Origin of the sequence: Actinomadura vinacea (genome assembly GCF_039532545.1) — a bacterium.
GTDB lineage: Bacteria > Actinomycetota > Actinomycetes > Streptosporangiales > Streptosporangiaceae > Spirillospora > Spirillospora vinacea.
The window spans coordinates 113,179-204,325 of sequence record NZ_BAAARW010000008.1 but is presented as its reverse complement, the minus strand read 5'-3'; the positions used below and the strand labels follow the sequence as shown (position 1 = coordinate 204,325).

At 71.9% G+C, this 91,147-nt stretch carries 82 protein-coding genes and 1 pseudogene (1 of these 83 cut by a window edge); 43 read left to right on the top strand and 40 right to left on the bottom strand.

Annotated elements, in window-relative coordinates; translation table 11 throughout:
- Positions 1-650: 650 nt before the first annotated feature.
- From ABD340_RS11745 to trxA, 3 genes are all read right to left on the bottom strand, one after another.
- Complete coding sequence (locus ABD340_RS11745; RefSeq protein WP_344588805.1) at positions 651-1,517, bottom strand: putative RNA methyltransferase; 867 nt, start codon at positions 1,515-1,517, stop codon at positions 651-653.
- A gap of 33 nt (positions 1,518-1,550) precedes the next feature.
- Positions 1,551-1,907 carry an Hsp20/alpha crystallin family protein gene (locus ABD340_RS11740; protein ID WP_344588804.1) on the bottom strand — a complete coding sequence of 119 codons (357 nt, stop codon included), beginning with the start codon at positions 1,905-1,907 and terminating at the stop codon, positions 1,551-1,553.
- Between the two features lie 90 nt (positions 1,908-1,997).
- Positions 1,998-2,351, bottom strand: coding sequence for a thioredoxin (gene trxA / locus ABD340_RS11735; protein ID WP_344588802.1), 354 nt, complete (start codon positions 2,349-2,351; stop codon positions 1,998-2,000).
- Positions 2,352-2,483: 132 nt separating this feature from the next.
- On the opposite strand from trxA, the gene ABD340_RS11730 reads away from it, so the two are divergent.
- Positions 2,484-3,518, top strand: a complete 1,035-nt coding sequence (locus ABD340_RS11730) for a sigma-70 family RNA polymerase sigma factor (protein ID WP_344588800.1) — start codon at positions 2,484-2,486, stop codon at positions 3,516-3,518.
- Positions 3,519-3,690: 172 nt separating this feature from the next.
- The gene (locus ABD340_RS11725; protein ID WP_344588798.1) at positions 3,691-5,037 is read left to right on the top strand and encodes a class II 3-deoxy-7-phosphoheptulonate synthase; all 1,347 of its coding nucleotides are present in this window, start codon (positions 3,691-3,693) and stop codon (positions 5,035-5,037) included.
- Between the two features lie 126 nt (positions 5,038-5,163).
- Here ABD340_RS11725 and ABD340_RS11720 read toward each other — a convergent pair whose 3' ends face one another.
- From ABD340_RS11720 to ABD340_RS11710, 3 genes are all read right to left on the bottom strand, one after another.
- Positions 5,164-5,532, bottom strand: coding sequence for an ATP-binding protein (locus ABD340_RS11720; protein WP_344588797.1), 369 nt, complete (start codon positions 5,530-5,532; stop codon positions 5,164-5,166).
- Positions 5,533-5,665: 133 nt separating this feature from the next.
- Positions 5,666-5,995: an STAS domain-containing protein gene (locus ABD340_RS11715; protein WP_344588796.1), complete on the bottom strand. Its 330-nt coding sequence runs from the start codon at positions 5,993-5,995 to the stop codon at positions 5,666-5,668.
- Between the two features lie 31 nt (positions 5,996-6,026).
- A complete protein-coding gene (locus ABD340_RS11710) occupies positions 6,027-8,324 on the bottom strand; it encodes a SpoIIE family protein phosphatase (protein ID WP_344588795.1) in 2,298 nt (765 codons plus the stop codon).
- Between the two features lie 312 nt (positions 8,325-8,636).
- Here ABD340_RS11710 and ABD340_RS11705 point away from each other — a divergent pair, with 312 nt between their 5' ends.
- Together ABD340_RS11705 and ABD340_RS11700 are read left to right on the top strand one after the other, a co-directional pair.
- Positions 8,637-12,869, top strand: coding sequence for a HAMP domain-containing protein (locus tag ABD340_RS11705; protein WP_344588794.1), 4,233 nt, complete (start codon positions 8,637-8,639; stop codon positions 12,867-12,869).
- Positions 12,870-12,981: 112 nt separating this feature from the next.
- The gene (locus tag ABD340_RS11700) at positions 12,982-13,707 is read left to right on the top strand and encodes a response regulator (RefSeq protein ID WP_344588793.1); all 726 of its coding nucleotides are present in this window, start codon (positions 12,982-12,984) and stop codon (positions 13,705-13,707) included.
- An 88-nt stretch (positions 13,708-13,795) separates the two neighbouring features.
- Here the strand turns inward: ABD340_RS11700 and gltX are convergent, their stop codons facing one another.
- Together gltX and ABD340_RS11690 are read right to left on the bottom strand one after the other, a co-directional pair.
- Positions 13,796-15,217, bottom strand: coding sequence for a glutamate--tRNA ligase (gene gltX, locus ABD340_RS11695; RefSeq protein WP_344588792.1), 1,422 nt, complete (start codon positions 15,215-15,217; stop codon positions 13,796-13,798).
- A gap of 72 nt (positions 15,218-15,289) precedes the next feature.
- A complete protein-coding gene (locus ABD340_RS11690; RefSeq protein WP_344588791.1) occupies positions 15,290-15,874 on the bottom strand; it encodes a TIGR03086 family metal-binding protein in 585 nt (194 codons plus the stop codon).
- 190 nt (positions 15,875-16,064) lie between these two features.
- Between ABD340_RS11690 and ABD340_RS11685 the strand changes: the two genes are divergently transcribed.
- Positions 16,065-16,691 (top strand): NUDIX hydrolase, encoded by a 627-nt coding sequence (locus ABD340_RS11685; protein ID WP_344588790.1) that lies wholly within the window; start codon positions 16,065-16,067, stop codon positions 16,689-16,691.
- Between the two features lie 183 nt (positions 16,692-16,874).
- Here the strand turns inward: ABD340_RS11685 and ABD340_RS11680 are convergent, their stop codons facing one another.
- On the bottom strand, positions 16,875-17,000 hold the full coding sequence (locus ABD340_RS11680) for a hypothetical protein (protein ID WP_344588788.1): 126 nt from the start codon (positions 16,998-17,000) through the stop codon (positions 16,875-16,877).
- A 438-nt stretch (positions 17,001-17,438) separates the two neighbouring features.
- Here ABD340_RS11680 and ABD340_RS11675 point away from each other — a divergent pair, with 438 nt between their 5' ends.
- The gene (locus ABD340_RS11675; protein ID WP_344588787.1) at positions 17,439-18,083 is read left to right on the top strand and encodes a GmrSD restriction endonuclease domain-containing protein; all 645 of its coding nucleotides are present in this window, start codon (positions 17,439-17,441) and stop codon (positions 18,081-18,083) included.
- A gap of 58 nt (positions 18,084-18,141) precedes the next feature.
- Here ABD340_RS11675 and ABD340_RS11670 read toward each other — a convergent pair whose 3' ends face one another.
- On the bottom strand, positions 18,142-18,642 hold the full coding sequence (locus tag ABD340_RS11670) for an HAD domain-containing protein (RefSeq protein WP_344588785.1): 501 nt from the start codon (positions 18,640-18,642) through the stop codon (positions 18,142-18,144).
- A 123-nt stretch (positions 18,643-18,765) separates the two neighbouring features.
- Between ABD340_RS11670 and ABD340_RS11665 the strand changes: the two genes are divergently transcribed.
- Positions 18,766-19,620, top strand: a complete 855-nt coding sequence (locus ABD340_RS11665) for a class II glutamine amidotransferase (protein ID WP_344588784.1) — start codon at positions 18,766-18,768, stop codon at positions 19,618-19,620.
- A 67-nt stretch (positions 19,621-19,687) separates the two neighbouring features.
- Positions 19,688-20,506, top strand: a complete 819-nt coding sequence (locus ABD340_RS11660) for a PIG-L family deacetylase (RefSeq protein WP_344588783.1) — start codon at positions 19,688-19,690, stop codon at positions 20,504-20,506.
- 7 nt (positions 20,507-20,513) lie between these two features.
- Here ABD340_RS11660 and ABD340_RS11655 read toward each other — a convergent pair whose 3' ends face one another.
- The 4 genes from ABD340_RS11655 to ABD340_RS11640 form a co-directional block, all read right to left on the bottom strand.
- Positions 20,514-21,677, bottom strand: coding sequence for an ARPP-2 domain-containing protein (locus ABD340_RS11655; RefSeq protein WP_344588782.1), 1,164 nt, complete (start codon positions 21,675-21,677; stop codon positions 20,514-20,516).
- Positions 21,674-23,116: a hypothetical protein gene (locus ABD340_RS11650; RefSeq protein WP_344588780.1), complete on the bottom strand. Its 1,443-nt coding sequence runs from the start codon at positions 23,114-23,116 to the stop codon at positions 21,674-21,676. The genes ABD340_RS11655 and ABD340_RS11650 overlap by 4 nt, the downstream gene beginning before the upstream one ends.
- Before the next feature lie 198 nt (positions 23,117-23,314).
- Complete coding sequence (locus tag ABD340_RS11645; protein ID WP_344588779.1) at positions 23,315-23,986, bottom strand: TetR/AcrR family transcriptional regulator; 672 nt, start codon at positions 23,984-23,986, stop codon at positions 23,315-23,317.
- A complete protein-coding gene (locus ABD340_RS11640) occupies positions 23,983-25,275 on the bottom strand; it encodes an acyl-CoA dehydrogenase family protein (protein ID WP_344588778.1) in 1,293 nt (430 codons plus the stop codon). Before ABD340_RS11640 ends, ABD340_RS11645 begins: the two co-directional genes overlap by 4 nt.
- A 168-nt stretch (positions 25,276-25,443) precedes the next feature.
- Here ABD340_RS11640 and ABD340_RS11635 point away from each other — a divergent pair, with 168 nt between their 5' ends.
- Both ABD340_RS11635 and ABD340_RS11630 read left to right on the top strand, forming a co-directional pair.
- On the top strand, positions 25,444-26,514 hold the full coding sequence (locus tag ABD340_RS11635) for a phosphotransferase family protein (protein ID WP_344588777.1): 1,071 nt from the start codon (positions 25,444-25,446) through the stop codon (positions 26,512-26,514).
- Positions 26,515-26,821: 307 nt separating this feature from the next.
- Positions 26,822-27,004: a hypothetical protein gene (locus tag ABD340_RS11630; RefSeq protein ID WP_344588776.1), complete on the top strand. Its 183-nt coding sequence runs from the start codon at positions 26,822-26,824 to the stop codon at positions 27,002-27,004.
- A 24-nt stretch (positions 27,005-27,028) separates the two neighbouring features.
- Here ABD340_RS11630 and ABD340_RS11625 read toward each other — a convergent pair whose 3' ends face one another.
- Positions 27,029-27,643, bottom strand: a complete 615-nt coding sequence (locus tag ABD340_RS11625; protein ID WP_344588774.1) for an SDR family NAD(P)-dependent oxidoreductase — start codon at positions 27,641-27,643, stop codon at positions 27,029-27,031.
- A 304-nt stretch (positions 27,644-27,947) separates the two neighbouring features.
- Between ABD340_RS11625 and ABD340_RS11620 the strand changes: the two genes are divergently transcribed.
- Complete coding sequence (locus tag ABD340_RS11620; RefSeq protein WP_344588773.1) at positions 27,948-28,670, top strand: DUF2625 family protein; 723 nt, start codon at positions 27,948-27,950, stop codon at positions 28,668-28,670.
- 29 nt (positions 28,671-28,699) lie between these two features.
- Here ABD340_RS11620 and ABD340_RS11615 read toward each other — a convergent pair whose 3' ends face one another.
- Positions 28,700-29,080: a helix-turn-helix domain-containing protein gene (locus tag ABD340_RS11615; RefSeq protein WP_344588772.1), complete on the bottom strand. Its 381-nt coding sequence runs from the start codon at positions 29,078-29,080 to the stop codon at positions 28,700-28,702.
- Positions 29,081-29,188: 108 nt separating this feature from the next.
- Between ABD340_RS11615 and ABD340_RS11610 the strand changes: the two genes are divergently transcribed.
- Positions 29,189-30,199 carry a TIGR03621 family F420-dependent LLM class oxidoreductase gene (locus tag ABD340_RS11610; protein ID WP_344588771.1) on the top strand — a complete coding sequence of 337 codons (1,011 nt, stop codon included), beginning with the start codon at positions 29,189-29,191 and terminating at the stop codon, positions 30,197-30,199.
- On the opposite strand, the gene ABD340_RS11605 is transcribed toward ABD340_RS11610, so the two are convergent.
- The 4 genes from ABD340_RS11605 to ABD340_RS11590 form a co-directional block, all read right to left on the bottom strand.
- On the bottom strand, positions 30,174-30,929 hold the full coding sequence (locus ABD340_RS11605; protein WP_344588815.1) for an SDR family NAD(P)-dependent oxidoreductase: 756 nt from the start codon (positions 30,927-30,929) through the stop codon (positions 30,174-30,176). The genes ABD340_RS11610 and ABD340_RS11605 overlap by 26 nt on opposite strands.
- 2 nt (positions 30,930-30,931) lie before the next feature.
- Positions 30,932-31,078, bottom strand: a complete 147-nt coding sequence (locus ABD340_RS11600) for a hypothetical protein (protein WP_344588770.1) — start codon at positions 31,076-31,078, stop codon at positions 30,932-30,934.
- 234 nt (positions 31,079-31,312) lie between these two features.
- Positions 31,313-35,659, bottom strand: a complete 4,347-nt coding sequence (locus tag ABD340_RS11595) for an SCO7613 C-terminal domain-containing membrane protein (protein ID WP_344588768.1) — start codon at positions 35,657-35,659, stop codon at positions 31,313-31,315.
- Between the two features lie 107 nt (positions 35,660-35,766).
- The gene (locus ABD340_RS11590; RefSeq protein WP_344588767.1) at positions 35,767-37,269 is read right to left on the bottom strand and encodes a DUF6882 domain-containing protein; all 1,503 of its coding nucleotides are present in this window, start codon (positions 37,267-37,269) and stop codon (positions 35,767-35,769) included.
- 186 nt (positions 37,270-37,455) lie between these two features.
- Here ABD340_RS11590 and ABD340_RS11585 point away from each other — a divergent pair, with 186 nt between their 5' ends.
- Positions 37,456-41,436: a hypothetical protein gene (locus tag ABD340_RS11585; RefSeq protein WP_344588766.1), complete on the top strand. Its 3,981-nt coding sequence runs from the start codon at positions 37,456-37,458 to the stop codon at positions 41,434-41,436.
- Positions 41,437-41,533: 97 nt separating this feature from the next.
- Here the strand turns inward: ABD340_RS11585 and ABD340_RS11580 are convergent, their stop codons facing one another.
- A complete protein-coding gene (locus tag ABD340_RS11580; protein WP_344588765.1) occupies positions 41,534-42,202 on the bottom strand; it encodes an RlpA-like double-psi beta-barrel domain-containing protein in 669 nt (222 codons plus the stop codon).
- A 669-nt stretch (positions 42,203-42,871) separates the two neighbouring features.
- On the opposite strand from ABD340_RS11580, the gene ABD340_RS11575 reads away from it, so the two are divergent.
- From ABD340_RS11575 to ABD340_RS11560, 4 genes are read left to right on the top strand one after another with little or no spacing between them, the layout of a single operon-like run.
- Complete coding sequence (locus tag ABD340_RS11575; RefSeq protein WP_425547337.1) at positions 42,872-43,939, top strand: permease; 1,068 nt, start codon at positions 42,872-42,874, stop codon at positions 43,937-43,939.
- On the top strand, positions 43,936-44,721 hold the full coding sequence (locus tag ABD340_RS11570; RefSeq protein WP_344588762.1) for a TIGR03943 family putative permease subunit: 786 nt from the start codon (positions 43,936-43,938) through the stop codon (positions 44,719-44,721). Before ABD340_RS11575 ends, ABD340_RS11570 begins: the two co-directional genes overlap by 4 nt.
- Before the next feature lie 22 nt (positions 44,722-44,743).
- Positions 44,744-45,598 (top strand): patatin-like phospholipase family protein, encoded by an 855-nt coding sequence (locus ABD340_RS11565; protein ID WP_344588761.1) that lies wholly within the window; start codon positions 44,744-44,746, stop codon positions 45,596-45,598.
- Positions 45,595-46,302 (top strand): pentapeptide repeat-containing protein, encoded by a 708-nt coding sequence (locus tag ABD340_RS11560; protein ID WP_344588759.1) that lies wholly within the window; start codon positions 45,595-45,597, stop codon positions 46,300-46,302. The genes ABD340_RS11565 and ABD340_RS11560 overlap by 4 nt, the downstream gene beginning before the upstream one ends.
- A gap of 102 nt (positions 46,303-46,404) precedes the next feature.
- Here the strand turns inward: ABD340_RS11560 and ABD340_RS11555 are convergent, their stop codons facing one another.
- Positions 46,405-46,803, bottom strand: a complete 399-nt coding sequence (locus ABD340_RS11555; RefSeq protein ID WP_344588758.1) for a hypothetical protein — start codon at positions 46,801-46,803, stop codon at positions 46,405-46,407.
- A gap of 514 nt (positions 46,804-47,317) precedes the next feature.
- Here ABD340_RS11555 and ABD340_RS11550 point away from each other — a divergent pair.
- Positions 47,318-48,424: a winged helix DNA-binding domain-containing protein gene (locus ABD340_RS11550; RefSeq protein ID WP_344588757.1), complete on the top strand. Its 1,107-nt coding sequence runs from the start codon at positions 47,318-47,320 to the stop codon at positions 48,422-48,424.
- Positions 48,425-48,552: 128 nt separating this feature from the next.
- On the opposite strand, the gene ABD340_RS11545 is transcribed toward ABD340_RS11550, so the two are convergent.
- Positions 48,553-49,341, bottom strand: a complete 789-nt coding sequence (locus tag ABD340_RS11545; protein WP_344588756.1) for a hypothetical protein — start codon at positions 49,339-49,341, stop codon at positions 48,553-48,555.
- A 33-nt stretch (positions 49,342-49,374) separates the two neighbouring features.
- On the bottom strand, positions 49,375-49,917 hold the full coding sequence (locus ABD340_RS11540; RefSeq protein ID WP_344588754.1) for a GNAT family N-acetyltransferase: 543 nt from the start codon (positions 49,915-49,917) through the stop codon (positions 49,375-49,377).
- 406 nt (positions 49,918-50,323) lie between these two features.
- Here ABD340_RS11540 and ABD340_RS11535 point away from each other — a divergent pair, with 406 nt between their 5' ends.
- Together ABD340_RS11535 and ABD340_RS11530 are read left to right on the top strand one after the other, a co-directional pair.
- The gene (locus ABD340_RS11535; protein ID WP_344588753.1) at positions 50,324-51,079 is read left to right on the top strand and encodes a DUF4184 family protein; all 756 of its coding nucleotides are present in this window, start codon (positions 50,324-50,326) and stop codon (positions 51,077-51,079) included.
- A 1,423-nt stretch (positions 51,080-52,502) separates the two neighbouring features.
- Positions 52,503-52,715, top strand: coding sequence for a helix-turn-helix domain-containing protein (locus ABD340_RS11530; RefSeq protein ID WP_344588752.1), 213 nt, complete (start codon positions 52,503-52,505; stop codon positions 52,713-52,715).
- A 44-nt stretch (positions 52,716-52,759) separates the two neighbouring features.
- Here the strand turns inward: ABD340_RS11530 and ABD340_RS11525 are convergent, their stop codons facing one another.
- Both ABD340_RS11525 and ABD340_RS11520 read right to left on the bottom strand, forming a co-directional pair.
- Positions 52,760-54,007 carry a DUF2786 domain-containing protein gene (locus ABD340_RS11525; RefSeq protein WP_344588751.1) on the bottom strand — a complete coding sequence of 416 codons (1,248 nt, stop codon included), beginning with the start codon at positions 54,005-54,007 and terminating at the stop codon, positions 52,760-52,762.
- 100 nt (positions 54,008-54,107) lie between these two features.
- Positions 54,108-54,380: a hypothetical protein gene (locus ABD340_RS11520; protein WP_344588750.1), complete on the bottom strand. Its 273-nt coding sequence runs from the start codon at positions 54,378-54,380 to the stop codon at positions 54,108-54,110.
- Between the two features lie 838 nt (positions 54,381-55,218).
- On the opposite strand from ABD340_RS11520, the gene ABD340_RS11515 reads away from it, so the two are divergent.
- Together ABD340_RS11515 and ABD340_RS11510 are read left to right on the top strand one after the other, a co-directional pair.
- The gene (locus tag ABD340_RS11515) at positions 55,219-55,371 is read left to right on the top strand and encodes a hypothetical protein (protein ID WP_344588749.1); all 153 of its coding nucleotides are present in this window, start codon (positions 55,219-55,221) and stop codon (positions 55,369-55,371) included.
- A 912-nt stretch (positions 55,372-56,283) separates the two neighbouring features.
- The gene (locus ABD340_RS11510) at positions 56,284-57,102 is read left to right on the top strand and encodes a hypothetical protein (RefSeq protein WP_344588747.1); all 819 of its coding nucleotides are present in this window, start codon (positions 56,284-56,286) and stop codon (positions 57,100-57,102) included.
- A gap of 37 nt (positions 57,103-57,139) precedes the next feature.
- On the opposite strand, the gene ABD340_RS11505 is transcribed toward ABD340_RS11510, so the two are convergent.
- Entirely contained in the window at positions 57,140-57,916 is a 777-nt protein-coding gene (locus ABD340_RS11505; RefSeq protein ID WP_344588746.1) for a hypothetical protein, read from the bottom strand.
- 430 nt (positions 57,917-58,346) lie between these two features.
- Between ABD340_RS11505 and ABD340_RS11500 the strand changes: the two genes are divergently transcribed.
- Both ABD340_RS11500 and ABD340_RS11495 read left to right on the top strand, forming a co-directional pair.
- On the top strand, positions 58,347-59,285 hold the full coding sequence (locus tag ABD340_RS11500) for an aldo/keto reductase (protein WP_344588745.1): 939 nt from the start codon (positions 58,347-58,349) through the stop codon (positions 59,283-59,285).
- 86 nt (positions 59,286-59,371) lie between these two features.
- On the top strand, positions 59,372-60,271 hold the full coding sequence (locus ABD340_RS11495) for a serine/threonine-protein kinase (RefSeq protein WP_344588742.1): 900 nt from the start codon (positions 59,372-59,374) through the stop codon (positions 60,269-60,271).
- Positions 60,272-60,347: 76 nt separating this feature from the next.
- On the opposite strand, the gene ABD340_RS11490 is transcribed toward ABD340_RS11495, so the two are convergent.
- Complete coding sequence (locus ABD340_RS11490; protein WP_344588741.1) at positions 60,348-61,010, bottom strand: thiaminase II/PqqC family protein; 663 nt, start codon at positions 61,008-61,010, stop codon at positions 60,348-60,350.
- A gap of 160 nt (positions 61,011-61,170) precedes the next feature.
- Between ABD340_RS11490 and ABD340_RS11485 the strand changes: the two genes are divergently transcribed.
- Both ABD340_RS11485 and ABD340_RS11480 read left to right on the top strand, forming a co-directional pair.
- A complete protein-coding gene (locus tag ABD340_RS11485) occupies positions 61,171-62,454 on the top strand; it encodes a citrate synthase (protein WP_344588740.1) in 1,284 nt (427 codons plus the stop codon).
- 472 nt (positions 62,455-62,926) lie between these two features.
- Positions 62,927-63,838, top strand: coding sequence for a hypothetical protein (locus ABD340_RS11480; protein ID WP_344588739.1), 912 nt, complete (start codon positions 62,927-62,929; stop codon positions 63,836-63,838).
- 12 nt (positions 63,839-63,850) lie between these two features.
- Here ABD340_RS11480 and ABD340_RS11475 read toward each other — a convergent pair whose 3' ends face one another.
- Entirely contained in the window at positions 63,851-65,200 is a 1,350-nt protein-coding gene (locus ABD340_RS11475) for an MFS transporter (protein WP_344588738.1), read from the bottom strand.
- A gap of 60 nt (positions 65,201-65,260) precedes the next feature.
- Here ABD340_RS11475 and ABD340_RS11470 point away from each other — a divergent pair, with 60 nt between their 5' ends.
- The gene (locus ABD340_RS11470) at positions 65,261-65,938 is read left to right on the top strand and encodes a nucleoside triphosphate pyrophosphohydrolase (RefSeq protein WP_344588737.1); all 678 of its coding nucleotides are present in this window, start codon (positions 65,261-65,263) and stop codon (positions 65,936-65,938) included.
- Between the two features lie 386 nt (positions 65,939-66,324).
- Here ABD340_RS11470 and ABD340_RS11465 read toward each other — a convergent pair whose 3' ends face one another.
- The gene (locus tag ABD340_RS11465; protein ID WP_344588736.1) at positions 66,325-66,939 is read right to left on the bottom strand and encodes a DUF4291 domain-containing protein; all 615 of its coding nucleotides are present in this window, start codon (positions 66,937-66,939) and stop codon (positions 66,325-66,327) included.
- A gap of 55 nt (positions 66,940-66,994) precedes the next feature.
- Positions 66,995-67,666: a TetR/AcrR family transcriptional regulator gene (locus ABD340_RS11460; protein WP_344588735.1), complete on the bottom strand. Its 672-nt coding sequence runs from the start codon at positions 67,664-67,666 to the stop codon at positions 66,995-66,997.
- Between the two features lie 88 nt (positions 67,667-67,754).
- Here ABD340_RS11460 and ABD340_RS11455 point away from each other — a divergent pair, with 88 nt between their 5' ends.
- A complete protein-coding gene (locus ABD340_RS11455; protein WP_344588734.1) occupies positions 67,755-68,675 on the top strand; it encodes a TIGR03620 family F420-dependent LLM class oxidoreductase in 921 nt (306 codons plus the stop codon).
- Between the two features lie 841 nt (positions 68,676-69,516).
- Here the strand turns inward: ABD340_RS11455 and ABD340_RS11450 are convergent.
- Both ABD340_RS11450 and ABD340_RS11445 read right to left on the bottom strand, forming a co-directional pair.
- The gene (locus tag ABD340_RS11450; protein WP_344588733.1) at positions 69,517-70,176 is read right to left on the bottom strand and encodes a response regulator transcription factor; all 660 of its coding nucleotides are present in this window, start codon (positions 70,174-70,176) and stop codon (positions 69,517-69,519) included.
- Positions 70,173-71,366: a sensor histidine kinase gene (locus ABD340_RS11445; protein WP_344588732.1), complete on the bottom strand. Its 1,194-nt coding sequence runs from the start codon at positions 71,364-71,366 to the stop codon at positions 70,173-70,175. Before ABD340_RS11445 ends, ABD340_RS11450 begins: the two co-directional genes overlap by 4 nt.
- A 165-nt stretch (positions 71,367-71,531) precedes the next feature.
- On the opposite strand from ABD340_RS11445, the gene ABD340_RS11440 reads away from it, so the two are divergent.
- The 3 genes from ABD340_RS11440 to ABD340_RS11430 are packed head-to-tail and all read left to right on the top strand — an operon-like array spanning position 71,532 to position 74,043.
- A complete protein-coding gene (locus ABD340_RS11440) occupies positions 71,532-72,449 on the top strand; it encodes an ABC transporter ATP-binding protein (protein ID WP_344588731.1) in 918 nt (305 codons plus the stop codon).
- The gene (locus ABD340_RS11435) at positions 72,446-73,222 is read left to right on the top strand and encodes an ABC transporter permease (RefSeq protein WP_344588730.1); all 777 of its coding nucleotides are present in this window, start codon (positions 72,446-72,448) and stop codon (positions 73,220-73,222) included. The genes ABD340_RS11440 and ABD340_RS11435 overlap by 4 nt, the downstream gene beginning before the upstream one ends.
- A gap of 20 nt (positions 73,223-73,242) precedes the next feature.
- Entirely contained in the window at positions 73,243-74,043 is an 801-nt protein-coding gene (locus ABD340_RS11430; RefSeq protein ID WP_344588728.1) for an ABC transporter permease, read from the top strand.
- 177 nt (positions 74,044-74,220) lie between these two features.
- Here the strand turns inward: ABD340_RS11430 and ABD340_RS11425 are convergent, their stop codons facing one another.
- Complete coding sequence (locus tag ABD340_RS11425; RefSeq protein WP_344588727.1) at positions 74,221-74,535, bottom strand: hypothetical protein; 315 nt, start codon at positions 74,533-74,535, stop codon at positions 74,221-74,223.
- 484 nt (positions 74,536-75,019) lie between these two features.
- Here ABD340_RS11425 and ABD340_RS11420 point away from each other — a divergent pair, with 484 nt between their 5' ends.
- Complete coding sequence (locus ABD340_RS11420; protein WP_344588726.1) at positions 75,020-75,922, top strand: helix-turn-helix domain-containing protein; 903 nt, start codon at positions 75,020-75,022, stop codon at positions 75,920-75,922.
- A gap of 78 nt (positions 75,923-76,000) precedes the next feature.
- Here ABD340_RS11420 and ABD340_RS11415 read toward each other — a convergent pair whose 3' ends face one another.
- Together ABD340_RS11415 and paaI are read right to left on the bottom strand one after the other, a co-directional pair.
- Complete coding sequence (locus ABD340_RS11415; protein ID WP_344588724.1) at positions 76,001-76,849, bottom strand: LLM class F420-dependent oxidoreductase; 849 nt, start codon at positions 76,847-76,849, stop codon at positions 76,001-76,003.
- Between the two features lie 129 nt (positions 76,850-76,978).
- Positions 76,979-77,410, bottom strand: coding sequence for a hydroxyphenylacetyl-CoA thioesterase PaaI (gene paaI / locus ABD340_RS11410; RefSeq protein ID WP_344588723.1), 432 nt, complete (start codon positions 77,408-77,410; stop codon positions 76,979-76,981).
- A 130-nt stretch (positions 77,411-77,540) separates the two neighbouring features.
- Between paaI and ABD340_RS11405 the strand changes: the two genes are divergently transcribed.
- From ABD340_RS11405 to ABD340_RS11395, 3 genes are all read left to right on the top strand, one after another.
- Positions 77,541-77,942, top strand: coding sequence for a nitroreductase family deazaflavin-dependent oxidoreductase (locus ABD340_RS11405; protein WP_344588722.1), 402 nt, complete (start codon positions 77,541-77,543; stop codon positions 77,940-77,942).
- Between the two features lie 90 nt (positions 77,943-78,032).
- On the top strand, positions 78,033-79,133 hold the full coding sequence (locus ABD340_RS11400; protein WP_344588721.1) for a phosphotransferase enzyme family protein: 1,101 nt from the start codon (positions 78,033-78,035) through the stop codon (positions 79,131-79,133).
- 90 nt (positions 79,134-79,223) lie between these two features.
- Positions 79,224-80,090 (top strand): NAD(P)-dependent oxidoreductase, encoded by an 867-nt coding sequence (locus ABD340_RS11395; protein WP_344588720.1) that lies wholly within the window; start codon positions 79,224-79,226, stop codon positions 80,088-80,090.
- On the opposite strand, the gene ABD340_RS11390 is transcribed toward ABD340_RS11395, so the two are convergent.
- The gene (locus tag ABD340_RS11390) at positions 80,066-80,818 is read right to left on the bottom strand and encodes a histidine phosphatase family protein (RefSeq protein ID WP_344588719.1); all 753 of its coding nucleotides are present in this window, start codon (positions 80,816-80,818) and stop codon (positions 80,066-80,068) included. The genes ABD340_RS11395 and ABD340_RS11390 overlap by 25 nt on opposite strands.
- 92 nt (positions 80,819-80,910) lie before the next feature.
- Between ABD340_RS11390 and ABD340_RS11385 the strand changes: the two genes are divergently transcribed.
- Both ABD340_RS11385 and ABD340_RS11380 read left to right on the top strand, forming a co-directional pair.
- A complete protein-coding gene (locus tag ABD340_RS11385) occupies positions 80,911-81,300 on the top strand; it encodes a VOC family protein (protein WP_344588718.1) in 390 nt (129 codons plus the stop codon).
- Positions 81,301-81,334: 34 nt separating this feature from the next.
- Positions 81,335-81,751: pseudogene (locus ABD340_RS11380) on the top strand (class I SAM-dependent methyltransferase); the annotation flags it as partial.
- Positions 81,752-82,009: 258 nt separating this feature from the next.
- Here the strand turns inward: ABD340_RS11380 and ABD340_RS11375 are convergent.
- Positions 82,010-82,444 (bottom strand): CBS domain-containing protein, encoded by a 435-nt coding sequence (locus tag ABD340_RS11375; RefSeq protein WP_344588717.1) that lies wholly within the window; start codon positions 82,442-82,444, stop codon positions 82,010-82,012.
- 196 nt (positions 82,445-82,640) lie between these two features.
- Between ABD340_RS11375 and ABD340_RS11370 the strand changes: the two genes are divergently transcribed.
- The 4 genes from ABD340_RS11370 to ABD340_RS11355 all read left to right on the top strand — a co-directional run bounded on the left by ABD340_RS11370 (position 82,641) and on the right by ABD340_RS11355 (position 87,907).
- Positions 82,641-83,867, top strand: coding sequence for a hypothetical protein (locus ABD340_RS11370; RefSeq protein WP_344588716.1), 1,227 nt, complete (start codon positions 82,641-82,643; stop codon positions 83,865-83,867).
- Entirely contained in the window at positions 83,864-84,964 is a 1,101-nt protein-coding gene (locus tag ABD340_RS11365) for a hypothetical protein (RefSeq protein WP_344588715.1), read from the top strand. The genes ABD340_RS11370 and ABD340_RS11365 overlap by 4 nt, the downstream gene beginning before the upstream one ends.
- Positions 84,965-85,091: 127 nt before the next feature.
- Positions 85,092-86,570, top strand: coding sequence for a hypothetical protein (locus tag ABD340_RS11360; RefSeq protein WP_344588714.1), 1,479 nt, complete (start codon positions 85,092-85,094; stop codon positions 86,568-86,570).
- Positions 86,567-87,907, top strand: coding sequence for an AAA family ATPase (locus ABD340_RS11355; RefSeq protein WP_344588712.1), 1,341 nt, complete (start codon positions 86,567-86,569; stop codon positions 87,905-87,907). Before ABD340_RS11360 ends, ABD340_RS11355 begins: the two co-directional genes overlap by 4 nt.
- A 17-nt stretch (positions 87,908-87,924) precedes the next feature.
- Here the strand turns inward: ABD340_RS11355 and ABD340_RS11350 are convergent, their stop codons facing one another.
- Complete coding sequence (locus tag ABD340_RS11350) at positions 87,925-88,677, bottom strand: ABC transporter ATP-binding protein (protein WP_344588814.1); 753 nt, start codon at positions 88,675-88,677, stop codon at positions 87,925-87,927.
- Positions 88,678-88,877: 200 nt separating this feature from the next.
- On the opposite strand from ABD340_RS11350, the gene ABD340_RS11345 reads away from it, so the two are divergent.
- Together ABD340_RS11345 and ABD340_RS11340 are read left to right on the top strand one after the other, a co-directional pair.
- Positions 88,878-89,393: a hypothetical protein gene (locus tag ABD340_RS11345; RefSeq protein ID WP_344588711.1), complete on the top strand. Its 516-nt coding sequence runs from the start codon at positions 88,878-88,880 to the stop codon at positions 89,391-89,393.
- Positions 89,394-89,599: 206 nt separating this feature from the next.
- A complete protein-coding gene (locus ABD340_RS11340) occupies positions 89,600-90,292 on the top strand; it encodes a hypothetical protein (RefSeq protein ID WP_344588710.1) in 693 nt (230 codons plus the stop codon).
- A 124-nt stretch (positions 90,293-90,416) separates the two neighbouring features.
- On the opposite strand, the gene ABD340_RS11335 is transcribed toward ABD340_RS11340, so the two are convergent.
- Positions 90,417-91,147, bottom strand: partial view of a coiled-coil domain-containing protein gene (locus ABD340_RS11335; RefSeq protein ID WP_344588709.1) — the 3' portion only. It continues 592 nt past the right edge of the window; the window shows 731 of its 1,323 coding nt (coding positions 593-1,323); the start codon falls outside the window, past its right edge; it ends in the stop codon at positions 90,417-90,419.

The window sequence follows — 91,147 nt, the reverse complement described above, 5'->3', positions numbered from 1 at the left end:
CGTTCGTCCTGAGCCAGGATCAAACTCTCCATCAAGGTCCAACGACAACCCAGCAGAACCGGGCTGCCAAACCTCAGGAAAACAATCCCAGCGATACACCGACCCACAGGGCCGGCGCATTGCCTCAAAGAAATCCCCACCACGGACCTCCGAAGAGAACCGCGGCCACGGGGCGGTCCGACACTAAGGCCGAACCGATAAAGGCACTGGCTTTTAACACGCTGTTGAGTTCTCAAGAAACGGACACCCACCGCGCTCGACCCGCTCTCGCGAGCCTTGCTCCGGGGCAACCCTTCTAACTTACCGGAACTTTCCTGCCTGTCAAGTCGACCGTTTGAAGATCGATTCAACGAGAGGAGAGTGCTCCGGCTTCCGCACATCAAGACTGGGCGAGCCCGAAGACCGCCGTCTTGTTCTACGGAAAGTGCCCATCGGGCCGGCCACCTTGCGGCGTCCTGCATCCCGTCTCGGGCTGACCGCCCCATCGTACAACAGGTCGAGCGGAACTCGAACCGGTTTTGGGTCGGAGCCCGGGGCCGTCCGCCTCTCGGCGTCCCGCATCCCCTTGGGCATGGATGACATTAGAAGCACAGCCGATGATCGTCAAATCAGCGCTCGCGGGCGTCGGTCAGGTTCGAGGCGGCCGGCGTTCACGGTTGAAGGCGGCGGTATGCCGAGAGCACGAACGACAGTGGCACCGGGAGCGGGTCGGGTAGTTCGGCGAGCCGCTTGCCGAGCTCTTCCGCCGGTATGTGATGAGCGCTCGGTCCCATGCCCACGAGCGTGGCGGCCTCGGATCGGCTCATGGTCACGTCGACGTCCAGCACTCGGCACGTCTCGAGCGTGAAATGGCCGACGAGTGCCGCCTCCGTGCGTTCGGTCTTCTGCTCGTCGACGGACAGCAGGCCCAGCGTGGAGACCAGGCTCTGGAGATGGCGTTCCGACGGGGTGACGGTGTAGAGCGTCCCCTCCGGCTTCAGGACGCGATGGAACTCGGAGGCGTTGCGCGGCGCGAAGACGTTCAGGATTGCATCGGCCACGTCGGACCGTAGGGGCAGGGGGCGCCACAGGTCGGTGACGATCGCTCCTATCCGCGGATGCGCGCGTGCCGCCCGCCGGGCCGCGTGCTTGGAGATGTCCAGTGCGAGGCCGACCGCGTCGGGTGAACGGTCGAGCACGTCCCGTAGGTAATACCCCGTTCCGGCGCCTGCGTCGAGAACGACCGGCTCCCGTTCTTCTCCCAGCCCCTCCGATAGGCGTTCGCTGAGCAGGTCCGACACCGGCGCGAAATGGCCGGCGCCCAGGAAGGCGTCCCGCGCTCGCACCATTTCCGGAGTGTCGGCGGTGCCCGGCCGCGCGTTGCCCAGGAGCAGGTTGGCGTAGCCCTGCCGGGCGATGTCGAAGGCATGCCCGGCAGGGCATCTCAGCGCGCTCGTCTCGAGCGCGAGGCTCTCCCCGCACACGGGGCACACGAGGTATTCGACGACGTCGGCCAGCACACGTCCATCATCGACCATGCGCGTACCGGGGCGCGCCCGGCCCGGGTTCGCTCAGCCGCGCAGGGGCAGCGCGACCTCCAGGACGCCGTTGCGGTAGCGCGTCGTCAGGGTGTCGCCGTCCGCCTCGCCGGGCAGGGTCATCACCCTGCGGTAGAGGCCGTACGGGATCTCGGCGTGGTGGCCGCGCCCCGCGCCCCGCGCCTTGAGGTTGTCGCGGCGGATCGCCTTGATCTCGACCGTGTCGCCATGGACGGAGACGTCGATGTCGCGGGCCGGGTCGACGCCGGGCAGGTCCGCGCGGATGACGTAGACGCCGTTCTCGACGTAGTCCTCGGTACGGATGGGGCGCCCGGCCTGGCGGAGCCGGGCGACGGGGGCCGACCGGACGACCCAGCGCAGGGGTCTCATAGGTCGCTTCTCCTTGGGGGGGAACGGAAACGCCGGTGGGCGGCCGTACTACGGGGTTCCGTTGTACGAACCGCCCGGGGAAAGGGCCGGTCAGGCCTCGAGGCGGCGCCGCACGTCCTCCATGTCGAGGCCGCGCACCTGCTCGATCACGTTCTCCAGCACCGAGCCGGGCAGCGCCCCGGGCTCGGCGAACACGATCACGCCGTCCCGGATCGCCATCAGCGTCGGGATCGAGGCGATGCCGAAGCGCTCCGACAGCTCAGGCTCGGCCTCGGTGTCGACCTTGGCGAAGACGATGTCGGGGTGGGTCCCGGCCGCCTTCTCGAAGACCGGGGCGAACCGGCGGCACGGACCGCACCATTCGGCCCAGAAGTCGACCAGCACGATCCCGTCGCCCTGGGCCACCTCGTCGAAGTTGTCCGCGGTCAATGTGACCGTCGCCATGTCGTTCGCTCCTCGCTCGGGGTATCAGGACGGTAGAGCGGTCAACGACCTCGCAGTATTCCCCACCCGGGAATCTCAGGGGGGTGATTGGGCGTTGTCCCGTCAGGGAGATCGCATCGGAGAAGGGTCAGGATGGCTGCAACCCGCACCAAGGGCGACAGGGTCGACGCCCCCGACAAGGATCTCGTCGGGGCGTATCTCGACCGGATCGGCCGCACGCCGCTGCTGGACGCGGTGGAGGAGGTCGATCTGGCGAAGGCGATCGAGGGGGGCCTGTACGCCGAGCAGCTCCTGGAGCAGGGGACGTCGCCCGAGGGCGCGACCCTGGAGGAGCTGGAAGAGCTCGTCGAGGCGGGCCTGCGCGCCAAGCGCAGGTTCGTGGAGGCCAACCTCCGGCTCGTGGTCTCGATCGCCCGCAAGTATCCCACCGACGCCTTGCCCCTGATCGACCTCATCCAGGAGGGCAACCTCGGGCTGATGCGCGCGGTGGAGAAGTTCGACTATCGCCGCGGTTACAAGTTCTCGACCTACGCGACCTGGTGGATCAGGCAGGCGATCGGGCGCGGGCTCAGCCACACCGCCCGGACGATCCGGCTGCCGGTGCACGTGGAGGAGGAGCTGTCCCGGCTGCGCCGCGCCGAGCGGCAGCTGGGGCGCGAGCTGGGCCGGGAGCCGACGCGGGACGAGCTGGCCGGGGCGGTCGGCGTCGAGCCCGAGCACGTCGACGAGCTGATGCGGTGGCGCCGCGACCCGGCCAGCCTGGACGCGACCGTGGACGACGCCGGTGAGACGCCGATGGGCGACCTGCTGGAGGACCCGGAGGCGGTGACGCCCGAGGCGGAGATCGTCGCGCTGGACGATCTCGAGGGCCTGGCGCGGCTGCTGGAGCGGCTTCCCGAGCGGGAGTCGGCGATCCTGCGGGCGCGGTTCGGGATGGACAGCGGGCAGCCGTTGTCGTACGCGCAGATCGGCGCCCGCTACGGGCTGAGCCACAACCGGGTACGGCAGATCACCGATCGTTCGCTGCGGCGGTTGCGGCAGCTGGCCACCGACGCCGACGGCACCGGCCGCCGTGCGCTGGGGGCGCCGGCGGCCGCGCCGGCCGATGGCGGGGAGCCCATGCGCGGCCGCCCCATGCGCCACGCGGCCGGTTCGCAGGCGGCATGAGCGTTCCCGGGGCGACGGCCCGGTCTCCGGGCCGTCTCCGGGCGCTCGCCTCGGCCTCCGGGGCGGCCCGTCTACGTCGTTCGGCCAATGCCGCGGTGCTTCCCGTGCCATAGCCTTGTCCCGATCGAACGCAGCACTCCACTCCATCGACCGTTCGCAGGTAGATCTCGACATGGCCAAGAACATCACGGGGGACCTCGACGCCTGGCGCGACCTCCCCGCCCTCCAGCAGCCCGAGTGGGACGACCCGGCCGAGGTGCGGGCCGTCGCCGAGGAGCTCGCCAAGCAACCACCGCTGGTCTTCGCCGGCGAGTGCGACCAGCTCAGGGAACGTCTCGCCGAGGTCGCCCGGGGCGAGGCGTTCGTGCTCCAGGGCGGTGACTGCGCCGAGACCTTCGAGGGCTCCAACGCCGACGCCGTCAAGAACAAGCTCAAGACGCTGCTGCAGATGGCGGTCGTGCTGACCTACGCCGCCAGCGTGCCGGTGGTCAAGATCGGCCGGATGGCGGGGCAGTTCGCCAAGCCGCGGTCCAAACCCACCGAGATCCGCGGCGGTCTGGAGCTGCCGGCCTACCGGGGGGACGCGGTCAACGGCTTCGCCTTCACCCCCGACGAGCGGCGGAACGATCCGTGGCGGCTGCTGAAGGCCTACCACTGCTCGGCGGTCACGCTGAACCTGTGCCGGGCGTTCACCAAGGGCGGCTACGCCGACCTGCGGCAGGTGCACGCGTGGAACCAGGACTTCGTGGCCGGCAGCCCGGCGGGACGGCGGTACGAGCGCCTGGCGGGTGAGATCGACCGCGCGCTGACGTTCATGCACGCGTGCGGTGCAAATCCCGACGAGTTCCACAGCGTGGAGTTCTACTCCAGCCACGAGGCGCTGCTGCTGGAGTACGAGCGGGCGCTGACCAGGATCGACAGCCTGAGCGGCCTGCCGTACGACGTGTCGTCCCATCTGGTGTGGATCGGGGAGCGCACCAGGCAGCTGGACGGCGCGCACGTGGAGTTCCTGCGGCACATCCGCAATCCGATCGCGGTGAAGCTGGGGCCGACCTCGACCGCCGACGACGCGCTGGCGCTGATCGACCGGCTGGACCCGGACCGCGAGCCGGGGCGGCTGACGTTCATCACCCGGATGGGGGCGTCGAAGGTCCGGGACGCGCTGCCGCCGCTGATCGAGAAGGTGGAGCGGAGCGGGGCGCGGGTCGCGTGGATCTGCGACCCGATGCACGGCAACACCTTCGAGGCGCGCGGCGGCCACAAGACGCGCCGGTTCGACGACGTGCTGGACGAGGTGACGGGGTTCTTCGAGGTGCACCGTGGGCTGGGCACCCACCCGGGCGGCATCCACATCGAGTTCACTGGGGACGACGTCACCGAGTGCGTCGGCGGCGGGCACCCGATCGACGAGGACGATCTGCACCAGCGGTACGAGACGGCGTGCGACCCGCGGCTCAACCGCGGCCAGTCCCTCGATCTGGCGTTCATGGTCGCCGAGCTGTACCGCAAGACGCACTGACGGCGGCGCTCGTTCGGCATCGGTTCGATACCGCCGCGGGGTCCCGGTCCGGCAGGGCCGGCGATCCCGCGGCGGGATCATGCTCCGGGGCGGCCCTCGGGCCGGAAGAGCCCGCGGGGCCGGTGCTCAGACGCTGACCTCGGCCCAGACGACCTTGCCTCCGGTGACGGGGTCGGCGCCCCAGTCGTTGGCGAAGCGGTCGACGATGAACAGGCCGCGATGCGACTCGTCCAGCGGCCCGGGAACGGTGAGCCGGGGCATCTGGGCGGCGCGGTCGCGGACCTCGACGCGGACCCGGCCGGGGCTGCGCAGCAGCCGCAGTTCCAGGGCGGTGCCGGCGTGCAGGACCGCGTTGGCGACGAGTTCGGCGACGATGGCGGTCACCAGCTCCTCGCGTTCCATGAGGGCCCAGGTGCGCATGGTGCGGGCGGCCAGCCGGCGGGCATACTCCACCGCCTCGGTCTGGGGGGCCGCACGGAGCGTGGTCTCGGTCATGGGGTCGGTCACTCAGCGCTCGCCACGGGGACCACACCTGCCGCCGCATGCACCCCATGGGCCGCACAGGGCGGGCGGAACATCGCCGCCAGGCGGGATCGCCGGGCGGCGCGGCCAGAGGTACGGGTGCCCATCAGCCGACCCCCTCCCCCGCCGCCCCGCCGATGAGGAAGCGGTCCAAGCCGGTGGTGCGCAGGACGTTCTCGACCCGGCCGTAGGCGCCGGTGACGGTGAGGGTGGCGTTCTGCGCGCGCGCGTGCTTGTAGGCGCGGACGAGCACGTTCAGGCCGGACGAGTCGCAGAAGTCCACGGCTGTCAGGTCGACCACGACCTCGCGCTCGCCGGCGTCGACGAGCTCGGTGAGCCGCGACCGCAGCTCGTCCGAGGAGTGCAGGTCGATCGAGCCGCGCGCGGCGATCGTCGCCCGGCCTTCCTGTCGTGTCGTGTGCAAGGCAAGCCCCACGCCACCCCACCTTACCGATTGTTGAGCTCCATCATGACGCCCGGAGAACGATGAGGGCAACGTCGTCGCCGGAGGGCTCGGGACCGAAATCCCGTACCGCGCGCTGGATCCGGGCGGCGACCGCGCCCGCGCTGAGCCCGGTGCAGCCCGCCAGCAGCCGTTCGAGGCCGTGCCCGTCGCCGAGCAGCCGGGCACCCGAACGCCGTTCGGTTACCCCGTCGGTGACGCACAGCAGCACCTGGCCGCGGCGCAGCTGGACGGTCTCGGTGCGGAACTCCACCCCGTCGAACACGCCGAGCAGCGGCTGCGGGGAGGCGGCCTCGGTGACCTTGCCGTCCGGGTCCAGCACCAGCGGCGGCGGATGGCCCGCGCTGGTCAGCCTGATCGAGACGCCGTCGCGGCGGGCCCGGGGCGCGATCTCGCCGTGCAGCAGGGTGAGCAGCCGGCCCCGCTCGCCCTCGGCGAGGATGAGCCGGTTCAGCCGGGCCAGGACGTCGGGCACCGACATGTCCTCGGCGGCCAGGATGCGCAGCGCGTGCCGGGCCAGGCCGGTCACGGCTGCGGCCTGGGGGCCGGTGCCGCACACGTCGCCGATGGCGAAGCGCCAGCGCGCGGACGAGGCGAGGCCCCCCGGCCCGGTGGTCTCGAAGACGTCGTAGAAGTCGCCGCCGACCTCGCTGCCCTCGCCGGCGGGCTCGTACACCACCGCGACCTCCAGGCCGGGGATGTCGGGGATGGCGGGCGGGAGCAGGCTGCGCTGGAGCGCGCTGCTCATCGCGGTCTGCTCGGAGTAGAGGCGTGCGTTGTCGACGGCCAGGGCGGCGCGCCGGGACAGCTCCTCGGCCAGCTCGACGGCGCTGCGCGGGAAGCGGTCGCCGGCCGGGCGGCCGATGACGATGGTGCCGATGCGGCGGCCGCGGGCGATCAGCGGGAAGGCGTAGGCCTGGTCGGCGGCGGTGGACCCGGCCGCTGCCCGCACGTCCTGCGGGGCGGTGGCCAGGCCGTGCCAGGGGCCGGGCGTGTCCATCGGGGGCGCCATGTCGGCGTGCTCGAGGAGCTCGCGCAGGCCGTCGGAGCGGGTCTCGTCGGCGTGCCAGACGTAGGCGAGCCGGGCGGCGCCGGCGTCGGAGACGTTGTAGACGGCGCACCAGGTGGACAGCCGGGGGACGACCAGCTGGGCGACCAGGGCCATGGTGCGCTCCTGGTCGAGGGTGCCGGCGAGCAGGTCGCTGGCCTCGGCGACGAAGCTGAGCCAGCCGCGCCAGGAGCGTTCCAGCTCGCCGACCCTGGCCTTCTCCAGGGACAGCGACATCTCGTCGGCCATGCGGCCGAGGCGGGTGGCGGTGGACTCCTCGAACCGGCCGGGCGCGGACGACAGCGCGACGACCACGCCGGTGAGGCGCCCCTGGGCCTCCAGCGGCGCGGCGGCCAGGGAGCGGGCGCGCAGGGCGGCGGCGATGGGGTCGGAGGCGTCGGAGGACACCCAGGGCGATCCGGCGCGGGCGTCGGGGCCGAGGTTGACCACCGACAGCTCGCCGATCGGCACGTCGCCGGGCAGGCCCGCCGAGGCGCCCAGGACCAGCCTGCCGTCGCGTTCGGTGAGCAGGACGGCGGCGGCGTCGGCGTCCAGGACGTCCCGGACGGTGGTGACGGCGTTCTCCAGGGACTCGCGGGCGGCCGGGGAGCGGAGCATGCGGTCGCCGCCGGGGCCGGGCAGGCCGGAGCCCGCGGCGCCGGTGTCGGCGTCTCGGCGGCCCCGCGCCCCCAGCGGGTCGCGCGCGCCGCGCCCGGATCCGGCGGCGGCGCCGTCCAGGCCGCCGGGACGGGTGAACGCCGCGCCGGCGCGCCCCGGGCCGGCCATGCCGGCCGCGCCCGCCGCACCGTCGAGGCCGCCCGTCAGCGTGCCGTGCCCCTCCGAGGACACCCGCGGCGACGCGACCCCGTTGGACGCGCCGGGCCGGGGCAGCCGGAACCACACGCCCTTGGTGCGGCGGTCGTAGGTCACGCCCCAGGACGCCGCCAGCCGCGCGATCGACGGCAGGCCCCGCCCGCTGGAGGCGTTCATGCCGGGCATCGCGAGCGAGCGGGTGGGGTGCAGGTCGCGGACCTCGACCAGGATGTCGCCGTCGACGGTCAGCCGGCAGGCCACCTCGAAGGAGGTCCCGGCGTAGGTGACGGCGTTGGTGGCCAGCTCGCTGGTGGCCAGCACGGCGTCGTCGGCGGCCTCGTCCATGTCCCAGTCGGCGAGCACCCGCCGGACGAACTTGCGGGCGTCCGCCACCGAGGTCGCGGCGGACGGGAAGGTGGCCGACACCGTCTGCCGTTCCAACAGTCGTTCCTCACTCGTCGCGATCTTCACCCGCCGGGGGGCAACGGGCCTCACTGAGTCTGGCTATCGTGACAGACTGGTCCACCAGTCGGCCAGAAAAGCCCCGCCGCCAGGGAAAAGCACTACCGTGCGGTAAGCACGACAGACGGTAACACGAAGACTACAAGCCCGCGCCCGCGGCTCAGGCGTCCTCACGTGGCCGGTTCCCGGCCGAGCGGCGACGTAGAGTACAGATGCGGCCTCGGAGGAAGGATCCGTGGTCCACCTGTACCCCCACGTGCACCCCGATCGCGGGCCAGGAGGTCCAAGAGCATGCCCCGTACCGCGTACGGCACCCGCCCCAACGCGGGCTCGTTCCGTGACACCACCCCCCGCTACAGCGACGCCGATCTGGCGCCGCTGCTGAAGGCGCTCACCGCGGTCCGGGACGGCAAGCTCCGTGCCGAGGTCGACGTGTCCGGCGAGGGCGCGGTGGCGGAGGCGGCCGCGATCCTGGAGGAGATCCGGGACAACAGCGAGCAATTGTCGACCGGGCTGAGCCGGGTGCGCCGGGAGATCGGCCGGGAGGGCCAGCTGCGCGGCCGGATCCCGGCCGGGGCGCTGAAGGGCACCTGGGCGCTGGCGGTCGAGGACGCCAACGCGATCATGGACAAGCTCACCGATCTGGCCACCGGCATGTACCAGGTGGTCGAGGCGGTGGCCCAGGGCGACCTCAACCAGCGGGTGGAACTGCGGGTGCGCGGCCGGCCCATGCGCGGCGAGCTGCTGCGCATGGGCAAGTCGGTGAACGCGATGGTGGAGCTGCTCGACCAGTTCACCTGGGAGGTGACCCAGTTCGCCCGGGAGGTCGGCACCGAGGGCCGGCTGGGCGGGCAGGCGTCGGCGCGCGGCATGACCGGCCGGTGGCGGGACGTGACGGCCGCGGTGAACGCGATGGCGGGGCGGCTGACCGACCAGGTCCGCGACATCGCCGAGGTGACCACGGCGGTGGCCCGCGGCGACCTGACGCGGAAGGTGACCGTCGAGGCGACCGGCGAGCTGCAGGAGCTGAAGCTCACCGTGAACACCATGGTCGACCAGCTGTCGGCGTTCGCCGACGAGGTCACCCGGGTGGCCCGCGAGGTCGGCACCGAGGGGCAGCTGGGCGGCCAGGCCAACGTGCGGGGCGTGAGCGGGGTCTGGAAGGACCTGACCGACAACGTCAACGCGATGGCCAACAACCTGACCTACCAGGTCCGCAACATCGCCCAGGTGACCACGGCGGTCGCGGAGGGCGACCTGGGCAAGAAGATCACCGTGGACGCGCAGGGCGAGATCCTGCAGCTGAAGCTGACCGTGAACCAGATGGTCGACACGCTGTCGGCGTTCGCCGACGAGGTCACCCGGGTGGCCCGCGAGGTCGGCACCGAAGGGCGGCTGGGCGGTCAGTCCCGGGTGCCCGGGGTCAGCGGCGTGTGGAAGGACCTGACCAACAACGTCAACGGAATGGCGTCCAACCTGACCTACCAGGTCCGCAACATCGCCCAGGTGACCACGGCGGTGGCGCAGGGCGACCTGACCAAGAAGATCACGGTCGACGCGCAGGGCGAGATCCTCCAGCTCAAGGACACCATCAACACGATGGTCGACACCCTGTCCGCCTTCGCCAACGAGGTCACCCGGGTGGCCCGCGAGGTGGGCGCGGAGGGCCGGCTGGGCGGACAGGCGAAGGTGCACGGGGTCAGCGGGGTCTGGAAGGACCTGACCGACAACGTCAACTCGATGGCGAACAACCTGACCACGCAGGTCCGCGGGATCGCGCAGGTCACCACCGCCGTCGCGCAGGGCGACCTGACCAAGACCATCAGCGTCGACGCGCAGGGCGAGATCCTCCAGCTCAAGGACACCATCAACACGATGGTCGACACCCTGTCCGCCTTCGCCGACGAAGTCACCCGGGTTGCCCGCGAGGTCGGCACGGAGGGCCGGCTGGGCGGCCAGGCGATCGTGCCGGGCGCGGGCGGCATGTGGAAGGACCTGACCGACAACGTCAACGGGATGGCGTCCAACCTGACCTACCAGGTCCGCAACATCGCCCAGGTGGCGACGGCGGTCGCGCACGGCGACCTGACCCGCCGCATCGACGTGGACGCGCAGGGCGAGATCCTGGAGCTGAAGACCACGCTGAACACCATGGTCGACACGCTGTCGTCGTTCGCCTCGGAGGTCACCCGGGTGGCCCGCGAGGTGGGCATCGAGGGCCGGCTGGGCGGCCAGGCCGAGGTCGAGGGCGTGTCGGGCACCTGGAAGCGGCTGACCGAGAGCGTCAACGAGCTGGCCGGGAACCTGACCACCCAGGTCCGCGCGATCGGCGAGGTCGCCAGCGCGGTCGCCACCGGCGACCTGAGCCGCAACATCACCGTCGGGGCGCGCGGCGAGGTCGCCGAGCTCAAGGACAACGTCAACCTGATGGTCGCCACCCTGCGCGAGACCACCCAGGCCAACGAGGAGCAGGACTGGCTCAAGACCAACCTGGCCCGGATCGGCGGGCTCATGCAGGGCCACCGCGACCTCATGCAGGTCGCCGAGCTGATCATGAGCGAGCTGACCCCGACCGCCAACGCCCAGTACGGCGCGTTCTACCTGGCCGAGAGCTCGGCCGAGGACACCGACCTGGTGCTGATCGCCGGGTACGGGGTGCGCAAGGGCCGGGCCGGGGCGGTCCGGTTCGCGCTGGGCGAGGGCCTGGTCGGACAGGCCGCGGCCGAGCGCCGCACGATGCTGATCGCCGACGCCCCGGCCGACTACATCAAGATCGGGTCGGGGCTGGGCGAGTCCGGCCCGGTCAACATCATCGTGCTGCCGATCATGTTCGAGGACTCGGTGCTGGGCGCGATCGAGCTGGCCTCCTTCACCCGGTTCACCGACGTCCACCTGGCCTTCTTCAGCCAGCTGATCGAGACGATCGGGGTCACGCTCAACGCGATCAGCGCCAACACCCGCACCGAGGCGCTGCTGACCGAGTCCCAGCGGCTGGCCCAGGAGCTGCAGGAGCGCTCGGACGAGCTGCAGCGCCAGCAGGGCGAGCTGCGCAACTCCAACACCGAGCTGGAGGAGAAGGCCGCGCTGCTGGCCCAGCAGAACCGCGCCATCGAGATTCAGAACTTCCAGATCGAGCAGGCCAGGCGCACCCTGGAGGAGCGCGCCGAGCAGCTGGCCATCTCCTCGCGCTACAAGTCCGAGTTCCTGGCCAACATGTCGCACGAGCTGCGCACCCCGCTCAACAGCCTGCTGGTGCTGGCCAAGCTGCTGTCGGAGAACCCGGGCGGCAACCTCACCGACAAGCAGGTGGAGTTCGCCCAGACCATCCACGACTCCGGCACCGACCTGCTGGAGCTGATCAACGACATCCTGGACCTGGCCAAGGTGGAGGCCGGGAAGATGGAGCTGCACCCGCAGCGGCTGGCGATCTCCGGGCTGGTCGACTACGTCGACGCGACCTTCCGTCCGCTGGCGATCGACAAGGGCCTGCAGTTCTCCGTGGACGTCTCCCCCGACGTGCCGGGCCTGCTGCACACCGACGAGCAGCGGCTGCAGCAGGTGCTGCGCAACCTGCTGTCGAACGCGGTCAAGTTCACCGCCGAGGGCGAGGTGCGGCTGCGGATCGATCGCGCCGGCGACATCAGCTTCACGCTGCCGGCGCTGTGGAACACCCCGGACGTGCTCGCCTTCCGGGTGGTCGACACCGGGATCGGGATCAGCGCCGACAAGCTCCAGGTGATCTTCGAGGCGTTCCAGCAGGCCGACGGCACCACCAGCCGCCGCTACGGCGGCACCGGGCTGGGCCTGTCGATCAGCCGCAACATCGCCCGGCTGCTGGGCGGCGAGATCCACGCCGAGAGCGAGCCCGGCCACGGCAGCGTGTTCACGCTGTACCTGCCCGCGCAGTACAGCGAGCCGGACGGGCGGCGCCGTCCCGTGCTCCCGGACGAGCCGGTGCCCGCGGCGGTCACCGCGACGGCGACCGACCCCGGCGCGGCCGCGACCGCGCCGCCGCTGGAGGCGGTGCTGCCCGCCGACCAGCCGGCCCCGGCCGGGGGGGAGCGGCCGGGCGAGCCCGAGCCCGCCCTCACCGGGCGGCTGCTGGACGAGCCGCCCGCCGACTTCCTCGACACCGTGCTCTCGGGCCGCAAGGTGCTGATCGTCGACGACGACGTGCGCAACGTCTTCGCGCTCACCAGCGTGCTGGAGGGCTACGGGATGGAGGTGCTGTACGCCGAGGACGGCCATGCGGGCATCGAGGTGCTGCACCGCAATCCGGACGTGGCGCTGGTGCTCATGGACGTGATGATGCCCGGCCTCGACGGTTACGCCACCACCGCGGCGATCCGGGAGATGCCGCAGTTCGCCGAGCTGCCGATCATCGTGATCACGGCGAAGGTGATGAAGGGCGACCGGGAGAAGAGCCTGGCCTCCGGCGCGTCGGACTATGTGCCCAAGCCGGTGGATGTGGATCATCTGCTGGACGTCATGCGCAACTGGCTGCAACCCTCGATCGTCCGCTGACCCCGGCGGCGCCGGCCGGCGGGTCGGCCGACAATAGGATCATGAGGCGCGGGGCGTCCGCGCGGGAAGGCGAACCGGGACGGGCCGGGAGAGCGATCGGAGAAGGGCAAGCGTGGACGACAAGGCGAAGATCCTGCTCGTGGACGACCGCGAGGAGAACCTCATCGCGCTGGAGGCCATCCTCAGCTCGCTCGATCAGGACCTCATCCGGGCGCGGTCAGGTGAGGAGGCCCTCAAGGCCCTGCTGACCGACGAGTACGCGGTGATCCTGCTGGACGTGGTGATGCCCGGGATGGACGGCTTCGAGACGGCCCGTGACATCAAGCGCCGCCGCAAGACCCGCGATCTGCCCATCATCTTCCTGACGGCGGTGAACAGCGATCCCGACTACGCCTTCCGCGGATACGCCGCGGGCGCGGTCGACTTCATCTCCAAGCCGTTCGACCCGTGGGTGCTGCGCGCCAAGGTGTCGGTGTTCGTGGAGCTGCACAACAAGAACAAGCAGTTGCGCGACCAGACCGGCCTGCTGCGCGAGCAGGCGGCGCTGCTGCGGGAACAGGCGGCACTGCTGCAGGCCCGCCCGTCCACCGATCCGAACCGCACCGGCCCCGGGCGTGGCGATACCGGGCCGGAGCCGGGCACCATTCCGGAGGCGGCGGCGCGTGCCGCGGCGAGCTCGGCGGGTGTGGAGAGCAGGCTGGCATCGGTGGAGGAGCAGCTGGAGAAGCTGGCCAAGCGGATCCCCGGCACGCTCCGGGAGGAGTTCGACGAGCTGGACCGCCGGGTGGCCGAGCTGCACGACACCGTTTCCGGGCCGGACGACGCCCCGCCGCCCTGAGCGGCCGTCTGAGCGTGCGGGGCCGCGGCCCGCGGCGGGGGTTTCCCCGCCGCGGGCCGCGTCTCGTCCTGGTGCGGGCCGTGCCCGCTTAGGAGGCGGTCTCGGCGGCGAGCCTGGCGCGGGCGGCGGCGATGCGGGCCAGGGTCCGCTCCCGGCCGAGGATCTCCAGCGACTCGAACAGCGGCAGCCCCACGGTGCGGCCGGTGACGGCGACGCGGACCGGCGCCTGCGTCTTGCCGAGCTTGAGGCCGTGCGCGGCGCCGACCTCCTCCAGCCGCGTCTTGAGCTCCTCGGTCTCCCACGGCGCGTCCCGGTAGGCCTCCTCGGCCGCGGCGAGGATCTCGGCGGCCGGGCCCTTCCGCATGGCCTTGTTCCAGGACTGCTCGTCGAAGGGCGGCTCGTCCAGGAACGCGAAGTCGACCATCGGGACGATCTCCGAGAGCAGCGCCACCCGGGTCTGGGCCAGCGGCGCGAGCCGTTCGAACACGCCCGGGTCGACCTCGAACGGCGCGCCTTCCAGGAACGGCAGGCACTCGGCCGCGAAGCGCTCGACGGGAAGCGCGCGGATGTACTCGCCGTTGAACGCGCGCAGCTTCTTCTCGTCGAAGAACGCCGGTGAGGTGTTGACGTCCTCGATCCGGAACTCCTCGACGATCACCTCCCACGGCACGATCTCGCGGTCGCCCGACGGTGCCCAGCCCAGCAGCATCAGGTAGTTGCGCATGGCCTCGGGCAGGTAGCCCTCGGCCTGGTAGGCCTCCAGCGCCACCTTGTCGCGCCGCTTGGACAGCTTCTGCCGCTTCTCGTTGACGACCACGGGGACGTGCGCCCACACCGGCGGCTCGGCGCCGAGCGTCTCCCACAGCAGCTGCTGCTTGGGCGCGTTGGACAGGTGCTCCTCGGCCCGGACCACGTGGGTGATGTCCTGGCTCATGTCGTCCACGACGTTGGCCAGCAGGAACGTCACCGAGCCGTCGGCGCGGGCGATGACGAAGTCCTCCAGGAGGGCGTTCTCGAACGCCGGCTTGCCGCGCAGCAGGTCGACCACCGTGGTCTGGCCCTCGTCGGGGGTGCGGAACCGCAGCGCCCGGCCCGGCCCCGGCTCCAGGCCGCGGTCGCGGCAGAAGCCGTCGTAGCCCTTGTGCTGGTCGCCGGTGCGGGCGATCACGTCGTCGCGGGTGCACTCGCAGTAGTAGGCGCGTCCGGCGTCGATCAGGGTGCGGACGGCGGCGGCGTGCTTGTCGGCGTTGGCGGACTGGAAGTAGGGGCCCTCGTACTCCTCGCCGTCCATGCCGAGCCAGGCCAGCGCCCGGATGATCCCCTCGGTCCATTCGGGCGCGTTGCGGGAGGCGTCGGTGTCCTCGATCCGCAGCACCAGCGTGCCGCCCGACTGCTTGGCCATCACCCAGTTGAACAGGGCGGACCGGGCTCCGCCCACGTGGAACATCCCGGTCGGGGAAGGGGCGAAGCGAACCCGGAGAGAAGAAGAGGTCGACGGCGTGGAAGACATGGCACAAGCGTAGAACGCCCGGCGCCCCGCTCGCGCCCGACTTTCGTGCCGCCGACCTCCCGCGCGGCGGGATCAGGGCTTCCAGTGCGGATCGCGTCCTGACAGCCCCAAGAGCCGGTCAAGAAGCGGGGCGTCCTCGGGGACCTTCGCCTCCTCGCCGAACGCGCCGTATTGCCGCCCCATCTCGGCCATGGGCTTCAGCTGCTCGTAGGCGGCCTCGACCAGCTCGCCCGGGATGGCGGCGGTGTCCTGCCCGGTCGCGACGGCCAGGTCCCAGCCGTGCAGGACGCATTCGCCGAGCATCATCCCGCCGATGACAGGCGCGGGCATGCCCTGCGGGTTGCCGGTGAGGCTGGTCTCCCCCTCCCAGGCCGCGGGGTCCGACCAGGCTTCGGCCATCCTGCGTGCCCGCTCGGTGTAGAGGGCGGCCCAGTCGCCGTCCTCTGTGTAGTCGTGCCCCTCTTCCTCCGCCGCGGGCGGCCGCTCCTTCCGCGCGGCCGTCTCGGCCGGCGCGGCCCAGAAGGTCATGTGGTTGATCAGCGCCCGCACGTCCCAGTCGGGGCACGGGGTCGGCGCGTCCAGGCGGCCCGCCGGGACGCCCTGGACGATCCGCGCCGCCGTCTCCGCCGCGGGCGCCATCAGGGTCCGGAAATCCATCGTCTCTCCAGGCATCGTCTCGGCACGCCTCTCTCGCTCATCCGTTCGAAGAAGGTTCCACGCTAGGAGCCCTCCCACCTGCGGTCTTGTATAAACGCGCCAGCGCCGCGCGCGGCGAACTCCCGTGGATCTCCTCCGGTCGGCGCCGCCCGGCCGGTCCCGGGCGGGGCGCGGCTGAGAAGATCAGCGCATGACGGATCCCCTCGTGAGCCTGCCTGCGTTCCGGGAGACGGCCGCCGAACGGCTCGGCGCGTTCTCCAGCACCACCGTCCGCGACTCCCCCGGGTCCCGCCGCGCCGGGGTGGTGGTGTGCGTGGTGGAGCACGGGGGCGCGCCCTCGGTCATCCTGATCAAGCGGGCCGACCGGGGCCGGAACGCGGGCCAGTGGGGGCTGCCCGGCGGCCGGGTGGACGAGGGTGAGACCCCCGAGGAGGCCGCGCTGCGCGAGTTGCACGAGGAGCTGGGGCTGGCCGTCGGGCCCGGCGAGGTGCTCGGCGCGCTCGACGACTTCCCGGCGGCGTCCGGTTTCGCGATCACCCCGATCGTGGTGGCCCCGGCCGAGCCGGGCCCGCTGCGGCCCAGCCCGGACGAGGTCCACTCCGTCCACCACGTGAGCCTGGGCCGGCTCGCCGCCGACGACACGCCCCGCTGGGTGCCGCAACTGGACGGCGGCCACCTGCTGCAGATGCGGCTGCGCCCGGACTGGGTCGTGCACGCGCCGACCGGGGCGATGCTCTGGCAGTTCCGCGAAGTGGTCCTGCTCGGGCGCGAGGTGCGGGTCGCCGACTTCCTCCAGCCCGACTGGACCCGCAACTGATCTCCCGCGGCGACTTTCAGAAATTCCGGGAATCCGCCGCAATGATCACTCCGGCATAACAAATTCCCCCGACAGAAAGCGCTCGGCATTCCGGCCGTACAGCACGCTTTCGGAGCACACCCGCTCGGACGGGTGCCCGCCGGTTCCCGGCACGGCCGCGAGACGACGGCTCAGCGTTCCACCTCAGCTGTCCAGATCAGCCATGGTGCGGAAACGACTGAATCCGTACATGGACGTCGTCGCGAGCCCCTCGTTCGCGACCATTGACTCCATTCCGATAACCCCCTTCCAGACCAGCGCGGCGTCCACCAGATCACCACAGGACCGCCATATATCGGGCCACAGAAAAGCTTGAGCAACCCGCACGCAGATCCGGGGTCATCGCTTTTCAAAGCCGCCCCCATTTCCGTCGGCTCGGAAAGGCCGGCGGCACGTCGCGTCATTACGCTCAGCGGCGCGAGCACGCGCAGCAGCCGCTAGAGGGAGGGCGCGCGGGCGCCGGTCTCCTCGACCGCCTCCCCGCTCGCACGGGGCCGGCGAACGGTCGGCCACGCCGGGTTCGGCGGCGGCGCGCACCACCCGGACGGCCGGACGACGCGCCAGTCGATCCGGGCCGTTCGGACGAATGCGACCGCGGCTCTCCGTAACAAACCCGTGATCTTGCCGGAAGCTAACGGACATTTCCGGTTTATCCATTTAAACGACACTGGTGCGGCTGATGCTCCCGAGCCGGAGGAGGGAACCCCCGTGAAACGCACGGGCATCACCGTCACCGCTCTCACCACCGTGCTGGCCGGCGGCCTGGCCGTCACCGCGCTGACCGCGCCGGCCGCCTACGCCGAGCCCCCCGCCCCACCCGGAAAGGCCACCACCCTCGAGCACCTGGCGGACCTGACCGTCGCCGCCGAGGGCTCCTCCAGCGGTTACGACCGCGACAAGTTCCCGCACTGGAGCACCGTCTCCGGCGCCTGCAACACGCGCGAGGTCGTGCTGCAGCGGGACGGCACCAACGTGCAGACCAACTCCAGTTGCGCCGCCGTGTCCGGGAGCTGGTACAGCCCGTACGACGGCGCCACCTGGACCCAGGCGTCCGACGTCGACATCGACCACATGGTCCCGCTCGCCGAGGCCTGGCGCTCGGGCGCCTCCTCCTGGACCACCGCGCGGCGCGAGGGCTTCGCCAACGACCGCGCCAGCTCCCAGCTCTGGGCCGTCACCGACAACGTCAACCAGTCCAAGGGCGACAAGGACCCGGCGGAGTGGATCCCGTCCCGCACCGCCTTCCGCTGCATGTACGCGCGTTCCTGGACGGACGTGAAGTACCGCTACGGCCTCACCGTCGACTCGGCCGAGAAGGCCGCCCTCACCGGCCTCGTCAACGACCACTGCTGACGATCATCTCCGAAGCGGCGGCGCGCCCCGGGGCACGGTTCCGGGGCCGCCGTCGCCTTCAGCGTGTCAGGGCGCGCAGCCACTCCGAGGCGCGTTCGATGTGCTCCTCGGTCAGTCCCGTCCGCGGGTCGACGGCGACCAGCAGGTGGTCGCCGACGCCCGGTTCTCCGGCCACGCAGTCGGTGGCGTCGGGCTCGTCCTCGAACCAGACGAACGGCCGTCCGTCCGTCCAGGCCGCGACATGGCGAGCCTTCCACGCGCCCAGCGAGACGCCCTCGGTGAGCCCAGGGAAGCCCGGGATCGGCACGAAGGGAAGATCGGGCAGTCCGACCCTGGGGCCGATCCAGACGTTGGCGGCATCGCACCAGTAGGAGGCCCAGGCCAGCTCGGCCCCGCCGGACTCGACCAGGTCGAGCAGCATGCGGCCGTGCCCGGAGTAGAGCCACAGCCGGTAGGTGACGCCGTCCGGCGAGCACCGGTGGCGCCGGAACCCCCGGTGCGGCCGCTCGAACGGGTTGAGCACGCCATCGACGTCCAGCAGCACCACCGGGGTCCCCATATCGGGACCGTACGCCATGACCGTCTTCGCGGCGAAGGCCTTTCGGGCCGGATCGGGATCGTTGATCACCCTGATCGGGGGGTGGGGCTGGTGCGGCGGTGACGGGTCGGTCATGGTGGAGACATGTGCCGACTCTTCGGTATGACCACCGGCGGGCCGCGGGTGCGGGCCACGTTCTGGCTGCTGGACGCGCCCCAGAGCCTGCAGGCGGCCAGCCGCCGGATGCCCGACGGCACGGGCCTGGGCTGGTTCTCCCTCGGGGACGAGCCGGTCCGGGACCGGGCGCCGATCGCCGCGTACGAGAACACCGACTTCGTCTCCGAGGCCCACAACGTGGTGTCGCACACGTTCGTCTCGCACGTGCGGTACGCCTCGACGGGCACGGTCAGCGTCCACAACGCCCACCCGTTCGACATGAACGACCGGCTGTTCGCCCACAACGGCGTGGTGCAGGGCCTCGACGTGCTGGAGTCGTGGCTCACCGACGTGGACCGGGCGCTGATGGAGGGCCAGACCGACTCGGAGCTGGTCTTCGCCTATATCACCGCGGAGATCCGGCGGCGCGGCGACACGACCGCGGGCCTGATCTCGGCGGTGCGCCGGATCACCTCCGAGCTGCCGGTCTACTCGCTGAACGTCCTGCTGGCGGAGCCGCGCCGGCTGTGGGCGCTGCGCTATCCGGACCCGAACGAGCTGTGGGTCCTGGAGCCGGAGCTGAGCGGCGCCGGCCGGCATCTGGCGTCCGCGCACGAGCTCGGGAGCCTGGATCTGGAGTCGGCCAACGGCCGGCGGCGCACCCCCGCCTACGTCGTCGCCAGCGAGCGGATGGACGACGATCCGGACTGGCGGCCGCTCCGGCCGGGAGAGCTGCTGGTGGTGGACGGGCTGGAGGCCACCTCGCTGTTCCCCTTCGAGGCCCCGGCGCATCCCCTCACCGCCGCCGACCTGTCCGCGGTCGAGGCGTCCTCGCAGACCTGATCAAGATCGGTCGAGGGACCGGTCGCGAGCAATAAAGTGGGGGCCTGCTAATCGATGAGGAGATTCGATGGAGTCCCAGCTCACCCTGATGGCGGTGCACGCGCACCCCGATGACGAGGTCCTCACCACGGGCGGGCTCCTGGCCCGCTGCGCGGAAGAGGGCATCCGCACCGTCCTGGTGACCTGCACGAACGGCGAGGCCGGCGATGACGCGGGCGGGCTGAAACCGACCGAGCCGGGGCATGACGCCGACGAGGTGGCGCGGCGGCGGCTGGCGGAGCTGCGGGAGTCGGCGGACCTGCTGCGCATCGGCCATGTCGAGCTGCTCGGCCACCGCGACTCGGGGATGGTCGGCTGGGACACCAACGGGCACCCGGAGGCGTTCGCCAACGTGCCGGTGGAGACGGCCGCCAAGCGGCTCGCGGAGTTGATGGAGCACTACCGCCCGCAGGTCGTGGTCACCTATGACGAGACCGGCGGCTACGGGCATCCCGACCACATCCAGGCCCACCGGGTCGCGGTCGCCGCGGCCGAGTCGACCGGGATCCCCGACAAGCTCTACTACACGGCCATCACGCGCTCGGGCGTGCAGCAGATGTTCGAGTATTTCAAGGAGTCCGGCATGGACGTGGACATGTCCGAGCTTCCGGAGGACTTCGGCGTCCCGGACGAGGTGATCACCAGCGTGCTGGACGTCTCGGCCCATGTCGGACGCAAGATCAAGGCGATGGAGGCGCACGCGAGCCAGAGCGAGAACATTTTCTTCCTGCGCCTCCCGGACGAGGCGCAGCGGATGATGCTGGGCAGCGAACTGTTCATCCGCCACTTCTGCCGCGTCGACGCCCCCGACCACGAGGACGACCTCTTCGCCGGCCTGCGCCCCTAGCGGGCTCTCAGCGCTTTTCCGGCGCTGTGCCGCGGCGGTGCTGGGCACGGTAGTGGTCCAGCACGTCCTGGCACAGCAGGTAGCCGAAGCCCGCGCGTTCCAGGCGCATTCCCAGACCGGCGGCGTTGGTGCCCAGGGCGGTCGCGGCCTCCTCCAGGTTCCAGCCGTGCGCGGCCAGCCGGGTGAGCAGGTAGCCGCGGCGGACCTGGCCGTCCGACAGCCGGAACGACTTGAGGTAGGCGACCCTGCCCCTCTTGTCGGTGATGGCCTCGCCGATGTGGTTCTCGCGGCGGAGCGAGAAGGAGGGCAGGAAACGGCCCAGCTCGAAGCGGTTGAGGTGCTGGACGGCCTGGTATGTGCCGTCCGGGTCGAAAAGCTCGCCGGCCATGACCTCGTCGTGGAACGCCGCCCATTCGGCCTGCCGCCGGCCCGCCTGGGCCCGCAGGTCCGCCAGGGAGCGCACCCGCGTGCCGTCGATCCGCACGTCCATGTCGGCGGCGGGCAGGTTGAGCAGCCCGTACTGGTAGATCGTCTCCCCGAAGAGGTCCTCCACGAGGGTGGCGTGCAGGGCCCGGTAGTCGTCGGGGTGCGGGACCACGAAGGCGGCGGCGAGCGCGTCGGCGACGTACACCATGACGCCGCACTGGCCGGGGTGCACCTCGAAGATCCCCAGCGCGTCCTCCAGCCCCTGGACGGCCAGGCCCAGGTAGGTCCGCTCGGAACGGGGCGACAGGCCGCCGCGCAGGGCCCGCTGCGACCATTCCTCCCAGGCGATCTCGGGGCCGCCGAAGTGCAGCGCCAGGTAGCCCTCGACGGCCAGGTGCAGGGGCAGGAAGCGCAGCCGGTCCTTGGCGACGCGGCGCGCCATCCGCCGCCGGACCTTGATCGGCAGGTTCCGCGAGACGAGCCCGGCGTCGTCCTTCTCCAGCAGCCGGGTGCCGTACGCGGCGGCGGGCCCGTCGGTGTCCGTCCAGGTCGCGACGAAGGCGTGCGGGATGAACGAGGTGTAGACGGTGCCGTCGCCCACGTCGACGACCGAGGGCTCGTCGTAGACGCGGCGGTGCAGCCGCAGATCGGGCACCGGCGCCCGGCGGACCAGCGGGACGAGCCGCACCGACCCCCAGGTCTGCGCGGGACGGGTGGTCAGCCCCGCGAGAGTCAGCGGCTTCACCGGCCGCTCCCGGTGAAGAGCGCGACCCGCTCGTCAAGGTACGCGCGGATGTCGTCGAGCCCGACCCGGCCCTCGGCGAAACGGGCCAGTTCGACGAGGGTGGGCAGGTCCTCGGCGTCCCGGATGCCGGCGGTGGGGACCGTGGGCGCGAGCCGCCGCACGTCGAAGTCGTCGGCGTCGTACACCGGGTTCAGATGGGTGATCGCCACGCGGCGGTGCGGGTCGAGCCGGGTGCGCCAGACCCGCAGGACCTCGGCGGCCAGGCCCGGCGGAGCGTTGTCCCAGCCGTCGGAGACGACGACCAGGCGCTCGGGGCCGGTGTCGAGGGCGTCCAGGATCCGTTCGCCGAGGGGCGAGGGCCCGAACGGGTACAGCAGCAGCTCGTCGGCGCGTCCCGAGAGCCACAGCGGGGTGTAGTCGGAGGCGAGTGCCCGCAGGAGGTGGTGGCAGGCCAGCGCCACGGCGAGTGGGCGGCGGCGCTTCTGCCCGGAGCCGGTGGTGGAGAAGCTGTCGTCCAGCACGGCGGTGACGCGCCCCCACCGGCCCGCCAGGGAACCGGCGGCGCGGAGCGCGGCGGCGCGCAGGGCGCCGGTGAGCTCGTCGCGGCGCTCGACCCGGTCGTCCAGGGACAGCGAGAGCACGTAGGTGGCGAGCCTGGTCAGCGGCATGCCCGACAGATCCGCGGCGACGGCACCGGCCTTGTGCCCGCGGGCGCTCTCCTGGAGGCGCAGGCGTTCGAGGCGGGTCATGCGCGGCTCGATGCGCTCGAGGAACACCTTCCTGGGGATGCCGTGCTTGGCCGCGAAGCCCTCGGCGACCGTGTAGGGCAGGTCGTACAGGGCGGCCTGCTCGTAGTGCGCGCGTCGCCAGGTCTCGAACATCGGCGTGCGGAACGCGCGGCGGCTGTGCGGCGCGAACAGGAAAGCGCCCAGCTCACCGCGGGTGACGCCCCCGCCTGGAGGGGACAGGTGGGCGTGCCGGACCACATCCTTGACCACGCCGCGGTACTTGACGGCGTCGAAGGCGGGGTCGGGACGGGAGGCCATCCACTCCTGGATGATGGCGCGGGTGCGGCGGTTGTTCAGTCCGACCTGGCGCAGGTCGCGGAACATCCGCAGCACCCGCTGCGGCGGCAGCAGCCGCAGCCGGGCCGCGATCAGCCGCCCCTCGGCGCGGCGCCGCTCGAGGGGGACCTCCGAGGCGTACACGAGCAGGTTGCGGACGATCAGCACCGCGTTGTGGTCGTTGATGTTCAGCGCGAGCGCCGCCGCGTACAGCTCGCGGTAGTTGGCCAGCATGTACTCGTGCAGGAAGGCAAGCGAGAGCCGCTGGTCGCCCGCGTAGTGGTGGAACTCGCGCTGGCCGGTGGAGGTGATGGCGGCGTTGACGAACATCAGCACGTCCTCGCAGGCGACCAGGTCGCCCATCGACTCGCTCATCCCGCCCCGCCCGTCGGAAGACCCCGGGTGCCGGCCGGGGAGTGGGGGCGCGAACGGCGAATCATCGTTTTCATAGAACGAGTTACGGAAGTCGCACCGGAGTCCCGCGGCCGGCTCCCGCACCGTAGCACCGCGAACCCGGACGTCTCCGCCCAATTTCGGGGTGTCCAGGCGTGCCGCGGCCGAGACGTGTGCCGGTCAGCCCGTGCCGCGGGCGGCGTCGCGTTCGGCGGCCAGGCGGCGGGTCTCCTCCGCCACCGGGGCGCCCAGGATCGCGGTGACGACGTCGATCAGGTAGCTGGTGAACAACCGGTCGTCGGTGCGCGGCCCGGAGCGGGCGCGGCGGCCCAGTTCGATCGAGGCGTACAGGAGCGCGGTGAAGCGCCGGTGCAGGCGTGCCGCGTCCTCCTCCAGCAGCGGCTGCACCAGCATCCGCCACCGGTAGACGCTGTCGGAGGGGTCCTCCAGCGCCTCCGTGGAGGGGGTCGGGTCGGGACGGTTGAGGACGGCCGCCCAGATCTGCAGGAAGTCGCGGCCGCCCTCGTCGGCCAGCCGGGCGGCCAGGGGCCGTACCAGCGCCGCCGCCAGCGCCCGCATGTCGTCGCGGCCCGCCGACTCGTAGGCGTCCAGCAAGGCGTGCCGCCGCGCCTCGACGTCGGGGCGGTGCCGGGCGATGATCGCGCGGACGATCCCGGCCCGGTCGCGGAAGTGGTACTGGACGGCGGTGGCGTTGCGCGCCCCCGCGGCCTGGTTGATCTCGCGGAGGCTGACGGCGTCCAGGCCGCGCCGGGCGTACAGGCGCTGTGCGGCGTCCAGCAGGCGCTCGCGGGTCGGGGCGGGCGCCGCCGGGCCGGCGGGCGTGTCGGTCACTCGTTCCCTAGGGCGTGTTCCAGGGCGGCGGCGTAGCGTTCACGGGCCGCCTCGCGGCGGGTGGGCAGGTGGCCGCTGGGCCACAGCCCCTCGACCGGTTCGTAGTCTCGCAGAAGCCGCCGGGCCACCGTGATCTTGTGGACCTCGGTGGGGCCGTCGGCGATGCCCATCGCCTGCGCGCCCAGCAGCATCTTCGCGAACGGCATCTCGCCCGAGACGCCCAGCGCGCCGTGCAGGTGCATGGCCCGCTGGACGACGTCGTGGAACACCTTGGGCATGGCGGCCTTGACGGCGGCGATGTCCTTGCGGACCTTGCGGTAGTCCTGGTGTTTGTCGATGAGCCAGGCGGTGTGCAGCACCAGCAGCCGGAACTGCTCGATCTCGATCCAGCTGTCGGCGATCTTCTCCTGGGTCATCTGGAGCTTGGCCAGCGGCCCGTACCTGGTCTGCCGCGACACCGCGCGCTCGCACATCATGTCGAACGCCTTGCGCACCTGGGCGATCGTGCGCATGGCGTGGTGGATGCGGCCGCCGCCGAGCCGGGTCTGGGCGATGGCGAACGCGCCGCCCTCCTCGCCGAGCAGGTTATCGGCGGGCACCCGGACGTCCTCGTAGCGCAGGTAGCCGTGCGAGCCCTCGCGCTCGCCGCCGACGCCGACGTTGCGGACGATGGTCAGCCCCGGCGTCCCGGCGGGCACGATGAACATGGACATGCCCTCGTACGCGCTCACGTCGGGGTCGGTCACCGCCATCACGATGACGAAGGCGGCGTGCCTGGCGTTGGAGGAGAACCATTTCTCGCCGTTGACGACCCAGCCGTCGCCGTCGCGTTCGGCGCGGGTGGTGAACAGCGTGGGGTCGGCGCCGCCGTGCGGCTCGGTCATCGAGTACGAGGAGGAGATCTCGCCGTCCAGCAGCGGCGCGAGGTAGCGCTTCTTCTGCTCCTCGGTGCCGAAGTGGGCGATGATCTCGGCGTTGCCGGAGTCGGGGGCCTGGCAGCCGAACACCGAGGGCGCGAACCGGGAGCGGCCCAGGATCTCGTTCAGCAGGGCCAGCCTGACCTGGCCGTAGCCCTGGCCGCCGAGGTCGGGGCCGAGGTGGCAGGCCCACAGGCCGCGTTCCCTGACCTGCCGCTGCAAAGGGCGGACCAGTCGCCTGAAGCTCGGGTCGGCCTTGTCGTAGGGGTCGCCGAGCACCAGGTCGAGGGGCTCGACCTCGTCCCGGACGAAGGCGTCGGCCCAGTCGAGCAGTTCCTGGTACTCGGTGTCGGTCTCGAAGTCCCAAGCCATCCCGGCCTCCTCGGCGTCGCGGGCGTCGCTGGTCGCGTCCCGACCGATAATGCGCCCATCTCAATGTCTAATGCAAGTGCATGACTGTTACTCTCCGCAACGAGGGCGGCGCCGTCGCGCCCACCCGCCCGCGGGCCCTCGCCGGGCCCTCTCTAAGGAGGAACCACCGTGCAGCAGCCCGGGAACATCGAGCGCGCGCTCGTGGACTTCGCCGTGCTCGACGCCTGGATGGCCGAGCAGGAGCTGCCCGGCGGCCCGGTCGAGGAGGTCGAGCCGCTCGGCGGCGGCACGCAGAACGTGCTGATCGGGTTCCGCCGCGGGGGCCGCGGCTACGTGCTGCGCCGCGGCCCCCGCCACCTGCGCACCCGCACCAACGACGTGCTGCGGCGCGAGGCGCGGGTGCTGACGGCCCTGGACGGCACCGACGTGCCCGCCCCGCGCGTGATCGCCGCCTGCACCGACGAGAACGTCATGCACGGCGCGGTCTTCTACCTCATGACCCCGGTGGAGGGGTTCAACGCCTCGGTCGCCCTCCCCGAGCCGCACGCCTCCGACCCGGCGATCCGGCACGCGATGGGGCTGAACGCCGCCAGGGCCCTGTCGGCGCTGGCCGCCGTCGACCACGAGGCGGTGGGGCTGGCGGACTTCGGCAGGCCCGAGGGGTTCCTGGAGCGCCAGGTCGGCCGCTGGATGTCGGAACTGGAGGGGTACGGCTCCCTGAACGGCTACCCCGGCCCCGAGATCCCCGGCCTGCACAAGGTGGCGACCTGGCTGGAGGCCAACCGCCCCGCCCTCTGGCGGCCGGGCATCATGCACGGCGACTACCACCTGGCCAACCTGATGTTCGCCCTGGACGGCCCGGACGTCGCGGCGATCGTGGACTGGGAGATGTGCACGATCGGCGACCCGCTGCTCGACCTGGGCTGGCTGCTGGCCACCTGGCCCCACCACGGCGACGAGAGCGCGGCGCTGGCCGGGCCGCTGGGCGCCGCGGGAGGCCTGCCCGGGCCGGGCGAGCTGGTCACCGCCTACGCCGCACGCGAGGACGCGACCGCCGGCCGCGACCTGTCGTCGATCATCTGGTACGCGGTGCTGGCCTGCTTCAAGCTCGGCATCGTGCTGGAGGGCACGCACGCCCGTGCGTTCGCGGGCAAGGCGGCGAAGGAGACCGGCGACCTGCTGCACTCCATCACCCTCGGCCTGTTCCGCCGCGCCGAGGCGTTCATCGCCTCCGAATGAGCAGCTCGTACGCGAGCTTCCTGCTCCTCGACGGCGAGTTCCCCGGAACCGCCCTGGTGCCGCGCCTCTACATCCTGCACGTGCTCGTGGTTGCCCGGCCTGATGCTGGCACTGATCCCGCTGCACGCGATCGTGCTGCCGTGGATGCAGAAGCACACCGACTTCCGCCGCGGCCTCAGCACCCAGAAGACCGTCGAAGGCAAGCCGCGCGCTGGGCGTCATCGTCCCGCTGCTGGTCGTCGCCGTCTTCCTGACCGCGGTCGCGGCCTACCCGTTCATCGAGCGGCGGGTCACGGGCGACCGCGCCGTGCACCATGTCCTGGACCGTCCCCGCGACGCCGCCGACCGGACCGGCCTCGGCATGGCGGGGGTCGTCTTCTACGGCGTGCTGTGGGCCGCGGCGGGAAACGACATCATCGCCGAGCGGCTCGAAGCCCTCGAACCGGCCGCGGACGCCAAGGAACCGCACGGCATCGCGGGCCCGCGCTGATCCGCAGCACGGCACCCCGGCTTCTCAGGCCACGCCGCGCAGGCGGGTGAGCGCGGTCAACGCCGTCCCGGCGGCGTCCGGCGCGACCACCTCGCAGCGGACGCCGAACTCCGCCAGCTCGCGCCCCAGGCAGCGGGTGAACTGCACGGCCGTCGCCCCGGACGCGGCGCGGACCGACAGCCGCGGGCGCGGCACCTGGACGGCGGTGTCCGAGGCGACAGTCAGGATCCAGCCCGAGCGGCGCGGCACCATGCGGCGCGCGACGGCCCGGGAGACCAGGAACACGCCGGTCGCGTTCACCGCGAAGGCGTCGGCCCAGCCGTCCTCGCACAGCGCGCCGGGGGGCGGGCCGGGGCGCACGATCCCGGCGACGTTGACCAGGACGCCGATCGGGCCGAGCTCGCGTTCGGCGCGCTCGACGCCGTCCTCGACCGCGTCCCCGTCGAACACGTCGGCGGGGCAGGCCAGCGCGCGGCGCGGCCCGAGCGCGGCGGCGGCCGCGCCGGCGCCGGCCGCGTCCCGGTCAAGCACGACGACGTGCGCTCCCGCGGCGGCGAGCGCGCGGGCGATGTCGGCGCCGGCGCCGCGCGCCGCCCCGGTCACGAGGGCGACCGTGCCGGGGATCAGAGGACGGTCCATGCGGTTCCTCCACTCGGGACGCGAATCGCCGTCCCGTCCGGGCCATTGCTACTTAGGGAGACCTAACTTAGGTGAACCTAACTCAAGGCGAAAGGGGTGGGGCCGTCAAGGACCCCGGCCGGAGTGAGCCTGCTCACCCGGCCCGGTCCGGACCCCGGCGCGACCTCCCGCTCCCCGCCCCGCCCGGCGCCGACTTGCCCGATTCGCCCTCCCGCACCCGCGATGATCTGGCAAGATCGCGCGAATCACCCCGATCCGCCCGGCTTTCCGGCGCCGGCCCGTACCGATGGGAGGACGCACGACCGTGAGCGATCTCCGTTCGATCGCCGACCTCAAGGACGTCGCCGATCCCGCCTGGCCCGAGCTGCAGGAGCTGCTGGGCCGTGCCGACGGGCACCAGACGGCCGAGATCCTGCCCGTGGCACCCGAGGCGGGCGAGAAGGCGCTGCACCGGATGCAGGTCAGCGCGGGCTCCTTCCTGGGCGCGCTGGCCCTGCACACCGGCGGCGTGCTGGTCGACAACGGCTGGGTCCGGGTGCTCGGCGGCGGCTCTCCCGAGTTGGGCCTGCCGAGCCTGGCCGAGGCCAACCCCGCCCTCGCCGAACGCCGCCGCCCGGCGCCCGCACTGCTGGTCGGGTACGACGTGCTCGGCGGCCGGTTCGAGATCAACGGCTCCGATCCCGGCGCGGACGGGCGCCCCGGCGAGCCCGGCCAGATGTGCTACTTCCAGCCCGAGAACCTGGAGTGGAAGCTGCTGGAGACCCCCAAGCGGGTCTTCGGCCACAGCATGTGGCTGCGCTTCCTCATCCTCGGCAACCTCACCGACTTCTACTGGACGCTCCGCTGGCCCGGCTGGGCGGACGACGTCGCGGCCCTCCGCCACGACCAGGGCATGAGCTTCTACCCGCCGCTCCCCACGCTGGACGGCGCCGAGGAGATCGCCGCGGCCGACCGCAGGCCCGTCCCGGTGAGCGAGCTGTTCGCCCTGTACGAGGAGTACCGCACGGCCGGCATCGCGCCCTCCTGACCTCAGCGGAACAGCACCTTCCCTGCCTCCTAGTCGGGACGGCCCGCCAGCTTGCGTTCACGGGCGACCTCGGCTTCGTCCAGGCCCCAGTGGCCCGCGTCGCGGCGCTGCTCGGCCTGCTGGTCGATCCAGCGGTTGTGGGTCTCCCAGGCGGTCTGCTTGCTGGTGCCCAGCGCCCGCCCGATCTGCGACCACGAGGCGCCCCGCTCGCGGGCCGTCCGGACCGCGAGCTGGCGGCCGTTCCTGGCCTTGCGGGCGATCACCTCGCCCAGTGCGATCATCTCCAGCGCCTCGGTGCGGCTCAGCGGCTCGTGCTCCTCGTCCTCGAACAGGTCGCGGGCGCGCAACTCCTCGTAGCGGGCGAGCGCGGTCCGCAGCGTGAGGGCGGTGTCCAGCTCTTCGGGTGACATGCCGCCATCTTCTCGTCAGGACGCCCTGACGTCAAGGCCACCTGACGAAAGAACGCGACGTCGGATTCCCGCCAGCACGGGCGGCGACGCTCCGGGAAGCTGGCCCGCATGAGTGCAGAAGACGACGCGGGGAACGGGCGGCCGTTCCGGTTCGGGGTCGTGGGCGAGTCGGCCCGCACCATGGAGCAGCTGACCGCCCTGGCGGTGCGCGCGGAGGAGCTCGGGTACTCGACGCTCACACTGCGGGACCACTTCGTCACCGAGCCGTTCGGCGACCAGCTCGCACCGATGATCGCGCTCACCGCCGCCGCCCTCGCCACCCGCACGCTCCGGGTCGGGACGCTGGTCCTGGCCAACGACCACCGGCACCCGGTCGTCCTGGCCAAGGAGGCCGCCACCCTCGACCACGTGTCGGGCGGACGCTTCGAGCTCGGCATCGGCGCGGGCTGGCTGCGCGAGGAGTACGGGCGGGCCGGGATCCCGTTCGACGCGCCGGGCGTCCGCGTCGGCCGCCTGGAGGAATCGCTGCGCGTCCTGAAAAACCTCCTCGGCGGCGGGACCGCGACGTTCACCGGCGAGCACTACCAAGTCCGCGATCTGACCGTCTTCCCCAGGCCCGCGCAGGCGCCCCCGCTCCTCGTCGGCGCCGGCAGCCGCCGGATGCTCCGCATCGCCGGCCGGCACGCCGACATCGCGGGCGTCCTGCCGCGCGCACTGCCCGACGGGACCATCTCAGCCGAGATCTCCGAGCGGATGCCGGACACCATCGCCCGCAAGGTCGCGCACGTCCGCGAGGCCGCGCACGAGGCCGGGCGGGACGGCGTCGAGCTGAGCATGCTCGTGTCGCCGACCTTCGGCCCGGACCTGCGCGCGGCCGCCGCCCGCGTCGCGGTCCTGCGCGGATGGGGCACCTCGTCCACCGACCTCGTGCTGGAGATGCCCTCGCAGTTCGTCGGCCCGCCCGAGCACATCGCCGAGCAGATGGCCGCCCGCCGCGACCGCTACGGCTTCACCTACTACCTGGTCTCCGACCGGGACATGGAGGCCTTCGCCCCCGTCGTCGGCCTGCTCGCCGGACGCCCCGCCGGCCGGGTCAGTCGACCAGTGCCCCGCAGCTGACGTTGACCGTGGCGGCGGTCATGGTGCGGGCCCGGTCCGAGGCGACGAACGCCGCCACGTTCCCCACGTCCGCCAGCGTCGCCGTGCGGCCGAGCATCGTCATCTCCTCCAGGCTCTCCTCGAGTGCCGCGCGGCCCTCGAAATCCTTCGGGATGCTCTCGGGCACGCCACCGGTCCGCAGCGTGACCGTGCGCACGCCGTGCGCCCCCAGCTCGGCGGCCAGCTGCCGGCGCATCGACTCCAGCACCTCGAACGCCACCTGCAGGCCGCCGATGCTGTAATCGCGCATCGGATCCCCCGACCCGCCGAAGAACAGGATCACCCCCGCCCCCTGCCGCTTCATGTGGCGGCCCGCCGCCCGCGCGGTGAGGAAGTTCGTGCGCAGCGCGGTCACCACCGGCCGCTCGTAGTCCTCCGGCGACATCTCGATCATCGGGGTGCCCTGCACGTCACCGTGCGAGATCAGGTTGAACGAGATGTCGATCCCGCCCGCCTCGGCCGCGACCGCGTCGGCGTGCTCGTCCACCTGCCGGGCGTCCAGGGCGTCCAGCACGGCGGTACGGGCCGTGCCGCCCGCCGCCCGGATCTCCGCCGCGACCGCCTCAAGGCCCCCCGGCGTGCGGCCGGCCAGGTGCACCGTCGCGCCCTCGCCCGCGAAGGCCCGGGCCACCGCCCCGCCGATCATCCCGCCACCGCCGTAGATCACCGCGTTCTTGCCGTCGAGCAACATCGTCACTGCGCCTTTCGCTCCGGATCGGATCCCGCGTCTCCACCAGGCAGACCGGGATCGGCGCCGGAACTCATCGGAGCGGCGCGATGCCGGCCGGGCGCGATCCCGTACTCGCGCTTGAACGCGTTGGCGAGCGCGTAGTCCGACACGTACCCCACCTGCCGGGCGATCACCGCCGGCGATGCGTCCCCGGCGCGCCCTCACCGGCCAGGTGACGCACTGGCCGGACCATTGTCAAACAGGGGGTTACGTGCCGCCGATCGCGTGAAACCATGGAATGGTCCCGCGGGGACCGGGCAGATGGTAACGCCCTTAGCTGGGCAAAAGGCCCAGACACCGCGCCGTCGCCCCCGGCCCCGCGGGCGATCGGGTGCCGCTCGCGTTCACCTCATACCGGCGATGGACCTCCGGACGCGGCGGAAGTCGCGCAGGCGGTGCTCGTAGGTGGCACCTGTGAACAGCAGGGCGGCGCCGGTCAGCGCGATCGGCAGCCAGCGCGGGCCGTCTCCGACGAGGTCGGCCAGCGCCGGGTACAGCTCGTGAGCGGCGTTCACCACCAGGACGGCCCCGCCGAACAGCAGCAGGGCCTGCAGCCGGGCCCACGCCCCGGCCAGGGTCACGGCGAACGCGACGAGTCCCAGCAGCAGCGGGCGTACCAGGCCGTCGTCGTTCCAGGCCACGACCAGGCTGGGCACGAGCGTCAGCGTCAGCGCGGGCGCGTACGCGGTCCAGGAGGAGCGGCGGTCGTCGCGGCGCCTCAGCCACCAGCCGCCGGCCAGGCCGAGGAGGCTGACCGTTGTCGTGTACGCCTCCGGAGCCTCCACCATCTGGTCGGCGAGCCAGAGCCACAACGCGAGATGCACCAGCACCACGCCGACCCCTAGCGCGGGGCGGCGCCGGTCCTCGCGGAAGGCGATCGTCAGGAAGAGAACTCCCGCGCACGCCAGGGCCAGGACGGCGTACGAAACGCTTGCACACGCCAAGCCGACGCCGATCACGGCCACTGCGTAGCCCGCGAACTCCACGGCGAGTGCGGCCCCGCGGCGCCGGTGGCCGATCTCCCAAGCCCCGAGCGCGGTCGGTGCCGCCACGGCCGCGAGCATGGCGAGCCCTGCGAGTTCGACCCGGAAGCCGCCCGCGAGAACGACGGCGGCCACGAGACCGCCCGCGGCCAGGACCGCGAACGCCGACGCCCCGCACCGCATCTCCTCATTGCGCGCGGTCAAGCCGCAACCCGTCGCCAGCACGGCGATGCCTCCCGCAACGACGAGCGTCGGCAGGGGCATCAGCAGGGACCAGGCAACGGCGAGGGTGGTCAGCCAGAGAGCCATGCCGCCCGCGTACCAGTCCGCGGCGCGCGGCAGTGAGGCGCGTATTGCAAGTGCTGTCGCCAGCACGCATACCAAGGCCAGCCCTGCCGCGTAAGGAAGGTCCGCCGTCACGGGCACCACGAGGACGGCCGGGGGCACCGCCAAGACTCCGGCTTTGTACGCGCCTCGTGCCCCTCTCAGGAGGCGGGCGCTTGCGATGGCCGTCAGGGCGGCGATCCCTGCCGTCGCGGCTGCGGCCATGGCTGCGCCCAAGGGAAGAACTGCGCCCAGCAGCGAGTCACTGGCCTCAGACCAAGGATCGCCGACCCACGCGTAGGGCTTGAGCACGGCCCGGAGCAGTAGACGCAGGTGCAGCAGTAGCGCGAGCCCCTCGGCTAGCCAGGCGTAGACGAGCACCGCCATGCGCGCCTGGCCCCGCAGGCGTGCCGCCGCCATCACCGCTGTCAGTCCGCCCAGTGCCAGGACGAGGGTCAACTGGTTCATGTGTGTGAGCGTCATGCTGAGCGCCCCGCACCAGAGCAGCAGCGCGGCCGCATTGAGCGCTTGCGCGATCCAGTGGTGGCGCTCCTCGAGGAGCGCACCGGCCCGAACGGCAAGGGCGGCTATGGCAAGGACCACGAACGCGGCGTGGTGCGCGGGCAGGTCCGCGGCCAGCGCCGCCGCCGCTCCCTCGGCACCGACGGCCAGCGTCGTGACCGCCGACGCCACGGACGCGACGGGCGAGTCGCGGCCCCTGAGCGCGCACACCGCACCCGCCAGCGCGAGGGCTGCGAGCACCGCGAGCGTGGCGGTCTGGTCTGCCAGGGACCAGGACACGGCGAGTGTTGCCGTCCACAGGGCCGTTCCCCCGGAGGCGGTGCGGTGCATGGCCGCCCAAAGCGCCAGGCCCGCCGTCAGGACGACGAGGAACGCCAACGCCGCCCAGTAGGGCAGGTCGGTGGCGAGCGGGACAGGCGCAAGCACGACCGGTACGGCCACCTGGGCGACCCCGAGCGCAGCCCACCGGCCACGGTGAACGCCCGCCGCGCATACTGCGGCGAGAGCCGCCAACGCGAGGACCGGCATGAGCATCGGCCGTACGGTCCAGGCCGCCTCCGGCGTCAGAAGGTCACGGGCGCTCTCCGTTGTGCCCGCGCCCGCCCATGTTTTGGCGAGCCACCCGTACGGTCCGAACAGCGCCGGAAAGAACGCGTCGCTCAGCGGGAGTGGGGCCAGCACTGCGAAGACGTAGGACTCACCGATCGAACCGGCCCGCGGAAGCCTGAACCGCCGCAGCGTGTAGGCCGAGGCGGCGCCCATGAGCGCGGTGATGGCCAGAGTAAGTGCGAGCACACCCGGCCAATGCGAGTCCGTGCCCTCCACCAGCGTCCAGCCGGTGGCGATTCCGACCGCCAGCAGAGACACCACCACCGAGGAAACGGCGAGCGCGGCGACATGGGCAAGCGCGCGCGGGCGGCCACGCGTCAGTCGTACGACGACCATCGCGACGAGCCGTACGCCCAGAAGCACGAACGGCAGCACCAGAGGCGTCCACCCGGTCGTGTCCCACAACACGAGGAGGAGCGCTCCGCTGCTGAGCACCGCGCCCGCTGCCAACACCGCCCGTGCGACCGGCGTACGGGCGGGTCCCGCCAGACCCACGAACGCCACCGTCACGACGGCGGCGGCCACCGGCCACAAGGGCGCGTCCCCCATGGGCCACATGAACGTCAGCAGCGCGAGATACACACCCATGCCGATGGCCACCGACGCGAACACCCTGTCCCTTGACCAAGCGGCGATGGCGAGCAACACCGTGGCCAGCCCGAGCACCACGGTGACCGCCACTCCGTACGGTGCGTCCACCGCCGCCGGTAGGGCGAGCACCGCCGACGCAGCGAGCACCAGCGCCACGGCACGCGGCACACGCTCAGGCACGATCTCGGCAAGGTCGCTCGGCAGCCGCTTACGCAATGCCAAAGCGACAAGGGACGCCGCCCCAAGAACGAACGGTGCACCGGGGGACGCGATCTGCGCGACTTCATCGGTGCCGAGCCCCAGTGCGGGCAGTGCCCCGTCGGCGTTCCAAACGGCGGCATCGACCGACCCGGTCAGCGGCGCCGTGGCCGTGACCAGGACCTGCGGTGTCACCCACACGACGGTCAGCGTGAGGGCGCCCGCACCGGCCGTCCCCACTCCGTGGCGCAGCCGTTCAGGCGTCCAGCCAATGCACGTCAGCAGCAGGCACGCGGACGCCGTGTACGTCGTAACGGCCCAGGAGCTTGGGACGACCTCGCGCAAAGGGGCGGCGCATGCGGCCACAACGGAAGCACCCGCGAGGCAGGAAGCGACGCCGCGCAACACCTCGTCTTTCAGGAACCAGCCACAAGCTGCGGTGAGAAGCGCGGCCGGTACGAGCACAGCGGATACTCGTAGCGCCGCCTCCGGAGACGCTGCCGGGAAGGACGCCACGAACGCCGTCACGGTACCGCCCGCACCGGCCACGAGCCCGGCGGTGGCGGCCACCGCGCGTTCGGGCACGCCATCGGCCCGCAGCCAGACGGCCAGGTCGAACGCGGCCGTCAGCACCAAGGCCAGCGCGACGCCGGCCGCTGTCGGTCCAAGCGCCAAGGCCGCCAGCGGCAGTGGTGCCTGGGCGAGCGCCAGTGCCGTGGGGGCGGGCAATCTGAGCGGAGCGATCCGCGCGTATCCCGCCCAGACCGCCGCCATCGCGGCCGCCACTGCTGCCGCGGCCCACAGCCCTGTGTTCTCGGAGCCCGGCAGGTTCATTTCGTCGGGCGCATTGGAACGCCCCGCGAAGGCATTAACGAGCGCCACACCGGTAAGGGGAAGGAACACGAGGCCGATATAGGCGACCGTTTCGGCCGTGGAATGCAGCCGCCGCCTGACAAGGAGCCAGGGGAAGGCCAGGGTTCCCGCAGTTACGGTGGCCAGGATCGCCGCGCGGATGCTCAGGTGCCCCCAGCTCACCACCGTGAACACGATCGCAGCTATGCCGAGCATCAGGCCGCCCAAGAGCAGCAACAGGTTCTGTACCGCGTAACGCGAAAGGTCACGTCGCGGGCCCCGCGTGTCAGGCTCGGCCAGCGGTACGGCGGGGTTCGGGGGCGCAGGAGCGGCCCTTCCGTCCGCCGCCGGCGCGGCGGCGGACGGAAGGGCAGGAACGCGGGCCGCGTGCTGCTCCTCGCGCAGCCGCCTCAGCAGATCCGCATGCTGCTCCGCCAGTCGTGCGCGCCGCGCGTCCAGTTCACGCAGAGCCGCTTCGGCCTCCCGTATCTCGCGCTGCACGCGCCACAGGCCATCGGCCAGTTCCCCTTGCAACGGCAGCCCGCACGTCAGGCACGCCGGGCCGGGATCCGCGATCGGATTCCGGCAGCCGGGACAGCTCCGCCGTTCCATCAGCGACACCTCTTCGGGCTTGGAAACGGACCAGTGACCCTAAACGCGAGGCGATGGCATCAGCGAGTCCCCGTGACCGAACCGGTACGGAATCGATCGCGTACGCCTCACCCGAGAGTCCCTTGCATCCCCCAATGCGCGCTGTTCACTGTGCCGTCGTAGGCGATCATCACGCGCACCTCGTACAGCCCCATATTGCCCATGAACATGTCGGGCTCGCCGACGTGGAAGGGCACCATCCCCAGCCTTTCGAAATGGCCGTAAACCATGGACCGCATCACCGCGTACCTGTGTTCGCGCGGGACGAGCGGTTGCAGGATGTCGGCCGCCGACTCGACGGCCGCGCACAGCACCCCCAGCGAGCCCCATTCCGGCGCGGCCGGGTCGGTGACGGCGACCTCGAACTCAAGGTTTCCGCCAGAGCCTCCCGCGACCGTCCAGGTCCCGCGCGTTCCCTCCGGCCGAGCCGCCGAGCGCGCCAGGAATCCGGCCACCCACTGCCAGCGGGGCCCGTCGCCCAATTCCACGACGTCCTCCGCCAGATGGCCGGCGCCGTGCTCGCGCGCGACCGAACGGATCCACCCGGTCGCATCCGCGTCGTCGCCGGCCCATTCCCAGGTGTGGGAGTCCCTGTCGAGGCCGCCGATCGCGCGGGCCGCCACGTCCAGGACGTCGCCGAAGCGCAGCCTCCCTGCGGCAGGGTCCCACTCCGGCGCCGGGTCTCCGCGCCACCCCTTCTCCTTCAGCAGGTCCCACAGCGCGAACTGCGCGTGGAAAGCGCCGAGCACGGCCGGGGCGGCGGCATTGAGCAGCCCGTCGGGCAGCGGCTGGTCCGCTTCGAGTTCGACGATGCGGGCGTAGCGTTCCCTCGGCGGAGGCACGTCGCCGTCCGGCACGGTCACCTCGACCTTGTCGAGCCGGTCGCCGCCGCCGATCCGGGCCAGCACGCGCCCGCCGCCGGGGAGGTCGAACTCCACCCCGCCCGCCTCCACACCGCCCGTCTCCACACCGTCCGCCGTCGTCCGGACGGGCAGGTCATGGCGTTCGGCATAGCCGCGCACCACGGCGGCGCCGGGTCCCGGTCCATGGTCGGAGAACAGCGCGGCGCCGTCCCGCAGCCAGGTTTCGATCATGGACGGCTCCGGTCCCGCCGCCTCGATGCCCGGGTCGTCGCTGATGAGGAACGTGACCGCACGGCCGCCGTGGCCGTGCCTGACCAGCCCGCCGGCGCCCAGCAGCCCGAGGGCCAGGATCGCGAGCCGCTCGGCCGCGAGCCGGGGATCGGAGAAGCCGTTCAGGTCGACCAGCGGCTCGGTCAGTTCGGGCACGGCCAGGCGCAGGCCGATCTCCCGCAGGCGCTGGGCGTGCACGACGTCGGGCGCGCCGGGCGGGTCGCCGTAGGCCCACCCCCACTTGAAAGTGCGGTCCTCAGCGTAGGTGCCGAGCAGTCCGGCGGGGACGGCGCGGTCCTCGACGTGCACCAGGCCCCGGGCGATGTCCCGGCCGAAGGGCTTCCCCCGGAGGTGGGCGTTGTAACGGTCCACGCGTTCGGCCGCCCACGCGGCGTGGGGCGAGGCGGCTTCGGTCAATGCTGCGCTGAAAGAATCCATGGTCCCGATCGTTGCTCGGCGGCGGATGGTCAAGGTCGCGAGTGCGGGGGAACGGGCGTACCCGATCATGGAACCCCCTGGGGGTTGGACTCGCGCGGGCGCCATGCCGTTCCGTGAAATGTCCCTCACGCTCCGATTACTAATACGGCGCCCGTTTCGTCGGAGGGCGGCGCCAGGATGTGCGGCATGCAGAGCTCCCCTGAACCGCCCGAGCACGGGCCCGGCGAACTCCCGGAGGACATCGCGGCCTGGCTCGCCGAGCACGAGCTGGACTGCCGCCGTACGGCCCGCCGCTGGATCGCGCACTCGGCGGCGGTCCCCGCCGCCGTGCTGCGCAGGCTCTGGCCCGACCCGGCGTGGCGGCAGGTCCTGCGCGGCACGGTCGTCGGCACCCGCGACGGCGCGCCCGGCTCCCCCGTCACCGTGGCAGGCCTCCTCACCGGGCTCGGCGAGGAGCACACCGAAGTGCTGGCCCTCGACGGCGTCATCGGGCGGATCGGCGACGAGCACCTGGTGTTCGCCCACCACCAGGACATCCCCGACCTGGAGGCCGCCGGACGCGTCGCCCGCGAGCACGGCCTGCGGCTCTGGAGCGTCCAGCTCGACAGCAACGGGTACCCGTGGCGGCCGCAGGAACCGCAGCTGGCCGCGCGGTTCGACTGGGTGCGCGCCTGGCAGCTGCGCAACGCCCTGGCCCTCGTCGGCCCGGACACCGCGGAGGGCCTGGACGCCCCCGGCCACCCGGCCGAGCAGGCCGTGCGGGCGCGCGTCCACCACCACCCCGCGCTCGGCGGCCGTCCGGTCATCCGCCTCCTGTCCGACACGGAGGCGGCCGGCGCGGACCTGCTGGCCGGGAGCCTGGGCTGCCCGCCGGCGGAGCCGGGCCCGGCGCTGCTGGCCGCCGCCCGCCATCCGCTGCTCGGCTATCCCGCCTGGGCGCTGGTCCACGATCCGGACTCCGCCGGCGCCGCGCTCTCCGGCCTCAAGTCGCTGAACGAGGCCCGCCGCGCCGCCGCCGGGAACCCGCAGACCGCGTTCGAGAAGCTGCGCCGGCACGCCGCGGGCGGTGGTCTTCCCGCCTCGCACGCGCCCGCGTTCTGGGTGGAGGCGATGTCGGTCTTCGGGGACCCGGCCGTGCCCGGCGCTTCGGGCAACGCCCTCGTCCGCAGGTGCGGGGCGCTGGCGGCCCCGCCCGCCGGGCGGCTGCGGGAGGACCCCGCGCTGTGGCACGCCCTCGTCCGCGCGGGCATGGCCGACGCCGAGGAGTTCGCCCGCGCGCTGGCCGACCGCGAGGGCCCCGAAGCCGCGCACGAGGCGTTCCGGGAGATCGCCCTGCACCGGATGACCGGCGCGCCGCGGTTCAAGACGCTGCGGGAGTTCGCCGCCGCCGCCGGGCGCGACGGGGTGGAGCACGACGCCCGCGACCTGGCCGACATCATCAAGCGGCAGGGCGGGCTGCACGATCTGCCGGACGCGGCGTTCAAGGGCAAGCGCAGGGCCTTCGTGCACCTGGCGCGGAGCGACGACTGGTGCCTGCGTGTGCTGTTCGGGTCCCGTCTCCAGATGGAGATCCTCGCCTGGCACGACCTGCTGGAGCCGCTGCTGGCGGACACCGCGGTCGCCGCGCGGCTGCGCGGCGGCGTCCTGTGGCCGGAGTCCTCGGCGACCCGCTGGGTGGGTGAGACCTACGGCCGTGAGTGGGGCGGCTGGAGCGCCAAGGTCCGGCTGCGGCTGCTGGACTTCCTCGCGCCCGTCCTGGTCGAGGAGGACGAGGGCCTGGTCGTCGGTGACGGCTGGACGGACCTGAACGCGCTCGATGTACTGTGCGCGCACGGTGTCCCGCTGGCCCAGCCGGTACGGGAGATCTCACTGACCTCCTGGTATCGCAGCGGCAAGGACAGGCGTCGGCCGCTCGACCACGTCGCCGCCGACCCCCGGTTCCGGGACCTGCTCAAGGCGGAGGTGGCGGCGTTCGACGGCGCCCCCGAACCGGCCCCGCCGCCCCGCAACGAGCCGCCGCCACCACCGTTCGCGCGCGAGCAGCTGCTGGAGTTCCCCGCGCTGGCGCCGATCGTCGCGGAGGTCTTCCCCGACCTGGCCGACGCCGTCGGGAGCCCGGCCGATCCAATGCTCCGGCGGGCGCTCCAGGATTTCGGCGTGTGCCTGGACGGAGCGCCGTCCGGGCGGCTGGCCACGCTGCGGTCCATGCGCACGGCCGCGGCCAGGCTGCGCGGCGAGGACGCCGGACGGGCGTCCGGCGTCCCCGTTCCCGGCGTCCACTGGGCGCTGCTGATCGAGCACGTGGGAGCCGTCGCCGTCAGGGCCGCCTCCCCGGCCACGCCGGACGCCGAGCGGGAGGCCCTCGTGGACTTCCTCCGCGTCTGGGCGGAGATGCCCTTCATCACCGATCCCGGACGGCGCTGGCAGTACGGCACTGTGACGGACGTGCCCGACGAGGTGGGCGAGGCGGTCCTGCTCTACCGGGGCGATCGAGGCCGGACCGGCACCGCGCTCGGGATCGCCCGCGACGCCCTGTGGTTCGTGCGGCCGGCGCCGGGCGCCGGAGACCCCGACCCGCTGCGGGACGCGACCGGCCTGCTCCTCGACATCGATCCGGGATGGGCCACGCCGGAACGGATCTCGGCCTTCGCCCGGACGCTCGCCCAACGTGGGCCGCTGCGCTGGGGCAAGCCCGCGCAGGAGGGGGCCGAGCGGCTCGCCGCGGTGCTCGCCCCCGAGCACCCGGACCCGGTCTGGGCGCCCCAGCGGGCCGACGCCACGCTGATCCTCTCCGGGTTCCCCGGGGCCGAGGGCCCGCTCACCGCCGAACGCCGCAAGATCCTCAAGCTCAGGGCCGCCGAGGAGCCGGAAGCGCGAAGCAGGCTGGCCGTGCTGGACGGTCCCCAGCGGCTCCGGCTGGCCGCGTCCGTACCGCCGCCCGATCCGGCCGCGTGGTGGAAGAAGAACGGCTGGGACGGCGCGGCCGAGCGGGTCGCGGCCGCCTGGCACGGGTGCGGCGAAGGGCCTGCCGCGTTCGCCCCGGCCGTGACCCACGACCTGGTGGGATTCCTCTACTCGCGCCTGCAGACCGCCTCGCAGTCCGCCGCGCATGTGGACGCGAGGCTCGCCACGCTGGCGCGTCCGGGGGCCTCGCCGCAGCTCACCGAGGACGCCGGGAACAACTTCCGCTGGAACCGATTCCAGGAGCGGCCAGAACCCGACCACAGCAGGATCGCCCACGAACTGAGGGAGGTGCAGCTCGTCGCCTGGGCGGCGACGCGGATGCCGTCCGGCCATCCTGCCCTGCGCGGCCTGCCGGACCTGCTCCGGTTGCTGCGCGAGCGGCTGGGCCACTCCGAAGTGCTGCTCCGCGCCACGCTCCATTGGCGGGCCCAGCACGACCCCAAGAGCGGGCTGGCCGGGCTGGAGGAATTGTTCGGGCCCTCCACCAGGCTGCCGGGCGTGGGCGGCCTGGTCCACGACGACGGGGTGTTCATCGCCATCCCGTGGCCGCGTAGTCCGGACCAGGCCCCCGAGGTGCTCGTCCGCCCGGCGGCGCTCCGCGCGCGCGGCTCGAGCCCCGCACGGACCGCCCTGGCGGCCACCGACCCCGGCTTCGCCTGGTTGGAGGCCCAGCTCGGACTGGTCTTCGACGAGGACTTCGCCCGCCTGGCCGGACGCGCCGCCTCCTCCCCCGTCCCGGACGGCGAGTACGAGGCGAACCCCGCCTTCAGCGCGCCCGGCCTGGTCGAGAAGGTGGCGGCCGAGCTGACTGTGGGCCCGGACGCGGCCGCGCTCTACCTCCAGCTGGCGACCATGACCGATCCCACCGACCGGCTCGTCCGGCGCTGGAACCGCTGGTCCGCCGAACGCCATGGGAAGGCCGAAGGCGAACTCCTCGGCGTGGGGGCGATCATGCCCTGCACGGAGGCGGAGCGGGAGATGTTGCCCGGCCGCTCGACCGTGCTGCCCGGGCCCTTGACCGAGTGCCGTCCCTTGGGCTCCAAGGAGTCGGGCGCGTGGGTGATGGAGGCGTACAAACGCCGCCTCTACCCGGCGATCCCCGAACCTGTGCGGGGCATGGACCTGGTCATGGCGCGGGGGCTTCCGCACCGTCCGCCGCACGAATTGTTCGCGCTCGCCTGGGACGAGGTCCGGCCCGCATGACCGGTTATGGGAGGGGCCTGAGGACGGGGAACGCCCCGATGACCATTCCGGTCATCGGGGCGTTCCCCCTTCCCTTCGGGGAGCGCGGCGGAGAGGCTCAGCCGAAGGGCTGGGGCTCACCGCGCTCGCCGGCGCCGTCGCCCCACTTGAGGACCTCGTACTTGACGCCGTCCAGGTGGCCCTCACCGGTGCCGGCGTCGTACTTGCTGTCCGGCTTCTTGCCGTCCAGCAGGTAACGGAAGGTGTAGGTGTCCAGGTCGAGCATGACGCCCCGGTGGGACGGCTCGCCGGGACCGCGGTCGCCGACGAACCCGGTGACGCTTCGGCCGTTGTAGGTCACCTTCACCTTGGTGTGCATCGGCCAGCTCGGGCTGGCGAACAGGCCCTTCTGCATCGGCTTGCCGCCGGCGGGGGCGCCGGTGTCACCGTTGATGCCCGAGCCGTCGTCCCAGAAGTAGGACGACTTGGTCCGGCCGGTGAGCAGCGCCTTCTTCTTGGCGGCCTTCTTCTTCTCGGTCTTGGGCTTGTCGGCCTTGCCGGCCTGCGCGGCCGGGGACTTGGCGAGCCGGGGCTGGCCCGCCTTGGCGGCCAGGGTGCCGGGCTGCGCCGCGGCCTCCAGCCGGACCGCCGCAGCCTCCTGCGACGGCGTCTTCAACTGCTGAGCGGAGTCATCGCCACTGGCGGCGGCCACACCGGCCACCAGCATGCCGGCCAGGCAGCTGCCCGTGACGGCGGTGAGGACGACATTGATCGCTCGCTTGTGCATGAGAATCCTTTGTTCGGCGGTCAGGGCAGCCGTTTCACGCCGGAACAGAGGTTCCGTAGGGCAGGAGAAACGGCCCCGAGAGTCGAGCTCGGGAAGGGGCAGGCGCCGCGCGGAGGGGACCCGCGACAGGACGACCCGTCGAATCCGCGAAGGGCGGACCTGGCTCGCGCCCGGCTCTTCGCGACCGGCTTCCGGTCACGCGCGGGACACGAACTGGATCGAGCGGGAGAATGCCGACCGGGGGCTCATCGGCCCATCCGGTGACGGCCTCGCATGGGAGGCCGCGACTCGGCGAAAGAAGACCCCGCCTGGCGGGCGGGAACGCGACGACTCTGTGTTTGGCCAGGTCAAGTGGTCTTTGACCGTGACCTGGCGTCGACTATATACGCCATTACCACGTCTAGACCAAATCGAGGACTTCTTTACCTTTTGCCAGGTAGATCTTTTATGTCCGCCTCGCCCCTGCTATCCGCGATCACCCCTATCTCACGGGGGTTTCGGCGGATTCGGCGCCAGCCGATCCGGGGCCCTTCCGCTCGTTTCCGCAGCCGCAACTGTGCGTCAAGTCACCCTTGCGAAGGGCGCTGTGGCACGATGACCCGCATGACCAAGCCCGCCGGTCTCCGCGCCGACGAGACCAAGAACTCCGCGGGGACGGGCAGGCCGTCCATGCCCGCCGGATCCGTGCCCGCCGGATCCGTGCCCGCCGGATCCGTGCCCGCCGGATCCGTGCCCGCCGATGACATCCTCCCGCCCGCCGACTGGGGCGCCCGCCCCCTCGCGCCGGGGACCCGGGCCGCCTGGGGCTTCGCCGTCCTGGCCGCCGTGCTCGTCGCCGGCCGCGTCTGGGCAGCCCCGCTGATCGGCGCCCGCGCGGTGGACGCCTGGACGACGATCTTCGTGGCCATCTGCGTGCAGGCACTGCCGTTCCTCGTCTTCGGCGTGGCGCTGTCGGCGGCGATCACCGCCTTCGTCCCGGCCTCGTTCTGGAACCGGGTGCTCCCCCGGCGGCCCGGCGCCGCGGTGCCCGTCGCGGGCGCCATGGGGGCCGTCCTGCCGGGCTGCGAGTGCGCCTCGGTGCCGGTGGCGGGCGGCCTGATGGCCCGCGGCGTCGCCCCCGCGGCCGCGCTGACCTTCCTGCTGGCCGCCCCGGCGATCAACCCGATCGTGCTGGTCGCCACCGCCGTCGCGTTCCCCAACGCACCGGAGATGGTGCTCGGCCGCTTCGCCGCCTCGCTGGCCGTGGCGGTGCTGGCGGGCTGGGCCTGGCTGCTGTTCGGCAGAGGCGAGTGGATCAGGATCCCGTCCCGGCCGCCCGCCGGAACCGGCGCCGCCGCGCGCTGGGAGGCGTTCCGGCAGGCGATGCGGCATGACATCATGCACGCGGGCGGCTTCCTGGTCGTCGGCGGCGCCGCGGCGGCCACCATCAACGTGGCCGTCCCCGCGGAGTGGGTCGGCGGCGTCGCGGGCATCCCCTGGCTGTCCATCCTGGTGCTCGCCGTGCTGGCGGTGCTGATGTCGATCTGCTCGGAGGCGGACGCGTTCGTGGCGGCCAGCCTGAGCCAGTTCTCCCCCACCGCCAAGCTGGCGTTCCTGGTGGTGGGTCCGATGGTGGACCTCAAGCTGATCGCCCTGCAGGCCGGATTCTTCGGACGCCGGTTCGCGGTGCGCTTCGTCCCGCTCACCTTCGTTCTCGCCGTGGCGGTCAGCGCGATCGCCGGAGGAGTGCTGCTGTGACCAAGGCCGCACAGAACCTGCTGCTGATCGCGATCGGCGCCGCCGTGCTGTGGATCACACTGGCCACCGACGAGTACCTCAACTACGTCAAGCCGGGATTCCGCCTCCCTCTGCTGGGTGCCGCCGTGGTGCTGGTGGTGCTGGGCGGCGCGGGCCTGCGCCGCGAGTGGCGGACCGCGGCCGAGGAGGAGCACGGACCACGGGACGGGCACGGGGAGGACGAGCACGGGGAGGAGGGACACGGGAACGACGCGCACGGCCACGATCACGGTGGACGCGGCCCGCGCGTGGCCTGGCTGATGTGCCTGCCCGTACTGGCCATCTTCATCGTGGCGCCGCCGGCACTCGGCTCGTACACCGCTTCCCGCGACACCGGCCGCCAGGCGCAGCCGCCGCCCCCGCCCGCGCAGGGCTTCGGGGCGCTGCCGCGGACGGGCGCGCCGATCCCGATGACGATGGGCGAGTTCATCGGGCGCTCGCACGAGGCCCAGACCGGGCAGTCGCCGTACCTGCGGGGCGTGCCGGTGGCGCTGACCGGGTTCGTGACCCCCGGTCCCAAGGGCGGCTGGCAGGTCACCCGGCTCAAGATGGCGTGCTGCGCGGGCGACGCGGTGCCGTTCCCGGTGGTCGTGCACGGGCTGAAGCGGCCGCCGGCGGACGCGTGGGTGCGCGTCGTCGGCACCTGGCGGCCCCCGGCGGACGGCAAGATCGCATCAGGGGTGCACGAACTGCAGGGCCGATCGGTCCAGCGGATCGAGAAACCGCGCAAACCGTACGAGTGAGCCCCGAGGCGAGAGGCTGCCGATGACCCGCGAGGCGCACGGAAGGGCACTGGTCCTGGGCGGTGGCGGCATCACCGGGATCGCCTGGCAATGGGGCATCCTGTCCGGGCTGACCGAGGCCGGGACCGACCTGCGCGGCGCCGATCTGGTCGTCGGCACCTCCGCCGGATCGATCGTGGGCGCGCAGGTGGCCTCCGGCATCGATCCCGAGGTCCGCTACCGGGTGCAGTTGGCCGGCGCCGACGGCGAGATCCCGGCGCGGGTCGGCCGGGCGGTCCTGGCCCGCTGGGCCTGGGCGGCGCTGCGGTCCCGCACGCCGGAGCGGGCGGGGGCGCGGATCGGCCGCCTGGCGCTGGCCGCCCGCACGGTCGCCGAGGCCGAGCGCCGGACGGTGATCGAGTCGCGGCTGCCGGTGCGGGAGTGGCCGGAGCGTCCGCTGAAGATCACGGCGGTGGACGCGGCGACCGGCGCGTTCACGGTGTTCGACCGGGCGGCCGGGGTCGGCCTGGTGGACGCGGTGGGGGCCAGCTGCGCGGTGCCGTGCGTGTGGCCGCCGGTGACGATCGCGGGCCGCCGCTACATCGACGGCGGTGTCCGCTCGCCCGCCAACGCGGACCTGGCGGCGGGGCACCGCGCCGTGATCGTGCTGGCGCCCAGCACGGCGGGGTTCGGGCCGGTCGCGAGCGTGGGCCGCCAGGTGGCGGCGCTGCGGCGGGCCGGGGCCCGGGTCGCGGTGATCTCCCCTGACCGGGCGGCGCGCGAGGCGTTCGGCGGCAACTCGCTGGATCCGCAGGGCCGCGCCCCTGCGGCCCGGGCCGGACGGGCCCAGGCCCCGTCGGTCGCCGCGGCCGTCGCCGCCGTCTGGGGTGACGCGTGACTGGGCCGGGCAGGCGGACGGGCAGGTCCAAGGCCTCGCGGCCCGCCGTACCGGGCACGCTGGACGAGCTGCCGTTCGCCGAGCGGCTGGTGCCGCACGACGGAGTCTGGCGGCCGGACGGCGATCATGACACGGTGCGCTTCGGCGCCGTCGGCGTCCCGGACGTCGACGCCCCCGGCTCGCGCTTCCTGGACTGCGCGTTCACCGGCACGGCGCTGGAGGGCGGCGGGCTGCGGCGGGCCCGGTTCATCAACGTGTGGGCGCACGAGCTGCGCCTGGTCGGCACCGACCTGGCCGGCACCGAATGGCAGGACACCGCCTTGCTCGGCTCGGTGGCCGCGGCCGCCGCGTTCTCCGGCGCCCGGCTGAGCCGGGTCACCTTCCGCGGCTGCAAGCTCGACGGGATCAACTTCCGCGACGCCGAGCTGACCGACGTGACGTTCGAGGACTGCCTGCTGCGCGAGGTCGACTTCGGCGGCGCCGCCCTCACCCGCACGGGTTTCCCCGGCTCCCGGCTGGCCCGCACGACGCTGGTGGGAGCCCGGCTGGAGCAGGCCGATCTGCGCGGCGCCGAACTGGGGATCACCATCGAGCCGGGCTCGCTGCGGGGCGCGATCGTCTCCCCGGAGCAGCTTCAGGACCTGGCGCCGCTCCTGGCCGAAACGCTGGGCATCACCGTCGAAGACCCCGCCCCGCGCCCGTGAGGCGAGCGCGTACCGCGTGCCGTCCCGGAGCCCGCGATCGGCAGGGATCCCAGCGGCCCTGAAGCGGCGCCGGGAGTGCCGGGCGGGCCCGGGGAACGCGCGTCAGCGCGTCGGGAATGGCGTGGGCATGAGCGCGGAGGCGCCGCCGGTATACGAGGACGCCGGCGAGAAGTCGGCCGCCGTGGCGGGCGGCACGACCTGCCTCGGCGGCGGCACCGCCAGGGCGGGCTCGGCCTGCGGCGGCACATGGGAGCCGTCGGCTCGCCGCGGTTCGGGGTAGCGCTGGGCCTGCCCGGCACGCTGCTCCATCAGCAGCGCCATCAACGCGCGCGCCGTCTCCTCGTCCATCCTCATCAGGACGCTGGGCCGGCCCGATGGGTCGACGAACGGGGAGACCGAAGGTGCGGCGGCCTGCTGAGGCAGGGCCTGCCGCATCTCTTCGCGGAGGTCGTGGGCAAGCCGCAGCGCCTGTCGGTCGCTGTCGTTCAAGTGTGCGGTCATCGCGATCTCCGGGGAGTCACGTGCGGGGGTCCGGGGGCAATCCTGCTAGGAATGGCGTGCATGTGCAAGGGCCGATGCACGTGCACCGGGCCCGAAAACGGCGGTTTCCGAGGCTCCGCACCCCCTCATGACAGTCCTCCAAACCGGTTCGCCGGTGCCGTAACCTGCCCGTGACCGGCTGGGTTTCATCACCCGTGCGCCACCCGGGACACACCCCCGCGGGGCCGCGGCCCCGCTTCGAGAATTTTCTAGAATCCACTTCCGCTTCGGACGGCGGCCACGCAGCGGAGCGGTTCCGCCACGCAGCGCCCCTTCCCCGATCACCGTCGGACACCGAAAGCCCGCTCACGGTGACGCTCCTTCGCCCGGCGGGGGCCGAATCCGGGTTAACAACCGCCCCAAGATCACCTTGCGCCGGTCCCGCGTGCGCCGCGCCCCTTGCCCTGATCCGTTTCGACAGTGTGATCGAATGAACGGGCGAATGGGCCCGTCCAGCCTGGAAGGTGAGCGAACGATGACCGAGAGGCTGACGCTGCGCGGGCTCAACCGGGCGACACTGGCACGACAGATGCTCCTCGCACGCGAGAACGCCTCCGTCGCCGAGACGACGGCGCGTCTGTGCGGATCGCAGGCGCAGGAGCCCAAGCCGCCGTTCGTCGGCCTGTGGACGCGCATCACGGGCTTCCGCGCCGAAGACCTGCACACCGCCCTGCACGAGCGCGCCGTCGTCCGGGCCACGATGATGCGGGGCACTCTGCACCTGATGCCGGCCCAGGACTACCTCGCCTTCCGGGCGCCGATCCAACCCGTACTGGACGCGGGCCTCAAAATGCTGGGCTCCCGTGCCAAAGGCCTGGACATCGAAAAGGTGCTCCCTGTGGCGCGCGGCCTCCTACAGGAGTCACCTCGCACCTTCAACGAGATGCGCTCTCTCCTCCAAGAGGAGTTCCCTCAGGTGAACGAGCGCGCGCTCGGCTTCGCCGTACGCATGTGCGTGCCCCTGGTGATGGTGCCCACACAGGACCGCTGGGCGTTCCCGCGCGACTCCCGGTTCGCCTTGGCGGAAACATGGCTGGGTTCCGCCCCCTCGACGGACGATCCCACCGCCGTTGAGGAATTCGTTCTCCGCTATCTGGCGGCGTTCGGGCCCGCGTCCGCCGCCGACGCGCAGACCTGGTCGGGCCTGCCAGCCCTCGGCGAGGTCCTGGAGCGCCTGCGGCCGCGGCTGCGCGCCTTCTCCGACGAACGCGGCCGCGAACTGTTCGACCTCCCAGACGCCCCCAGACCGGATGAGGCCACACCCGCTCCGGCACGCTTCCTCCCCGAGTTCGACAGCCTCGTGCTGGCCCACTCAGACCGCACGAGGGTCATTTCCGACGAGCACCGTCCCGGCCTCACGACCAAGAACCTGCGCGTGCGGGCGACCTTTCTCCGGGACGGTTTCGCCGCGGGCACCTGGGAGACCGAACGCAAGCGCAAGACCGCGACGCTGCGTCTGCGTCCCTTCAAGCCTTTGCCTCGCAGCGCCCTGAAGGAACTGGCCACCGAAGCCGAGTCCCTTCTGGCCTTCATCGAGCCCGACGCGACCGACTTCCAGGTGACCACCGAGCCCGCCGCGTAAGGGGGCGTGTTTCAAGAGTCTCGTCCGAGCGTCATCCAGGTGCGTGCATCGCATGGTGGAAGAGGGAGTCAGCCCGGGGTCGGCCGTCGGGTGCGTGGGCGCGGGGCAGCAGGCTTGTGCAACAACCCCTAGTAGTAGCGGGACGATGGTTGGGTCAGGCCTGGCCCGCCGGTGTGGGGTGTAGGCACATATCCCTCCGCAGCCTCGGGAAGCGCCTCAACGCACGACACCGAGCAGGCGTTGACCAGCAGCGGCAACACGTCGGTCGCGACCTGAAGGGAGATCCAGACCTGACGCACCGCCCCCTCTTCAAGGGGCGTGCGGCAAACGCTGCACATCCTCATCGACGAAGCACCGTCGATCTCGCCGACGCGCGCCGCATCCGTCCCGTCCCCCTTCAGTTCAGGGAAGGGCGGCCGCATTTTGAAGTTGCCGTAGAGAGAACGAGTGCTCACCGTGCTCCGACGCAAACCGGCGCACCGCGTGATTTCGTACGGGAACCAGTGGAGGCGGTGCGAGGTGTAGGGCGTGAACTCTTCCAGGGCCGTCATGGCACCGATCTCCGGCGGGATGCGCACCAGGTTGCTCCCGTACAGCACCAGATGCTCGACGGCGGTCAGCTTGGCGATGGACGGAGGCAACGTGACGATCGCCCGGCGCTCCTCCGCGGTCATCTCGGCGAACGGGCGGAACACCGCGCGCCCGTCCTCCGCCGCATCCTCGATCAGCGCGAGCAGCCGCCGCCAGCCCGGCGACGAGGTGTCCTGACGATCCCGGTGGAACGGCACCCGGCCCGGCGTGGGCCCGCCGTGCTGGTCGAAGCACTGGCACGTGATGGGGACCGTGTTGCCGCCGGGCGGAAGGGCATCGCCCCAGCGATTCGCGAACAGGGCCGGCTTCGGCTCATCTGGTGCCATGGCGTAGAAGATACGGGCGCCGTCCCCTGTGCATCACTCCTTTATGTCTCCCGTGGCGTCGTGCGCCCACGTAAGAAGCGTGAAGTCCCGGCCTTTGCCACTTACTGGCTGGGGGGCTTTGTCGGTCAGGTAGAACCCCGCCGCACGTGCCACGCCATTGCTGGGGCCGTTGTCAGGCTCGATCTCCAGATATACGCGTGCGAGCCCCAACTCCCCGTGCGCGTACTCCGTCAGCACCTGTACAGCGCGTACCGCCAGGCGCTGCCCACGGTGGGCGCTACCGACGGCATAGCCGATGCAGGCGGTAAGGCGGTTGAGCAGTACCTCCCCCAGGGCCCGATCGCCCTCGCTGGTGATGGCCAGCTGGATCCACTGGCCCGAGGCGAACGACCGCTGCGCACGCTCCAGATAGTCCCTCGCGGCGGCAAGGTCGAAGGGAGACGCGATCGGCGTGCGGTGGGCGACGTCGGGGTCGTCGAACAGCTCTCTCATGACGGGGAGGTCGTCCTCATGCCACTGCCGTAGGACAAGACCGTGCCCGGCAAGACGAAGCGCCGATGTCGCAGATTCCTCCATTGCCTCCCTCTCTCACGACGCGACGACCGGGATGCATCCAAGCGCACAGGTCCCCTACTAAAGGATCTCCTGGTAAACCGGGGGCGCCCAGGCGGCGACCGCCATCCCAGCGGACGGGCGGCGGGGACCTCCTCGGCCTCGGGGACACGTTCTCCGCCCCGTGGCGATCATGTCCTTGATCCGGTCCATGAGGAAGAGACAGTCGCCAAGCCGTGCCGCCGATGTGGAACGGACGACCCATGCCGCGAAAGTGATCGTTTCTGATCGAGGCCATGGGCGTCGGTCGTCGAATTCGGAGACCGGTCAGGCTGAAACGCGGCAGGGCATCGGCCGCGCACCCGCTTGGTCGGCGGGAGCCGCCGGGCCATGGCTTGATCAATTCATGGGGATGCCATAGGGAGTACGGGTGCCCTTCACTCTCAGCCATCCGGCCGCCGTGATCCCCATCGCCCGGGGGCGGATGGTCCCCTCGGCGCTCGTGCTCGGGTCCATGGCCCCGGACCTGCCGTACTTCCTCTCCATGGGCGAGTGGCGAGGCGCCACCCATGAGCCGCTCGGGCTCGTCACCATCGACATCGCAATGGGCATCCTGCTGTTCGCCGTGTTCCACCTCCTGTGGAAGCATCCCCTCGTCGCGCTCGCGCCGGTCCGGTTCCGCCGGCGACTCGCCGGTCCCGCGGACGGGCTCCGCCGGTCGATGCTCGTGTGGGTGCCGCCGTCCCTGCTGGCCGGATCGGCGACCCACGTCCTCTGGGACGCCTTCACCCACCGGCGGCACAGTTTCGCCGAGTCCATGCCCTGGCTTGTGACCACATCGGTCGCGGGACTCGAGGCCTATCGATGGTTGCAATACGGCAGCGGCGTGATCGGCGGCGTGATCATTCTGGTGTGGCTCCACCGGTGGTCGCGCCGGGCGGCGACAATGCCCGAGGACCCGGCGGGTTTGCCGGGGAGGATGGCGCTCGCGGTGGTGGGAGGGCTGCTCGCGTCCGCCGTCGCGGGCGGGATCCTCGGGGCGATCACCCTGATCAATCAGCCGGACCTGCCTCGAACGATCCATATGACGGCCGCGAGCGGTGTCATCGGCTCCATCTGCGGCGGGACCATGGCACTCACCGCGTACGCACTGGTTTTCGGCGTTACACGGCGGCGCCGCCACTAGGGAGATTCCAGGACGGCGAACGCCGGGATGGAGTGTGAACTGGTCAAAGGGCCGCACAGGATCAGCGGACGCGGCGCCATCGGCGATCGATGGCCGCTTCCGGCGTTATGAACGCTTCGTTGATGTCGCGGTGGATCCCTCGGCGGACGTGTCAGCGGCGGAACCAGTCGACGACATGGCGGCGGACACCCGGACCATGCAGGGTGTCGCGGCGAGCGATCTGGAGTTCAATGCCCTTGCCCACACCAGCCGTCGGTACTTTGTCGGGGCCGCGGTCGCCCCGCAGGCGCTCGGGCCTGCAGTGGGGCGTTTCACCCGTAAGTGGAGCCTTGTCCGACGACTTCCTGGGCCTTGCGACGCCGACCTTTGGGCAGCAGCGGCTCGATCCGCTACCACAGGCCGTCGGGCACGCTCCAAGGGACGCGCCCGGGCCAGGGGCCGCCGCGGTGAGCGACTCGGCCAGCGCGGGGGGAGTTCCCAGCCGCCGGGAGGGACGCGGCCGACTCCCGAACGCAGGGGCGCCTGCGACCGGCGACGTCCACCCCGTCCACGCGATTACAGCAAGTTGCAGTTCGTAGACACATTGTTGAGATCTCGAAATCGAAAGAAGCACTGCACTGGAAGCTTCAGTCGCCGCATTCGACGTGTTGTGAAGCAGAGTTCAATCGAAGTGCATGGTCCCCAGACTGCCCGGACGGGGCGGCTGCAGCGGTGTTCGGGTGGCGTGCGCGTCCGGCGTGACGGGAGTCGGGTCGGGGTGTGGTGTGGCAACCCTTGCGGCCTCGGTTTGAGCTTCCACCGCTGCAGGGGCACCCGTGGAAGCGAGACGGACGCCCCTCCCGACGATCAGAGGCGAGCCCACCGACTGCCACCGCATGACGCCGGGCATCGTGTCCGCGCTCCGCGACGGGTCGGTGGCCGCCTCGGGTGGGCCGAGATCACAGCGGATCTGCGAGAGGTCACGTGATGGGGCTTGATGTCACGCCGGTCTCCGGAGAGGTCTCGGGGTGGTCGCCCCTCGGCGGGCGACTGCCGGGGTGGCCGGTTCTGGACGGCGGCTGCCCTGATGGCACTTCCTGAGAGTTTGCTGTGTGTTTGATGACTGATGTCCGATTGGGATCGGCGCTCGACGGGAGGTACGCGAACGGGTGCGGGCACTGCCCTCGAGGGCGGTGCGGAGGGCCCGCAGCCAGGGGTTCCCGTGCGTGGAGGGGGTGTCGCGTCTGGTAACGACACGCCGTTCACCATGGAAAAGTCCAGCAGTGGCCGGTCTTGTGTCGTTTCGCGCGGCATTGCGGGCGGATTTCTGGGGATTGTGTACGTTGGGTAGATCAACAGTGCTGTGAGCTGCGGAAATGATCTCTGTGATCCCGATCCCCGTGATCGCAGGGCCTCGGCTCACGCGTCGACTCAGGAGGTACTCGTGGCCCGCACTCTGGCGAGGGGCACCCGTGTGACGGGTGCCGAGCGCACCCGGCTGGCGGCGGAGCTCGCCCCTCGGTACGCGGCAGGAGAAAGCATTCGTGACCTGGCGGCGGAGACCGGCCGGTCGTACGGATTCATCTACAACGTTCTCAAGGAGGCGGGCGTTCCGCTGCGCGGCCGGGGTGGCAACACTCGGCGCAGGAAGGCCTGACGAGGCGTCCCCCCAGGCTCCCAGGGGGGACGCGGGCGGCGAGGTCAGCCGCTGGGCACCTCGGAGCGGGCGTTCAGGCTGGCCAGGTCGGCCGCGGCGCGTCCGGCGGCCCAGCCCTCGTGGTTGGAGACCGAACGGGCACGGCCCTTGGTGAGGTTGGGGAACAAGGTCGCGACGACATCGTCGACGGCTCGGTCGCGTGCGGCCAAAACCGGGAGGAGGTCATCGCCACCGGTGTCGGCGGCGGCCCGGCCGGCCGCCTCGCGGAGCCGTTCGCCGATCCGGGAGGCGTAGGCGTTGAGGAAGGCGTGCCGGAACGAGCGGGTGCGCGACCTGCCCGCGGCGTCCCGGCGAGGGCCGGCGCGGACCATCGCCGTCGTCGCCTGGACCAGCAGCGAAGTGAAGAGCATCTCGACCGCCGCCAGGTCGGCGGGGAAGCCCAGGACCGTGGAGAAGCCCAGTTCGCGGTGCCAGACGGCCCGACACCGGTTCGCGTCGGCGACCACGGTGAGCAGGGCGGCCTTGGGGCCGTCGTACGGCGTCTCGACGGCCACGCGGCGGCCGGCGGGTTCGGCGCCGCCGCCCGTTTCCGCGTCCAGCAGCGCGTGATCGATGCTGTGCCGGGCCATGAGTTCCTGCGCACGCGCGCTGAGCGCCTCGGCCTCCTCGGGGAACTCGGTCGACTCGGCCTTGGCCAGCAGGGCCCGGACCTTGCCGAGCATCCGCTTGTCCGCCTCGCTCGCGGGCACCGGCGGCCGGGCGCCGGCCCTGCCGGGGCGCGGACCGATGGTCGCCAGCCGAGGGAGTGCGAGGAGCAGTTCGAGCAGTTCGATGGAGCAGGCGACCAGGGCCGGGCGATCGACGTCCTCGGCCTCGCACCAGGCGTCGGCGTGGTCGCCGTCCCACCAGACACGGGCGTCGATCTCGGTGAGCTGATCGCGCCAGTGCTCGCCGACGGTCGTGGCGGTGTAGGCGCGCATCTCGGCGGCGATGGCGTCCAAGACGAGCCGCTGGTGGAGCGCGCCGAGCCTGCGTGCGGTGTACCCGGCGAGGTCGGCCGGTTGCCAGCCTCGTTCCCAGGCCGTGGTCACGCCCCGTTGGAGACGTGCCATGAGCACTCCGGTCGCGTGTTCGTCGGCCGCGAGCGCCACGACGACGTCTTCGCCGGGGTCCGCCGATTGCGCGCGCCGGCGCAGTGCCTCCGCTATGAGTTCCTCAGGGGTGAGCCAGGGCGATGGGGGTGGGGAGTCCGGCTTCTTGCCGAAGCCGTTCCACCAACGGGACGCCCCCACGGTCCTCTCCCTTCGTGAAGCCTTCCGGCATCCTGCCACGCACCGCTCGGCCCGGTGCCCCGTGCGGGGGGAGTTTCTGGGGCGACCGCCGTGGCTCGGCTCAGGTGCCGTCTCCGCCGTGCAGTTCCTCTACCACGACGCTCTGGTAGGCGCGGGTGGTGTCGGGGACGTAGGTGAGCCGCGCCAGTGCCCGGCCGTCCCGGTCCCGGATCTCGAAGTGGTAGCCCTCTTCGGCGGCGGCCTCGCCGATGTGCGCGACGGCCTGGTCGTGACGGAGACGGCACATCGTGTCGACCTTCTCGAGCGCGACCTTGAGGCTGCCTGCATCGCTGATGAGCCGGGCGGGTTCGCTCGTCTCCCAGATCTCGAACATGGTCGCGTCCTGTCGGCGGTAGGGGTGCGAAGTGGGGATTTGCCGGGCTTTCCGGAGTGAGGGATAGCTTGCGATGATTTGGTGGATCTTTCAATCAGTGCAGATATCGGATTGATCACTATTCGAAGCCACCCGTCCTCGGAGCGTTATGGCTGATGGAAGGGCAGTTCGGGGCGGTCGGCACCGGGTGGGGCAACCGAACCTCGTTCGGGTTGCGCAGGTGGAGCAGCGCGTCGTGTCGATCGTCCGCGATCACGCTCGAGGGGCCGCACGCCCGCCGTGATCGGGGACGGCCGCACGGTAACGTACGCCGAACTTAACGTGCGGTCCAGCCGGAACCAGGTCAGGACCTGGCTCGCGGACAGGAACGCCCTCCGAGCCCTTCGACCTGCCACCGGCGCCGCCAGGTGGGCGCTTCCCGCCACGATGATCACCGCGCTCCAGCCCACCATCCCGCACGCGCCCAGCTTCTCCAGCACCGCCTGGCGCAGGCCCGGCCACAGACCCGCCCGGGCAGCGGACCACCGCGCCGACCAAGGGCCCAGCTGGCGGAACGGCGATGCGCGGTGGGACAGCCCAACCGACGAAACCGCGAGATCCACGATGCAACACCCCAGCCAGCAAAACGGCGATGCGTGATGGAACGTCCCAAGCAACGAAACCGCAGGATGCGCGCTCCGACAGCCCAGCCAGTGGAACAGTGATGCGTGATGGAGCGGGGTGACAACGATCCTCTGCAACCGCCACCAGGCCTATCCGCTGGCCAGCGCGTACACACGAGCGCGGTGAAAACCGGCCCGACCCTTCAGCCGACCCGCCCTGCCCCTCCGGTCGGGGCGTGAACTACGGGATCAACATGGCGGCCGCTACCCACAGCCCATCAGGCACACAAGCTCAGATTGCACCACAAAGCGAGATCATCCCGACCGGCCACCGAATAACCGCGCGGGACACGCCTTATGCCGTTGCAGAATCGCGCCGCATGAACTGACAGCTGCAACCATCTTGCAAACCTTCTTATCTTTGTCTCGTCGCGGCGAACCACCCGCAACCACCGCATCGGCCACCCGTATCGACTCAAAAGGCCAGATCGCTCCCACCCATAGCGAGAGTCGCCCCTATCCCCAAAAGGAAGATCACCCGTATGCCGTGGGAGAGATCAGCAGTTCTGAGGCATGGCGGATGGCTCAGCGATCCGGCTTCCGCGGCTGGTCGCAACCGGGGCCAGAGTCGTCTCCGTCCGCACGTCCGGGATGCCCGCTCTCAGCGCGAAGCTCGGGCCGCGCTGAGTGAGGGGCTGAACGGGCCGATGAAGTTATTTCGCCACGCATGCTGGACTGGACGGGGATTGTCGGGGTTCGCCAGGCGGCACGAGGCGCCGGGGTTTTGCCTTCTCGTGAGGGTCCTATGACCTATCCGCGCCATTCGGCTTCCGACATGAGATGACTGTGACCAATCGTCAACACTCCGTAGCCACACTGGCTATGATCGGGCCATCTGACGCTTACCACCGCGATCCCCCGGGGCGAAGATGAAGCGCTTGCTGGCAGATTCCAGGCACACCGGTCCGTCCGGTGGAGCCGTCCGATGCGGCTGCGGAATGCTGGGCTGCTTGGCCATGGTCGGCGCGACCTCGTTCGGCATGGCGGTACCGGCGGAGGCCGCTGAGAAGCCGCGACCACGCGGGGCGGTGCCCGTCGAGTGCCGCATGATCCTGCGTACCGGCGACTGGCACGCTCTGCGTGAATGCAAAGAGGCCTGGCGGGCGATGTACAAGTCCCGCCAACGCACCAAAATCGAACGCCAACTCAGGGAACGCTCCGCGGACAACGCCCAGCGGCGGACTCTGCCGGCACAGGCCCCCTCCCCCTCCCGCTCACACGACAAGCCCTCGGCACCTCCCGTGCCCACGTCTCAGCCCCGCACGCCGCGGCTCCCGGCCGAGCCGTCGCCGACACCCACGCGGGATTTGGCCGAGGAGGCCACGGGGACGGGCTCGCTGCAGCCGTTGTTCCTGCTCGGGCTGCTGCTCCCGGCCGCGGCGGCGATCGGTTACCCGATGCGGCATCGCATCCATGCCATGGCGGCCGCCTCCTTCGTCTCCCCGTTGCCGTCGCCTGCGGAGTCGACGATCCGCTTCAGCTACCGTCCGGCGATCGACCCGTTCGCCGTGCCGGTGCTCGGTCTGGCCGGGGCGGGCGCGTCTGCCACGGCGCGGGTGGTCACGCTGAGCGCTCTGGAGGATCTCGGGGGCAACACGCTGGTGGTGATCCCGCGTCCGGACGCGACGGCCCTGTTCGGGCTGGCTGAAGACGACCTCTTGGACGAGACGGGCGCGGGCCTGTTCATCCCCGGCAATCTCGATGCCGCACTGGCGTTCATGGAGACCGAGTTGGCCGTCCGCCGCAGCACGGGCGCCGCCCAGACGCCACGGCTGCTTCTGGTGGCCGAGTGCGGCGTGGACTCCGACCGGATCGAGGAGATCCGCGGCCGTCACCCGGAAGAGTTCACCGCCCTTCTGCTGGGCGACTGGCCGGGCGACACGGCATCGGTGGATGAGGAGGGCCTCGTACGGGCATCCCCCGCCCTGGCCGCCACGCTCCCTGAGCGGCTGCCCGCGGTGTCCCGCACCGAGGCTCGCGACCGGCTGCACGCGGCCGTCCAGCGGCATCGGCCTTCACGGCCTCACCTCCCTCGCCGATCCCGCCGCAGGCGCCGCTGACCTCGTCTCGTGGACCGCCGCTCCCTGCTCCACCCTGTCATGTGCGGTGGGAGCCGGCCGCGGATCTGGCCGTCGTGAGGGAACGGAGCGTACGCCCGATGATCGCGGGGTCGGGTGGGTCGTCGGAGGCCCTGTCGAGGTAGGCGGTGCAATGCAGCATCCAGTTGCGGAGGGTGTCCTCGTGCCGCTCCTCGTGGCGGCGGGCCTGAGCGATGGCCCGCTCGCGCTGGTCCTCTTCGACTCTCGCGGTCAGATCGCCATCGGCGGCCAGGGCTCGCACGTCGGCCAGGGCGTAGCGGCCAAGCTGGTCGGTGGGGAGTGCCCGTTCGGCTGCGAAGCGGTCGAAGAGGCTCTTGGGACAGCCGAGGATGAGCGCCGCGCCCCTGGCCTCGACCCGGTCGAGCAGCGGGCCCTTGCGCGCGGCGACGATCTCGGTGACCCGCTGCGGGTCCAGGGCCTCCAGATCGCGCACCAGGTAGACCGGGTGCTGCTGGTAACGGCCGATCACGGTGAGCTCGCCCCGGGCGACCAGCATCTCGACGTCCGCGCGCTCCACGTCCAGGTTCACCCGCGAGGCCAGGTGCCCGGCGGCCTTGACGGCGCCGACCGGCGGCTCGTCGCCGAAGGCGGCGACGATTTGCGGCTTGCGGGGCAGGCACCGTTCGGCCAGTTCGGCCGACCATCGGCCGTCGACGTCGGGTTCGGGGATCAGGCCGTGCTCGCGGGCCAGCCGCAGCTGCCAGCCGGCCAGTTCAAGCCGGGTCGCCAACTGCCGGGAGCCCAGGTCGGCGCGGAGGTTCAGCTCAGTTCGCATGATTGCGGCTCCTTGCCTTGCGGGTACGAACGGCACCAGCTTCATCGACGGAACGTGACCGCGAAAGTGGAATCCGATTCTGTGGATAACGCCTCCGGCACCTGGGTCTGGTGTCGTCGCTCTCGGTCCGGTGGCGTATGTCCAGTTAGACGGCCGTTGAGCCTTCCAGGCCAGTGGAGACCGTCAAGAGTCGTCCAAACCCGTCATGTGGGGAGCGTGAGTGTCCATTAGCCACCGCCCACCCCCCTCCGCCGTGGTGCTTGAGGTTGACCACGACCCGTGCGTTCGCACCGAGCAGCGGTGGTCCCGAGATCCGGTGGTGACGACGGAAACCGCCAGCCCTTTCAGCCATCCCCGCCTAGCGTCGCCGCATGTCCTACCAGAGCCGCACTACGGCATTCTGTGGAAACACGCGTGCGAGAGTGGGGACATGAGTGCAGTGCGACGTCTGGGGATGGGCCTTGCTGCGGTGGGAAGGCCGGCGTACATCAATATGGGCCGCTCGGAGGGCCTGCCACCGGAGCGCGGAGTGGAGGACCTTCGCAGGGCGACTTGGGACGTGCTGGACGCGGCCTACACAGCGGGTGTGCGGTGGGTGGACGCGGCGCGCTCGTACGGGAAGTCCGAGGAGTTCCTCGGGGGCTGGCTGGCCGAACGCGGGCATCGGGACGTCACCGTGTCCAGCAAGTGGGGCTACGCGTACGTCGGCGGCTGGCGGATGGACGCCGACGTTCATGAGGTCAAAGAGCACAGCCTGAAGCGCTTCCAGGAGCAGTACGCCGAGTCCAGGCGGCTGCTGGGGGACGACCTGGCGATCTACCAGGTGCACTCGCTCACCGAGGACAGCCCTCTCTTCAGCGACAAGGCGTTGCGGGCCGCGCTGGCCGAGGCTTTCGACGACGGTGTACGGCTCGGCTTCTCGACCTCTGGGCCGCGCCAGGCTGAGACCGTTCGCAAGGCCCTGGACATGGAGGTGGGTGGGCGACGCCTGTTCAGCACGGTCCAGTCCACGTGGAACGTCCTGGAGCCTTCGGCGGGACCGGCTCTCCAGGAGGCTCACGAAGGCGGCGTCCACGTACTCGTCAAGGAAGCCTTGGCCAACGGAAGGTTGGCCGTCCAACCGCCTGACCCCGTACAACGCGTGGCGAGACAGCATGGCGTAGGGCCGGACGCCGTTGCCCTTGCGGCGGTTCTAGATCAGCCGTGGGCGGACACGGTTCTCATCGGCGCCGTAAGCACGGCCCAATTGCGTTCCAATCTGGCCGCGCTGGATCTGGTATTGGACGAATCCGTCCACGAGGCGCTCGCACCCCTTTCTGTTCCCTCGGCGCGCTACTGGGCGGAGAGGGCCGCGCTCCCCTGGACATGAGGTCTTCGAGGAGCGTACGGAGCGAGAATCGCGGGGGCCCGTGGCACCATAAGACGGCCTCCCAGTCGTGATCGGAATCGGTGCTCATGCAACCTCTGCCCCAAGACGCCCCTCGGACGATCGGCCCGTACAGGGTCGCGGCCAAACTGGGAGAGGGCGGCATGGGGCAGGTGTTCCTTGCCAGCTCGCCCAGCCGCAGGCTCGTGGCCGTCAAGGTCATCCGGTCCGAACTGCTGGACGACCCCCAATGGAGGGAACGCTTCAGGCGTGAGGTGGCCTCTGCCCAATCGGTCAGCGGTTTCTACACCGCACCGGTTGTGGACGCGGATCCGGACGCAGAGCATCCATGGCTGGCGACGCAGTACATCAACGGAGTCAGTCTCTCCGGGGCCGTTGCCGAGAAGGGGCCGCTGCCTGAACAGGCCGCGTGTCACCTTGGGGCCGGGCTGGCGGAGGCACTCATCGCCATCCACCGCGCCGGAATAGTCCATCGGGACCTGAAGCCCTCCAATGTGCTCCTGGCCGCTGACGGCCCCCGTGTCATCGACTTCGGCATCGCGCGCCCGTTGGACGCGGTCCCCCTCTCACGTTCCCAGGTTCTGGGCACGCCCGCTTATATGTCCCCAGAGCAGGCGTTGGGCGAGACAGTCACGCCCTTGAGCGATGTCTTCTCACTGGGCGCGACGCTGGTGTACGCAGCAGTCGGCAAGGCACCGTTCGGAGCCGACCGGAAGGTGCGGGGGCGCATTGTGTACGGCGATCCCGATCTCACCGGCCTGCCCGACCCCATGCGCGGCCTGGTCACGCGGTGCCTGTCCAAGGAGGCGACCGAACGTCCGTCTCCGGAGCAGGTCCTCACCGCCCTCTCCACACTTCTCGACGCCCACTACGGCGAGGAATGGCTGCCCACGGACGTGGCCACCCTCATAGGCGAGAACGAGCAGACCGTGACCGAGGTCACAGCGATCCTGCCTTCCTCGTTTTGACCTCCGGCGCCCCTGTGCGGAGGGCCCAGGCGAAAGGTCCCACGCAGCAAGGCTGAGCTTGGGCGCCGAAGCTCACTCAGGAAAGGCCTTCGGCTAGGGCGTCCCAGAAGGCCGTCTCATAGGCGTGCAGGAGTCGGGCTGCCCGGACCACGTCTTCCGGGTCGTCGCCTGAGGCCAGGCCCGCGGCTATGACGGCGACGGCCTGCTCTGGAAAACCCGGCGGAGACTCGGCGAAGAAGTCGAAGAAGCCGACGGCCGTTTCGTCCATGCCGTAGTGGGCCCGCAGAGCTCCAGCGGTCCTGCCGCAATAGGCCCCCCACTCCTCCAGGTTGGCCAGCATCGCCAGCGCGACCTCGCCGGCCGTCCCAAAGGCGGCACGTTGCGCAAGATACGCCGGATAGGCCTGCGCCATGGGGCGCGGCTCGTACGACCTGAGATCCTTCTCACCCAGGTCAAGCGCGGCGGCGAAATCCTGAAGCAGGGACAGGGCCTGCCCTTCCCCTTGGGCCAGCGACAGGAACATGTCGCCGGCAGGGGGCTCGGGGTAGCGCGACGCCAGGAGCGCGAAACTGCGCCGGTCGCTGCCGACGATCCGGTACTCCTCCCCCGCCAGCCGGGTCAGGCGGTCGCGCGGCACGGCGCCCGCCTCGAGCAACTCCAGGAACCGGTTGCCGGTGGCGGCCCCCGCGATCTCGCTCCGCGCTCGCGACACCAGTTCTCGGGCCAGACGGTCTCCCATGCACCCACCGCAGCACCCGGCGTCCCCCGCCGTCAACCACCGCTGTCAAGCCCCACCATCAACCCTGGGCAACCCCCGGATCAAGCCACATGATCGCGTGGATACGATGAGGAACGGAACGTCTACGCACTTGTGGACGGAGTTGGGAGCGAGAGAGAGTATGTCCGATTTCGAGCTCAACCATGCGAGCGGCCGTATGCCCCTCGAAGTGACGCAGGCCACCGAGGGCCCCTCCGGGCTAGGCATCAGCAGCCTGCTCAAGGAGACGGGCCATGTCACACTGGACCCGGGCTTCACCAACACCGCGTCCACCACATCGGAGATCACCTACATCGACGGTGACGCGGGGATCCTGCGCTACCGCGGCTACCCGATCCACGAGCTGGCGGAGAAGTCCTCCTTCCTTGAGGTCGCCTACCTCCTGATCTACGGGAGCCTGCCGACCGCCGACGAGCTCTGGTCGTTCAGCGACAGCGTCCGCAACCACACCCTGCTGGACGAGAAGTTCCGGGCCTTCTTCTCGGCCTTCCCTCGGCGCGCCCACCCGATGGCGGTGCTGTCCTCGGCGGTGAGCGCGCTGTCGACCTTCTACCAGGACAGCCTGGACCCCTTCGACGCCGAACAAGTCGACCGTTCCAGCATCCGGCTCATCGCCAAACTGCCCACGATCGCCGCTTACGCGTACAAGACCTCCATCGGGCAGCCACTGCTGTACCCCGACAACTCCCTGGGGTACGTGGAGAACTTCCTGCGCATGACCTTCGGCCTGCCCACGCAGCCCTACGAGGTCGACCCGGAGATCGTGCGGATCCTGGACATGCTGTTCATCCTGCACGCCGACCACGAGCAGAACTGCTCTACCTCGACCGTGCGGCTGGTCGGTTCCAGCCACGCCAACCTGTTCTCGTCCATCGCGGCAGGGGTCGACGCGCTGTTCGGCCCGCTGCATGGCGGCGCCAACCAGGCCGTGCTAGAGATGCTGGAGCGCATCCACGAAAGCGGCGACAACGTGGACTCGTTCGTCGAGCGGGTCAAGAAGAAGGAGCCCGGCGTCAAGCTGATGGGCTTCGGCCACCGCGTGTACCGGAACTACGACCCGCGGGCCGCCGTGGTGAAGCAGGCCACCCGCCAGGTCCTCGACACGCTGGGCAAGTCCGACCCCCTGTTGGACCTGGCGATGCGCCTGGAAGAGGTCGCACTCAACGACGACTACTTCATCGAGCGCAAGCTCTATCCGAACGTCGACTTCTACACGGGCGTCATCTACAAGGCGATGGGCTTTCCCACCAACGCCTTCACCGTCCTGTTCGCCCTGGGCCGGCTCCCCGGCTGGATCGCCCAGTGGCGGGAGATGATGAACGACCCGGACACGAAGATCGGCCGCCCGCGGCAGGTGTACGTGGGTCTGGGCGAGCGCCACTACGTGGACCTCGGCTCCCGCTAAGAGCAGAAAGCGTAACGCCATCAGGGCCGGGGCAAAGGTCATCTTTGCCCCGGCCCTGATTCGCTAGCACGATGCTCCCCAAGCTGACGTCGACAGCATTCACTTATCGAGTACATTTCGCCTTGCCAAAATCCCCGGTGCCTTCTAGGACGCCCCCGATTCAGGGTGACCACGCACGGGGGCGAGAGGTGACCGGCGTGGTCGAAGGCTGATGCACCATGCGACACTAACTGGATACGGCGCACTCGAACCAAGAAATCCACACAAAGCGGCCGAATAGAGCATCGGCAAAGACTCGTACACCTTCGCCCCATTTATTCACGGCCGTGGCCGCCGCCGCGAAATCAGGATGCCGCTCCGTGTGAGCTCGTCACGCCGAGTTATCCACAGAATCCGGTTCTACTTCTTTCGGTCGCGTCCCCGGGTCAGCCTGGATGCCAGTCGTCCGGCAACGGCCCGAGGAGACCACGTCATGTCCGAGTCCATCAGCTTCACCGTCCCCGAGCAGACCACCTCGTGCTTCGTCGTCGCCACCGATCACGCGCCCCGGGAGTTGCCGATGCCGGCGCTCCGCCGGCTGCCGGCCCCGTTCGCGATGGAGGCGATCGAGCGGCTCGGCTCGCCGCGGCTGGCCATCACCTCCTACCCGGCCGCCCACTCCCCCTGGAGCCTCGCCCACGCCGTCGACGATGACGATGCCGGTCTCAAAGATCTCGCGCTGGGCTGCGGCCATCACATCGGCGTCACGGCGGCGCTGCCGTCCACGGATCGGCCTTACGGCATGAGGCTCGCACGCGCCGTCGCCAGGTGCATCGCCGAGCATCTCGATGCCGTCCCGGTCGATCTCGACACCGGGCAGGTCCTCTCCGCCCGAGCCGCCGAGCCCTCCGGGTTCAGGCTCGCCGACGACTGGCTCGGCGCCTGGCTCCCGCCCTATCGCGACGCCGGCCGCTGCAAGGCCCCCGAGGACGAGGTCGACGGTTGCGCCTGCGTCGAGCTCACCACCCACGGGCTGAGCCGCTTCGGACTTCCCGAGCTTCAGATGACAGGGGTGTCGTGCCCGCACGATCTCGCCGGCCTCAATGTCCTTCGAACGACTGCGCAGCGGTTGCTGCCGATGGCCGCACAGCCCGGCGGCCACTCCTTCCCCCGTGTCCTGTCCCTCTCCGGAGCGGACTTCGCCGCCTACTGGGGCGCTGACGACCCCATCTGGAGCGACGATCCCGTACTCGTGCGGCTCACGCCCCAAGAGCCCCACATCCTTGGTGTGGGCCCACCCGAAGAGTTTCCCGGCACGTTGAACGAATGGTTGTGGGACGAGGTCCCGCCCTTGATGTACGACCTGCTCAGCCTCGGCCCGGACGGCGCGGCCACCGTCGGCTGACGGGCCCCCGGCTCAGGCCGTGACGACGTCGCGGGCCCTGCGCAAGGCGTTCAGGGTCTCGGCGGAAAGGTCGTACTTCAACGTGCAGGCGATGGCGATGGAGACCAGCAGCGCGGGCGCGAGAGCACCGCCCACCACGATGGCGTCGATCGCGCTCGCCGGCTGGGAGACCGGTTCGTCGGGCTCGGAGGAGACGAACCCCGCGGCGTCGAGGATCCAGCCCAACAGAAGCGCACCGAAGGCCATCATCACCGTCTCGGTCGCGGTCCAGAGCCCGGTGAACACTCCCGCGCGGCGCTTGCCCGAGCGAAGCTCGTCGTAGATCAGGGTGTCGGCCAGCATCGAGAACTGCAGCAACTGCAGACCGGCGAAGCCGACTCCCATGAGCATCACGCAGCCGTGGGCATACGCCTCACCGAAGGTGCGCGTGAAGGACAGCGCCACCCCGCCGACCATGAAAAGGAGGCTGGCCACCAGCATTCCGCCGCGCTTGTCGAACTTGCGCGACACCCTGACCCATACCGGCATCATCACGACCATAGGTCCGATGAGCGCCAGGAACAGTGTCGTGATCGCCGCCGTGTCCTCAAGGATGTAGGAGGCGAAATAGGGCGAGCCGGCCAGCATGACCCCGATGGCGAGCATCTGGGCGGCGCTGAGCGCCAGCAAGAGCATGAACGGACGGTTGCCACGCGCGGCGGCCAGTTGCGCGCGCAGCCCGACATGCTCGGTCTCCGCCCGTTCGATCCGCGGCGCCTTCGCCGTGCCGAAGAAGGTGGCCACCATCGCGACCAGCAGCACCACCGCGATGACCAGGCCCATCAACCGGTAACCGGCGACCGTCGGCTCACCGCCCTCGATGTTGACCAGGGCGGGCGCGAGCCCGCCCGCCAGCAGGATCGCCACTCCGAGGAAGCCCATGCGCCAGGTCAGTAGCGCCGACTGCTCGTGGTAGTCGTCGGTCATCTCCGCCGGCATCGCCTTGTACGGCACCTCGAACAAGGCGAAGGCCGTGGCGGCGAGCAAGAACCACACACCGATATAGAGCGCGGCGGGCGCTCCGGACACCGGGCTGCCCGCAAAGGTCATGGCAAAGGCGGGAGGAAGCACGACCGCACCCCCTAGGAGCCACGGCCGACGCGAGACCGTGCGGTCCGACCAGCGTCCGACATACGGGTTGACCACCAGGTCCCATGCCTTGGGCAGGAAGACCGCCAGCCCCGCCAACCCGGCGGGCACACCGAGGGAGTTCGTCATGTAGTAGAGCAACAGCAGTCCTGGAACCGTGCTGAACGTGCCGGCGCAGAACGAACCGAGGCCGTACCCGATGCGCAAGGAGCGGGGCAGAGGAGCGGAGGGCATGCGTTATTAGAACCTGTTTCGACGGTCCTGCGAAAGGCTGGGCGGCTACCGTCGTCCGACATGGAGAAACACGGAACAGCCGGTGCACTCGACCGCGTGCTGGCCGACATCGCCGAGGAGAGAGCCGCCCAGGATCGGCTCTGGGGCGTCCAGGAATTTCCCGACGGAAGCGGGCAAGAGTACGCGCGGCAGGCCCAGGAAGCAAAGGAGGAGTGCGCCGCAGCCTACGAGCGGGGCGAACTGACCTGGCGGCACATCCTCACCGAGGAGTTCTTCGAGGCCCTGGCCGAGTCCGACGTCAACGCCCTGCGCACCGAGCTGGTCCAGACGGCCGCCGTGGCGGTGAAATGGGTGCAGTCCCTCGATCGCCGCGCCGGCACCCTCGCCCACCGGACGAAGGAGGCGGGCGAGCACACCGAGAAACTGGTCCGCGACCGGATCCCGGAGATCGTCCGAGCCGCCGGCAGGATCCCGGAGGCACGTACCGCCGAGGACGGGGAGTACGCGAGCCTGCTCCGCGCGAAACTCTACGAGGAGGCCGGCGAGTACGTCGCGTCCGGAGACCCGTCCGAACTCGCCGACATCCTGGAGGTTCTCCACGCCCTGGCAGCTCTGCACGGCCTCAGCCAGACCGACCTCGAGCATCTCCGCGCCACCAAGGCGGCCGAACGCGGCGGCTTCGCCGGCCGTCTGGTACTGAGCCTCCCCACCGCCTCGGCGCGAACCCCGGCGCAATGACCACGCCTGGCCTATAGCCGCGCGCGAATCACCGAGGCGGCCGTGCGGATCGCCGGCGCCGAGGGCTGGATGCGGCGTCCATGCGCCGCATCGCCGCCGAGATCGTCAAAGGGTCGGCTGGTCGAGGCCATCCGGCAGACGTCTCAACGGGCCCCGCGCGCCGTCGTCCAAGCGGCCGTGCAGGCGGCCTTCCGGCGAACGGGCGCCTCGGAAGGTGATGCGATCTGCGCTGGGGTGGTGCCGCCGCTCCCAGGGCCGCCGGCCACCACGCAGAGCTTTCTTGCTCGGCGCGTTTCCGCTGGTAGAGATCCCTGTCCACGGTCTGGCGGTTTCGGGTGATGGCCATGCCTGCTTTGGCTCGGTTGCGGACTGCCCTGTTGAAGGCGTTAAGGGCGGCCTTGGGTGGTGGTGGGTGAGGGGTCGGCAGCCAAGCGGTGGGCGAGCTGTGGGGACAGCGGGTAGGGGCGTTCGCGTGGAAGGAGGTGCTTGGCCTTGGCGGTCTGGCCGTCCTGAAGGAGCCGGTGGATCTTACGGACCAGCGGAGTCCGGTCTTCAATCGCGATTGTCCACTCATCGACATAACAGTCGATGATGTGGCGGCTCAGGCCGATCTGGATGCTGCGCGCATCGAGTTTCTGCCCGCGCAGAGTGCGTTCCGGGTCCCATTGGACGTGCACCCGGGCCTCAGCGAACCGCGCCCGCCATTCGTCGCTGCTGCCGAAGACCCTGCGGTCGGGGTGCGTGGGGACGGCCTGTGCCAGGGCCTCCTCCCAGCCCGAGCGCGAGATCCGCACGGCGAGCACCATCTCCTGGCCGGGCTTGCGGGCCCAGTTGCTCCGGGCCATCAGCCAGAGGAAGGAAGGTTTGATCCAGGTCATCCGGTTCCGGGAGAACGGGGGCACGAAGCGTCCCTGGCGTACGGCGGGGCCGCCGATCTCGGGACGGTACGCCTGGTAGACCGTGATCGAGTCGCGGTCGAACTCGGCCCGGATCAGCCTCATGGGGCTCCTCGCTCTGGGGGACGGTACCCACCGTCCTGCGTGGAGCAGGTTGCGATCAAGTGGATTTCCGGCGGCGGTGGGCCTTCTGCCGGCAGGCCGCACTGCAGTAGCGGGCCGGCCTGCCGGTCGCGGACGACGACAGCGCCGCGTTACAAATCTCGCAAGTTTCGTTACGATCGAGGGGTTTCGTTACGGGCCGCAGCGCGTCACAAACAAGGGCGGCCATCCGCCCCGGAGCCTGCCGACCGCGCTCCATGGCAAGGCAGCCCACCAGCAGGGCGCGCACATCGTGGAGGTCCACATCCGCCCGCACGGCACCGGCATGCTGGGCCCGGCGCAGGAGGTCGACCAGGGCGACGTCGAAGTCGTCCCGGAGCCGGACGACGCCGACCTCGTCCTGCAGGCACTCGCAGACCGCGCGGTTGAACGCCGCCCGTTCGACGACCTTCGCGAAGAAGCCGTAGAAGGCCTCTCCCGGGTCATCGGCGTCGGCCAGGGAACGGGCTTCCGCGACGATCTGCCGGATCCGATCCGCGACGACCTCCGCGAACAACGCCTCCTTGGTGGCGAAATGCCGGTAGACGGTGCCCGCCCCGACCTGGGCGCGACGTGCGATCTCGTCCAACGGCACCAGCATGCCCGCCTCAGCGAACGCCTCCTGGGCGGCGATCAGGACGCGGTCGCGGTTGCGCCGGGCATCGGCGCGCAGCGAAGGAGGCTCGGCCATCGGATCCTCTCATTGACAAGCGGGTCGCTCGTTCCGGTACTGTGCGCAAAAGCGGGCCGCACGTTCCGATTCTAGCGAGGAGACGACGATGGCGAGCATGACCGTCGAGGAGACCCGGCGACGCCTGGGACGGGTAGGCGCCGGCCTGATGGTGCCGATCGCACCGGCCGACGAATGGCGGGAGAGCGTACGAAGGGTGGAGAAGGCGGGCTACCGCTCCGTGTGGGTGAACGAGGCGATCGGTGGACGGGAGGTGTTCGCGCACATGGGCGTCATGCTGGCCGCCTCCGAACGGATCGTCGTCGGCTCGGCGATCGCGAACGTGTGGGCGCGGCACCCGGCCGCCATGCAAGGCGGCGCCGCGGTCCTGGCCGACGCCTATCCGGGACGTCTCGCACTCGGCCTCGGCGTGAGCATGGGCGCGATCGTGGAGCAGAGCGGTCAGAAATGGGAACGGCCCCTGGGCCGCATGCGGGACTATCTAGACCAGTTGGACGCCTCTGCCGCCATGGCGCCCCGCCCGCCCGTACCGTTCCCCCGCATCCTGGCCGCGCTGGGGCCGAAGATGACCGGTCTTGCCCGCGAGCGCGCGGACGGCGCGCTGCCCGCCACGATGCCGGTCGAGCACACGCGACGCTCCCGCGAGATCCTCGGACCGGACCGCCTGCTGGTCGTCCTGCAGATGGTGATCCCCGAGACCGATCCCGCGACGGCCCGGGAGATCATCCGCGGCACCGGACTGCTGAACATCCCGGATTCGCCGTATACGAGCGCCCTGCGCGGCCTGGGCCACGGCGACGCGGACCTGGCCGGCGGCGGCACGGACGAGCTGATAGACGCGCGCTTCGCCTGGGGCACCGAGAAGACGATCGCCGAACGGCTCCAGGCCCACCTCGACGCCGGCGCCGACCACGTCCTGGTGACCGTTCTCGGCGAGACCCTGGGCTCTATGACGGAGCAGTTCGAACGGCTCTCCCCCGCGCTGACCGAACTGGCCACCCGAGTCTGATAGCAACTCACCGGCCGCCACTCCCCGCGGCAGCGGTCGGGCGGTGTGGGCGCGCCTGGCCGCGACGCGATGCCGGCCGCCTCGCCGCCCCGTCTCCCGCCAAATCGACGAACGCCCCTTCCAAAGCCCTCACAACACGGATGTCCCAGCAGACCGTCACCCGGCGGACCGGTGCCCCCTCCACTCCTCATGCACCCAAACACGAGCAAACCAGACGTCCAAGCACGCCCTACACCCCGATGAACCAGCGAATGCCCTCCCCAACCCACGCACGCACGGCCCGGACAGCCCAGCACGTGACGTCCCCTTGAACCCGCGAACGCCCTCCCCCATCTCCCCACGCACGACCCGAACGCCCCGGCACGTCATGCGTCCTGGTGAACTCGTGAACGCCCTGCCCAAAGGTCCACCCATGGCCCGGACGGCCCAGCACTTCATTGGTCCCGGTGAACCGACGACCGTCACACGCACGGTCCGGACGGCCCAGCACGTCATGCGTCCTGGTGAACGCCCCATCGCAAAAGGGGCCGACACCACCTGGACTGGCAGGCCCAATACACCGAACGTCCCAGCACACCGTCACCCGACGGACCAGCGACGGGTGCCGGCGCGCGGGACGTCCCGTTGAGGGCCCCTCGCGAGGTGACGGCTCGGCAGGCCGTTCGTCTCGAACCGCACTGGTGCAACGCACGCGACCCAGCCGACGGCCGACTGCTCTTGCCATCAACAGCCTGAACTACCGGCTACGCAAGGTCACCAAGGCCGCTGGCACTTCCCGAGGCCGCGTCCAACCAGAGCTCCTTTGCACGCTTGGAGTTGCAAACTCTGGACTTGTCAGGCCTCAGGCGCGTGGGCGGATCAGGCCTGTTTCGTAGGCGACTATGACCAACTGGGCGCGGTCGCGTGCGTGGAGCTTGGCCAGAAGGTGGCCTATGTGCGTCTTCACGGTCGCGACGCTCAACTGGAGGTGCTCGGCCAGTTCGGCGTTGGACAGGCCGCGGGCGACGAGGCCGAGGACCTCGCGTTCGCGGGCGGTCAGGGTCTCGAGTTCGCGGGCCGGCGGGGCGGAGGTCTCGGGACGGTTCGCGAACTCGGCGATCAGGCGGCGGGTCACCGTGGGGGCCAGCAGTCCCTCGCCGGACGCGACCACCCGGACGGCGGCCAGGAGGTCGGCGGGCCGGGTGTCCTTCAGCAGGAACCCGCTGGCCCCCGCGCGCAATGCCGCGTAGACGTAGGCGTCCAGGTCGAAGGTGGTGAGGATGAGCACGCGGACGGCGGGGGCGTCGGAGCAGACCTGGCGGGTCGCTTCGATCCCGTCGAGTTCGGGCATGCGGATGTCCATGAGGACGACGTCGGGCTTGGTCCGGGCCGCGAGCTCGACGGCCTCGGCGCCGTCGCCCGCCTCGCCCGCGACCTCGAACCCGGGGCTGGTCTCCAGGAGCACGCGCAGGCTGCCGCGCAGCAGCGCCTGGTCGTCGGCGATCAGGACGCGTACGGTCACGAGGCGCTCCGGTCGTGCGGCAGTCGGGCCGTCACCGCGAAGCCGCCCTCGGGCCGGGGGCCCGCGATGAGCTCTCCGCCGTACATCATCGCGCGTTCGCGCATGCCGATGAGCCCGTGGCCCGGTGTCTCCCCCGGGAGCATCCGCGCGCCGGGACCGTCGTCGGTCACCTCGACGCGCACCTCGTGCTCGTCCTGCTCGATCACGACGCGGCTGCGCGCGGGGGCCGCGTGCTTGACGACGTTGGTCAGCGCCTCCTGGACGATCCGGTAGACGGCGAGCGCGACCCCTTCGGGCAGTTCGCCCGCTTTCAGGTGAAGGTCGACGCGCACGCCGGCCATGGCCGCGGTGTCGACGAGACCATGCAGCCCCGCCAGCCCCGGGACGGGCTCCAGTTCGGCTTCGGTGAGTGTCCGGGGGGCCCGGTTCGCGTCTGGCGGCGGGTTGGTGCGGAGGACGCCCAATAGGTGGCGCATCTCGGTCAGCGCGCCGCGGCTGGTGGCCTCTATGACGCGCAGCGCGTCCAGAGCCTCCTGTGGACGCGCCTCGGCCACGTGGACGGCGACGCCCGCCTTGACCGCGATGAGGCTCATGCTGTGCGCGACGACGTCGTGCAGTTCGCGGGCTATTCGCAGGCGCTCGTCCGTGACGGCCTGCTCGGTGAGCTGGTGGGCCGTCCGGGCGGCGTACGCGCGCCGCTCGTGGACGGCCCGGCCGATCGTCCAGGAGGCTCCGACGGCGGCGAGGGACAGCAGCGTGTGGCCGACTCGGCCGACGATCCCGTCCGGCGGGCCCGCGACGGGCGCGGCGATGATGACGATCCCGCTGACGGCGCCGATCAGCGGGGTGGGGATCCAGCGGCGCCGGCGGGTGGCGAGGGCGACTGGGTAGAGGGCGTAGGCGGCGGCGAGGAAGGAGTCGCCCGGGAGCCGCAGGACGATCGCCGTGATCGACATGGTGAGCACGAGGCCGAACACCTGGGTCGGCCATCTGCGCCGCAGTGCCAGCGGCGGCCCGGTCAGCAGCACGACCAGGAACTCCGCGGGCGGGGGCGCCAGGTGGGTGTCGCGCCGGGCGGTCAGCGCGAGCATGACGAACGTGTACGCGAGCGCCGCGAAGGCGTCCAGGCCGATGAGCTGGCGCCGGTCGAGCCGCCGGATCAGGAGGGGGCTCAGCTCGGGATCGTCCACGAGCCGACGGTATCCGCCCAGGCCCGGGCGCGCCTCCGGCCGTGGCATGTCATCCCCGGGTAGGAGATCGGCCCGGCGGGCGCGCCGGGGTCGGCCCGGGGGCCGAGGGCGCGGTCCCGACCGCGCTCCGATGTGCCGGGACGCCCGGGACGGGACGGTTGAGGCATGATCGAAGTACGAGAGCTGACCAAGCGGTACGGCTCGTCGGTGGCCGTCGACGGCTTGTCGTTCCAGGTGCGGCCGGGCACGGTGACCGGGTTCCTGGGGCCGAACGGCGCCGGCAAGTCCACGACGATGCGGGTGCTGCTCGGGTTGGACGCGCCGACGTCCGGCGACGCGCTGGTGAACGGGCGCCGCTACCGCGAGATGCGCCGTCCCATGGTGGAGGTCGGCGCGCTGCTGGACGCCAACGCGGTGCACGGCGGGCGCAACGCGATCGACCATCTGCGCTGGATGGCGCGCAGCAACCGGATCCCGGTGAGCCGTGTGGCGGCGGTGCTGGAACAGGTGGGTCTGGCCGGGGTGGCCCGCAAGCGGGTCGGCGGGTTCTCGCTGGGGATGCGGCAGCGGCTCGGGATCGCGGCGGCGCTGCTCGGCGATCCGGGCGTGCTGCTGTTCGACGAGCCGGTGAACGGGTTGGATCCGGACGGCGTCCGCTGGATCCGGGAGCTGATGCGGTCGCTGGCGGGCGAGGGCCGCACCGTGCTGATCTCCAGCCATCTGATGAGCGAGATGGCGCTGACCGCGGACCGGCTGATCGTCATCGGAAAGGGCCGGCTGATCGCGGACACGTCCGTGCGGGAGCTGGCGGAACGGTTCCGGCAGGGCGTGCTGGTGCGGTCGCCGCGGGCGGCGGAGCTGTCGGCGGTGCTGGTGTCGGCCGGGGCGACGGTGGACGCGGACGCGGACGGGGCGCTGTCGGTGCGGGGCTTGGAGGTCGACGCGATCGGCGAGGCGGCGGCCGCGAAGGGGATTCCGCTGTACGAGGTGACGCCGCGCAGCGCCTCGCTCGAGGACGCGTACATGCGGCTGACCGCCGACAGCACCGAGTACCGCGCGACAGGGAAGGGGGCCGGCCTGTGATCGACGTTCTCGCGGCGGAGTGGCTGAAGCTGCGCTCCGTCCGCTCGACGGCCTGGACGCTCGCGACGGCGGCCGCGTTCCTGGTCCTTTGCGGGTTCTGGTCCTGGCTCGCGGCGCGCTACTGGGACGGGCTGGCGCCCGAGCGCCGGGCCACGGCGCAGGCCGCGCCCGCCGTGCAGCCGCTGGTCCTGGCGCTGCCGATCTGCGCGGCGGTGCTCGGCGCGCTCACGTTCACCTCCGAGTACGCGACGGGGATGATCCGGACGAGTCTGGCCGCGGTGCCGCGCCGCGGGCCGCTGTTCGCGGCCAAGGCCGTGGTCGTGGGGGCGGTGACGCTGGTGACGGCGCTGGTGTGCCTGGCGGCGGCCGTGGCGGCGGGACGAATGATCGTCGGCGACCGGCCGATCCCGGCGTTCGACGCGGAGTTCTCCCAGCACGTCCCCTATGTGTTGGCGCTGGGCGCGACGGCCATGGTGATCGCTCTGGTGGCGTGCGGTCTCGGCGCGGCCGTCCGGTCGACCGCCGGGACGATCACGGGCGTGGTGGTGCTGCTGGCCGTGCTGCCGCCGCTGGCGGCTCTGCTGCCCTCCCCGTGGGGCGAGCGGATCGCGTCGGTGCTGCCGCTGAGCCTGCCCGACCAGATCGCGGCCGCGCCCGGCTTCTCCGGTGACCCGGGCGTGCTGTCCCGGCCCTGGGCGGTCGTGCTCCTCGCCGCGTACACGCTGATCGCACTCGGCGCGGGCGCCTTCTCGTTCGCACGGAGGGACTCTTGACACGCACGGAAGGAAGAGGAGTGCGGGAGGAAAGGCGGCTGGTGCCGGACGTGGTGGCGGCCGAGTGGCTCAAGCTCCGCACCGTACGTTCCACGCACATCGTGTTCGGCACCGCCCTGGTGATCATGCTTCTGGGCGTGCTGCTGGCGTGGCAGGCGACGGTCATCTGGGACGGGCTCACCCCCGAGCGCCGTGCCAGGTTCGTGCTGTCCGAGCCGGCGGGCGTCGTGTGCTGGGCGGGCGGCCTGTGCCTGGGCGTGTGGGGGGTGCTGGCCGTCACCTCCGAGTACCGCACGGGCATGATCCGCACGACCCTGACCGCGGTACCGGGGCGCTCGGCCGTCCTGGCCGCCAAGGCCGGGGTGGTCGGGACGGCCGCTCTGGCCGCCGGGCTCGTGATGACGCTGGTGACCTTCTTCGCCACCCGTCTTTTCATCGGGGACCGGCCCATCCCGGACTATCGCACGGCGGTCGTGAGCGAGCTGCCGGAGCTGCTGGCCCGGGCGTCGATGCTGCCGGTGTACGCGCTGCTGGGGCTGGGCCTGGCGGTGCTGCTGCGCTCGACCGCGGGGGCGATCGTCGGGCTCACGATGCCGTGGTACCTGCTGCCGATCTTCACCGGGTTCCTGCCGGAGACCTGGGGCAAGAGGATCTCCGCTTTTCTGCCGGACTCGCTGCCCGAGCAGATCGCGGGCGGGGACAACGCGACGTCGATCTTCGGTACCTTCCTGCCGCCCGCCGTCGCGGTGGCCGTGGCGGTGGCGTACGCGGCGCTGCCCCTGTGGGCGGGGGCGTTTGTCCTAAATCGACGGGACGCCTGACCGGAACCGGTCTCCTCCTTCGCGGCGGACAGCCGCGCGCCCAGGGGCGTGGCATAGGCCGTGAGGCCGTCCCGGACGGCGGCGAGTGGTCCATTGCCAGGCGTCTCGCCGCCGTCCGGCCCCGCGGCGGAGGGCCGGATCGGCCCCGGCCCGCGGGTTCAAGGCCCCGGCCGGATGTCAGCCGTCCCGGAGGTGGGATGTACGGAGGGTGAGGCGTTCGCGCAGCAGGCCGATCGCCTCGGTGATCGTCCGGGCCGCGGCCTGCGCGCGGACCTTGCGCCCGCCGATCTCGACGACGGCCTGGGCGAGCGCGGGGCGCGGCAGCGCGCCGTCGGCGACGACGCTCAGCGTCAGCCCGGCCGACGAGACGGTGCCGCGCACGTCGCCGAGCACGGTGCGGAGCGCCCGTTCGGCGGCCGCCCGCTCGTCCTCGGTGACGGGGCCGGAGGTGAGAAAACGGATGTCAGGCAGTTCATGAGTGGTCGAGCGCATGAATCCCCCAAGATCTGCGAACCGGTGTCCGGAAGACCTGCCCGGTGTCCCCCGCCCGGCTTCCCCCGGGCGACTCCGCGCCACCGCGTACAGGGTCGGCAGGAGCCCCGCGGGACGGCGGCGGGGCGAACGAGGCCCTCCGTATATAAAGACTTGGTCGCGGTTCGAGATGTTCACCGATCCGGGCGAGAGCTTCGTCACGCGTCACCCCGTGTGCTCGGACGCCCGTTTATATGGCAAACTACCTGCGGAACCACAGGGGACTCCCTAGACTGCGGGCATAGACGAAGATCACACTGACCACAGGTGGTCCGGTGTGACCAGCCCGCCCTTTATCACAGCTCGCCGCGATCGCCGAGGCTGAAATTCTCACACTTCCCAAAAGCGGGGCCCGATCCCCTAGCATGTTGCAGTGCCGTTCCGCCCTGTAGAACGGTCCCGTCGACTGGCTGGTGACCCCTTGCCCCAGGATTCAGCTGTACCGATGTCGTCGGCCGAGACCCCTTCGGCCGGTGGCCGGCTCCTCGACTACCCGCGCCACGGCGGGCCCACCGTCCTGCGCATCCTGCTCGGCGCCCAGCTGCGCCGGCTGCGGGAGGCGCGCGGGATGTCCACCGAGGAGGCCGGCGACGAGATCCGGGGATCCCACTCCAAGATCAGCCGAATGGAGCTGGGCCGGGTCGGGTTCAAGCAGCGCGACGTCGCCGACCTGCTGACCCTCTACGGCGTCAGCGACCCCGAAGAGCGCGATTCGCTGCTGCAGCTGGCCAAGGAGGCCAACACCCCCGGCTGGTGGCACCAGTACGGCGACGTGCTGCCCGGCTGGTTCGAGACCTACCTCGGGCTGGAGGGCGCCGCCTCCCTCCTCCGCACCTACGAGGTGCAGTTCATCCCCGGGCTGATGCAGACCGAGGACTACGCCCGCGCCGTGGTGCGGCTCGGTTACAACGACGCCTCCGACGAGGACGTGCAGCGCCGCGTCGGCCTGCGGATGATGCGGCAGGAGCGCTTTAGCCGGCCCGACGCGCCGACGCTGTGGGCGGTGCTGGACGAGGCGGTGCTGCGCCGCCCGCTCGGCGGCCGCGAGGTGATGCGCGCCCAGATCCGGCACCTCATCGACATGACCGGGCTGCCGAACGTCACGCTCCAGATCGTGCCGTTCGGGGCGATGGAGCACGCCGCGGTGGGCGGTCCGTTCACCATCCTGCGGTTCGCCGAGCCCGGCCTGTCCGACGTGGTCTTCATGGAGCAGCTCACCAGCGCGCTCTACCTCGACAAGCCCACCGACGTCGACACCTACATGCGGGCGATGAACAACCTGTGCATCGCCGCGACCCGGCCCGACGACACGGTGAGCTTCCTCCACCGGGTGCTCGACCAGCTCTGATCCGGCCCCGCGGGCGTCCCCGGCGGGTTCACGGCCGGGGACGCGTCGCTCCGGGTGGGCATGACCGGCGGATCGGCGTCAGCCCTGCGTCTTCACCAGCTGCGCCAGCTCGCGCCACTCGCGCAGCGGGACGTCCTCTCCGCCGCTGACGATGGCCTGGAGGGCCAGGTGGTCCGCGCCCGCGTCGAGGTGCTCGGCGGTGCGGCGGGCGATGGCCTCCAGGTCGCCCCACGCGAAGACGGAGTCGATGAGGCGGTCGCTGCCGCCGCCGGCCAGGTCCTCCTCGGTGAAGCCGAGCCGCAGCAGGTTCTTGGTGTAGTTGGGCAGCTCCAGGTACCGCTCCAGGTGCCCGCGCGCCGCGGCACGGGCCTGCTCGGCGTCGCGTTCGAGGACGACCTTGACCTCCGGGGCCAGCAGCTTGCCCTCGCCGAGCGCCTCGCGGGCGAGCCGGGTGTGCTCGGGGGTGATGAGGTAGGGGTGGGCGCCCGCGGCGCGGTCGCGCGAGGCCGCCAGCATCTTGGGACCCAGCGCGGCCAGGACGCGCCGTTCGGCGGGGTGCCCCGCCGCGTCCAGCCGGTCCAGGTAGTCGATCATCGCGCTGTACGGGCGGGTGTACCGCTCCCCCACGAGCGGGGCGTGGCTGGCGCCGAGGCCGAGCAGGAACCGGCCGGGATGGTCCTTGTCCAGTTCGGCGGACTGCGGCGCGACGGTCTCGGGCTCGTGGTCCCAGATGCTGAGGATCCCGGTGGCGACCACGAGGCGGGAGGTCGCCTCCAGCAGCGGCTTCGCCTCCGGAACACTGGGGCTGCCGCCAAGCCAGAGCGTGCCGTAGCCGAGTTCCTCCAGCTCGGCGGCGGCCTCCCGGTTGCGTCCAGCGTCACCCCAGCGGATGCCGACGTTCCAGACTCCGAAGCGGCCGAGATCCATGCGTACCTCCTGTGATCGGAAACCGTCCCCCGCGACAACCCCGCGGTTCCCGCGGCTCATTCCCCGGCCCTGCCGTTCGATCCCCCGGTGCCGGGCCAAGAGGCGATCAAGACGCCGCCGATCCGGGCCTCAGTCCCGGAGGACGGGTTCGTCGCGGCTGCGGCTGGTGCCGCGGAACTCGGCGATGACGGTGCCGTCGGCGACCCGCCGCACGGTCACGTCGTAGACGCCGCCGCGCCCGAAGCGGGTGCGTTCGGCCGCCGCGGCCTCCAGGACGTCGCCCTCGTGGGCGGGCGCGGCGAAGACGACGTCGGCCGCCGCCGCGACCGTGACCCGGTCGTGGGTGTTGCAGGCGTAGGCGAACGCGGAGTCGGCCAGCAGGAACAGGTAGCCGCCGTGCGCGAGGCCGTGGCCGTTCACCATCACGGCGGTGACGGTCATGCGGACCCGGGCCCGGCCCGCGGCGACGCCGGCGACCTCCATGCCGAGGTCGGCCGCCACCCGGTCCCGTCCGCGCAGCGTCTCGGCGCAGCGCCGCGCCACCTCGTCGGCAGAGCTCATCGGCCCAGCGTAGTGATCGCTCGGCGATCTCCGTAATGATCGTCGCAAACGCGGGAAGGTGCCTGCGGGGTCGACTGTCGCCCCGGGCATCCCGGCGACGCCCGGGAGATCGGGAAAGAAGGGGAGTCCGATGCTGTACGGACAGGAACACGTCAAGCGCTACCAGGAGACCGACGGGGAGGAGGGCCACGACTGGCAGGGCACCACGACCCTGCTGCTCACGACGAAGGGACGCCGCAGCGGCAAGCGGTACACGACGCCGCTCATCTACCAGTGGGACGGCGACAACCCCGTCGTGGTGGCCTCCAAGGGAGGAGCCGACGCGGATCCCGACTGGTACCGCAACCTCAAGGAGGACCCTGAGGCCGGGGTCCAGGTGCGCGGCGAGCGGTTCCGCGCCCGCGCGCGCACCGCGACTCCGGAGGAGAAGCCCAGGCTCTGGCAGAAGATGGTGGCGACCTGGCCGGACTACGACGAGTACCAGGCCAAGACCGAGCGCGACATCCCGGTCGTCGTCCTGGAGCGCCTCTGATCGCGTGGTTCCCTTTCACCGGACGGGCGGGGGCGTGTAGCGTCGGTGTGAACACGCGTTCGACCGTCCAGAAGCCACCGGGGTGCTGAGGTGCCGACGTCACGGAGCGCCGACGGCGACGATCCGCCGCCGCGTCTGCTGAAGCGCTGGGGGATCGCCGACGCGGCGCCGCCCGCACCGACCGGTCCGGGTCGCTGGCGGGTGGACGCCGGCTCGGGCTCGTACTTCCTGAAGGAGTACGGGGAGGGCCGCCGCCGCGTGGCGTTCCGGCATTCGGTGACCGCGGCGCTCGACGCCGCCGGCCTTCCCGTGCTCGCGCCCGTTCCGGCGGCGCGCGGCGGCCGGACGCTGGTCACCGCGGGCGGCCGCGGCTTCGCCCTCTACCCGTGGGTGGCGGGACGGCGGCGCGGCGGGCTGGAGCTGACGTTCGCCCAGTGCGAGCGGCTCGGTGCGCTGCTCGGCGAGCTGCACGCGGCGATGGACCGGCTGACCGCTCCCGTCCAGCAGAGCCTGCTGGTGCCGACGCCGCGCGCGGCGGACGCGGCCGCCGCGATCGACGGCATGCTGGCGGCGCTGCCCGGCCGCGCCGCTCCGGCAGGCGGCGGCAACGACTTCGCCGCGCTCACCGAGCGGCGCCTGCTGGAGCGGCGCGGGCTGCTCGCCGAGCTGGCCGACCACCAGCCGCCGGAGATCGAGGTCAGCACGGTCGGCCATCTGCACGGCTCGTTCCACGAGGGCAACCTGCGCTACGGCGGCTCGGGGAACGTGACGGCGGTGCTGGGCTGGGACGCGATGACGACCGGCCCGGTCGCGGGTGAGCTGGTGCGGGCGGCGGCGGCGCTGTTCGCGTGCGAGGACGAGCGCGGTCTCGACCTCGACCGCGTGATCTCCTTCGTGCGCGGGCATCGCCTGGCGTTCCCGCTGGACGCGGGGCAGATCCAGGCGGCGGTGCACCGGGAGTGGTGGGAGCGGCTGTGCGATGTCGCGCCGCTGCGCCATCGCTACCTGGGCGACGGCGAGGCCGCGGGCGACGATCCCGCGGCGAGCACGCGGGCGGCGGCCCTGGTGGGCTGGTGGTCGGCGCATCTGGAGCGCACGCTCGACGCCTTCGCGGCGCCGTACACCGAGACGCCCGCGGAGGCGTCCGGCGCCGGCGACGGCCTCGCCCACGACGGTCACGCCTACGGCTGACCGCGCTCGCGCCGGCTTGAGACAGCGTCACGGGAGCGGTAACGTCGCCACCGACATTTTAGACCAATCAGTACAGAAAAGGATCGGATCATGACCGCAGTCGCCCTGCTGGGCACCGGGATCATGGGCACCGCGATGGCCCGCAACCTGCTCCGGCACGACTTCGACCTCCGGGTCTGGAACCGCACCCGCGCGCGGGCGGAACCGCTCGCGGGCGACGGCGCGACCGTGGCCGCCTCCCCCGCCGAGGCCGTCGACGGCGCCGACGTCGTCATCACCATGCTCAAGGACGGCGACACCGTGCTGGCCGCCATGCGGGACGCCGCGCCCGGGCTGCGGTCCGGGCAGCCGTGGGTGCAGATGAGCACGGTCGGGGTGGCCGCGCTGGAGCCGCTGGCCGCGCTGGCCGCCGAGCACGGGCTGCTTTTCGTGGACGCCCCCGTCCAGGGCACCAAGCAGCCCGCCGAGCAGGGCGCGCTGGTCATCCTGGCGGCCGGGCCGCCGGCCGCGCGGGAGCCGCTGGAGCCGGTCTTCGGCACGCTGGGCGGCAAGACGCTGTGGGTCGGCGACGACGGCGCGCAGGGCAACGGCACCCGGCTGAAGATGGCCACGGTCGGGTACGGCATCTCGCTGACCACGATCGCCGCCGAGGCGCTCGCGCTGGTGCAGGGCCTGGGCCTCGACCCCGCGCTGTTCGCCGAGGTCGTCTCCGGCGGCCCGATGGACAGCCCCTACCTGCAGGCGAAGATGAAGGCGATCCGGGAGGGCGACTTCGAGCCCAGCTTCACCCTGCGCAACGCGGAGAAGGACACGCGCATCATCGGCGAGGCCGCCCGTTCGGCGGGGATCCGGGTCGACATGACCGACGCGGCGGGCGAGCGCTTCCGCCGGGCCCTCGAGCAGGGCCACGGCGAGGAGGACATGGCCGCCACCTACTTCGCCGGCTTCACGAGCTGAGCCGGATGCTCCGCCGCGGGCCGCCGGGACGGCGCGGTGGAGTCGTCTCCGGCGGGCGGGGCGTCCTCGCCGATCAGATGGGTGAACGAGCCCGCGATCAGCCGGAGCCCGTCCGGGACGCCGCCGTCGGCGCGCAGTTCGACGATGGCGCCGTTCGGGATGGAGCAGCCCCGCAGGAAATGGCGGAACATGCCCATCGCCGCGGGGTCCGGATCGGTGACGCCGGTGGACAGCGACCACATCAGCGCCCGCATGTAGAGGCCGTGCGTGAAGACGGCGACGAGCCCGTCGCCGGAGCGGCTGAGCAGGCGTTCGACGAGGTCGCGCGTGCGGGCGATGAGCTCCTTGAAGGACTCTCCGTCGCCCCCGTTGACGTACGCGGGATCGCAGCGCTCCCAGTAGGCGAGGCTGTGCGGACGACGCTCGGCGTTGGTCGTGCGGGGGGCGTGCAGGCGCCCCAGGAAGGTGAACTCCTGAACGGGCCACTCCTCGTACGGCGCCTCGGGGAAACGTTCCCGCGTCGGCAGCGCGGTCTCCCGGGCGCGCGCGAACGCCGAACTGACGATCAGTGCGGGCGGTCCGGTGAAGGCCGCGGCGACCCGTTCCGCCTGGACGCGGCCGAGCGGGGTCAGCGGCGCCGCCCCCGGCCCGTTCGTGGGCAGCCCCGCGTTCGACTCGCTCTGCCCGTGCCTGATCAGCCATGTCCGCGCGCCCGCCGTATCGATCATGGGAACAGGCTGGCACGCGGACGCCACGCCGGGAAGGCCCTCCGCCGCCACCGAGGGGACGCGTCGCGGGTCAGGTGGGCAGGATGGGCGGCATGGAGATTCTGAGCAGCCGGATCCTGCTGCGCCCCGCCGACGCCGGCCGCGCCCAACGCTTCTACCGCGACGTGCTGGGCCTGGCGGTGTACCGGGAGTTCGGCCCGGAGGAGAGCCCGGGGATGGTGTTCTTCCTCGGGTCGGGATTCCTGGAGGTCTCCGGGCACGGCTCGGGCCGGCCCGGCGGCGGGACGATGATCTGGCTCCAGGTGCGGGACGTCCGCGCCGAGCACGAGCGGCTGTCGGCCGCGGGAGTGCGGGTGCTGCGGGAGCCGCGGGAGGAGCCGTGGGGGCTGGTCGAAATGTGGATCGAGGACCCGGACGGGGTGCGGATCGTTATCGTGGAGATCCCGGACGATCACCCCCTGCGCCGCGATCAGCGCGGCTAGCGCGGCGTCAGGACAGGAAACAGGAGCGATCCCGATGACAGCGACGGCTTCCGGGCCCGGGACCGGCGACGGCTACTGGAACCACAACACGCACTACCACGGTGTGGTGCTGCGGGCCGTGCCGCGCGGCTGCCGTGCGGCGCTGGACGTCGGTTGCGGGGACGGGCTGCTCGTCCGTCGGCTGGCGGCGCGGGCCGGGCGGGTCACCGGGATCGACCGGTCCGCCGAGATGATCGCCAGGGCGCGGGAGCGGAGCGCGCACCTGGACAACGTCGACTTCGTCGAGGCCGACCTGCTCGCCCACGACCTGCCGGACGAGGGCTACGACTTCGTGTGCAGCGTCGCGGCCGTCCACCACATGGACTTCGCCGCGGCGCTCACCACGATGCGGGACGCGCTGCGCCCCGGCGGCTGCCTGGTCGTCATCGGGCTGGCCCGGAGCGAATCGGTCGGCGAGCTGCTGCACTCGGTCGCCGCCGTTCCGGTGCACCAGTTCCACCGCCTGCGCCTGCGCGGCCGCGTGGTCGATCCGGGCGCGCCCGTCGTCGATCCCGACATGACGTGGGCCAGGTGCGGGCGGAGGCGGTGCGCCTGCTTCCCGGGGCGCGCTTCATCCGGCACGCGCTCTGGCGCTACTCCATCACCTGGCGCAAGCCCGCCGACGGCCGGTGACGGGCGCGGCCCCGGGTGCTCGTCGGGTGCGCGGCGGTCAGGCCTGCGCGGCGTGGGTGGGCTTGTAGAGGTTCTCGACGAACTCGGCGAGCTTGGCGTCGGGCAGATGCCTGGCCAGATCGGATTCGCTGATCATGCCGACCAGCCGCCGGTTCTCCAGGACCGGCACGCGGCGGATCTGGTAGCGCGCCATCATCCGCACCACCGCGTCGCCGTCGTCGGTCGCGGTCACGCAGTGCAGGTCCTCGCTCGCGAACGCGCCGGCCTTGACCTGGGCCGGGTCGCGTCCCTCGGCGCAGCAGCGCACCACGATGTCGCGGTCGGTGATGATGCCGTGGAGCCGGTCGTCCTCGCCGCAGATGGGCAGCGAGCCCACGTCCAGGTCGCGCATCTTGCGCGCCGCGGCCTGCAGCGTCTCGTTCTCCATGATGCACTCCGCACCCGGGTGCATCATTTCGCGGGCGGTGGTCATAGGGCCTCCTTCCGGGGACCGTCGCATCACTCCCAACAATTTCGCAGAAGTCCGTTATCACGGGCAAAACCGGTGTCAGGGATCGCCTTCGAAGCGCAAAGGATCCGCGGCCGCCCTTCGCACATTCCGCGACACGCGCCACACGTGAAACTGGAAAAGACTGGAACTGTCTGGAAGCTCATGTACTCTCACCCGCATGTCCCCGTCACCCGGCGTACCGAGCCCCGAGGCGCTGGAGGCGCGCATCGCGGAATTGCGCGCCTCGGTGCGCCGCGCGATGGCGCAGGGCGACCGGTCCGCCGCCCGGACGCTGCGCGCCGAGCTGCGCCGCGCCGAGGACGCCTGGGACGACGCGGTCCTGGGTGAAGGCCCCCCGGCGACGGGCGGCACCGCCCCCACCGCCGACACGGCCCCCACCGGCACGGCCACGACCGACCCGGCCAAGGCTCGCGCGGGGGCCGCGCGCCGCGGCAACGCCCGGCCGACCGGCGGCGAGCGGGCCGGCGGGGAACGCGGGCTGGTCCCGGTCCGCGAGCAGGTGCACCAGGCGCTGACGCTGCTCGGCGTCCCGGCCGCGCCCAAGCTGATCGGCTCGGTGTACGCGGCGTTCTTCCCCGGCGAGATCCCCGGCACCCGCCTCACCAGCCTGCGCCGCGACGAGGAGCGCTCGTTCCGCACCGCGCCCTACGCGCGGCCCTTCTACCTGTGCGCCGCCCTCACCGCCGACCTGCTCGCCCCCGCCCGCGGCCTGATCACCGTCAGCACCTGGCCGCTGGAGCAGCGGGTGGTCGGGCCGCTCAGCGCGCGCACCGACTTCCTCAGCGCCGCGCTGCGGATCGCCGAGCACGCCGGGCGCGGCGGGCCGCCGTCGCCCGCCGTCCAGCGGCTGATGTGGCGGTTCGCCACCAACATCCCCGGCACGACCGGGGACTCGGTCGGCACCGTCGAGCCGGCCGCGCTGGCCGCGGCCGCCGAGGCCGAGTTGGAGGTGCACCGCACCGCCGACGGGCGGGAGCGGAGCGAGGCGGCCGAGCGCGTGCTGGCCCGGCTGGACGACGCCGAACGGCTCTTCGGCAGCCGGCTGCGCGCCATGCGCACGGTCGCCGCCTCGGGCACCGACGGCCCGGCCGGGGCACCGGTCCCACCGCCGGGGCCGGACACGCACCCGGCGGCGGCACGCGTCCGGCCGGCCGGCACGCCCGGGAGCGGGGGCCCGGTCCCCCGCATCCCCCGCGGGAGCGGCAAGGGCTCCCGCGCGTCCGAGAACCCGCGCGCCGCGGAGGAGGCACCGCCGGCCGCCCCGGCGGGCCGGCGGCGCCGCGCCAAGGGCGGGGGCACGAACTCCCGCAAGCCCCGCAGGTCCGAGACTCCGGCCTCCTCGGCGTCCGGACCGCACCGCGCCACCCACGAGGACGACCGATGACCGATACCGCACTGGATCTGGACCTGGACCGCCTGCGCGGCGGCACCCAGCCCCGCAACCACGACGCCCGCACCATCGCCGCGCTGACCGCCAACCCCGGCTGCGCGCGCCGCGGGGTGATGGACGCCGCCGGGGTCGACAAGGACTTCCTCGCCCGCGAGCTGGGCTTCCCCTCGCCGTTCGGCCAGTCCCAGTTCGCGATCACGCGCGGCAACGTGTTCGAGGCCCAGGTGAAGGCGGACGGCTGCGCCGAGCTGCTCACCCTGCTGCGCGACCGGCTCGGCCTGGAGGTGCCCGAGGTCGCCTACGACGACCTGGAGGTGGTGGCCGGGAACGAGGGCCGCGAACTGCGGCACGCCCGCACCCGGCGGCTGCTGGAGCGCGCGCTGGAGTCGGACGAGGGCACGCTGTTCGACCACCCGCTGCTGCGGCTGGAGATCGCCGGGCAGGTCGCCTACCTGGAGCCGGACGTCATCGCCTTCCAGCTGCGCGGACGGCTGCACGTCATCGAGATCAAGTCGTTCGCCGTGGTGGACGGGCAGGCCGAGCCGGAGCAGGTCGCCGCCGCCGCCCGCCAGTCCGCGGTGTACGTGCTGGCGCTGCGCCGGCTGGTGGCCGAGCTGGGCCACCCGGCCGACCGGGTCTCGCACGAGGTGTTCCTGGTGTGCCCGGAGAACTTCTCCAACCGGCCCACCGCCACCCCGCTGGACGTCCGGCCGCAGCTGGCGGTGCTGGAGCGGCAGCTGGCCCGGCTCACCCGGATCGACCGGATCGTCGGCGAGCTGCCGCCGGACCTGTCCTTCGCTCCCGGCGAGGCGCTGCCCGAGGCGGTGCGCGCGGTCGACGCCCGGTACGCGCCCGAGTGCATGGCCAGCTGCGAGATGGCGTTCTTCTGCCGGGACGAGGCGCGGGCCTGCGGCGCCACCGGCACGCTGGGCCGCTCGGTCCGCGACGACCTCGGCGGGGTCGACTCGATCGGTACCGCGCTGGCGCTGGCGGACGGCTCGCTGGAGCCGTCCGACGATCTGGCCGAGACCGCCGCGCAGCTGCGCACGGCGGACCGGCTGCGCCGCGAACTCCTGGGCGGCGCGGCATGACGGCCCCGTCCCCGGTCCGCCCGCGCGCCCGGAGCCGCGCGCCGCGCCCGGCCCGTGCCCGGCCCGCGGTGCCGCCGCCCGCGCGCGCCGTCCCGCACACCGGCGAGAGGGCGGAGGTCCCCGCGACGTGAGCGTGCTCACCTCGCTCGCCCAGCTGGAGGCGGCCGCCACCGGCCGCGCCCAGCCCCTGGCGACGGTCCGGCACTGCCACCTGTCGGACGCGCCGCTCGTCCTGATCCCGCTGAAGCTGGCCGGCGAGGCCGCCGCGCCGCTGGCCGTGATGCTCGGCACCGACCGCGCCGACCCGACGCTGCTGGTCGTCCCGCAGCCGCGCAACCGCGACCTGCGGTTCGCGTTCGCCGCCGAGCTGGCCAAGCTCGTCCTCAACCATGTCGAGACCAGCCGCGGCGGGGTGGAGGAACTGCCGCCCGGCAAGGAGGGCGAGGAACGGATCCGGTACGGCGACGCGCCGCAGCTCCTGGTGCCCAACCGGGGCGGCGTCGGCTTCCTGCGGCTGCTCGGCCGCTCCACGCGGTTCCGCCGCACCGAGGGCCCGTACGCGGTCGAGGCCGCCGTGCCGGTGCTGGGCCGCTGGCTGACCTGGTTCGCCGATCGCAACGACCATCCCGGCTCGTCGCAGCTGCTGGCGATCACCGAGACGCTGCGGATGCACTGGGCGACCGGGCAGAGCGCCCTGGAGGACGGGAACCTCGCCGCGCTGCTGGGCTGGATCGATCCGCCCGCCGGGCTGGACGGCCCGGCCGCCGCCGCGCTCGCCGAGGACCCGATCGCCTCTCCCCCGGCCGGGCCGACGACCGATCCGTCGTTCGACAACGAGGTGCTCGCCCCGGCCATCGCCGCCTACGACCACGCCGGCCACGACCCGCGCGCCGAGGAGCGGATCCGCAACGTCCTGGCCGAGCAGCTCACCCCCACCTGGGACCTGATGTGGCGGGCCGTGGACGTGCTGCGCGCGCTGCCGCCGGGCGCGAGCGTGCCGTCCCGCTGGGAGCGCGACCGCGACTCCTTCACCTACTACCACCAGACGTTCGGCGAGGCGTACCCGCAGGCCCGCCGCGACCCGCCGGTCCGCGCCGCCCGCCGGCTGCACGATCTGGAGCGCGCCCAGGACGCCTACGACGCGCAGCGCGCCTTCGACGACCCGCTCGTCATGGCCGAGCACCGGCTCACCGGGCAGGCGTTCGGGGGGACGGTCGTCGACAGCGACCCGACCCGGCTCGACGAGACCGGAAAGCGTCCCAAACTGCGCCCGCATCTGCGCGTCCGCACCCAGGACCCGGTGCGGCTGGACCCGGGCGCCACCGTCTGCGACGCGTCGCGGCCCGCGCTCAAGGGCAGGATCGTGGAGCACGACGCGCGGACGAGCAGCGTGCTGCTGGAGCTGACCGGGGGAATGGGCCGCAAGCTGGTGCCCGAGCCGGGCGTCATCCCCGAGATCGGCACCCGGGTCGTGTTCACCTCGCGGACGGCCGACTCGTGGGGCGTGGCGAAGTTCCCCGACCGGGAGGAGACCCCGTGGACGCACGGCGGCCCGCCCGAGGAGTACGTGCCCGGTGACGAGGACGCGGCGGAGGAATGGTCATGAGCGAGCCGCACGGGGACCCCGCCGAGCTCGGGCCCGATCCTTCGGTGGCGGCGACCAGGGTCGTCGAGGCGGTGCTGGCCGACCTCGGCGGCGGCCACCGCGGCGTGGTGGTCGACTCCCCGCCCGGGGCGGGCAAGTCCACCCTCGTGGTGCGCGCCGCCGCGCACCTGGCCGCCGCCGACGAGCGGCTGATGATCGTCGCGCAGACCAACGAGCAGGTCGACGACCTCATCGACCGGATCGCCGGCAAGCACCCCGAGGTCACCCTCGGCCGGCTGTCGGCCTCGACCTACGCCATCTCCGAACGCGTCGCCGCGTACCCGGAGGTCAAGGTCGCGACCAAGGCCGACCAGCTCGCCGACCGGATGGTCGTGATCGCCACGGCCGCAAAGTGGGCGACGCTCACCGACGGGTCGTGGCCGTGGGCGATCGTCGACGAGGCGTACCAGATGCGCTCGGACATGCTGCTGCGCATCGCGGGACGGTTCGAGCGGGCGCTGTTCGTGGGCGACCCCGGGCAGCTCGACCCGTTCTCGACCGTGGAGGTCGAGCGCTGGGCCGGCCTGACGTGGGACCCGATGCGCAGCGCCGTGTCCGTGCTGCTCGCGCACAACCCGGACCTGCCGCTGCACCGGCTCCCGGTGTCCTGGCGGCTGCCGTACTCGGCCGCGCCGGTGGTGTCGGAGGCGTTCTACCCGTTCACCGGCTTCCGCTCGGGCACCGGCCCGGGCGACCGCCGGCTGGAGTACGGCGCGCGCGGCATGGGCACCAGCCACGACAGGGCGCTGGACGAGGCGGCCGCGTCCGGCTGGGCGCTGTACGAGCTGCCCGCCCGGCACACGATCCGCACCGACTCCGAGGCCGTCCAGGCCACCGCGGCGCTCGCCGTGCGGCTGCTGCAGCGCGGGCCCGTCGCCCACTCCGAGCAGGGGACGCACCCGGTCGGCCCGGACCGGGTCGCCATCGGCGCCGCGCACCGCGACCAGGTCACCGCGATCCGCGCGGCGCTCGGCAAGCACGGCGAGGGCATCACCGTCGACACCGCCAACCGGCTCCAGGGCCGCGAGTACGACGTCACCGTCGTCCTGCACCCGCTGTCGGGACGGCGCGACGCGACCGCGTTCCACCTGGAGTCGGGGCGGCTGTGCGTGCTGACCTCGCGGCATCGGCACGCCTGCGTCGTGGTGGCCCGCGCCGGGATCCCCGAGCTCCTGGACGCCCATCCGTCGACCGAGCCGGTGCATCTGGGCGTCCCGGTGAAGTTCCCGGACGGCTGGGAGGCGAACCAGGCCGTGCTGGCCCACCTGTCGAAGCACCGCGTGCAGGCCCACGGCTGAACCGGACGAGGGAGGGTTCAGCGGGCGACGGCGGTCCAGCGTCCGTGGGCGCGGGCGATCTCGATCGGGTGGTCGAAGCAGGCGCTGACCAGTTCGGTGGTGAGGACCTCGCCGGCGGGCCCGGAGGCCAGCACCGCGCCCTCGCGCAGCAGCAGCGCGTGGCTGGTGCTGCTCGGCAGCTCCTCCAGGTGGTGCGTCACCAGCACGCTGGTCAGGTCGGGACGGTTCTCGCGGAGCTCGTCGAGGGCCGACAGGAGGCGCTCGCGGGCGGCGACGTCCAGGCCGGTGGCCGGCTCGTCCAGCAGCAGCAGTCGCGGCTCGGGCATGAGCGCGCGGGCGATCAGGGCGCGGCCGCGCTCGCCCTGGGACAGGTTCGGCCAGCGGGCCTCGGCGCGGCGGGTGAGGCCCATCAGCTCGATCAGCTCGGCGGCGCGGCGCAGCTCGGCGGCGCTGGGCGTCCAGCGCGGCACGAGCTCGATCGTGCCGGTCGCGCCGGTGAGGACGATCTCCCGCACGGTGCGCGCCGACTCCAGCGGGTGCCGCGGGTTGACCTGGCCGATCAGCGAGCGCAGCGCGTGCACGTCGACGCGGCCGAGCCGGTGGCCGAGGATCTCCGCCCCGCCGCGGGTGGGGTGGGTGTAGGCGCCGAGGATGCCCAGCAGCGTGCTCTTCCCGGCGCCGTTGGGGCCGAGCAGCGCCCAGTGCTCGCCGGTGAGCACGGTCATCGTGACCCGGTCGAGGAGGGTCCGCCCGTCGCGGACCAGTTCCATCTTGTCGGCGTTGAGGACGATGTCGGCGCCGCCCGCCGCCGGATTCCGCTCGGTCACGGCCGACCACGCTAGCGGACGGCCGGGACGCGCCGCGTGCGGGGGCCGGGCCCGGCCGCGGGCGGTTCGTCGGCGTCCATGGTTCGATGCAAGGGGCCGGGCGGATACTGTGAGAGCCGGTGCCTCAGCGATCAGGGAGGGACATGGAGGACATCGGCTTCATGTGCGCCCACTGCGGCGGCGAGGTGCACGACGTGACCCACAACCGCGAGGGTTCCCTGGACGGCGTGGGCTACCGCCACAACCGGCGCGTCGAGCCCTGGGACCACGCGCTGGAGCTGGCCGTGGGCACGCCCGCGCCGCGCGCCCGTGAGTGCGACTTCTGCGGGGTCCCCGGGCCGAGCTGGCTCTACTACCCCACCCTCGATCCCGAGGACACCGACATGTTCGAGGTGGAGCTGGACACCACCCAGCTGTCGGACGACGACACGGCGGTGGCCGTGCTCAACATGCTGTACCCGTGGTACGCCTGCGACACCTGCTCGGTCCTGGTGGCCGACCGCAACATCGAGCTGCTGATCGCGCGTGCGCTCGACCGCACCCCGGTGCCCGCCGACGGCCCGGTCGACGAGGAGACCGTCCGTGCCCGGCTGACCGGATCGCTGTCGGTCTTCTTCACCACCCGTCCCGGCCGGCCGCAGCCGTCCCGGGCGCTCTGAGCCCCTCCGGCACCCTCTCCTTTCCGCCACATCTCCCTGTCCTCTGACCGTCCCCGCGTCTTCCTCCAGCCGTTGCCCCACCGGCGTTCACCCGGGCGACACCGCGGGTTCACGGCCCCAGACGCGGGGGTGCCGCCGATGGTTGTCCGACCCACTCATTAAAATTCGGTCCGTTTGGCATGACGGGTGCAAGTCCGGGGGGACAAATGATCATTGAGACGCGCTACCACGGCCCCGAGGGCTCGGGGAACGGGGGTTATGTCGCGGGGCTGCTGGCCGGGCACGTGTCGTCCGACACCGTGACCGTGGCGCTGCGCCACCCGCCGCCGCTGGAGACCGCGCTGCGGGTCACCACCGACGACGGCCGGGGGATCGGCGCGCGGCTGTGGGACGGCGACGTGCTGGTCGCCGAGGCGCTGGCGGGCGCGATCGTGGTGCCGGCGGTGCCGCCGGTGCCGTTCGAGGAGGCGCAGGAGGCCGCGGAGAAGTACCGGGCCGCCGAAATGCACCCGTTCCCGGGCTGCTTCGTTTGCGGGCCCGAGCGGGAGCCGGGCGACGGGCTGCTGCTGGAGCCGGGGCCGGTGGGCGATGCCACGGTCGCGGCGCCCTGGGTGCCCGCGGAGGTCCCCGCCCCGGAGATCATGTGGGCGGTGCTGGACTGCCCGGGCGGGCTGTCGGTGGGGCAGATCGATCCGCCGGTGGTGCTCGGCACCATGACGGCCCGGGTGGTCGAGCCGCCCGAGGCCGGCGAGGAGTGCGTGGTGATGGGGCTGGCGCGCACCAGGGAGGGCCGCAAGCTGCACGCGGCGACCGCGGCGTACGGCGCGGACGGCCGGCTCCTCGGCCGCGCCGAGCAGATCTGGATCGAGGTCGACCCGGCGCGCCACGACGGCGGCTGACCCGCTGTCCGCGGGGTCCGATCGTGTCGCGGACACGCACCGGACCCCGGTTCGTCGTTCGGTCAGGCGCTCGTGCCCGCGTCCTGGGACGGGAGGCGGGCCGGGCTCGAGCGGAACGGACCGGTCACGGCCCGGTGCGCAGCGGGTCGTGCGGCTCGCCCGCGCCGTTCATGTGCCTGCCGGAGGGCATCGGCGCGCCGCCCTGCGGCGGGCCGGGCTGCTGCGGGGCGCCCGGCCCGGCCACCGGCATTCCCGGCTGCCCGCCGGCCGGCGCCGGCTGCCCGTGCGCGGGCTGCCCCTGCGCCGGCTGCCCGTGCGCCGGTCCCATCTGCGGCACTCCGGAGGCGTTGTAGCGCCCGCCCGGCGGGATGTTGGACGAGAGCGTGTTGTGGGTGAACTGGTCGATCTGGCGGCGGGCGCGGTCGGCCTCGGCGCGCGCGGCGTCGCGCTCCTCGGCCAGCGCGGCGAGCGCGGCCTGCTGCTCGGCCACCGACTGCGAGAGCTGGCGCAGCTGGACGGCCTGGTCGTTGACCTTGGTCTGCAGGTCGTCGCGCTCGGTGACGGCCTGCTGTGCCTGCCCCTGGGCGGCGTCGCGCTCCTTGGCGGCCTCGTCGGCGCGGGCGTTGGCCCGTACCGTCTCGGCCTCGGCCTCGGACTGGGCGCGCAGCGCGGTGGCCCGCTCGGCCTCGGCCTTGCTGGCGGCCTGCATGGCCCGCTGCCGCTGCGCCTCGGTGTCGCGCATGGCGTTGCGGAGGTCCTCGGCGCCCTGTTTGGCCACCGCGGCCTCCACCCGCTGCGACTCGACGGCGCCCTCGGTCTCGGCGATCTTGGCGTGCAGCCCGACCAGTTCGGACC

Coding starts and splice junctions, on each gene's coding strand:
- ABD340_RS11590 (WP_344588767.1), bottom strand. CDS start 37,269: ATGGATTCTTTCAGCGCAGCATTGACCGAAGCCGCCTCGCCCCACGCC.
- ABD340_RS11390 (WP_344588719.1), bottom strand. CDS start 80,818: ATGATCGATACGGCGGGCGCGCGGACATGGCTGATCAGGCACGGGCAG.
- ABD340_RS11660 (WP_344588783.1), top strand. CDS start 19,688: ATGGAGTCCCAGCTCACCCTGATGGCGGTGCACGCGCACCCCGATGAC.
- ABD340_RS11550 (WP_344588757.1), top strand. CDS start 47,318: ATGACCGAGAGGCTGACGCTGCGCGGGCTCAACCGGGCGACACTGGCA.
- ABD340_RS11540 (WP_344588754.1), bottom strand. CDS start 49,917: ATGGAGGAATCTGCGACATCGGCGCTTCGTCTTGCCGGGCACGGTCTT.
- ABD340_RS11345 (WP_344588711.1), top strand. CDS start 88,878: ATGGAGGACATCGGCTTCATGTGCGCCCACTGCGGCGGCGAGGTGCAC.
- gltX (WP_344588792.1), bottom strand. CDS start 15,217: ATGTCTTCCACGCCGTCGACCTCTTCTTCTCTCCGGGTTCGCTTCGCC.
- ABD340_RS11730 (WP_344588800.1), top strand. CDS start 2,484: ATGGCTGCAACCCGCACCAAGGGCGACAGGGTCGACGCCCCCGACAAG.
- ABD340_RS11555 (WP_344588758.1), bottom strand. CDS start 46,803: ATGACCGCACACTTGAACGACAGCGACCGACAGGCGCTGCGGCTTGCC.
- ABD340_RS11485 (WP_344588740.1), top strand. CDS start 61,171: ATGTCCGATTTCGAGCTCAACCATGCGAGCGGCCGTATGCCCCTCGAA.
- ABD340_RS11460 (WP_344588735.1), bottom strand. CDS start 67,666: ATGGCCGAGCCTCCTTCGCTGCGCGCCGATGCCCGGCGCAACCGCGAC.
- ABD340_RS11605 (WP_344588815.1), bottom strand. CDS start 30,929: ATGTTGCTCGACGGCAAGAACGCGGTGATCTACGGCGGTGGCGGGATG.
- ABD340_RS11595 (WP_344588768.1), bottom strand. CDS start 35,659: ATGGAACGGCGGAGCTGTCCCGGCTGCCGGAATCCGATCGCGGATCCC.
- ABD340_RS11725 (WP_344588798.1), top strand. CDS start 3,691: ATGGCCAAGAACATCACGGGGGACCTCGACGCCTGGCGCGACCTCCCC.
- ABD340_RS11505 (WP_344588746.1), bottom strand. CDS start 57,916: ATGCGAACTGAGCTGAACCTCCGCGCCGACCTGGGCTCCCGGCAGTTG.
- ABD340_RS11375 (WP_344588717.1), bottom strand. CDS start 82,444: ATGACCACCGCCCGCGAAATGATGCACCCGGGTGCGGAGTGCATCATG.
- ABD340_RS11520 (WP_344588750.1), bottom strand. CDS start 54,380: ATGTTCGAGATCTGGGAGACGAGCGAACCCGCCCGGCTCATCAGCGAT.
- ABD340_RS11720 (WP_344588797.1), bottom strand. CDS start 5,532: ATGACCGAGACCACGCTCCGTGCGGCCCCCCAGACCGAGGCGGTGGAG.
- ABD340_RS11470 (WP_344588737.1), top strand. CDS start 65,261: ATGGAGAAACACGGAACAGCCGGTGCACTCGACCGCGTGCTGGCCGAC.
- trxA (WP_344588802.1), bottom strand. CDS start 2,351: ATGGCGACGGTCACATTGACCGCGGACAACTTCGACGAGGTGGCCCAG.
- ABD340_RS11480 (WP_344588739.1), top strand. CDS start 62,927: ATGTCCGAGTCCATCAGCTTCACCGTCCCCGAGCAGACCACCTCGTGC.
- ABD340_RS11395 (WP_344588720.1), top strand. CDS start 79,224: ATGACCGCAGTCGCCCTGCTGGGCACCGGGATCATGGGCACCGCGATG.
- ABD340_RS11405 (WP_344588722.1), top strand. CDS start 77,541: ATGCTGTACGGACAGGAACACGTCAAGCGCTACCAGGAGACCGACGGG.
- ABD340_RS11340 (WP_344588710.1), top strand. CDS start 89,600: ATGATCATTGAGACGCGCTACCACGGCCCCGAGGGCTCGGGGAACGGG.
- ABD340_RS11385 (WP_344588718.1), top strand. CDS start 80,911: ATGGAGATTCTGAGCAGCCGGATCCTGCTGCGCCCCGCCGACGCCGGC.
- ABD340_RS11665 (WP_344588784.1), top strand. CDS start 18,766: ATGTGCCGACTCTTCGGTATGACCACCGGCGGGCCGCGGGTGCGGGCC.
- ABD340_RS11745 (WP_344588805.1), bottom strand. CDS start 1,517: ATGGTCGATGATGGACGTGTGCTGGCCGACGTCGTCGAATACCTCGTG.
- ABD340_RS11370 (WP_344588716.1), top strand. CDS start 82,641: ATGTCCCCGTCACCCGGCGTACCGAGCCCCGAGGCGCTGGAGGCGCGC.
- ABD340_RS11575 (WP_425547337.1), top strand. CDS start 42,872: ATGCCCGCCGGATCCGTGCCCGCCGGATCCGTGCCCGCCGGATCCGTG.
- ABD340_RS11365 (WP_344588715.1), top strand. CDS start 83,864: ATGACCGATACCGCACTGGATCTGGACCTGGACCGCCTGCGCGGCGGC.
- ABD340_RS11465 (WP_344588736.1), bottom strand. CDS start 66,939: ATGAGGCTGATCCGGGCCGAGTTCGACCGCGACTCGATCACGGTCTAC.
- ABD340_RS11565 (WP_344588761.1), top strand. CDS start 44,744: ATGACCCGCGAGGCGCACGGAAGGGCACTGGTCCTGGGCGGTGGCGGC.
- paaI (WP_344588723.1), bottom strand. CDS start 77,410: ATGAGCTCTGCCGACGAGGTGGCGCGGCGCTGCGCCGAGACGCTGCGC.
- ABD340_RS11420 (WP_344588726.1), top strand. CDS start 75,020: ATGTCGTCGGCCGAGACCCCTTCGGCCGGTGGCCGGCTCCTCGACTAC.
- ABD340_RS11440 (WP_344588731.1), top strand. CDS start 71,532: ATGATCGAAGTACGAGAGCTGACCAAGCGGTACGGCTCGTCGGTGGCC.
- ABD340_RS11415 (WP_344588724.1), bottom strand. CDS start 76,849: ATGGATCTCGGCCGCTTCGGAGTCTGGAACGTCGGCATCCGCTGGGGT.
- ABD340_RS11455 (WP_344588734.1), top strand. CDS start 67,755: ATGGCGAGCATGACCGTCGAGGAGACCCGGCGACGCCTGGGACGGGTA.
- ABD340_RS11355 (WP_344588712.1), top strand. CDS start 86,567: ATGAGCGAGCCGCACGGGGACCCCGCCGAGCTCGGGCCCGATCCTTCG.
- ABD340_RS11625 (WP_344588774.1), bottom strand. CDS start 27,643: ATGGACCGTCCTCTGATCCCCGGCACGGTCGCCCTCGTGACCGGGGCG.
- ABD340_RS11615 (WP_344588772.1), bottom strand. CDS start 29,080: ATGTCACCCGAAGAGCTGGACACCGCCCTCACGCTGCGGACCGCGCTC.
- ABD340_RS11650 (WP_344588780.1), bottom strand. CDS start 23,116: ATGAGCGAGTCGATGGGCGACCTGGTCGCCTGCGAGGACGTGCTGATG.
- ABD340_RS11690 (WP_344588791.1), bottom strand. CDS start 15,874: ATGGATTTCCGGACCCTGATGGCGCCCGCGGCGGAGACGGCGGCGCGG.
- ABD340_RS11545 (WP_344588756.1), bottom strand. CDS start 49,341: ATGGCACCAGATGAGCCGAAGCCGGCCCTGTTCGCGAATCGCTGGGGC.
- ABD340_RS11685 (WP_344588790.1), top strand. CDS start 16,065: ATGACGGATCCCCTCGTGAGCCTGCCTGCGTTCCGGGAGACGGCCGCC.
- ABD340_RS11740 (WP_344588804.1), bottom strand. CDS start 1,907: ATGAGACCCCTGCGCTGGGTCGTCCGGTCGGCCCCCGTCGCCCGGCTC.
- ABD340_RS11705 (WP_344588794.1), top strand. CDS start 8,637: ATGCCCCGTACCGCGTACGGCACCCGCCCCAACGCGGGCTCGTTCCGT.
- ABD340_RS11490 (WP_344588741.1), bottom strand. CDS start 61,010: ATGGGAGACCGTCTGGCCCGAGAACTGGTGTCGCGAGCGCGGAGCGAG.
- ABD340_RS11670 (WP_344588785.1), bottom strand. CDS start 18,642: ATGGGGACCCCGGTGGTGCTGCTGGACGTCGATGGCGTGCTCAACCCG.
- ABD340_RS11580 (WP_344588765.1), bottom strand. CDS start 42,202: ATGCACAAGCGAGCGATCAATGTCGTCCTCACCGCCGTCACGGGCAGC.
- ABD340_RS11425 (WP_344588727.1), bottom strand. CDS start 74,535: ATGCGCTCGACCACTCATGAACTGCCTGACATCCGTTTTCTCACCTCC.
- ABD340_RS11500 (WP_344588745.1), top strand. CDS start 58,347: ATGAGTGCAGTGCGACGTCTGGGGATGGGCCTTGCTGCGGTGGGAAGG.
- ABD340_RS11585 (WP_344588766.1), top strand. CDS start 37,456: ATGCAGAGCTCCCCTGAACCGCCCGAGCACGGGCCCGGCGAACTCCCG.
- ABD340_RS11475 (WP_344588738.1), bottom strand. CDS start 65,200: ATGCCCTCCGCTCCTCTGCCCCGCTCCTTGCGCATCGGGTACGGCCTC.
- ABD340_RS11640 (WP_344588778.1), bottom strand. CDS start 25,275: ATGGCTTGGGACTTCGAGACCGACACCGAGTACCAGGAACTGCTCGAC.
- ABD340_RS11350 (WP_344588814.1), bottom strand. CDS start 88,677: ATGGAACTGGTCCGCGACGGGCGGACCCTCCTCGACCGGGTCACGATG.
- ABD340_RS11495 (WP_344588742.1), top strand. CDS start 59,372: ATGCAACCTCTGCCCCAAGACGCCCCTCGGACGATCGGCCCGTACAGG.
- ABD340_RS11610 (WP_344588771.1), top strand. CDS start 29,189: ATGAGTGCAGAAGACGACGCGGGGAACGGGCGGCCGTTCCGGTTCGGG.